Source organism: Huijunlia imazamoxiresistens (genome assembly GCF_037132455.1).
Classification (GTDB): Bacteria; Bacteroidota; Bacteroidia; order Chitinophagales; family Chitinophagaceae; genus Flavisolibacter; species Flavisolibacter imazamoxiresistens.
Genome location: NZ_JBBBEI010000017.1, coordinates 1 through 115,343, shown reverse-complemented (window position 1 = coordinate 115,343; position 115,343 = coordinate 1). Strand labels below are relative to the sequence as shown.

Genomic DNA, 115,343 nt, shown 5'->3' with positions numbered 1-115,343 from the left:
CCTTCCATTTGGAAAAGGCCATTTCCACGAACTGCATGCGGGCCCAGGGGGTGGGCAGGGCGCTGACTTCGTCGATGCGGTCGTTCTCGTCCAGTTCTACCGAAACGTTGGTCATGGTATATTTCTGCCACCCGAGCTCGGTGCTCCGGATCTCGCGGGCGTATTCTTCGGGCAGCAGGCTTTTCAATGCATCGCTTGACATAATACCGTTATTTATAGATGTTGTTGTAAAGGGAAGTAAAGGATTTGTCCAAAGTGGCCAGCAGCCGCGGGATATGGTTCTTGGATGCTACGTCCTTGTCGGTGATGGCGTCCACGTCGATTTCTTTGTAGTTGTCGTACCGCCGCTTGGAGAATATGCCGGTCTTGTGCTCGCGGTAGCTCTTGTGCGGCACCACGGCCGATATGGTCGTGGGGAATTTGCGCGAATCCACGAGGCGCAGGCCGCTGTAGTTGTACAGCTCTTCGGAATCGTAGGCCAGCAGCTCCGTAAAGAACGACTGCAGCAGCTCCTTTTCGTCGGTCTGGAACTGGTCGAAGTTGGCGTACCTCACCCAGTGGATGTTCTTCATTTCCTCGGTGTTGTACTGCTTTAAAAACCGCTCGGTAAAGTATTTGGCGATCAGCACCAGGCGGATGTAGTTTTCGAACTGGGCGGCGTACTCCTCCCCGGCGCTGGTGGCCTGCATGTCGCCTTTGAGGTGCAGGGCATGGGCCTTCAGGTCGCGGGGCGAAGGCGAGGTGGGGGCATGTTTGCAGAAATGCTGCAGCGCCGTTACCGAAAAGAATTCCACCAGGTGGGCCTGGTTCTTCTGCTCCTTTTTGCCGGGGGCATAGGACACGCCGGCCTCGCCCTCGAAAGGTTTGCCGATGGTGTAGAGCAGGTTGATCTTGTCGGAAAAGTCGGTCTTGTAATGGTCGTAGGCCAGGTTGGTGCGCTGGGGAAAGTATTTGCTGTCGTTGTTGCCTTTTCCCTCGTTGATCTTGAAATAGTGCATGTAGCCCAGGGCGCCGATGGGAATATTGTTGTAGGCTTTCTTTTTGAATTTGTTCACGATCATGGGCATGCCGCTGGAGCCCATGCCGCCGAACATCGAAGAAACGGTAAAGAAGCGGGCCTCCTGCAGGCCTTCGGCCTCCAGGTCGGGGCTCTCGCCCAGCAGGTTGCGCAGCTTGGTGGACTCCTGGATGACGCCTTCAATGGCTTCGAGGCCGATGGTGCCCATGTTGGGCCGTCCCTGGAAGCCGATGGAAAGGTCCTCGCCCAGCTCGTCGCGGGTGAGCATCAGGTTCACGAAATCCTTTTGTTCCGCCGTGAGGTTGATGTAGTCGATGATGTTGCCCAGGCTGCGCTTTTGCACGTCCAGGGGTGAGAGGAACACGTGCTTTTCGTCGTGGAGGTAAACCGGGTGGTGAAAGAGGGCCGATTTGTCCTTGCCGCGGAAGGCCTCGCTGTTTTCTTCGATGCGGGTGCGGATGCGCTGGTACTGGCGCAGCAGGCGCAGGGCCGATTCGTAATTGCCGTTGGCTTCGTCGGTGTCGATGAGCACCAGGCGGATGTCGCCGGTGTCGGCAAGCTGCAGGCCGGCCGCCAGCTGGAACAGCAGGGAACGGAGAAACCTGGCGCCGCTGCCGCCGATGAGAAAGAGGACTAAGGGCTTCTTCATTATCTGTGGTTTAATTTTTTGGGTTGGGGAAACACGAACGTGGGAAAGTATTTTTTCGGGTTGCCGGGGGTGCGGCGCAGGATATTGGTAAAGAGGTAATAAAATACCAGCACGTACACAAACGATCCGAAGAGGGCGGGCAGCACGCCGCCCAGCTCGAAGGCAAAGCTGTCGCCGTCCGGCAGCTCGGCATGCGCCTCGATCTTATTTTTCAGCACCCAGACCGAAATGATGGTGCCCACCAGGGCAAAGGCGTACACCAGCCACCAGTAGCGGTTCTGCACCTGCGAGTTGGGTTCGCGGGTGCGGGTAAAAACGAACAGGGCGGCGGCGGCCAGCCCGATGATCAGGCAGATAAAAATAAGCGGCGAGAGGAACTGGATCCAGAGCTCGTCGTTGCCCGAGAACGGCACGAAAAAATAAAACTTCTCCATGGGGTGTTATTCTTTATTGATAGTTAGGTAGTTGTTGTAAAAAGGCGGCTGCTCGATGTCGACCATCGCTTTGATGATCACTTCGTACAGGTCCTTCAGTCCTTCCGTTTTCAGGATACCGTCGGACTTTACCGCCGTTACCTCGTTTAACGTATTGTCGTCGATATTCTGGCTTTCGATGTCAAAGCCCGTGATCTTGTTGACCGGGGCATTGTAGTTCGGCGCCGTTTCCAGGCGGTAAACGCCCGGTTTGATCTTATCCTTGGGCAGGGCCAGGGCCGCGGCGAAGGAGCTGCGGGCATTATCTACCGTGCAGACACCGCTTCCTTCCTTTTTACCTTCCTGGGCTACCTTAAAATCCTTTTGCGGCTTGTGGTAGTACACGGTGTACTCCAGGGCCGGCAGGCTGATGCCTTTGAAATGGCTGATGGTGTTCTGCGCCACGATGCTGTCGGGCGTGTTGCGCAAAAACGAATAGGCCGCGAAATAGTCGTGGGCCGATTTGTTGGTGGCGCCCAGCTTTTTGGGCACTACCCGGTAGCCGGTGCTCACCAGCGCCGCGGGCACCTTCGGGTTGAAGAGGAAGGCGCGGCCCTGCAGGCTGGCGGCCTCTTCGGCGAACCGCTGGAATTCGGGAATAAAGGCTTTGTCAAAGAAACAGAACGCATACAGGTAGCGCTTGCAGGTGACGTTCTTCACTGCGTCGATCTCGTAATTGTAGGGACCGTCGAAGTTGGCCAGCAGGCTGATGACGCCGATGCAAACGCCGGGCTGTTTGCTGAGCAGGTCCTTCACGGCATCCTGGATCTGGCTGAACTCGGTGGTATTGTAATTCTTGTACCGCCGAATCGTGGTTTCGCCGTCGCACAGGAGGATATGGAAGGTTTTATCGCTGGCCTTGCCCTTGTTGATCTCGTCCGTAATGGCCCGGAACTGGAAGTTCAGGTTGTCCTGCACCGCTGTATAATGGGCAGGAACGAACAGGGCCCCGGGGTCGGTGACCGTTTCGGTGATCTTGCCCCCCGCATCGCCGTTGAAAAAGGCGTAGGTGGTTTTCGTCTTCGGGTTGTGCGGCGTGGCGTAAAACCGGCTCAGAATAGCAATCAGCTTGCCAAAAGCGCCGTTGGGGTCGAGATTCGACGGTTTGAGGAAGCCCAGCATACCTTTTTTCGACGAGATCCGCACGCGTAAATGCGTGGTGTCCTTGAAGTTGGCGCTTTCCTCCGCCAACGGAAAATTATTTTTTATCCATTTTTCATTGGCTACGTTTTTTTCATTCAACGGCTGGTCGTTACAGGAAATGCAAAGGCATACTACCAAAAAATAAAAAACTCCTTTCATATGATTCCGTATAAGGCAACAATAAATTCCAGGTAAAGAGCGCACGGGAATAAACACTCCTGCCGGGACCACTTCACCTGACAACAAAGGGGCAATCCCGGGCAATCATCGAAGGGCGCTAACGGCCTTTGCCGTTTTTCCTTCAGGGTAAAGATGTAACGACGGATTGTCACTTTTATTTCAAAGCTCATCAAAAAGCCGCCGAAATTAGGGGCCCTCCTGCTGCCTGCTTTTCCGTTTTCGCTGACAGTTTTTCCTCATCCGTAGGATTTAGCACTCCCTTTGCAGGGATAAAGTAGTTCTTAAAAAAAGGAGGACCTATGGCTAACATCCTTAAAAGAAATGCCGGTAATGCGCCCATGACTTTTAACGGTTTAGTTGATAACGTTTTCCAAAACAGCCTGAACCGCTTCTTTGATGACGACAACTGGGGCTTCCGCGGGCTGACCCATACCCAACGGGTGCCGGTCAATCTCCGCGAAACCGCTACTACCTATGAAATGCAACTCGTGGCCCCGGGTCTTCGCAAGGAAGACTTCAACATCAGCGTGGACAACAAAATGCTGACCGTATCTTTTGAACACAGAGCGGAAGAGAAAGAGGAGAACAAGGAGGAAGGCTGGCTGCGCCGGGAATACGGCATGCAATCTTTCAGCCGCAGCTTCCAACTCGACGAGACCGTAAATGCCGAGGGAATCACAGCCAGGTATGCCGATGGTATGCTGTGCCTGAGCATCCCCAAAAAAGAAGGTGCTCAAAAAATCAGCAAGACCGTTGAAGTCAAATAAGCGCATCGCAAAGAAAAAAACCGCTTCCGGGATGGGAGCGGTTTTTTTATGCGGTTACTTTTTCAACACCTTTTTCAAAAAATCATCGGTATACTTCACCATCGGTTCGAACCAGGGGTGGAACAGCGGAAAGGAATGCGGCGCCTCGTCGAAGGAGCGCACTTCGGAATAAATGCCGTGGCGGTCGAGCAGGGCCCGGTAATCTTCGCGGCCGGCATGCATCCGGGCCACCGAGCTGTTGATAAAGAGCGTGGGCGGCGTGTTCGGGCCGGCATGGGTCAGCGGCGAGGCGTCTTTCCAAAGATCGGGATTGTCTTTTTTGCTGTAGCCAAACCAGTACGTACCCGCCGAAGTGGACTTGCTGTCGTCGCCTTCGCCGGTTTCGGGGTGCACAAAGGAAAGGGTGCCGTCGAGGTCCACAATGGCCTGGACGGTGGTGCTGTGGTCTTTTTCGCAGCCCCCGCCTTCAAAGCGGGGCATGCCGCCGGTGGTGCCCAGGAAGGCGGCCAGCTCCCCTCCTGCCGAAAAGCCGAGGACGGCCACCCGGCTGGTATCCACTCCATATTCTTTCGAATGGGCCTTCACCCACCGGATCGCGGATTTCAGGTCGTCCACCGCCGCCGGGTACAGGGCTTCGGTCGACAGGCGGTACTCGGGGGTAAAGCAGACATACCCCAGGGCGGCAAGGCGCTGCGCCAAAGGATAGTGCTGGGTGCGGTTGCCCGAACGCCAGCCGCCGCCGTGAATGATCACCACAGCCGGGCGGGCAGCGGAGGCCGTGACCTTGCTTTTCGTTTGTGCCCCGGCGGGGTAAAAAGCATCGATCAGCAGGTTGCGGTCGCCGGCTTTGCAGTAGGCGATCGCCCGCTTTTCCGCCACCGCCGGCGATTTATATTCCGGCACCAGGGATATGTTGGGATGCGACTTCAGCGTTTTTGTATATGCGCTGTAATTGGAATACGACGTATCCGGCTTGCCGGTGATACCGGCAGTGGACTGGGCATTCAGCTGTGCGGAGCCAAGAAGTGTGATGAAAGCGGCAACGTAATTTTTCATGAGCGTTTCTGGTGCAAATATTTTGTTCTGAAAAGGTGAATGTAAAATTATTGGCGGAACTCAAAATGTTATTTTCCAAAAATGGAAAAGTCCCGAAAGCCTTGCTTGCAAAAGGCCCCGGGACTTATGAGTAAACCCATTATTTATAGCCTTCGTTCTGCTGAAGGTTGGGATTGGCAGTGATCTGTTCGGCAGGGATGGGATAAATAGCCCGCCATTTTTCCGTCTGGGTGGTCTTGAACTTCCAGGTGCCGGTGAAATACGAGCCGAAACGGATCATGTCCCGGCGGCGGTGGCCCTCCCAGATGAACTCGCGGGCCCGTTCGTTTTCGAGGTCTTTCAGTGTCAGGCTGGCCAGCGGCGTAGCGTTGCTGCGCTCGCGCACCTGGTTCACCAGCTTCCGCGCGTCTTCGGCCTTGCCGGTGCGGAACAGGGCTTCGGCCTTCATCAGCAGGATATCGGCATAGCGGATCAGCACCAGGTCGTTGTCGCCGTTGAACCCGTTCCAGGTGGCGCCGACCGGCGTGTATTTCAGCACCTTGTAGCCTTCGTCGTCCTCGGCGCTGATCAAATCACGCACCGGCACCAGCACCAGCTGCTTGCCTTTGTCGTCTTTCAGGGGCGAGCCATCGAGGTAGGTCTGGGGACCGTATTCGATCAGGCCTTTGCGCTGGTCGCGGTCCTCGTAGCGGTCCAGGGCTTCCTGGAAGGTGCTGTAGCCGTGGGCCGGGATAAAGGGCAGGTTGTATTTCTTTTTATCCAGCGCATGCTGCGTGTACAGGATAAACTGGTTGCCGCCGGCATTCTTGGTGGGATCCACGGAAAAAGCGGAGATCAGCTCTTTGGAGTTTTTCTCGTTGGTCGATTTGAAGTTGTCCACCACGGCCTTTTCCAGGGCATAGGCGCCGGTGCCGATCACCTTTTCGCACATCGCCAGGGTTTTGTCCCATTGGGGCGTGCCGGTATACACTTCGGCGTTCAGGTACAGGGTGGCCAGGGCCGCATACACGGCTTCCCGGGTAAAGCGGGGGTAATAAGCGTCGCGGTTCACCTGCGTCACGGAAGGCATGTCTTCGGCTGCGGCCAGCAGTTCCGACTCGATGAATTTATAGACGTCTTCCCTTTTGGTGGTTTTGGGCAGGTTGGCCGGGTCGATGCGGGCCACGGTCACCAGCGGCACGTTTCCCCAGAAGTCCATGGCATAGAAGTAGCCATACGCCCTCAGGGCCCGGGTTTCGGCGATCACCGCTTTGAGGCTGGCCTTGTTGGGCGATTTTTCGAGGCTTTCCAGCACCGCGTTGGCCGTGCCGATCTCCTGGAAGATGTTTTTCCACGCCCGGCCGGTGGTGGCATTGGCGGGGGTCACCTGGTGCAGCATGATGTCGATGTTGCCCTGGTCGAACCAGCCGCCGCTGGCCCTTCCCGGAACGATGAATTCGTCGGTGCCGAATTCGGCGATGCGCCAGGGGTCGCCGATATGCGACACCTGCGACAATAATTGATATACGCCCACCACCGAAGACAGGGCTTCCTTTTCGGATTTATAATAAGTTTCCGGCGACAGGCTGCCGAATTTTTCTTCCTCCAGCTTGGTGCACCCGGCAAAGCTGAGCGCCGCAACGGCCGCCACGGCAAATTTTGCTATATAGGAATTCATTTTCTAAAAGTTGATTGTGTTTACGAATCGGTTAGAAGGTTACGTTGATGCCCATGTTGACGCTTTTGGCCCTGGGGTAGCTGAGGTAGTCGATGCCCATCGGCGCCACACCCGTTCCGGATACTTCGGCATTCACCTCGGGATCCAGCCCCGAGTAACGGGTCAGGAGCAGCAGGTTCTGGCCGGTCAGGAAAATCCGGGCATTCGACAGGAAGGTGTTCTTTACGTTGACGTTGTAGCCCAGGGTCAGGTTATCCAGCCGTACGTAGGAACCGTCCTCGATCCAGCGGGAAGAGTATTTCTTGGGCTGGTCGCGGCCCACGCCGCTTTCCACGGCCGACAGGAACACGTTGCGGCCGGGCAGGTTGCTCATGTAGCCCAGGTTGTTGCCCGTCAGGTTGAACACGTCGTTGCCCACCGAACCGCGGAAGTTCAGGGCCAGCGACCAGTTCTTATAGGAGAAGGTGTTGCCGAGGCCGAAGGTGAAATTGGGCTGGGCCGAACCGATGATGGTGTCGCCGGGCAGGAACTGCTCCACGCCGCCCTTGATGCCGGTAAACCGTTTGCCATAGAAGGCACCCAGGGGCTGGCCGGGCGTGATCAGCTGGGCGTACACACCCGACAGGCCCTGGCCCTGCAGCGGGGCGATCTGGATGTCCTTGCCCTGGTACTTGTCGTTGGACAGGCTCAGCACCTTGTTGCGGTTGCGGCTGAAGTTCAGGTTGGCGTCCCAGCCAAAGTCTTTCTGATCCACAATCTTTCCGTTCAGCTCCAGCTCCACGCCCCGGTTCTCCACGCTGCCCACGTTGGCCAGCTGGGTGTTCACGGCGGTGGGCGAAGGCACGGCCAGCCGCAGCAGCAGGTCGGAAGTGGTCTTGATGTAGTAGTCCAGTCCACCGCGGAGGCGGTTGTGGAAGAGGGCAAAGTCCACCCCGGCGTTGAATTGGGCGGTCTGTTCCCATTTCAGGTCGGGGTTGGCGTACTGCTGGGGAAGCACCGTGGTGATGCGCTGCCCGCCGACCATGTAGCCGGTGGAGGTGGCGCCCAGGGTGGTCAGCGAATTCAGGTTGCCGATCTCCTGGTTGCCGGTGACGCCGTAGGAGGCGCGCAGCTTCAGGTCCGATATAGTCTTGGAATGAAAGAAAGCTTCTTTAGAAATCCGCCAGGCTGCGGAACCCGAGGGGAAGGTACCCCATTTGTTGGCCGGGCCGAAGCGGCTGGAGCCGTCGCGCCGGATGGTGGCGGTCAGCAGGAAGCGGTCGTCGTAGCTGTAGTTGGCACGGCTGTAAAACGAGATCAGCAGGTTGCTCTGGGTCATCGTAGTGAGGGTGGTGGCGGAGCTGGCGGCCTGCAGGCTGTACCATTTGAATTCGTCGGACAGGAAGCCGTTGGCGGTGCCGCGGTTGGCTTCTTCGCGGAAATACTGGTACGAGTAACCCGCAATGGCGTCCATCGAATGGGCCCCGAGCTTTTGGTTGTAGCGCAGCACGGTCTCCATCAGCTTGCTCCAGTCCTCCAGCTTCTGCACGCTGGCGTAGCCGCCCAGGCCCTCGCCCAGCGGGCTGGCCTGTTTGATATACGAGTTGCGGTTGGTGTGCTGGTTGGTATAGCCCACGTGCACATTAATGCTCAGGGGGTTGAGAATTTTATAGGTGGTGGACAGGTTGCCGATGAAGCGGTTGTTGGTGCGCTCGTCCAGCACGTCGGTGGAAAAGGAAACCGGGTTGATGCGGTAGGGCAGCACATGGGTGTACTTGCCGGCCGAATCATAGACCGGGTAGGTAGGGTTGAACACGTAGGATTCGTAGTTCATGCTGGTGCCGGCCTCGCTGCCCACGCTGTTGGAAACCGGGGCGGCCTGGTTGAAGGTCTGGCCGTAGTTTACCCGCATGTCGAAGGTCAGGCGGTCCTTCAGGGCCGAGTGGTTGATGTTGAGGCGGGCGTTGGTGCGGTTCATTTTCGAGCCCAGCATGATCCCTTCCTGGTTGCCGTAGCCCAAAGAGGCCCGGTAGGTGGTCTTGTCGGCGCCGCCGGACAGCGACAGGTAGTAATCCTGTGATTGGGCGGGGCGGTAAATTTCGTCCTGCCAGTTGGTATGGGCGCCCTTGTCGTTCAGGGGCAGGCCCAGGTCGGTCACCACCTTGCGGTACTGGTCGGCCGTGAGCACGTCGAGGGTTTTGGCCACCTTGGACAGGCCGGCGGTGATGCCCAGGGAAACCTTGGCCTTGCCGGCAGCGCCCTTCTTGGTGGTGATCACGATCACGCCGTTGGCGGCCCGGGAGCCGTAGATGGCGGCGGCGGAAGCGTCTTTCAGCACGGTGATGGACTCGATGTCGTTGGGGTTGAGCGTCATCAGCGGGTTGGTGGGTTCCTGGTCGAACACGTCGGTGCCGTTGCCGCGGATGTTGGCCTGGGATACGCCGGCGGCGGTGGAGATGGGCACGCCGTCGATCACGTAGAGCGGGTCGCTCGAGCCGGTCAGCGAGGTGCCGCCGCGAACGCGGACGGTATTGGAGGCGCCCGGCTTGCCGCTGTTCTGCGAAATGTTCACCCCGGCGATCCGGCCCTGCATGGCCTGCTGGGGGCTGAGGATGGGTCCCTGGTTAAAGTCCTTGGCGTTGAGGGCGGCCACGGCGCCGGTCACATCTTTCTGGCGCTGGGTACCGTAACCCACCACCACCACTTCGCCCAGGGAAGCATTCACCTGCTGCAGCGCCACGGTCAGCGACGCGCCGCTGCCGGCAGGCACCTGCTGGGTGGCATAGCCTACGGACGAAAATACCAGCACGGACTGGCGGCCCGCCACCAGCAGCGCAAAGCTGCCGTCGCCGGTGGTGACCGTTGAGTTGCGGGTACCCGCTTCGGTCACGGTCACATTGGGCAGGCCCTTGCCGGCGCTGTCGGTGACCGTACCGGTGATCTTCATCTTCGCTGTCCCTGTTACCGGCGCCGGTACCGAACTGGCTGTCACGGCAAAGGAAGGTGCGGGTTCCTGCGATTCCTTATTACCGACCCGGTCCTTGGTGACGATCGTATAATAATTGGGCTTGACGTAGAGGAAAACGAGGTTGTTGGGATACAAAATGCCTTTCAGCACTTCTTCCACCTGCTTTTTATTCAGGTCGGATAAATTGTAGGCGGTGCTTTTGCCGTCGACCAGCTTGCGGTCGAAGACGAACTGGGTACCAAAGGTTTTGGTCACCTTCTTTAAGGCCTCCCGCAGCGGGACGGAGGAGGTTTGGGCAAATATATGGTTGCTGAAGAGCAATAGTATCACTACCAGCCCTTTCAAGTGGCGAGCAATCATGTGGCGAAGTTTTCGTTTGTTGTTGAAAAATAGGTTCTTATCTCGGTCGCAGGGTCACGGTGCTGTCGGTCCGGACTACTTCCGCATTCAGGACGGTCGACAGGATAAAGAGGACGTCGTCGAGGTTGTTCAGCAGCAGGGGCCCTTCGATGGTTGTACTTCCCATGGCGGGGGCCTCCAACATGATCTTCCTGCCGTAGACGTCTTCCAGGTAACGGGTGATTTCGGTTACGGTGGGGTTGGTCAGGATCAGCTTTTTCTCCTTCCAGGCCGTATAGTTTTCCGGGTTGGCGGTGCCCTGTTCCAGCCGTTGCGCACCGGCTGCATAGGCCACCCGTTCCCCGGGTTTCATGAGCACGTCTTTATGAGTTTTGTCGCGGAAGGCCAGTTTCACCGATCCTTCCTGCAGCACCACCTCGGTTTTGCCGCGGCGCTGCCGCACGTTAAAGGAGGTGCCGAGCACTTCCACGTCCAGGTCGCCGGTATGGACCACGAAGCGCTCGCCCGGCCGGACGGCACGGGCATCGCGGTTCAGGTGGGTGACGTCAAAAAACGCTTCGCCCTCCAGCCAGATCTCGCGGGGCGCGCCTTCCTTCCATTTTTTCCGGTACTCGATCTTCGAGTGGGCGTTGAGCACCACCGTGGAGCGGTCGGGCAAAGTCACCGTTTTCAGGACGCCGTAGGCGGTTTCGACGGTTTCCTTGCGGTTGCGCAGCAGCAGCAAGCTCAGGATCAGCACGGCGCCTGCCAGCAGGGCGGCAGCCTTCAGTAACCCGGTCCAGCGGCGCCGGGGCAAGGCCACCACCCTTCCCGCTTCCAGGCCATCGATGGCAGCCAGGTGCTGCTGCAGCAGCGCCTCCACCCGGTCGGCGGCCGGAACCTCTTCCCGGAAGGACAACCGCTCCAGGAACAGCCGTCCGTTTTCCACCTCTTCCTGCTTCGCCGGGTAGCGTTCCACGAAGGCATTCCAAAACCGCCGGTTTTCTTCCGTCGGCCGGAGCACCCACTCCTGGAAGTGCGGGTCGGCGATCAGGTCGGCTTCCCCGAACTGCGGGTAGGGCTCAAAATTGAAGAGGTTGCTCATGTTGTATAAGTATGTACCGCAGGGTTTCTTTTTTACCCCACGGGTCTGAAACTATTTTTAAAAAATTTTTAGAATCCCTGCGATTGGCGCAACAGGGCCAGCAGGACGCCCAGCAGCACCCCCATATTTTCCTTTAAGGTAGCCAGGCTCCGGGCCATGATTTTATAGGTGGCCTTGACCGAGATGCCCAGCACGGAGGCGACCTCCTCGTAGGAAAGGCCTTCGTAAAACCGCAGAAAAATGGCTTCCCGCTGGCGGGCCGTCAGGCTTTCCAGGGCTGCCTGCAGCCGCCGTTGCAGTTCGCTATCGCTTTCCCGGCCGATGATCAGGGCGTCGATGGAAAAGTCGGGCCCCTCCTCCACTTCCTCGCTGGGAACATAGCGGGCCGACTGCTTCATTTTCTTAAACAGGGTAAACCGGAAGGCGGAAAACAGGTAGCTGTTGGGGGAATCGATGGGGCGGGCGGCCTCCCTCCGGGTCCAGAAATCCAAAAAAACCTCCTGGATGCAATCCTCCACCAGCAGCGCGTCGGCGGTGAACTTCCGGCCGTAATTGTAGAATTTTTTGAAATAATCGCGGTACAGTCCGGCATATGCCTGGCGGTCGCCGTCCACGATCTGCTGCCACAGTTCTTTTTCCATCTGGTAAAGCAATAAGGGGCAAAGGTCCAGGAAATGATCAGTTTAAAAAAATGCGGCCCCTTCCGCCGTAGCGGAAGGGGCCGGGGAGGCAGGGTGAGGCGGCCTTACGCCAGCGCCGCCCGTTTTTCGGGTACGGTCAGCTGGGCCAGGGCAAAAGCGCCCACCGACATCACCAGGTCGCGGACCGCCACGTCGTAATAGCCGGCCAGGATGAGGTTGAGGGCGATGGCGATGAGCCAGGCCATGACCACGTAGGCCCCGATATGCGGGCGGAGCAACACCAGTATGCCGGCGGCTATTTCAATGAGGCCGACGACCATCATAAAGGTTTCGGCACCGAAGGGCAGGATGCCCGCTGCAAAGGGACTGAGGTAATGGCTCCAGTCCGTCAGCAGGTTCGTAAACTTGTCGAGGCCCGCCACAATGGGTACCAGGCCATAGGTGTATTTTAAGACCTGCTGCACGTTTTCGGCTTGATGAAGGGTAGTGTACATGCTATTTTTATTTGGGGTGAAGGAAAGAAGCAGCACACGCTGCTCTGGCCATTGGAGCCCGCCCGGCCCGAAAAGGTTACAAAAAAATAGGGGCGTATTTTTGTAACCTTCACCCCACCCCTGCACTCCAATGGGCGAAGGACACATTCATATGAACGCTTTCGACACACCCCAGACGGAAACCCTGCCGGACAACGAGATCATCCACCGCGTGCTGCGGGGCGAAAAGGAATGGTACGCCCTGATCGTGCGGCGGTACAACCAGCGGCTGTACCGTATCGCCCTGTCCATTACCAAGGCGGAGGCGGAGGCAGAAGAAGCCATGCAGGTTGCGTATATCCATGCCTACGAACACCTGGACCATTTTGCCTTTCGCTCGGCCTTTGCCACCTGGCTCACCCGGATCCTCATCAACGAATGCCTGCTGCAGGTAAAAAAACGCCAACAATTTACCGCCATGCCCGACGCCCCCCTTTCTCCCCACGACCACTCGCCCACCCCGCTGACCGAGGTGCTGCGGTCCGAGCTGAACCAGATGCTGGAGCAGGCCATCCTGGCGCTGCCCGAAAAGTACCGGACTGTTTTCGTCCTGCGGGAGGTGGAAGGTTTGAACGTGGCCGAAACGGCCGCCAGCCTCGACCTCAGCGCCGTCAACATCAAGGTCCGCCTCAACCGGGCAAAGGCCCTGCTGCGCCAATCCCTGGGCCAGCTTTATCGCAAGGAGGAACTCCTGCCCTTCCACCTGAGCCGCTGCAACCGCCTGACGGACCAGGTGATGCTCCGGATTAGCCGGATAAAATAGGTCACATATTTGATAAGGTAATGAGCATCCGGAGCGCATGGGTACCCCAAGGATGCCCATGCGCCTCTGCTCATTTCTTTATTAAATCTGAAACAATGAAGGCATTAGTTATTCATGGTCCTAAAAAGGTGAGTGTAGACAAGGTAGACGATCCGAAGATCGAACAGGCGCGGGATGTGATTTTACGGGTGACCTCCACGGCTATTTGCGGGTCCGACCTGCACATTTATAACGGCATGATCCCCCAGCCCCGCCCCATGACCCTGGGGCACGAGTTCATGGGCATTGTGGAAGAAGTGGGTCCGGGTGTCCGCAACCTCAAAAAAGGCGACCGCGTGGTGGTCCCCTTCCCCATTGCCTGCGGCGGCTGCTTTTTCTGCAACCAGGGCCTGCCCGTGCATTGCGAGCACTCCAACCCCGAACATTACGGCCCCGAAGGCGAGATCATCAAAGGCAAAGGTGCCGGCGCCGCCCTTTTCGGTTATACGGACATTTATGGCGGCATCAACGGCGGGCAGGCCGAATACGTAAGGGTGCCCTATGCCGATTATGGTCCCCGCATCGTTCCCGACGACCTGGCCGATGAGCAGGTGCTGTTCCTGACCGACATCTTTCCCACCGGCTGGGCGGCCATCGACTGGGCGCAACTCAAAGGAGGCGAAACGGTGGCGGTCTTCGGCTGCGGACCGGTAGGCATCATGGCCCAGAAGGCGGCCTGGCTGCAGGGAGCGGGACGGGTTATCGGCATCGATATCGAGCCTTACCGCCTCGATATGGCCCGGCAAAGCGCCAAGTCGGAGGTGATCAATGCCGATAAAGTGAATGCCGTGGAAGCCATCCGCCAGATGACCGGCGGCCGTGGCGCCGATGTATGCGTGGATGCGGTAGGCATGGAAGCCCGCCGCGGTGTGATGGAAAAGATGCGCAACGTGCTGCAGGTGGAGAAAGGAACGATGAAGGTACTGGAGCTTTGCTTCGACGCGGTACGCCGCGGCGGCACGGTAACGGTAGTAGGCGTTTACGGCTCGCCTTATGACAACTACCCGCTCTACAAATGGTTCGACAAAGGTATCCGGCTCATGGGAGGCCAGGCCCCCGTACACCGCTATATCGACCACCTGTTTGCCCTGGTTAAAGAAGGACACGTGGTGCTGGATGATGTGATCACCCACAAGGTGCCCCTCGACCTCGCCCCCAACATGTACGATATCTTCAACAAGAAAGAAGATAATTGCGTGAAGGTGGTGTTGAAACCATAGGTATTGGTTAATTGGGGTATTTGTTAATTGGTTAATTTGGAATGGGGGGCGGCGTTCCTGATTCCCAATTAACCAATTAACAAATACCCCAATTAACCAATTCCTTCCAGCGCAACGCCGCCTTTCTCACTGGAGCGATACGCCGCTTCCACGCAGGCCATGGTGTGGAGGCAATCTTCCACGGAATTGTCGGGCCGGGCGATGGAGCCTTCGGCGGCCCGCATTACCTGGGCCATCGAGCCGATGAAGGCGTGGGGGAACCACGAACCTTCCACGTCCAGCGTTTGCCATTGGGGCTCCTTCCCTTCTTCCAGAAAGACGTATTCAAAAACGTCGGGTACCCCTTGCGGGTAGTTCATCAACAATCCCAGCTTTATTTTAATGGCGCCTTCGGTGCCTTCAAACTTTATGTACGACTGCTGGTTCGTCAGGCCGAATCGGTGGCAGTGGTTGGTAAAAATATTGGCCCGCACCGTATCGCCGTAATCCATGATCATGTTGGTACGCACCGAGGCCAGTTCCTTCATGGCGGGGTGGCTCATGGTTTTGGCGAACATGCCTTTGGGGTTGCCGAGGAACGAGCGCACCAGGTCGATATAATGAATGCTGTGGTACAGGATTTCCACGCGGGGCAGTCCGTACAGGAACTTCCAGATGTGCCAGGGCGTGAACACGTTCAGGTTCAGTTCAATGTCGCAGAGCTCGCCCAGCTTTCCTTCGTTGATCAGGTTGCGGGCGGCGGTGATCATGGGGGCATAGCGCAGCTGGAAGTTCACGCCGGCCACCAGGTTCTTTTCCCTGGCCAGTTTTAATATGGTTGTTGCCTGGTCCATGTTGTCGCCCATGGGCTTTTGCATCAGCACGGCCGCGCCATCGGGCAACTGCGACAGGATGGCGGGAAACGCCACAGCCGGCAGGGCCAGGTCGAACACGGCTTCGGGCGCCGCCGCCTGCAGCAAGGCTTCCAGGCTATCAAAAACGTGGGGAATAGAAAACTTACAGGCGGTGGCGGCTGCCTTTTCACGGTCCAGGTCGAAGATGCCGGCCACGTCAAAGCCGGCCAGCTTATAGGCCGGCAGGTGCGCATCGTTCACGATGCCGCCGGCGCCGATCACGTAAATGGGCCGGGAAGTTCGAGGTAAGGGGATGCCGAATTTCATTTGCTTTAGGTAGTAAAGGCGCGAAGCTAATCGGGAAAGAGGTAAATGAACGTTAAAACATTAAATGAAGAAAAGGGCTCGGAAGCAAAGGGTTCCGAACCCTTACCGGATTTACAAACCGTAAAAGGTTACAGCATTCTTTTGAAGCACTTTTTGCAGCCCTTCCCTGCTCAATAATTTTTGCAGGATGCTTTGATAGGCTTTCCAGATTTGCGTATACCTGCCGGCCAGCAGGGATACCGGCCAGTCGCCGCCGCAAAAGCAGCGGTCTTCACCAAAATGTTCCAGGGCAAAAGCGATGTAGGGTTCCAGGTCGGCGGGCGTCCAGCCGGTGAAATTGCCCGAGGTGGTACCCAGCCCGGATATTTTTGCGTGCAGTTGGGGATGCCTGGCGGCTTCTGCTATCAGCTCCCCCCACTTCCCGAAGCGCTCACCGGAGGCAATGGGCGGTTGGTTCAAATGGTCCAGCACCATCCGCAGGCCCGGAACTTTAGGCATCAGTTGCAGCACCGTTTCCAGGTGCACGGGCAGGATGCCCACCACATCATAAGGAAGGTTATGTGCCGCCACAACCTGCAGGCTTTCCACTACTTTATCCTGCAACAGCCAGCGCGGGTCGGCTTCGTCGTGTATCTGGTGACGCACCCCTTTGAAGTAGGGGTCTTTCCCATACGCTTCCAGGGCTTTCTGCGTGGCTTCGGGATCCTGCAGGGGCAGCCAGCCGACCACGCCGGTGATCCAGGGGGTGCTCCTGGCCGTTTCCAGCATCAGCTCCGTATCCTCGAAATTGCCCGCTGCCTGCACCAGCACCCCCGCTGTAACGCCGGCGGCTATGCGCTCTTCCTCCAATTCTTCAATGGCAAAGGTTCGGTTCAATAGTGAGGTATCGCCTTTCAGCCAGTTGTATTCCGCTTTGTCTAAATCCCAGATGTGTACGTGTGTATCGATCATATGGCAATGTTTACGAGTTTACAAGTTTACGGGTTAGTTCCTGAGTTCCCAGATGGGGCGTTTTCTATTTCTATAAAAAATTACGCTGTTGCAGATTATTCAATCAACAACAGCGTAATTGTAGTAAGGCAGGTGCCTTTAAGAACTCAGGAACTTTCAGACCAGCCCAAACTGCAGCTCCACCTCGCGGTTATGTTCTCCGAGCAGCGGGGCGCCTTTATCGGAGGAAAGGCGTTCGCCGTCGATGCGCAGCGGGCAGCGGGTGGTGGTGATGGTCAGGCCGTTGGAGGTTTTCACTTCCAGTTCCATGTCGAGGGCCTGGTAGGCTTCTTCCTGGCGCAGCATGTCGTAATCGAAAACCTTGGCGCACCAGATGTCGGCGGGCTGCAGGATGGACAGCCAGTGCTCCGTGCTTTGGGTTTGCAGGTGGGCGGCCAGGTGTTCTTTGATTTCGTCGCGCTGGTTGAACCAGTCGGCGCTGTTGGTGTAGGCGGCCAGGGGGGTACAGCCCAACAGGGTGCCCAGCTGGAGGATGTTGCCCATGGCCAGGGCCAGGTAGCCGTTGGCGGTTTTGTAAACGCCGTAGGGGGCGGCCACGTAGGCGTGGGCGTTGTTGACGTTGCTGCGGACGGGCAGTTGCTCGCCATCGTTGTAAAAGCAGGTCAGCACTTCAAACTGGAAGTCCAGCACGCTTTCCAGCATGCTTACCTGCACCAGGGCCCCTTCGCCGGAGATGGCCCGCTGGTAGAGGGCTGCCAGGATGCCCTGGGCCACGTGGGTGCCGGCCAGCACGTCCACCACGGCCGCGCCCATGGGGGTGGGACCGCTTTGTTCGTTGCCGGTATGCCAGGTAAGGCCGGAGAGCGATTGTACCAGCAGGTCCTGGCCCGGGAGGTTTTTCCAGGGGCCTTCGCTGCCGTAGCCGCTGATTTCGGCATACACGATGGAGGGGTTCAGGGCTTTTACGGTGGCGTAGTCCAGACCGAGCCGCTCCATGACGCCGGGGCGGAAGTTGTGCAGCAGCACGTCGGCTTTGGCCAGCAGTGCCTTTACCTTTTCAAGGTCCTGGGGGTTTTTGAGGTCGGCCGCATAGCTTTGCTTGTTGCGGTTGATGGTATGGAAGATCGTGCTTTCACCTTCGATCCATACATCGGATACATATAATTGCCGGCAGATGTCGCCGGTACCGGGTTTTTCTATTTTGATCACCTGCGCGCCCATATCCGCCAGACGAAGGCTGGCCGAGGGTCCCGACAGGAACTGGCTGAAATCAACGACGATAATATCTTCCAACATCTTCATAGCTAGTGGTTCGGCCTCCCCGGCCTCCCCCTTTCACGGGAGGCTTGGGAAGAGGCCTTTTGAATGGTCCTGGTAGAAAGTTTATAAGCAGTTGGCTTTTTTCGGTTAAACGGCTGCGCTTTGGGTAAAGGGGATAGCCGGCCGCAGCCCTTCTTTGGGCAGGGTGGCGGGCCCTTTCAATTCCTTCAGAATTTTTTCCGTGTGCTCGCCGAGGGCGGGTGCCGGGCGGGCGGAAAACAGTTTCTGGCCGTTGAAGCGGATGGGGCAGCGGGTGGTGACCAACTGCTTGCCGTTGGCCGCCTGCAGGGTCTGCTCCATACCGAGGCACTGGTAGCCTTCGTGGGCCTTCATTTGTTGCCAGTTGAGCACGTCCATGGCCCAGAGGTCGTGGGCGCGCAGCTTATCGAGCCAGAATTCCGAGGATTGCTGGGCCACGTGGGCGGCCAGCAGGGATTTGATCTCGTCGCGGCGACTGAAGGCATCGTCCTGGGAAAAGCCTTCCAGGGCGGGGCATTCGATGACCGTTGCCAGCTTTTGCAGGTTCACCATGGCAATGGCGATGTGGCCGTTGGCGGTGGCATACAGGCCGTAGGGGGCACCCAGAAGGGGGTTGCCGTTGCTTACCAGGCTGCGCCGGGGCATCTGGCCGCTGGCGAAGTAGGTGGTCAGCAGCTCGAATTGGAAGTCGAGCAGCGATTCCATGAGGCTGATCTCGATGAGAGCGCCTTTGCCGGTCTTGTGCCGGCGGATGAGGGCGGCCAAAATGCCTTGCACTAATTGGGCCCCGCAGAGGATGTCGCCGATGGCGATGCCGAAGGGCAGGGGGTTGTCGCCGCCGTTGCCGCTGGCGAACACCAGTCCGCTCATGGATTGCAGCAGCAGGTCCTGTCCCGGAAGGTGCTTCCAGGGACCTTTCTTGCCGTAGCCGGTTACTTCGGCATAAATAATTTTCGGGTTAATGGCCTGAACGGAGCCGTAGTCGAAGCCCACCTTTTCCATCACGCCGGGGCGGAAGTTATGGGTGACCACGTCGGCCTGGGCGATCAGTTTGCGCAGCAGGGCGCGGTCTTCTTCTTTTTTCAGGTCGGCGGTAAAGCTTTCCTTGTTGCGGTTGATGGTATGGAACAGGAGCGAGCTGTCGTCCACCCACAGGTTTTTGATGGACAGCTTGCGGCAGGCGTCGCCGCCCTGCGGCCGCTCGATCTTGATGACCCTTGCTCCCAGGTCGGCCAGGCGCAAACCTGCCGAAGGGCCCGATAAATACTGGCTGAACTCGAGTACCGTCAAGCCTTTTAAGGGAAGTGCTTTCATAATAATTGTTCCTCACCTCTGCCCTGTCTCCATTGTGGCGGAGCGTCCGGGTCAATTATTTTTAATCAGTTGGTTAATCGATTTCTTTCAGGTAGCAGGTTAGCCTTCGGCTACCACCTCTTTGCGGCGGGCCAGCAGGATGTGCTCGCAGAGCATCACCAGCTCGCCTTTCTGGTTAAAGGTTTCTACCAGCTCGGTCACCAGGCCGAAGTCCGGTTTTTTATGATCTTTCTTTTCCTTGATGGTCACTTTTACCTTGATGGTATCGCCGATGAACACCGGCCTGGTAAAGCGCAGGCGCTCGTAGCCATAGGTCATGGCCACTTCGTTGATCATGTCGGCGGTCATGCCAACGGCCACGCTGAAGATCAGGGTGCCGTGGGCAATGCGTTTTTTGAACGGCTGGGTGCTGCACCATTCCTCGTCCATGTGGTGGGGAAAAAAGTCGCCCGTCTGGCCGGCATGAAGCACGATATCGGTTTCGGTGATGGTGCGCCCAAGGGTTTCACGAATTGCTCCTTCCTGGTAGTCTTCAAAATATTTTTTAGCAAGTGTCATTTCTCAGTTGGTTATTGTGTGATAAACAAGCGTCTCATGGGATCATTGGATAAACTGTCGTTACCGCGAAGCGAACTCGTAAACCCGTAAACTCGTAAACTTTATTTAGCGGCGGCTACAAAGTTCACGGAACTCTTTCCGAGGTCTTTGGACGTCGCTACCGCAATCCCGCGCTGGTCGGCTGTGTTTACCGCGCAGTAGAAGTGGTAGGTAACGCCGTTATGGTGCACCACGTACGATTTATGGGCGAAGCGGTTGTCGTAGGGTTCGGAGGCCTTGATCAGGTCATCGCCCTTCCAGTCGGTCCAGTTCACCAGGTCGTAGGAGCAGGCAAAGCGGTTGTAGGCGTCCTTGCGTTCGCCCCAGAAGGCGCCGAAGTAGAACATCACCCACAGGTCGCCCATTTTCTGGAACACGGCGTCGCCGGTGATGCCGGTAAAATGGTCCATCACCGGTTCCTTCTGGAAGCGCTTCCAGTGCACCATATCTTCCGATACGGCCATGCCGATGCGCTCGTACCAGCTTTTGCGGTTGGCGTTGCTGTCGCCGTTGGCGTTGTAGTACATGACGAAGGGGTAGCCGGTGGTTTTTTCCTTGTCCCAGATAACGGTAGGCTTGAACAGCTTTTTGTTTTCCCACCAGCGCACGTCCACGTCCTTGCTGGTGAAGATGGGTTGGGGCAGGCGCTTCCATTCGTGGGCGGTGGAAGGCTTTTTGGAGGTGAAGGCCATGCTGATGGCCAGGTCGCCCGCTTCGTAGCCCGATTTGGCGCCGCCGAAGTAGGGCATCCAATATTGTTTCTTGTATTTCTGCAGTTTGTAATTACCGCCCCAGGTAGGTTCCTGGAGGGCGGGGTAGCCGGCCTTCTGGCTGCCGTCCCATTGTGTGGAGTCGGTGAAGGACATCAGGCGGCCCTGGGTTTTCCAGTTCAGCAGGTCGTCGCTGGAAGAGAGCCAGGTTTCGTAGCCGCGGCCGTCGAAGATCACGTAGGTCATGTACCATTTGCCGTCCTGGCGGAAAACGGTCGGGCAGTCCATCTTTTTGGCGTTGTTCTCGGGAGCCACCACCAGTCCGTACTTATAGGGGGTTTTCACCTGCTCGTACACGGCCTGCATGGTGCTATCCGTCACGGTGCGGGCAGTTTTCTGTGCCGATACGGATCCTGCCAGCAGCAGGAGGGATAAAGAAGACGTAAAAAAGTTCCTGATCGTTCTCATGAATGCGATTCTCTGTTCCGGTGCTTCGGTATTTGGTGATGAAATCTGTTGTTAAATTACGGGATGGTACGGGTAAGCGGCGGCCTCTTTCGGCGGGAACGGTTCCAGGGGCTGTATAAAATGAAATCCGGGGGTCGGTAAGGGCCCGGCGATTGCCTCCTTCAGTAAGAAATTCGGGTTCATACGCACAATCGTTTCGTTTTATACGCCTGCAGCCGTTGGCCTGCCGGTCGGTTTTCCCCGCGGGAAAATGCTTTTTTATTACGGAATAAAATTAGAAATGAGGCCGCGGGTGGACAATGTCAGGTTTTACTGACATGATGGAAGATTTTACTATTAAGGGATATCCCGATCCGGTTACCGGCGGGGCGATTGGGGCGGGCGGGATGGATTTAGTACGCATTTCCCGGGCGCTCCAGGAGGCCCGGAAAAGCAAATGCCGGCTCGTGGCCGGCATTTGCTTTATGCGCTCCTTTCAATAAAATAAGGACCGGTTCTATTGCTCCGTCACGATCCGAACCGGGCCGAGCAGTCCTGCTTCCAGCAGGGGCTTGCCTTCGAGTTTGGTGGGGGCGATGGTTTGGGTCAGGCGGTCGGCTTCGGGCAGCTGGGTATCGCGGTTGAGGCGGTTGGCCCAGGTGTTGGTCACCTCGATGCGCAGCTCGTTGGTGCCTTTCCGGAGGGCCTTGGTAATGTCCACTCGGTACGGGGCGGTCCAGGCTACGCCGCACGACTGGCCATTAACATACACCTCGGCCAGGTTGGCCACCTTGCCTACGTCCAGCCATACTTTTTGGCTTTTGCCCCCCTTCCAGCTGAAGGATTGGCTGTAGGCTGCCGTACCCGAATAATAACGGATGGTGGTGTCGGCACTTTCCTTCCAGTCGGTAAGGTTATTGAAAACCACCGGCTGGGCGGGGCCGCCATACTTGGGATCGAAGCGCACCTTCCAGGGGCCTTCCACCGCTAGCACGGTTTGGGGCTCCGCCCAGTTTTTACCCCCTGTGCCTTTATCCGCCGCGGGCCTGGCCAGCACCACGAACATGGATGCTGCCGCTTCCAGGCGCAGGGGCAGCAGGGTGCGGCCCTTTTCGATGCGGAAATCTTTTGCATCGCGGATGGTGCCGGTCACGGGATCCCAGAGCTCCGGCTGGCGGCCGGCTACCCTTAACGACAGCTCCAGGGTGCGGGCCGAATCGCGCTGGTTGGAGATAAAATAGATATCGAAGTCCGGCGCGGTCCGGTGGACGTAGGCCACCTGGGGGGCATAGCCGCCCGCCGCGTCGGTAACGATCAGGTCGCGTTCCAGTCCCAACGGGGCAAAGGATTCAGCGCCGTAAGGAGCTTTCACCACTCTCCCTTTGCCCATCTTCCATTGCGAGAACGAGCCGCCGGGGGATTTGGTGATCTGGATGGTGGCGGCATCCCAGAGGCTGCCGCCCAGGCTCTGCACCTGCTGGTCGGCAGCGGCGCCGTTCCACAGTCCCGGCGCCCCCTCGGGCCGTTCGTTCACCAGTACGGTGGCGCCCGAGTCTACCAGCTGTTTCAGCCGGGTCATGATCTCCGGGGACAGCAGGTTGCCGTTGGGCGTCATCTTGTGCACGCCGGGCAGTACCAGCATGCCGTAGCTGGCGCCGCCGGCCAGTTCGATGCGGCCGTCCTTCACCTTGGAAAGGTTGAGCAGCGCATCGGGGTTATACGAGTCGTAGGCATAGCCGCGGAGCGGGTTCACCCAGTCTTCGGGATCGGCCATGTTGGCCGAATGCTGCACTTCTTCGGGAATGCGGCGCAGGGGCTCGCCCTTGTTGGCCCAGCGCTCCTGCTCCTTTTTCACCACGTCAGCGCCGAACAGGCCCGGCAGGGTTTCCACCAGGCGGTCCGGCAGCACGGAGCGGCGGGGGAAGTCGTCGCCGGTAAACACGGCAATGTCGGCCACGGGCCGCCCCTGCTGCAGCAGCGACTGGCAGCGGCGGGCATATTCCACCCAGGCGCGGCCCGGCTTCCACCAGGTCTGGTCGCGCTGGAAGTATAGGCCGATGCGGTTGAGGGTCATGCCCGGCTTGCGGTCCATCCAGGGGTTGTGGGCAAACACGTGGTACACAAAGCGGTTGATGCCCAGGGCGTAGTTGCGGTCGCCCAGGGTCTTGATCAGGCCGGGATGCTCGTCCCAGGCCATGCGCAGCTCGGTAAAGCCTTCGGCCTGCACCACGTTCTTACCGTAAATGTGGGCGGCGGAGATGGCGTCGAGCATGTCGTTGGGCTTGTCGTGGGTGGGCGAGCGCAGCCAGAATTCGCCCATGGGCACGTCCACCGTTTTATAGTGGAGCAGGCCGTCGGAGGTCATGGTCGGCGCGATGCTCTCGGCGGTGAAGGTCAGCCCGTTCTGGCGGGCCAGGGGGGCCAGGGTGCCGTAAAACCGGTCTACCACCAGCTCGGAGATGGTGCGGCGCACGTCGTAAAGGAAGCGTTCGGAGCTGTCGGCGCTGTTGACGGGTATACCTGCCATGATGGGCAGGTAGGGCAGCGGATCGTAGCCGCGGCGTTTTTGGAATTCCTCGCGGAAGACGGGCGACCAGTTCTGGCTGCCGCACTCCCAGCTGTCGATGTGGAAGGTGTTCAGCACCTTGCCCATGATGCCTGCGGGTGCCTTTTTGATGATCTCGCCGAACCAGCCGTCGAATTGCTTGCGGATGGCCACGGGGTTGAACTTGTCGCACTCCAGCCCTTTGGCGGCGCCGCCGGTGGCGTTGGTATGGCCCGTGGAGGTATGGCCCACCCGCAGGATGGTCCACTCCCCTGCCGGGGCGTTCCAGTTCAGGCGGCCGTTGGCATCGAGGTATGGGGTGATGTTGACGATTTTGTCTTTGGGAACGCAGAGGGCATCAGGCAGCTGCTCTTGCGTGGTGCGGGGGCTGATGCGCCAGACCGCGCCGGTCTTGCCTTCGTACTGGTGGATCCGCGGGTCGGAAGAAAGTTCGATGCCGCTGACCTTGAGCACCGGTTTCCACTTGGCCGCATCCAGGTCCTCGGCGCCGGGCTCGGAGCCCACCTTGTCGTAGGCGAAGCGGAAATATTTGGCCGTCGTGGGTTCGATCACATGGGTCACGTCGGCATCGGTATCCTGCCAGCCGTGGCGGGGCGGCACCAGGCGGGTGAGGGTGCGGAAACTGGTGCCGTCGTCGCTCACTTCCACCAGCAGGCGGTGGGCCTGGTAGTTGTTGCCCGAGGTGCGGATGGTGAGGGTGCGGCAGGTAAAGGGTTTTTCGAAGGCGTACTGGATCCAGCAGGGGTCTTCGGAGGCAAAGTTCTTTTTATTGGCGGGGTCCACCAGCGCCTGGGCCTCGGTACCGCCCTTGCTGGAGGTGACCTTCGGCACGACGGTGCGGGTAGAGACGCCCCCGCCGGCGGGGGTCGGAAAGGCAAAGACGGCGATGTCGCGGTAATAATTTTCGATGGTTTCGGGCCGGGCCAGGGTATCGTTGAAGGTGCGGCCGCCGGTGATTTTCTTTTCGCTCCACACCAGCTTCTGCATCGACAGCTCGGGGGTGATCCAGGGGCCGCCGGCCAGGGCGAAGCCGTCGCTGACGTGCATGGCGATCTTCAGGCCGAGGCGGTCGGCTTCCTTCCAGGCGTGGCGCACCAGGTCCCACCAGAGGGGGCTCATCTGTTCGGCCACGGGGGTAAAGAGCGGCGGGTTCTGCACACCCTGGATGGGCATGAGGTAGGCGCCGCCGATGCCGGCCTGCTTCATGGCTTCGAGGTCGGCGGTGATGCCGGCCTTGGAAACGGAAGCCTGCATCCAGTACCAGAACACCCAGGATTTGGCCGATTCCGGCGGGGTTTGAAAGCTTTTGAGGAGCTGCTCGTAGCCGGCAGGCCGGGCAGCCGGGCCTTTTTGCGCCCCTGCGGACACCGATGCGGCAAGCAATGCGGTGAGAAAATAGGCGTTACGTTTTGTCATGTCACTGCAACTTAGGGAATGTCGGGCTTAAAGGTGCAGGATGTTGCGGGAAGGGGCAAAAAACGGGCACAGCTTTTTGTAGCTTATCTTGCCGTTCTCCCACGTACTGCACAAATAAACCGTATGAAAAGAATCTTTTTTTTTATTTTCTGTCTGGGCCTGTCCGGCCTTTGTTCCGCCCAGGCCCGCTGGGGCCTGAAGGGCGGCCTGAACCTCGCCAATACCCATTTTGCCCCGGCCACTGATTTCAAAGCCCGGCTGGGCTTTCATGCCGGCGGCCTGGTCCGGATCGTCCTGGGCGAGCGGCTGTTCCTGCGCTCCGAGCTGCTTTATTCCCAGAAAGGCTACCGGGCGCCGGCCACCCTGTACAGCAATGAGGGAACGGTTTCCTTTCATTACCTCAATTTCCCCTTCCTCGCGGAGCTCCAGGTCAATGATAAGCTCAGCTTTTTGTTGGGCCCCGAATTCGGCTATATGGTCAAAGCCACCACCAAGTCCAATGACTACCGCGAAAATGTTTCGCTCAGCTTCCGCGAGTTCGACAAGGGCCTCGACCTGGGCGCTACCTATCAACTGAATGAACGGCTCGGCGCCGAAGCCCGGTACAACTACGGCTTCAAGGGCCTGGTCCGCGGGGTTTACGTGGACCAGAACGGCAACCCGGGCGGCAACTACCGGGGCGGTGCCAACCGGGTGCTGCAATTGGGGCTTTATTATTTTCTGACGAAATAGCCTCACCCCCGGCCCCTCTCCAGATGGAGAGGGGCCGGGGGTGAGGTTTAATTCACCGAAAAATTATACGTCCCCGATCCTACCCGTACCATTGCTTTCCCATCCTTGTATCCCAGGAGCTTTGCCTCCTTCACCTGCGCCAGCGGTTGGCCGCCTTCGGTGATGGGCCGGCCTTCGGCGGCAGGGAGCAGCACGGTGGCCGTGCTGTTGGCCGGGACTTCTACTTTTAACGAAAACGTGTTGCCGGATTTTTTCCAGTCGGTGGTTACCAGGCCGTAGGGCGAGCGGTGGCTGCCCTTCACCCAGGTGATGTCGCCTACCACTTCGGGGGCAATCAGCAGGTCCTGGTAGGCTACCGAGCTGTCCGACTGGTTGATGCCGGCCAGGCCTTTGTACAGCCATTCCATCAGGTGGCCCAGCATCAGGTGGTTGTTCGACACTTCTTTTAATGCCGGCCAGGATTCGGTCAGGGCGGTGGCGCCCTTTTTCAGCTGGAAGCCGTAGCCCGGCACGTCGTCGCGGTAGTTCATGTCGTAGAGCAGTTGCGAGGCGCCGCCTTCGTGGAGGGCCTGCACCAGGAAGTGGAAGCCGATGTCGCCGGCAGTAAGCTTCTTGCCCTGCAGGTTGATGGAATCCACCAGGTTCTTCAGCACGCGGGCCTTGTCCTTTTCCTGCACCAGTCCCACGCAAAGCGGCATGGACATGGCCGTCTGGCTGCCGGTGGAGAAGACGCCCGTGGCTTCATTGAAAAAGTTCTTATAAAAGACCTGCTGCACTTCGGCGGCCTGCACGCCCAGGCGGTAGGCTTCGTCGGTATCGCCGATGAGGGTGGCCATCTGGGCCAGCAGCTTCAGGTCGTAATAATAAATGGAGGTGGCGGTCAGCGATTTGGGCGTCAGCTGGGCCACGCCGGGACGCTGGGGTCCGTAGTCGAACCAGTCGCCGAGGCCGTAGTCCAGGAGGTGGCCGTTGGATTTGCTTTTGAGGTAGGCCACGTATTTCTGCATCATGGGGAAGGCTTCGCGGACGATCTCCTTGTCGCCGTACCACTGGTACAGCAGCCAGGGCAGGATCACCGAGGCGCTGCCCCATTCGGGAGAGTCGCGGAAGCCAAAACCCTTGTCGTCGAAGAACACGAATTCGGGGGCGATGTCGGGCACCATGCCTTCGACGGTCTGGGCGTCCATCATGTCGTGGACGGTCTTGCGGTAGAGCAGGTAGATGTCGTTGTTACTGCGGATGGAGGCACCCATCAGGTAGTCCTGTTCCAGCCAGCCCAGCTTTTCGCGGTGGGGGCAGTCGGTGGCCACGCTTTGCAGGTTGCTTTTAATGGCCCATTTGATCAGGGTGTTGATGCGGTTGAACAGGTCGTTGGAGCAGGCAAAGGTGCCGGCCTCGGGCGACGAGTTGCCGGTATGCAGCAGGTGCAGCGCTTTTACTTTGGGCGCGTTGGCGGTGGCTGCCGTATCGGGCACGCCGCCTTCCACCTGCACATAACGGAAACCATAGTACGTAAACCGGGGGCGCCAGGTTTCCTCGCCCTCGCCTTTCAGCGTATAGGAGTAATAGTGCGGCTTGCCGGTGGCGTTCTGGTTTACCAGCCCGTCGTCGTGGATCAGTTCTGCGGGGGACATTTTTACCGTCTGGCCCTTTTTGCCCTTTACCTTTATTTCCACGATGCCCGAGGCGTTCTGCCCGAAGTCGTAAACATAGATGCCGGGCGACGGCTGGGTGATGGCTATTGCTTTGATGACCTCGTTCACTTTTACCGGGTAATCCCGTTCCGACTGCAAAAATCCTTTGGGAGCCCGTACCCGCTGGACGGCTTTCCAGGAAACGTCGTTGAAGCCGGGCTTGTCCCAGCCCTGTTGCTCCAGGCCGGCATCGTAGTCCTCACCCCCGAACATGGAGGTAAAGGTGATGGGCGATGGGGCTGTTTTCCAGGAGCCGTCGGTGGTAATGGTGGCGGTGGTGCCGTCGGTATAGCGGACGAGCAGCTTACAAATAAGCTTGGGCAGGCCGTAGGCGATGGCCACCTTGATGTAGCGTTCGCGGTTGATGTTGTAAAAGCCGTTGCCCACGATGGCGCCGATAGCGTTGGGACCCCGTTGCAACAGGCCGGTGACGTCGTAGGTGTTGTACAGCACCCGCTTTTCGTAATGCGTCCAGCCGGGGGCCAGGGAGGCGTCGCCTACTTTTTTACCGTTGAGCGACAACTCGTAGTGGCCGAGGCCGCTAACGAAGGCCAGGGCGCTGGCCACCTTTTTGGGGACGGTAAAGGATTTGCGGAAGAGGGGCACCACGGTGCGCTGCTTCAGGCGGTCGGGACCGAGCTTTCGTTTGGTATCGGGTGCATGTACGCCGGGGAACACCAGGGAGTCGGCGGGAAGGTCCTCGTAGCCGATCCACTGGGCATTACTCCAGTCGGAGGGATCGAACAGGCCGGTGGTGAAGGTGGCCACGGGGCTCCAGGCCGAGGGGCGGCCGTTCTGGTCCCACACCTGCACGCGCCAATAGTATTTTTGGGCCGATTTGAGGGCCTTGCCGTTGTATTTGACGTTGCGGGAGGCGGAGGAGGTGGTACGGCCGCTGTTCCAGACGGGGACGGTGCCCTTGGCGTCGGTGGAGACGATCACCTGGTAGGCCGACTGCCGGTAGCCGCGCTGTTGCGTGTGGATCTCCCAACTCAGGGAAGGCTGGGCGGCGTCCACGCCCAGGGGCGCCAGTTGGTTGTCGCATTTGAGCTGTACAAGGGTAGCGTTCTGCGCCAAAGCAATCAGGGAAAGGAAAAACAGGGAAAGGGTAAAGCCAGTCTTTTTCATATCGACAAGAATAAGCGGTCTACGTTCGTTGAAACTCCAAATATCCGGGGATTAGCGGAATGCAAAAATGGATGATTTATTAAAACTGATGGAAGAAATGGTTATTTTTCCCTTTAGCCCGAACAGGCTTTCTCCCTACTTTTGGCGTCCTCAACTAAACGATTATGCGCCTGAACTGCACTTCCGCCCTTTTTCTATTGTGTTCCCTGTGGCTCCTTCCCTCCTGCTCGTCGTCCCGGAAGGCGGCCGGCCCTTCCGAAAAAGGTTTTTTGGCTTTATTCGACGGCAAAACGCTGAACGGCTGGGAGTTTGACAGCACCTACTGGCGCATGGAGAACGGCGTGCTGGTGGGGGAAATCACCCCGCAAACCATTGTCAAACGCAACACCTTCATCATCTGGAAAGGCGGGCAGCCTGCGGACTTCGAGCTGAAAACCTCTTTCCGGGTTTCCGCCCTGGGTAACAGCGGCATCAATTACCGCAGCGTGGAACTGGACACCCTCCCCTACGCCCTGAAAGGCTACCAGGCCGACCTCGACGGCCGCAACCGCTACAACGGCCAGAACTACGAAGAGCGGGGCCGCCAGTTCCTCGCCCGCCGCGGCGAGCAGGTAATCATTGACAACAGCGGCAAGCCGGTAGTGACCGGTTCCCTGGGCGACTCCGCCACTCTGGCCAACGTATTCAAAAAGGAAGACTGGAACGACTACCACCTGGTGGTAAAAGGAAACCATATGCAGCACTACCTCAATGGTGTACTGATGTCCGAGGTGACTGATAATGACGCCCTTAACCGCAAAATGAGCGGGCGTATCGGCGTGCAGGTGCATGTGGGTCCTCCGATGAAGATCGAATACAGGGATATGCGGCTGAAGGAAGGGCGTTGACCGCTCCCCGGTTTAGGGCCCATGCCTAGGTTTTCTGGTATTCATTCAGCTTGTTCAATTCCAGTATGGTGGTGGAATCATCGGCCGATTCATGATACATGGGTGCAAACCGGGCATCCATGATGATCTCCTGCGCCGTATAAGAAGTGCCCTTCATGACGGTACTGGAAAAGACCGGGTCAAAGCCCGACACCTGGACCATCACTTCCATGTCGGCCTGCAGCATGTCCTCCAGGGTGTAATCCAGCAGGGGGCTTTCCACGTCGATCGGATGCACGACGGTCCAGTTCATGTTGAACATTTCGATGCGGGAGCGTTCCAGCTTCAGGGTGTAGTACTTGTATTCCTGCTGCTCGCCTTCCCCCACCAATAATGAAAGGTTGACCACCGTGCGCACATCGGTCAGAAAGTGCCTGCTTTTATAAGGCACCATCCGGAACATCAGCGCCTTCCCTTCGAGGTAAGGACTGACCAGGGCATTGTGGCTGAAGGCAATGAAGGCCTTCGGGCGCACGAAGCGGCCGTACAGCAAACCCGTGACCAGGGCAAAGAACAGCCAGCCCAAGAAGGCTTCCAGGGACGCCAGCAGGTCCGCTCCCCCCTTGACCGGGTTAATGCGGCCGTATCCTACCGTTGTGAAGGTCTCGGTGCTGAAGAAGAAAATCTCCCGGGCCCGTCCCCAAAAGGTAGTGGACTGCAAACCTTGCAGCTGGTCGGGCCCGATGGCAAGGTACAGGCTGGTAAATAAGAGGTTCACCAGGAAATAGAACAGCAGCATCAGTCCCAAAAAGCGGGTCCAGCTCAGGTCGAGCAGGTAGGGATACGGACTTACCCGGGTAAAAAAGGGCCATCCCCGTTTGTGCAGGTTGAAGGTGCCGTCCTTATTGATAAACCGGCCGCCTACCTGTGCCGGCTTCACGCCCAGGCCTGTATCGGGGTTGCTTTTCGAAATGGGGTTGACTTTTAAGGAAGACATAGCAGTTTCTTAAGAAGCGCAAAGGTGCGGTGTTTGAACAATTTCCGGAAAGGGCCGCTATTCCGGGCATAAAAAAACCACAGAAACTTTAGCTCCTGTGGTTTTTTAAGGTATTTAATGCCGGGTCGCCTTACTTTTTCCAGGCCGTGCCCTGCCAGTCGCGGGGCTTTTCGGGGCTGCAGTTGACGAAGCGGATGTTGTCCGACAGGTCGCCGGTGACTTTGGTGATCACCTCGCTTCCGGGAACCTTGAACCGTACTTTATCAAATAAAATGTTGCGGCTGTCCAGCACCGTGATGACGGAATCGGGCGCCTGGATGGTGGCATTGCGGAGCACCATATCGCGGGTATCCCGGGCATTGACCATGGTTTTACATTTTACATCGGCGTTCTCGACAACAAAATTGGTCAACGGCGACTCGGGAATGCTGTGGATGTCTACGAACACATCCGCCTTTTCCACGATAATGTCTTTGGCCACGATGTTGCGGAAGGCCGGCGTCAGGCGGTTGATGGGAAGGGCCGGCAGGCGGTTGGCCAGATCGCCCACGTACATGCGGCTGCCCAGCATATCGAATTTGAATGCGTCATCGCGCAGGTTCATGCGGATGCGCTCGTAAATGAGGTTTTCGCCTCCGCCGGCGCGGTTGCGGCGGGTTTTGAAGCGGATGCCTACACCGGTATCGTCGAACACGCAGTCGTGCACGTACAGGTTACGGATCATACCGGCCGTTTCACTACCCACGGTGATGCCGCCGTGGCCTTCGCGGGCCAGGCAGAAGCGTACCACGATGTTCTCGGAAGGCTTGTTCACCCGCAATCCGTCCTCGTTGCGGCCGGCCTTCATGGTAAAGCAGTCGTCGCCGCAGCTGAGGGTGCAATATTCTATAAGAACGTTTCTGGATGATTCGATGTCGATACCGTCGCCGCGGGGTACGCCTACGGAATGTACCGTTACGCCCCGGATGATGACACCGTCGCAATAAACCGGAACAATGTTCCAGAAGGGAGTGTTGTTCAGGGTGATGCCTTCGATGTAGACATTTTTGCAGTTGATAGGGGAAACGAACATCGGCAGGAAAATGAATTCGCCGTTGTAGCCTTCATACACCCGCTGGGCCACGGGTTTGTCGGCGGGGATCACCTTCTCGATCACGTCCACGTTCATCACCTGTTTTTTCACGGAACCTTCTTTGGGGCCTACCAGCTTGCCCTTGCCGGTCAGGGCGATGTTCTCCTGGCCGTTGGCATAGATGCAGGCGCCCAGCGACATGACTTCCACGCCTTCATTGCGGGTAAAAACGGCCGGACGGTAGTCCGCCACTTCGCCGCTGAAGTGCAGCTCCGCGCCTTCTTCCAGGTGCAGGTTCACGTTGCTTTTGAGGCTGATGCGGCCGGTCTTCCAGAGGCCTTTGGGCACAATAACCGTTCCGCCGCCGCGGCTGTTGACCTCGTCGATAGCCGCCTGGATCTCTTTGGTAGTAATCACCGTTCCGCCCTCCTTCGCTCCTTTTTCCCGGATATTCAGGGTCAGCGCCGGGAAGGTCGGCTTTTTAAACTGCGGCATGGCAAAGGGCGCCTTTACCGGGGCAATGTCGGCGGGCAACATCGTTGCCCCCACCTGCGCCAGGGTGGGTACGACAGCCAGGGATGCGGCTACCGGTGCTTCTTTCGTCGAGGTCTTTTTAGCTTTAAATACGCCACAACTAAAAAGTAAAATGGCGGGCAACAGGAAAAGCGATCGTTTCATTTCAATAAGGTGATTTTTATATAGAAAAACGCAAAGCCCAAAACAGGATGAAGAGTTTCTGTTTTGGGCTTCGTGAAACTTATTTTGCAGCTATTGCCAGGCTGGCATCCTTCAGTCCTTCGGCCTTAGCTTTCAGCACAATGGGTCCGGCATTCGGCTTCGATTGCACGATCACCAGGGCGCGGCCCTGCCAGGCCTTGCGCTGCGGCAGTTGGAAGCTTTCGGTGCTGCGGGGGTTGGCATTGCCCACACCTACGATGGTGCCGCCCTCCACTTCAAACTGCACGAGGTTTTCGGCGGTCGGGTGGCGTACGCCCTTGTCGTCCACCAGTTCCACGGTAACGTAGCTGAGGTCCTGGCCGTCGGCCTTGATCGTGCTGCGGTCGGCGGTCAGCTTCAGGGCAGCGGGGGCGCCGGCGGTTTTCAATTCCGCTACATTCACCTGCTTTTTACCGTTATAGCCCACGGCTTTCAGCTGCCCTTCCCTAAAGGGCACCTGCCATTCGGCGATGTATTCGTTGGAGCGGTTGGTGGCTTTTTTGCCCAGCGACTTGCCGTTGAGGAACAGTTCCACCTGCTCGCAGGAGGAATACACCACTACCGGTACGGCCGGCAGCACATTGAATGCAGTGGCGGCGGCGCTGCCCGAAGCCGTTCCCTGCCCGGCCAGCGGCTTCCAGTTCCAGCTGCTTACCAGGTCGGGGAATTCCCATTCGCTCCACGGTTCCTTGAAGGAAAGGGTGTCGAAGGAAGGTTTCAGGGGCTTTACAAACAGGGAAAGCTGGTTCGGCTTCCAGATGGCATCGCGGTAGAACGACTGGGGCCGCTTCCAGCCGCAGATGTCGATGTCGCCGCAATACGCCAGGTTCCAGGGGAAGAAATACTGGCGCTGGGGATAGCCCAGCCAGCCGATAGAGGCCTCGCCGATATAGTCGAAGGCGGTCCAAACGAAGTCGCCGATCACCCAGGAATTTTCTTCCACGCCCTTCCAGTATTCCAGGGCTTTTTTGGGAAACGATTCCGAGCCGTACACGACCCGGTTGGGCACGCGCTCGTGGTCCACCTTGTACATCTGGGGCGCGTAGTTGTAGCCGCCCACGTCGAGGGTGGCAAAGAAGGGATCTTTATCGGGACCCACGCCGTTCACCCCGCAGGTAACGGGACGGGTGGGGTCGAGCTTATGTACATAGTCGGTCAGCATTTTGGAGACGGCCACCACCTCGGGCTTGTCGCGGTTGGGGATCTCGTTGCCGGTGCTCCACATGATCACCGAAGGGTGATTGCGGTCGCGGAAGATCATGCTCTCCACGTCGCGCTGCCACCAATCCTCGAAGTACAGGTGGTAGTCCTGGGGGTTTTTGGCGCCTTTCCAGCTGTCGAAGGCTTCGTCGATCACCAGCATGCCCAGGCGGTCGCAGGCGTCGAGGAAGGCCGGTGAAGGCGGGTTGTGCGAGCTGCGGATGGCGTTGTAGCCGGCGGCCTTCAGCAGCTCCACGCGGCGCTCCTCGGCGCGGTCGTAGGCCTTGGCGCCCAGCGGGCCGTTGTCGTGGTGCACGCAGCCGCCTTTGAGCTTGACGGTTTTGCCGTTGAGGCGGAAGCCGTTGGTGGCGTCAAAAGAAATCGAGCGGATGCCAAAGGGCGTTTCCAGGCGGTCGGCTGGTTGGCCCGCTACCAGCACTTCCGACACCGCCGTGTACAGCACGGGCGTTTCGGGCGACCAGAGCTGCGGGGCTTTCACCTGCAGGTCCTGGCTGAATTCGTAGGTGGCGCCGCTGTCGAGGGTTTGCTTTGACTCGAAGCGGGCGGCCTCGATGCCCTTGTTATTGAGCAGGCGGGTGACCAGGGTCACGGGTACTTTGCCGCCTTTGGTATTGGTGACTTTGGTGCGGGCGGTTACCCTGGCCGCGGCCGCCGTTACGTCGGGGGTGGTGATGGAGGTACCCCAGGGCGCTACGTGCACGGGTTCGGCGCTGGCCAGCCATACGTGGCGGTAGATGCCCGAGCCGGAGTACCAGCGGCTGTTCTCGCCCTCGTTGCGGATCCGTACCGATACCACGTTCTTCTCGTTCCATTTCAGGCGGTCGGTGATGTCGAACCAGAAGGAAGTGTAGCCATAAGGATGGGAGCCCAGCTTTTTGCCGTTCAGGTATACATCGGCATTCATATAGATACCGTCGAACTGCAGGAAGAGGCGCTTGCCTTTCTGGGCAGCGGGAACGGTAAAGGTCTTGCGGTACCAGCCGGTGCCGCCTACGGTAAAGCCGCCGTTGACCTGGCTGATGGCGCCGATGGAAAAGGGCGAAGCCGTGCCGGGGATGTCTTCGATGCTCCAGTCGTGGGGCAGGTTCACCTGGCGCCAGCTGCTGTCGGGAAAAGCGATGTGCTCGGCTCCCGTGGCGCCGCCGCGGAAGAAGCGCCAGTCGTTATCGAACAGGGTGTACCGGCTGGCGGTGGTCTGCGCATGGATAAGGGTGGAAAACAACAGGGAAGTAAACAGTGAAAATTTTGCTTTCATATGACTAAGAGATAAGGAGGAAAAAGAGAGAAAGCGTTTTGGGGAACTTCTGCTTCTTTTCCGCCTGCTTTATTTTTAAAAATCCGGTGCGTAAAGTTAGGGCTAAGAGGAAAAGAACTCTTAGAGAAAAAAAAGGGGGCTTACGGAGAACCGTCACCCCGTTTAACTTATGCTTGTATATGAAAAGAAAAGGTTGGGGCAGGTGGGCCCTTGTGGCGCCTGCAGCAGCCGCTTTCCCCTTGCGCTTTCGGGGAAAGAAAGGCTCCTTGTTTCAACGATGTGAAGGTAGAATTGCCGTGGTGGGTGAACAATGTACTGTTTTACTTTTCTGCTGGATGATTTTACTATTAACCCCTCTTTGAAAAGCGGGCACGCTTTAATTCAATATTTTAGTCCCTTCAATAAGATTTGCCTGCCCGGGCACTGTTGCCTTTTTAGGAAAATGGACCATTTTCTCATTTTCCAGCGGATGTCCGGGCGTCCTTTACCCGTAAATAATTCCGATTCAGTACATGAAAAAGAACAGATTGTTTGCACTGGTTTGCTCCCTTCTTTTAATGACGCCCTTTTGCGTGCGGGCCGAAGTAAAGCTGCCCTCCCTTTTTACCGATAATATGGTGCTGCAGCAGCAGTCCAACGTCGCCTTCTGGGGCTGGGCCAGGGCCGGTGCTTCGGTATCGGTGACCACTTCGTGGAACAGCAAAAAATATACGGCCCGGGCCGGCACCGACGGCAAGTGGAAGCTGAAGGTGGCCACCCCCGCTGCCGGCGGCCCCTACCAGGTGACCGTCAGCGACGGCACCCCCCTTACCTTAAAGAATGTGCTGATCGGCGAAGTATGGGTGTGCTCGGGTCAATCCAACATGGAAATGCCCGTCAAAGGTTTTAAAGGACAGCCCATCATCGGTTCCAACGAAGCCATCCTGCACTCCCGCAACCCGAAGCTGCGGCTGTACACCGTTCCCCGCTCCTCCCTTACCGAGCGCCAGGACAACAGCAAGCCTTCCCAGTGGAAAGAAGCGGGTCCCGAAGCGGTGGCCGGCTTCAGCGCCACGGCCTACTTTTTTGGCCGCCAGCTCAGCGAGCTGCTGGAGGGTGTTCCCGTCGGACTGATCCATTGTGCCTACAGCGGGTCCTATGCCGAAGCCTGGATGAGCCCTGATGCCCTGAAGGAATTTGCCGACATTAAAATTCCCGCCAAAGGCGACACCATCAAGCAGGTCAGCCGCACCCCTACTACCTTATACAACGGCATGCTGTACCCCATCATCGGCTACGGCATCCGCGGCGCCATCTGGTACCAGGGCGAGTCGAACTATGACAACCCCGACCGCTACGAGATCCTGTTCCCCAAGATGGTGCAGGAATGGCGGACCTCCTGGGACCAGGGTGCCTTTCCGTTTTATTTTGCCCAGATCGCTCCTTATAATTATGCGCAGCTGCCTCCCTACCGCGTAGGCGGCAAGTTCAACTCGGCCTACCTCCGCGATGCCCAGCGCAAGATGGCCGACCGCATCCCCAATAGCGGCCTGGCGGTGCTGATGGACATCGGCGAGGAAAACAACATCCACCCGGCCCGCAAACAGGAAGGCGGCACCCGCCTGGCCCTGCTGGCCCTGGGCAAGACCTACGGCCTGAAAGGCTTTGGCTTTGAAAGCCCCGCCTACGACACGCTCTCGGTCAGCGGCAGCATCGCCACCGTAAGGTTCAAGAATTCCGCCAACGGCCTGACGGCTTTCGGCAAGGAACTCACCACCTTCGAACTGGCCGGCAAGGACAAGGTGTTCTACCCTGCCAAGGCCTGGATCAACGGCAGCTCGGTTTCGGTTTCCTGCCCCCAGGTAAAGGAACCCGTAGCGGTCCGCTATGCCTATAAGGATTTCGTGACCGGCGAACTTTATGGCACCGACGGGTTGCCGGTTTCTTCCTTCCGGACGGACGATTGGTAGGCCTCACCCCCGGCCCCTCTCCATGTGGAGAACCTGTCCCGCCTCAGCGGGAGGGGTGCCCCAACCAGTAGCTTTTCCTACTGGTTGGAATAGAGGGATTCCTTTTTACCTGAATGTTTAATTACGAGTTTCGGTTTTACGCATGAAACGATTGTCGCTTATCTCCTTTTTACTGATAGCTATTAGCCATTTTGCGTTGGCGCAAACGGCGGAGCTGGACGCCTGCAACGTGGTGTGGAACAGCCAGAGTAATCATTCCGGTGAGTCCATGCCGTGTGGGGGTGGTGACATTGGTTTGAACGTGTGGGTGGAAAAGGGCGAGGTCCTGTTTTACTTTGCCCGCAGCGGCTCCTTCGACGAGAACAACGCCCTTCTGAAGGGCGGCCGGGTACGGTTGCGGCTGACCCCTAATCCGTTTGCCGGCAAGGACTTCCGGCAGGAGCTGGTGTTGAAGGACGGCTTTGTGCAGATCGCCGGCAGCAACGGCACGGCCGTTAAGGTGTGGGTGGACGTGTTCCGTCCCGTCATTCACCTGGATGTTACCGGCAATACGGCCACCAAAGCCGAAGCGGTTTACGAAAGCTGGCGCCATAAGGACCGGGTACCCGTAAAAATCCGGGAGTACTTCGGCGGCTCGTACAAATGGGCGCCCAAGGGCGATGTGCGCACGCGCCAGGACCAAGTGGCCTTTGAAGGCAACAGTGTTGTTTTTTACCACCGCAACCAGGATACGTCCGTTTTTGACGTCACCGTACGGCAGCAGGGCCTCGATAAAGTAAAGGATTCCTTATGGAACCCCCTGGGGGGGCGCACCTTTGGCGGGGTCATGCAAGGCAATAATTTTATTCCTGCCGGCACCGCTACCGGCAGCTACCTCGGCACCGAGTTCGGCGGCTGGAAGCTCGAAAGCCGCCGCCCCGCCCGCTCCCATAACCTGCAGCTGGTGCTGCATACCGCCCAGGTGCCTTCGGCCGAGGTGTGGAAGGCTGGTTTGCGCAAAGCCTTTGGCGAGGCGCTAGGGGCCCAAAAGGGCGCGTTTGCCAAAACCACCGCCTGGTGGCAGGACTACTGGAAGAAGAGCTTCATTTTTATGGGCAACGGGCAAGGGGAAACAGCGCAGGTGGGCCGCAACTACCAGCTGTTCCGCTACATGCTCGGCTGCAATGCCTCCGGCGCCTGGCCCACCAAGTTCAACGGCGGCCTCTTTACCTACGATCCTTCCCTGACCGATACGGCCCAGTCCTTTACCCCCGACTACCGCAACTGGGGTGGCGGCACCCATACGGCCCAGAACCAGCGGCTGGTGTATTTCCCGCTGCTCAAAAGCGGGGATTTCGACCTGATGCAGCCGCAGTTCGATTTTTACCGCAACCTGCTGCGCAACGCCGAGCTGCGGACCCAAACCTATTGGGGGCACAAGGGCGCCTGCTTTACCGAACAACTGGAATCCTTTGGCCTGCCCAACCCTGCCGAATACGGGTGGAACCGCCCCGCCTCCTTCGACAAGGGCCTCGAATACAATGCCTGGCTGGAATACGAATGGGATACCGTGCTGGAGTTTTGCCTGATGATGCTGGAAACCGAACGCTATGCCGGCAAGGATATATCGGGTTATCTCCCTTTCATCGAAAGCTGCCTGACCTTCTTTAACGAGCACTACCAGCAACTGGCCCGCCAGCGCGGCCGCCAGGCCCTGGACGGGGCGGGCAAGCTGGTGCTCTATCCCGGCTCGGGGGCCGAGACCTACAAGATGGCCTACAACAGCACCTCCACCATCGCCGCCCTGCAAACCGTGCTCACCCGCCTGCTGGAGCTGCCCGAAAATTATCTGGGCAAAGAAAAGCGGGCCGAATGGAGCCTGATGCTGCAACGCATCCCCCCGATCTCGTTCCGCGAATTCGACGGGCACCGCACCCTATCTCCGGCCCAGGCCTGGGAGCGCATCAACAACACCGAAGTACCGCAGCTCTACCCGGTCTTTCCCTGGGGCCTTTACGGCGTGGGCAAACCCGGCCTGGACATCGCCCGGAATACCTGGAACTACGATACCAGCGCCTTAAGATTCCGCAGCCACGTGGGCTGGAAGCAGGACAACATCTTTGCCGCCCGCCTCGGTCTGACCGATGAGGCCGCCCGGCTGGCGGTGCTGAAGCTGAAAGATTCCGGCCGCCGTTTCCCCGCTTTCTGGGGTCCCGGCTTCGACTGGACGCCCGATCACAACTGGGGCGGCTCCGGCGCCATCGGCCTGCAGGAAATGCTGCTCCAAACCGACGGCAAAAAGATTTTCCTGTTCCCCGCCTGGCCCAAATCCTGGAACGTCCATTTCAAGCTGCATGCTCCCTACAACACCACGGTGGAAGCCACCATGAAGGACGGTAAGGTAACGGAGCTCAAGGTGCTGCCGGAAAGCAGGAAGAAGGATATCATTCTCCCTTAAATGTCATCCCGGCTGCTGTTGAGTCAACGCATTCGGTAGACATTAATTCAGATGTATCCTTCAGGCCCGGATGTAAGTTAGGGACGGAATTCATTGTGCCGTTAGGCACAATTGGTGGGTAGCATATCGTGGTTACAGGGCATCGTTCCGTTAGGAACGATTGGTAATTGCCCTAAGAAGAAGGTTCAATGATTACTCAGGCTCTTTGAATAAATATCGCGGATCATATTCTACCTCGAACGCATCGAGAAAGGCTTTGTATTCCTGCAAAAAAGTCACTTTCTGGTGGTGCTTTTCCTGGTTCTGAATGTAACGGATGACCTGGGGCAAACTGCTTTTTGAATAAGAAAAGCAGCCATACCCTTCCTGCCAGGCGAAACGGCTGGGCGTCAGCCGGCAATCATTGATCCATTTAGTGCTTTCGGTTTTAACGTGCTGTACAATTTCCGATATGGCTTGTGAAGGCCGCAAACCGATCAGGATGTGAATATGATCCGGCATGCTATTGATCTGCAGCATTTTGTGTTTGTAATTTTGAATGAGCCCGGTGAGGTATTGATGTAACCGCTCTTTCCAGGAAGCATTTATTAGGGCTGCCCGGTGTTGAACGGCAAAAACAAACTGGAGGTGAATCTGTGTATAGGTGTTAGACATGTGGAAACTTATTTCCATATAAGTTACATGCATTTACCGGAAAATACCAATCGTTCCTAGCGGAACGAAGCTTTTGGTTTGGGGTTTCTACCCACCAGGCGTTCCTAACGGAACGCAATCGTTTTTCATGTAAGTTCTTTCAATTGAAAACTGGCTGGTGTATCTCAGTGATTTGCTTTTGTCTCATAGGGACAACTGGTCGGTAGTTACTAGCGAAACGCAGCTTTCGGGATGGGGTTTCTACCCTCCAGCTTTCCTAACGGAATGCAATCGTTTTTAATTGGAGTTCTTTCAATTGAAACGTTGCAGGTTGGGCCAGGAAATCGGTAGAAGCTTGTTTGGGGAATATAATCCTGGGTAAAAGTTAAGTTAACTATGGAAACCTGCTCTTTGTCCCGTAGGGACAACTGGTGGGTAGAAAACCCGGTTCCGTAAACATCGTTCCTTTCGGAACGATTGGTATTTGCAGAATGCAGAATGGTAAAGAGGAATAAAGCTCTTCCACCTTTTTTCATTTTAAATGAATAACCGGCGGAAGATTCAATGCAATTGCAAACTTTAAATTATTTATAAACGAACACAATCAAACATATGAGAATTGTCAAAACAACGATTGCCCTCTGTGCCCTGCTGGCGGTTCACCAACAGCAGGCCGTGGCACAAAAACAGGGCAAAGGCAAAAGCGCGGCCCCGGCCGTCAGCAAAAGCCTGGTAAATACCTCGAAAAGCGCGTATGCCAAACTGAGCAGCCCCGATATGGGCGACGTACAGTGGACCCAGGGCTTCTGGGCCGACCGCTTCCGCGTCTGCCGCGATTCGATGGTGCCCAACCTCTGGAACATTTACAACGACGCCAGCATCAGCCACGCCTTCAAGAACTTCGAGATCGCCGCCGGCCTGGATACCGGCTCGCATAAAGGCCCCTCCTTCCACGACGGCGACTACTACAAAGCCCTCGAAGCCATGGCGAGCCTCTATGCTGTTACCCGCGACAAAAAGCTCGACGCGCTGATGGACAAGGCCATTGCCGTGATCGCCAAATCGCAGCGCGAGGACGGTTACATCTATACCAAGGCCATGATCGACCAGCGCAAGACCGGCGAGAAGAACCAGTTCCAGGACCGCCTGAGCTTTGAAGCCTACAACATCGGCCACCTGATGACCGCCGGCTGCGTGCACTACCGCGTGACCGGGAAGACGTCCCTGCTCGAGGTAGCCCGCAAAGCCACCGACTACCTGTACAACTTTTACAAAAAATCCAACCCCACCCTGGCGCGCAACGCCATCTGCCCCTCGCACTACATGGGCGTAGTGGAAATGTACCGCACCACGGCTGATGGGCGCTACCTGGAGCTGGCCAAACACCTCATCGACATCAAGGGAAAGATCGACGACGGCACCGACGACAACCAGGACCGCATCCCCTTCCGCCAGCAGACGAAGGTGATGGGCCATGCCGTCCGGGCCAACTACCTCTATGCCGGCGTGGCCGACGTGTATGCCGAAACCGGTGACACCTCGCTGATGGGCCGCCTGAACCTGATGTGGAACGACCTGGTACAGCACAAAATGTACATCACCGGCGGCTGCGGCTCGCTCTATGACGGCACCTCCCCCGACGGCACCTCGTACAACCCCTCCGAAGTGCAGAAGATCCACCAGGCCTACGGCCGCGACTTCCAGCTGCCCAACCATACGGCGCACAACGAAACCTGCGCCAACATCGGCAACGTGCTCTGGAACTGGCGCATGCTGCAGCTGACCGGCCAGGCCAAATACGCCGATGTGGTGGAGCTGGCCCTGTACAACAGCGTGCTGTCGGGCATCAGCCTCAACGGTAAGAACTTCTTATACACCAACCCCCTGGCTTATTCCGATAACCTGCCCTTCAAGCAACGCTGGTCGAAGGACCGCGTGGGCTACATTTCCCTGTCGAACTGCTGCCCGCCCAACGTGGTGCGCACGGTGGCCGAGGTGGGCAACTACGCCTACAGCGTGGCGGAGAATGGCCTGTACGTAAACCTGTACGGCGGCAACAGCCTGTCGACCCAACTGAAGAACGGCGCGCCGCTGAAGCTGTCGCAGCAAACGGCCTACCCCTGGGAAGGCAACGTCCGCCTGGCCCTGGAACAGGTGCCGGCCGGCGAATTCTCGTTCTTCCTGCGCATTCCGGGCTGGAGCAGCGGCGGAAAGGTGCTGGTGAACGGCCAGCCCTTCAGCACCGCCACCCAGCCGGGCAGCTATGCCGAACTGCGCCGCCAATGGAAAAAGGGCGACGTGATCGACCTGGTGCTGCCGATGGAAGCCAAGCTGATCGAGTCGAACCCGCTGGTGGAAGAAACCCGCAACCAGGTTGCCGTGAAGCGCGGCCCCGTGGTGTACTGCCTGGAGTCGGTGGACCTGCCGGCCGGCCAGAAGGTGCAGAACGTGACCCTGCCTGCCGCCATCGACCTGAAGCCGGAACTGATTACCGTGGAAGGCAGCCCCATCATGAGCCTGCAGGGCACTGCCCGGCTGATGGGCGACGCCAACTGGCAGAACCAGCTGTACCGCGAAGTGCAGCAGGACGCCCGCACCGTGCCCGTACGCCTGGTGCCTTACTATGCCTGGGGCAACCGCGGCCATGCCGAGATGTCGGTTTGGCTCCCGGTTAGCCGCTAGTCTTCCCCATCGTATACGCCCCGGCAGGCCCCATCCTGCCGGGGCTTTTTTTGTGGCGACCTTTGCCTCTTTTGTTGGGCAGGATACGCGGCACACTTAGGGCAAAATAGATAAGTCCAATACAAGAAAACGCTTACTTTTCCTCTGCGGTTATAGGTATTTTTAAATATAGGATTTGAAAAGCATGCTCATCATTTTGGCGGGCAGCATTTTTGACGTCCTTATCCTATTTAAACTATTTCGTATACCCGCTTATGAATCCTTCTCCTGGTTGCCGATGCCTGTTCCTGTTTTTTTTCACGCTGGTCCTGTGCCTGGGCCAGGTCCGGGTGTCCGCTCAATCCACTCCTGACTTTTCCGCTTCTACCGTATCGGGCTGTGCGCCCCTGCTCGTTCATTTTACCGACAAGTCGGGCGGCAATCCCTCCGAATGGCGGTGGAGCCTGGGCAACGGCGTGGTGTCGGTGCTGCAAAATCCTTCGACCACCTACAGCAATCCCGGCACCTACACCATCAAGCTGGTAGTGCGTAGCGCTTCCGGCGCCGACTCGGTGGTCCGGAACGCCTTCATTACCGTTTATCCCAATCCCGACGTAGCTTTCCGGGCTTCCGACTCCCTGAGCTGCCCGCCCCTCAGCGTCCAGTTCCGCGACCTCACCACCACCGGCAGCGGCCGCATCACCAACTGGAGCTGGGATTTCGGCGACGGGGTCACCGCCACCACCGCCAGCCCCACGCATGTATACCAGAATGCGGGCAACTTTACGGTAACGCTCAAGGCCACCAACAACTACGGATGCTTCAAAGCCTTCAGCAAACCCCAGTATATCCAGATCGGCGAACGGTCGCAGCCCGATTTTACGTTTGCCATTCCCGATAAATGTGGCGATCCTGCCACGGTCCAATTTACCAATACCTCCACGGCCCCCGCCGGCAACGTATTCACCTGGCATTTCGGTGACGGCACCACGTCGCAACAGAAAGACCCGGTGAAAACCTTTGCCACGGGCAAGACCTATACCGTAAAGCTGGTGTCCGCCTCCGGCAGCTGCGCCGATTCGGTGAGCAAGGCCGTTACCGTGAGTACCCGACCCGCCCCGGCTTTTTCCGCCACCGGCGAAACCTCCTCCTGCAAGGCCCCGTTCACCGTTTCGTTCAAAAACACGACGGCAGGCACCTACACCTATAAATGGCTGTTCGGCGACGGCGGCTCCTCCACCCAGGCCCAGCCTTCCTATACGTATAAAGCGCCCGGCCTGTATACCGTGCGCCTGATCGTTTTTTACGGCAGCGGCTGCAGCGATACCCTCACCCGCAGCGAATATATCCGCATCCAGCAGCCTGCCGTCACCCTGTCGGGCCTGCAGCGCACCGGCTGCACCCCCCTGGCGGTGAAGCCGACTGCCACCATCGCCAACCAGGAAGCCATCGTCAGCTACCTGTGGGACTTTGGCGACGGCACGACCAGCACCCAAAGCAATCCCACCCATACCTATACCCGGCCCGGCAACTTTGCGGTGACCCTGACGGTGGGCACCAGCATGGGCTGTACCAGCACCACCACCGTGGCCGACGCGGTCCGGGTCGGCAATAAGCCCGATGCCGATTTTACCTTCGACATAGACGGCGCCTGCGCCCTTACCCCCATCCAGTTTTCCGATCGCAGCACCGGGGCCATTGACCGGTGGCTATGGAAGTTCGGCGCCCTCGATTCCTCGTCGGAGAAAAACCCCGTGCATAAATTCCAGAATGGCGGCGCCCAGTCCGTTACCCTGGTGGTCTGGAGCAATACCTGTTCGGATACGCTGTACCGGCAAAATGCCGTTATTGTAAAGCCGCCATCCTCCGACTTTACCCTGAAGAACGATTGCTCCGATAAATACAAAAAAGAATTCACGGATAAGTCGACGGGAGCCGCCAGCTGGTCCTGGGACTTTGGCGACGGCACCACTTCCACCGAGCGGAATCCCGTGCATACTTATGCCGCCAAAGGCACCTACAAGGTGACCCTTACGTCGACCAGCGGCGGCTGCAGCGGCAGCAAATGGCAGACGGTCAACGTCATTGATGAAAATGCCACCTTTACCGCCGACAAGGAACCCATCTGCGCCGATGCCGCCGTTCGGTTTTCCAGCACCGTTACCAACCCCGGCCTGGTCTCCCGCTGGCTTTGGCGCTTTGGCGACGGCGGCACCGCCAGTACGGCGGGAACGGCTGCCCGCACCTATAAAAACCCGGGCAAGTTTACCGCTTCCCTGACCATCACCGATTTGGTGGGTTGCGAGTCCCGGTACGAGACCCCGGTCAGCGTGTACGGGCCCACGGCCGTATTCAGCCTGCCGGCAACCAGCGCCTGCCTGGGGAAAGGGCCGGTTACGTTCCGCGACCAGTCGGAAGCCTACGGCACCACCACGATCGCACGGAAGATCTGGGCCTTTGGTGACGGCAAGTCGGATTCTTCCGGCCAGCCGTCCGTACAATATACCTATACCAAGACCGGCAGTTACACGGTGTCCCTGACCGTGGTGGACAATTTCGGCTGCAGCAACAAGGTCAGCCAGAAAAGCCTGGTGGTGACCCGGCCGAAAGCGGCCTTCCAGTCGCCCGATACCCTCAGCTGCATCGGCAGCGCGGTACGCTTCCTCAACCAGTCGGACACCCTGAACAATGCTACCTACAAATGGACGTTCGGCGATAATGCCACCGCCACCGGGGCGGAACCCGTGCACCGCTACGCCGCCGAAGGGTCGTTTGCCGTGCGGCTGGTGGCGGCCGATAAATACGGCTGTACCGATACGGCCCTGAAGCCCGCCTATGTACGTATAAGTATGCCCAAGGCCGACTTTTCCGTTTCCGACGAAGTAGGTAACTGCCCGCCCCTGCTGGTGCAGTTTACCCATTCGGCTACCAACTACAACCGCCTGGAATGGCTGTTCGACGACGGCAATAATTCGACCCTGGCCAACCCGGCGCACTACTACACCCTGGCCAATACCTATTACCCCAAACTGGTGGCCTTCGGGCCGGGCGGCTGTTCGGACACCGCCGATAAAAAGATCCTGGTGAAGGGGCCCAAGGGCAATTTCAGCTATACGAACCTGCTGGGCTGTACGCCGCTCAAGGTAGACTTCAAGGCCACGGCCTCGGACTATACCTCCATTGTGTGGGATTACCGCGACGGGGCCACCTTGACCACCCGGGAAACCTCGGTGGTTCATACCTATGTTCCCTGGGGCAGCTTTGCACCCAAGATGATCCTGACCGACGAATCCGGCTGCAGCGTGTATATCCCCGGCAAGGATACCATCCGGGTAATGGGTGTGGAGGCTTCCTTCTCCCAAAGCCAGGCTACGCTTTGCGGTTCCGGCAATGTCACCTTTACCGGCACCACCAACAGCAACGACCCGGTTGCGGCCTATGAATGGACCTTCGGCGACGGCGGCACGGCGGCAGTGAAGAGCCCTGTGCATGCGTATGCCGCTGCCGGCGACTACCCTGCCCGGTTCATTGCCCGCACCCAGGCGGGTTGTGCCGATACGGCCTTGAGTACGGCTCCGCTGAAAGTGTATGAAAAGCCCGACGTGGCGATCACCGGTGAGGCGGCCTCCTGCCTGCCGGCCCACCTGTCCTTTGCCGGCCAGGTGGTGAAGGGCAATGCCGCCGCCCTGCAGTGGAACTGGACCTTCGGCAACGGCCAGACCGCCCGCACGGCTACCGCCCCGGCCCAGGTGTACAGCAAGGAAGGCAAGTATACCATAACCGCCCAGGTCACCGACGAGCATGGCTGCAAGGATACCGCCACCAAACTCCTGACGGTGCATCCCCTTCCGGCCACCAATGCCGGTCCCAACCGGGTGCTGTGCCGCAACAATACCCTGCAGTTTAATGTGACGGGTGCCACCCGCTACTCCTGGCGCGAGGACGCCAGCCTGAACTGCCTGGATTGCCCCGCCCCGGTGGCCTCCCCCACCCAGGACGCGACCTACGTGGTCATCGGCACCAACGAATTCGGTTGTACCAAAGCCGACACGGTTCTGGTAAGGGTGCGCCAGCCCTTTACCCTGGCGGTGGGTCCTGCCGATACCATCTGTGCCGGCGAATCGGCCCGGTTGTCGGCTTCCGGAGCGGAAAACTATGCCTGGTCGCCCACCACCGGCCTGGATAACCCGGCCTCGGCTACTCCCCGGGCACAGCCTACCGTGACGACGCGGTATACCGTTAAAGCGTTTGACAACGACAATTGCTTGGTGCGCACCGACTCGGTGCTGGTCGCCGTCGGCAGCAAGCCTTCCGTGGAGCTGGGTCCCGGCATTTCGGCCACTGCCGGTTCGTCGGTACCCCTGCGGCCCGCCACTTCGGCCGACGTTTCTTCCTGGAAGTGGGTGCCCGCAACGTACCTGAGCTGTGCCGATTGTCCCGCCCCCGTCGCCACGCCGAAGGAACCCATGAAGTACAAGCTGGAGGTCGCCAACGCTTACGGGTGCACCAATTCCGACGAGGTGTCGGTGGCGGTGGTTTGTACCGGCGGCAACCTGTTTTTGCCCAACACCTTCTCCCCCAATGGCGATGGCCGCAACGATGTTTTTTATCCCCGCGGCTCCGGCATTTCCAACATCCGTTCCCTGAAGGTGTATAACCGCTGGGGCGAGCTGGTGTTCGAACGGAGGAATTTCAACAGCAATGATGCCTCGTCCGGCTGGGACGGCACCTACAAGGGGAAAAAGCTGGCGCCCGATACGTTCATCTATTTCTGCGAGGCCGTCTGCTCCAATAACGAAGTCCTCCCCTACAAAGGCGACGTGACGCTGCTACGGTAATTTCGGATGCCGGATTTCGTCTCGCCCCAGGCGAGAGGAACCCTCGAAAGTTGATAATGGTTTACACAATAAAATGCCTCCGCAACCCGGGGGCATTTTTGTTGCGCATTAAGACCGTTTCTTCCGAGGAAAGAACCATTCGATTGTCACGTGTCCCGACCTCCCAGATCCAATCCGTATTTATTTTAGGTCGCACTAAGGGTAACCTCTAGGGCGCTGATTTTCAGTTATTTTGCTCAAAAATCTTAACCGCTTTAAGAGTGGTTTGGGCAGGGACTATGCCCTGCTCGCCGAACGTAACCGGCCTGCCCGGTAACGTTAGTTAATTTTGTCCTGTCGCCCGCAAAACCAATCATCCCATGAAAATCCAAGTTATGAAAAACCGTTTCCTGGCTAAACTGCTCGTTACCGTATCCTGTCTTTGGGGTGGCTCCGCCCTGGCGCAAGACATGCACTTTTCGCAATTCTATGCCTCCCCCCTCTACCGCAACCCGGCCCTGGCAGGTATCGTCAATGGCGATGTGCGGGTGCAGGTGCTGCACCGCTCGCAGTGGAACAACGTGGCCAACGCGTACAAGACCAGCACGGTGAATGCCGAATACAAAATGCCGGTGGGTTCGGGCGATGACTTCCTGACAACGGCCCTGCAGCTGTTCCACGACCAGTCCGGCACCGCCAACCTGACCACCACCCAGGTGCTGCCGGCGCTCAACTACCACAAAAGCCTCAGCACCGAACGCAGCACCTACCTGTCCGTGGGGTTCATGGGCGGTGTGGTACAGCGGCGCTTCGACCGCTCGAAGATCACCACCAACAGCTCCTACGACGGCATGGGTGATGGCGAAAGCATGACCAACCCCCAATACTCTTACCTGGACGGCAGCGCGGGCATCAGCCTGAACTCCAGCTTCGGCGAGAACAAGGACAATAACTTTATCGTGGGGGCCGCCTACCATCATTTCAACAAGCCCCGGAATTCTTTTTATGCCAACAGCGAGATCGAACTGTCGCCCAAGTACGTGCTCTCCGGCTCGCTGAAGCTCGGTCTGGACGAGGCTTCCTTTGTTACCTTCGAAGCCGACCATTCGCGCCAGGGTACCTACCAGGAAACGATCGGCGGCATGCTGTACGGTCTGCGGCTGGGCGATGACCTGGAAAACCCGGCCTATACCATCCAGGCTGGCGGCTTCCTGCGCCTCAACGACGCCTTTATCCCTACCGTCCGGGTCGATTACCAGCCCTTTTCGCTGGGCCTGAGCTATGACGCCAACATTTCCGGCAAGATCGCCAATGGTTTCGGCCGCAACGGTTTCGAGCTGTCGCTGGTATATGCCGGCTTCCTCAAGCGCCCCAACTCCAGCCTCAACGCCATGCGCTGTCCCCGCTTCTAAGCCAGGGGCGAAACAGCAGGTTTGCTGCAGCAATGGGTCCTTAATATTATCTGCCCCGGCCTTGTGCCGGGGCTTTTCATTTCCAGGCGGTTCAGCGGCCGGCCAGCACTTCTGCGGGTTGCAGCAGCGTTACCTGGCCGTTGTCCAGGTCGTAACGGGCCGGCACCAATTGCAGCCCGCCCTGCTCCACTTTTTCCCGGATGATATCCGACTGGGCCAGCAGCGTATGCACCCCGTGCACAATATTAGCCTGTACGCAGGACTCCAGGCGGTGTTCATCCCTGATACCCACCTGCCGGATCTCCTGTTCTTTCTTCAGGCTGTCCACGATATCACGGATATGCCCGGGAGCGGTGCCGCCGGCCACAAAGGCTTTTACGGCACCGCAGTTCTCATGACCCATGACCACTACCAACCGGGCGCCCAGGTGCTCCACTGCGTATTCGATGCTGCCGGTTTCCACGCCCCCGATAATATTGCCGGCGGTGCGCACCACGAACAGGTTGCCGAGGCCCTGGTCGAACACCAGCTCCGGCGGCACCCGCGAGTCGGAGCAGCACACCACCACGGCAAAGGGGTGCTGTTCCTGCGCCACCGCTTTCAGGCGGGGAAGGCTTTCATCGGGATGGATGACCTGCATGCGGGTGAAGCGGTCGTTGCCGGCCATCAGCTTTTCCAGGGCCGTCTGCTGTGTGACCTCCGCTGTGGGCGGGAGGGCCTCCCGGGTAGCCTTGTCGCGGAGACAGGCCCAGGAAATTAAGCCGGCCAGGGTGGCCGCCAGGATTGTTTGGGCGGCGGTGTAGGAAGCGGGAGCTTTCATGTGCACTTCGTATTTAAATGAAGAAAGGAAGCCCCGGGCGGCCAATAAAAACGCCGGCTTCGAGGCCGGCGTAAAGCTAGACAGCTAAGAAAGGCCGGGAACGCCCCCTCCGTCAGGCAGTCGGATGATACTGATCAGTTCTGCTAACTATCCGCTCTTACCCGATCTGTTCCTGCAACAACAGGGCGGCGCAGAGGTTGGCCATCAGGAAGCGTTCTTCGGGATTGGTTTTCCCCAGGAACACCATGCCCTTGTCGATCAGCGACACGGCCGCCACGGCGGTGCCATCGGGGTTGACGATCTCGTAGCCGGCGGAGCCAAAGGGCATGGCCCCCTGCCGGCCTTTTTGTTCCAGGTGAAAAACGGGCCTGATGGTGTAGTAGTCGGACCGGCTTCTGCCCAAAAATCCTTTGTAGCGCTTGCGGTCGCCCTGCGCCGCCTGGTTGTCCAGCACCAGCTCCCAGGGGCGCTCCCCCTCTTTGGTAAAGATCTGCACATAGTATTTGCTGTCGGAGGAGCCGGCGCCCAGCAGTTCGAGGCCGATATTCAGGACGCTGTTCGGGTTTTTACCCACCACCAGGCTTTCCGCCCGGAAGTTGGAAACGCAATACACTTCCGAGCTGTGGTCGCCCGCCGCCAGGGAGAAATGGAGGGTTTGCTTTTTCCGGACATATTCCATCGAGATCATGTTCACCCATTCTTCCTGGGCGGTGCCGCCGGTGCCGATGCCGGTACGCGCCTGCGTTCCTGGGGTCCAGGAGCGTTTTACTTTGGAGGTGGTGTATTCGCCGAAGCTGAGCTTCTGGTTGACCAGGATGCCCTGGCGGCCTTTCACGGCATATTCATTGCCGGCCCGCAGCTCCTCGCTGACCGACATTTTCATCGGGCTGCAGGCGGCTAAATAAAGACAGGTTACTACAGTTGGTAAGGTTGCTTTGATCATGAGTATACAAGTTAGTTTCTGAGTTTCTAAGTTCCTGAGTTCCTGAGTTGTCGTAACTCCGGAGAGAACAGTCTGCAGGAACGGCAAACTACAAAAGTCTTAGAGACTTTTGTAGTTTTTCCTTTAACTCAGGAACTCAGGAACTCAGAAACTTACCGCGTCCGCTGCAACAAATGCGTCAGGTCGCCGGCACGCAGCCAGCGGTAGCCGTAAGCCTCTATGGACAGGCGGTGGAAGCCTTTTTCGTCGGCCTGGCTGTGGGCGTTGGTCATCAGGTCCACCAGCTTTTCTTCCTTGATCTTCTTAAACGGCAGGAGCACTTCGTAGGGCTGTACGTCGAAATTGTGGAGGGTAAGCAGCGAATTGCCCTGCCAGCTGTAGCAGATCGCCAGCACCTGCGGGATGCCGGTATCCAGGATCTGCCAGTCGCCCCAGCCGATCTCGGGGCATTCCTTGCGCAGGCGGATAAGCGCCGTCATCCAGTTGAGCAGCGAGTTGGGGTCACGGCGCTGGTCTTCCACGTTCACATGGCTGTAGGCATAGGGTCCCTTCTCGATGACGGGATGCACCAGTTTGGCAGCTTTGGAAAAGCCGGCCTGCGGGTCGGCCGACCAGTGCATGGGGGTGCGCACCGCGTCGCGCTCCTTCAGGGAGAGGTCGTCGCCCATGCCGATCTCGTCGCCGTAACGGATCACCGGGGTGCCGGGCAGCGAGAACATCAGGCTGTAAGCCAGCTCGGTCTGCTGGCGGCTGCCCAGCATGGGCGAGAGGCGCCGGCGGATGCCGCGCTCGTACAGCTGCATGTTTTTTTCGGGCCCGAAGCGTTCAAAGACTTTCTGGCGCTGTTCGTCGGTCAGGCGGCCGAGGTCCAGCTCGTCGTGGTTGCGCAGGAACTGGGCCCACTGGCAGGTAGGAAACAGGTCGCGGGTGGCTTCCAGCGCCTTCACCAGCGGGCCGGTATCGGCCGTGGCCAGGGCATAGAACAGGTGCTGGTTCACGAAAAAGTTGAACATCAGCTGGATGCCGTCGCCCTCGTCGCCGAAATACTTCTGGGTTACCTCGGGCAGCACGTTGGCCTCTCCCAACAGCACCGCATCACCGCGCCGCCACTGCAGGAAACGGCGCATCTCTCCCAGGTATTCGAAGCGCAGTTGGGGCTTTTGCCCGCCCGAGACGTTGCTTTCGAGGATAAAGGGCACCGCGTCCACCCGGAAGCCGGCCACGCCCAGCTGCAGCCAGTAGCCCATGATGCGGCGGATCTCGGCCCGCACCTCGGGGTTTTCGGTATTGAGGTCGGGCTGGAAGTCGTAAAAGCGGTGGAAATAATAGGCGCCGGCCTTGGCATCGCGGGTCCAGGTGCTTTTCTGCACACCGGGGAACACCATCCCCTCGTCGGCATTGGCGGGTTTTTTATCCGACCACACATACCAGTCGCGGTAGGGCGAGTTTTTATCGCTGCGGGCCTGCTGGAACCAGGGGTGCTGGTCGGAGGTGTGGTTGACTACCAGGTCGATGATCACCTTGATGCCCCGTTTTTCGGCCTGGTGCATGAACTCCACGAAGTCGCCGGACGAGCCATGGCGTCCGTCCACCCCGTAGAAGTCCTGGATGTCGTAGCCGTTGTCGCGGTTGGGGGAAGGCTGGAAGGGTGCCAGCCATAGGGCATCCACGCCCAGGGCTTTCAGGTAGTCGAGGCGGCGGGAAAGCCCTTCGAAGTCGCCGATACCGTCACCGTTCACGTCCATGAAGGTTTCCAGGTCCAGGCTGTAGATAATGGCATTCTTGTACCAGAGGTCTTCAATCATAATTTACCGGCTTTAAGGAAATAAAGTCTGCTTTTGCAATCCTGATGCCGGACGGGCAGGTACGAGGAACGACGGACGAGGGACGAAAGATGGAAGGAAGCCGGAAGTTATGCACGGGGGCGTTAAACATGAGTTTATTTCGGACTTCCTTGTCCTTAGTTCGTACCTTGCGGAAAATTTGGCTGGTATTTTGGGAACTACTGAGTGGCAAAACCATTATCAAACAGCCGGTTGTAAATACATACGAAATGAATAAGCACATTGTTGTTATCGGGGGAGGATTTGCGGGCATCAATCTGGCGCAGCACCTGGCGGGAAAAGCCGGTTTTGTAGTGACCATTGTCGACCAGCACAATTATAATTCCTTTCAACCCCTGTTGTACCAGGTAGCCACCGGTTTCCTGGAAACCTCCAATATCACCTACCCTTTCCGCAAATTGTTCCAGGACCAGTCCAATATCCGGTTCCGTATGGGCACGCTGGAAGAAGTGGTGCCTGCTGAAAATAAAGTCATTCTTTCCTCCGGCGAGCTGAGCTATGATTACCTCGTCATGGCCACCGGCACGGAGACCAACTTTTTTGGCAACGAAAACATCAAGCGGTGTTCGCTGCCGATGAAAACGGTGAACGACGCCGTTAAAATGCGGAATTACCTGCTGCAGAAGCTCGAAGAAGCCACCATTGAAACCGACCCGGTGGCAAAGAAAAAGCGGACCACGGTGGTCATCGCCGGCGGCGGGCCTACCGGCGTGGAGATCGCCGGGATGCTGGCCGAAATGCGGAAAAATATCATCCGCAAGGACTATCCCGAGCTGTCGGGCAGCAGCGGCGCCATTTACCTGGTGGACGGCGGCCCCAAAGTGCTGGCGCCCATGAGCGAGAAGTCGCAGCAATACACCCACGACAAGCTGGTGGAAATGGGCGTGGAAGTGAAGCTGAACAAGCTGGTAAAGGATTATATCAACGACACGGTGATCTTTACCGACGGCGAAACCATTACCACCAAGATCCTTATCTGGGCCGCCGGGGTAACCGCCCTGGTATTCGAAGGCATTCCCCGGGAGTGCTACGGCCGTGGCCGCAGGCTGCTGGTGGACGAATATAATAAGGTAAAGGGCCTGTCCAACGTGTATGCGCTGGGCGATACCTGCCTGCAAACCACGGACAAAGCCTTCCCCGAGGGCCATCCCCAGGTGGCCCAGGTGGCCATTCAGCAGGGCAAGAACCTGGCAAAGAATCTTTTGGCCCTGCAACAGAACGGCCAGCAAAAGCCGTTCACCTATAACGACAAGGGCTCGATGGCCATTATCGGCCGCAACAAGGCGGTGGTAGACCTGCCGAGCAAAGCGCATTTCAAGGGCTTCCTGGCCTGGTTCATGTGGCTGTTTATCCACTTGGTGTCGCTGATTAATGCCCGGAACCGCTTCAAAACCTTGTACAACTGGATGGTGGCCTACTTCACCAAGGACCAGTCGCTTCGCCTCATCATCCGTCCCTACGGCAACGGCGAAGAAAAAGCGGAGGTGGACACCCCCCGGAAAGAAGCTGCACCGGCCCCGGCCGTTCTGGCAGGAAAATGAGTACGCAATTATGAGTGACGCCTCATAGAAAAAGCCAGCAGGCAAATGATCATGATCATTACCTGTTGGCTTTTCATTTTTCTACATTCCCCGCCTTTAACCTTCCGGGGTCAGGTATTGCGAGTAGGCATAGCCTTCCACGCCCTTGTCGGTGCGGATCAGCGACCACTGGTCGTTGGTCGCATTCAGGATGGTCACCACCTCGTGGTGGGCGGCCTTGCCCACGATGGGCTGGTCGGTCCCCGGTCCCTTACGGATGTTGAGGTTGGACGTTTCCGTCGTCACCTTTGCCCGGGTGCCGGCAGCCGCTTCGGGCAGGTTGACGTTCAGGATCAGGTCGCCGGCGCGGAAGTCGGGATCGATCTTATTATAGATATTCCACAGGTTGTCTTTGACACCGCCATTGGGGGCTACCCCGTCAATGTACAGGACGTTGTCCTGTTCGCGTACCTGCAGGTTGGAGACGCCGGCCGTTTTGGCGGCATCGATCAGTTGTTTGTATTTTTCCTGTAAGGCCATAATAGGTCCTCCTCTTTTATTTTACGGTGAGGTTCTGGTTGATCTTTTTGGGGTGGAGCGCATGGAGCGACTGCATCAGGTTCGGCAGGCGGTCGCGTTTGATGTCACCGGTAAGGGTGACCTCCCCGTTGTTGACGGTGGCGGTAACGCCGGGATAATCTTTTACGGCATCCGCCACCCCTGTTTTCAGGGCATCATCGGTGGCGATCTCCACGGGTGCCGGCGCCACCGGCGTTGCCACGGTAATATTGTCCACCACGTTTTTGACGCCCTTTACTTCGCGTACATCTTCGCTGGCCTCGTTCTTTGTTTCCGGGTTGGTGGCGGTACCGTTGAGCGTCACCACGCCCTCTTTTACCGAGGCCGATATGTTGGCATAGTCCGGGTCGGCCCGCAGCTTATCGTTCACGGCCGTCTGCAGGTCGCTGTCCTTGGGCCCGCTTTTACAGGAAGTAAGCTGTACGCCTGCCGTCAGCAACAGGGCGATGGCGTACGCCTTTGGAATAAAATGTTTCATGATGCGTGTATTTTGTGTGTGTGAATGGTCAATGGGCATGGGTGCCTTTCGTTGCCCTGGAACTTAAAAGCCCTTCAGGATCTTGCCCAGCATGCCGCCGGCATTGCCAAAGCCGCGGCCGCCGTTCAGCATGGAGATGAGGGAGCCCAGGCCGCCGCCACCGCCGCCTGCAGCCCTGCCGGCGCGATTGCCGCCTCCGAACATACCCCCGAGGGCGCCGCCCAGCATGCCTCCCAGTCCGCCGCCGCCACTGCTCCTGCCGTCGCCCCGCAGCATTTTGGCCAGGATAAAGGGGCCGGCAAAGGACAGGAGGCCTTTCAGCAGGCTGCCGGTATTGATGCCGGAGCTTTGCAGCTGCTGTTGCAGTCCGCCCGATGCCAGGAAGTTGGGAGCTGCGGGCGAGTCTTCCTGCACAGGTGCCGCCGCCGCTTTTTCAGCCACCTGGTCCAGCAAGGCCAGCTGCTGCGCATCGATCTGCAGGTATTGGGCCATTTGGCGGATGTGTTGCTTTTCGGCTTCCGAATAATCGCTGTCCGACCGGGCAAAGGCCATGAGGTCCGTAACCAGGGAGAACTTCAGCTCGCTGCCCTTCAACACGTCGAGGTATTGGGTCAGCTCCTCCCCGGAAAGGCTGTTGGCCGAGCGGAGCACCTGCTGCTGCTGTTCCGGCGATAAGCGGGCCGCGGTAGCCAGGGCCGTGAGGTATTCCACCTCTTCCGGCGAGGCCTGCTTGTCGGCGGTGGCAATAGAGGCGATCGCGCCCAGGTAAGCGCCCTTTTCTTGGTCGGAGTAGCCGTCCAGGATGGTTTGGTCAGGATTCATAAAAGGTTTTTTGCTGTTGTACAACTAAATATTATACCAAGGGTTTGCACCTGCGGGGGATCCGTGGTTTTTCTGCCTCGAGCGGCAGTACCCGGGGGGTAGCCGAAGTTCTAATCCGTTTCTAATTCCCCGGGCCGGCAGGCTGATTATTTTTGCAATCTGGTTTTGATTTGCATTGGAAGACAATAAAGCCCCGCCGGGCGGGGCTTTATCACCTACTTTGTTTTGTGGCTTTTATTAATGTAAAGGATTCATTCGTGCCCTTCCGTTTCCACGGAGGGGCTTTTTATTTCCCGGCAAGCACGAACCGGAGCATGGCTCCTCCCCTGTTGATGGCAATCACCCGGCGGGTTGATGCCCGTCACGTTACCTGAGCCGGATGGTGGCTAGCTTGCACCTTGTTATCGAACAAGTATAAGAAGCCGGATAATGGCTTTGAACAATGAAAACGTTTGCCACATGAAAATGTATCCCGCCTTTTATGCTTCCTGTTTTCCGCCTCCCGGCCCCGGACCGTGTTTACCCGTTGCTTCCCTTCCCGATAATATAAAGTAGGTACGTGCCGTGTCCGCGGAGCAGCCCTGCTTTTTTTGTTTTGTTAAAACAGGTCCCTTCGTAGAACAAAAAAGCTCCTGCGGCGTTTTTGTACGCACTTGAGCAGGCGAAGCGCTTCTTTGCCCGTCGGTTCTTTCTCTTATTCCCGGTTATACCGGGCCGTGAGGGAGCCGGATCGGCGTCGGAAGTAAGTGGTTCTGAGCCGCAACCTTTTGCTTTTTGTTTTGGAGCGCCTGAAGAGAAGCCGGGTTAGAGTTGATTGAATCATTAACGCAAAGTCAGATTGATTATGAACACGCACACATTCAGCAAGCAAGACGATTCCTGGTACCTTAAAGTAAACGAGTCTTCCCAGGCCGGCGGCAGCCAGGCCTACCTGCCCATGGAAACCGGCAGGGATACCATCCTCGATTTTTTGTCCCGGGGTAAGAACAAGGTGACCCTCAGCATGGATACCGAGCCCTTCGAAGGGGCCGAACTGTTATCGCTGGAGGAGATCTGTGATGCCCCCAAGGGCGGCGGCTACTACCTGCTGCACCGCTTCAAGGGACGGTTGATCAACAAAAAAGTATGGTTGTGTGATACCGCCCTTTTCCTTTTCGGCGACGTGCCGGAACGCATCTATGTCAAACGCGGTAAAACACAAACCCCGGTCAGTGAGTTGAACTAACCAACTGAAAAGGAATTGGTTCATTGGTTAATTGGGATATTGGGCCTTGACGATTGAAAGGCTCCGCCAAATTCCTAATTAACCAATTAACCAATACCCTAATATTCATTCCTTCACCCCTACTTTCCGCATCCAGGTAACCTCGATGCTGTAGACGCCGAAGTCGTCGGTGACGGTGCCGCGGAGGTGGTAAAAGCCCTTGCCCCCCAGCGGGTAGCGGTTCGCCACGGCAGGAAAATGCACCGTATCGATCCAGTCGCCCGCCGGGTCGAGGAAGGTGCCGAAGAACATGACCTCCCCTTTTACCGTACGCACCGGTTTCTGTGTGACATAATACCCCAGCACATTCACTTCCCAGCCCACTTTGGCGCAAAGCCCCGCGGCCGCATCAAAGGCGGCACCACCGGTATCGGCCAGCGCAAAGGGATCGCAGAGCGGGAACCCCAGCAGCTCCGTTTCGTCCATGGCGTCCTCGCGGGCCGTATGGTGCAGCTCGGGCAAGCGGAACGCCACGGGCGGCTCCTCGAACAGCAGGCCGGCAGCCGGCGCCCCCTGCTTTACCCGCTTTTGCAAAAAGTTGGCCTCCCATAACAATTCCTTCTTGTTCTTGCCGGTAAACCGCAAAGCCCCTACCCGTATTAAGATATTGAGCTGTTCGGCGTGGATGCCGGTACGCTGGATAAAGTCCTGCAAATGGGCAAAGGGGCCGCCCCGGCCCCGGTCGTGCAGCAGGCGCACCACCGATTCCTTTTCCAGGCTTTTCACATGTACGAAGCCGATATACACCTCGCGGCCGCGGATGGAGGTGAGCTCGTGGCTGTTGTTGACGCAGGGTGCATGGATGCGGGCGCCGGCCCTTTTCAGCTCGTGGAAGTAAAGCTCCGTGGAGTAAAAGCCGCCGAAGTTGTTGATGACGGCCACCATAAACTCCAGGGGGTAATAGGTTTTCAGAAAAAGGCTCTGGTAGCTTTCCACGGCAAAGGAGGCCGAGTGCGCCTTGGAGAAGGAGTAGCCGCCAAAACTTTCGATCTGCCGCCACACCTCCGCCGCCAGGGCGTCGGGGTGGCCCAGCTGCCGGCAGTTGGAAAAAAACTGTTCGCGGATGCGCTCGAACTCCTTGCGACCGCGGTATTTGCCGCTCATGGCCCGCCGCAGCACGTCGGCCTCGCCCATGTCGAGGCCGGCGAAGTGGTGCGCCACCTTGATCACGTCTTCCTGGAACACCATCACCCCGTAGGTCTCTTCCAGCAGCTCCTTCATCTTGGGGTGCAGGTACTCGAACTTGTCGGGGTTGTGGAAGCGGTAAATGTATTCCCGCATCATGCCCGACTGGGCCACGCCGGGGCGGATGATGGAGGAGGCGGCCACCAGGGTGAGGTAGTCCGAGCAGCGCAGCTTGAGCAGCAGTTGGCGCATGGCCGGGCTTTCAATGTAAAAGCAGCCGATGGTGTCGCCGCGGCGGATCTGCTCTGCCACGCCGGGATCCTGCTTCAGCCGCTCCACGTCGTGGATGTCGACGGCCGCGCCCCGGTTCTGCCGCACCAGGGTGATGGCGTCGCGGATGTGGCCCAGGCCGCGCTGGCTGAGGATGTCGAGCTTGTACAGGCCTATTTTTTCCGCCACGAACATATCGAACTGGGTGGTGGCAAAGCCCTTGGGCGGCAGCTCCAAGGCGGTATAGTGGTAGATCGGCTTATCGCTGATGAGCATGCCGCCGGGGTGGATGCTGGGATAGTTCGGAAAGTTTTTCAGCAGGCTGCCGTATTGCAGGATGGAGCGCTGGATCTTGTCCTCGCCCGGGATGGCCCTGGGATTGGCGGCCAGTTGGTCCACTTCTTCCTTGGGCAGGCCGAACACCTTGCCCAGCTCGCGCAGGATGGCGTTGTACTGAAAAGTACTGTGCATGCCCAGCAGGGCCACGTGGTCGCGGCCGTAGCGCTTGAAGATGTAGTCGATCACTTCGTCGCGGTCCTGCCAGCTGAAGTCGATGTCGAAGTCGGGCGGCGAGCTGCGGTAGGGGTTCAGGAAGCGTTCAAAGTACAGGTCCAGCTCGATGGGGTTGACGTCGGTGATCTGCAGGCAGTAGGCCACGATGGAGTTGGCGCCGCTGCCGCGACCCACGTAGAAGAAGCCCCGCGACTGGGCATAGCGAATAATGTCCCAGGTGATGAGGAAGTAGGCGTTGAAGCCCAGCCGGTTGATAATGTCCAGTTCCTTACGCACCCGCTCTTCCGCTACGGCATCGCCGTAAGCAAAGCGGCTGCGCAGGCCGTCGAGGGCCAGCTTCTGGAGCAGGATGCGGTCGTCTTCGGCATCGGAGGTAAACACTTTTTTGGTCTTATCGCTATGGAAGTCTATTTCATACCTGCAGCTATCAAATACTTGCAGGGTGTTCGTAATGATCTGCGGGTAGTGCTGAAAGGCTTCCAGCAGCTTTGCCGGCGGCAGGAAGGTCTCGGTGGGCGCGGCGGTGTGTTCGTCCTTTTGTTTGGTCAGGATGATGTTCTTGTCCATTGCCCGCAGCAGGCGGTGCAGGTTAAAGGATCGTTTGTCCCGGAACGTTACGGGCTGGCGCATCACCCACCTGCCGGGGAAGGCCCCCACGCCTGCCGAAAACAGCCGGCCCACTTCTGAAGGCTGCACGCCAATGAGTTCGTGTTCGCCCAGCTCCCCGGGCTGCACCCGCCCCAGCGGGTAAATGACCCAGACGTCTTCCAGTGCCGGCTTTGGAGGAAAAGGCGTTTTCTGCTGCAGGTGCGCCGTCAAAAAATAATTGATCGCGGCTATACCCTCGTTATTCCGTGCCAGCAGCAGGTACAGCAGCTCGTCGCCGTTGCGGATCTCGGCGCCCAGCACGGGCTGCAGGCCCGCAGCGGTGCAGTATTCGTAAAAGTCCCAGAGGTCGGCGGTATTGTTGATATTGGTCAGCGCCAAGGACGAGGCGCCGGCTTCCACGGCGGCCTGCACCAGTTCCTCGGTGCCGAAAGTGCCGTAGCGGTAGGAGAAGAAGGTTTTGCAATTGAGGTACATCGGAGAAGTTCACAAGTTCACGAGTTCACAAGTTGAGGGACAGTTCACAAGTTCATTTGTTCACCTGTTGCTTCCAGGTTGCAAGTTCTGTCCGGCGTTATTGGAGGTAGATTGCCGCACCGCAGAAACTACAAAAGTCTTCAAGACTTTTGTAGTTTAAAGCTCCTTTAAGCAGCTTCCTTCCAGAGTTACGACAACTCTGGAACCCAGGAACTTTTCCTCCGAACTCGTGAACTTGTGAACTTCTCTCAAACGCCCCCCGCCCGCATGATCGTAGCGCGTCCGTAGCGGAAGTTGAGGGCGTCGAGTGCCTGGTAGAGGCGGATCATTTCGTTGGTGTCTTCGAAGAGGTTGATCTGGTAGTTGCCCGGCACCAGGTGGGTGAAGCGCACGCCCAGCAGGCGCACCAGCAGGCGGCGGTCGTACAGCCGGTGGAACAGCTCTTTGACCTTTTGCAGCAGCAGGTGGTCGCTGGAGGTGTAGGCGATGGTGCACTGCCGGCTGACGGTATTGAAGTCGGCATAGCGGATCTTGACGGTGATGCAGCCCGTGAGCTTGTTTTGCTGGCGCAGCTCGAAGCCGATGCGTTCGGTCATCTTCACCAACTGGGCCTGCAGGAAGCGCAGGTCGATGGTATCGCTTTCGAAGGTGTTTTCGGTAGAAATGCTTTTCTGTTCGTGGTAGGGTACTACCGGCGAGTCGTCGATGCCGTTGGCGCGGCGCCAGAGTTCGATGCCCGTTTTTCCCAAAAGGTTTTGCATCAGCTCTACGGGGATTTCGCTGAGGGTGCGGATGGTGCGCACGCCCATCTGCCGCAGCAGCTCGGTGGTTTTCTCACCCACCATGGGCAGGCGGGAGACGTCCAGGGGGGCAAGGAAACATTTTTCCTTGCCCGGGCGGATCTCGAGCTGGCCGCTGGGTTTGGCGGTGTCGGTGGCGACCTTGCTCACCAGCTTGTTGGCCGAGACGCCGTTGGACAGGGGCAGGCCGGTTTCGGCAGCGATCTTCTTGCGGAGCTCCTGGCTGAACAGGAGGCATCCAAAAAACTTGTCCATGCCCGTTAGATCGACGTAGAACTCATCTATGGACGCTTTTTCGAACTGGGGAACGGAGTCGCGGATGATGTCGGTGACCAGGCGGGAGTAATGGCTGTAGCTTTCCATATCGCCGTGGAGGATGGTTGCCTGGGGGCAGAGGCGCTTTGCCAGCCGCATGGGCATGGCCGAGCGGATGCCGAAGCGGCGGGCTTCGTAGCTGCAGGCGGCCACCACGCCGCGGTCGCTCTGGCCGCCCACCAGCAGCGGCCTTCCTTTGAGGCGGGGATTTTTCAGGCACTCCACGTTCACAAAGAACGCATCCAGGTCGTAGTGTGCTATTGTCCGGGAATAGTTTGACATAATGGGGTAGTTAGTAAAACAAAGCTAATATTTTTAGTAAAAGATTGCTAATAATGTTAGTAACTTCTATCGGTGTTACGCAAATGCATATAGGCAGGTGTGATTGCGTCAAAGAAGACTGGGATAAGGATCACCGTAACGGGCAACCGTAATTGATGAGTTGTCGGAACATGGCTGCAGGGATCGTTGCGCCCGGCTGGCTGTCGGGGTTAAAGGTCATACCCGGGCCATGTGCCTGTCTCCCCGAGCTCCCCGGTGGAAGGGGAATTCTTTCCCCGGCAGCCCTGGAGACGGAACGCCCGGTACCGGGTCAGATGGTGGGTGCTTCCTGGGGCGGCACACGCTTCTCGATTTCCTTCAGCTCTCGTTCCAGGAAGTAGTTGAGGGCCGTTCGTATGGCGGCGATAGCGGCCAGCTTGCCGATGTCTTCCCAGGTAGGGGCAACCGCCGTTCGCAGGATATCGGCGGCCAGCAGCAATTCCAGTGAGATGGTCAGCGTGCTGCCAAAGCGCACCCGCAACCAGGAGTTGCTGCCGTACGGTTTTTTCGAAAAAAGCCCGGCCAGGTAGCCCCACAGGAATTGCAACAGTCCCAGCCCGATGACCACCGACCCCATGATCTCCACTACCAGGCTCAGGTAAAGGGCAATGCTTTTCGCGGTTTCTTCCATGCCGACAACCCTTCAAATGTGCTGCCAGGAAGCCTGAAGGGCTTTCGGTTCATCCCGTGCAACCTACATTGAAATGGTATAAGGTTCTGGAATTTACTATTCGCCCTGATGTATCCAGATATACTTTTTGCCGTTCCAGTAAATGATTCCGCCGCCGATGGACGCACCGTCTTCGTACGCTTCTACCAAAATACCAGGTCTTGTAAGTTTGTGTTCCTTGACACCGGTAATTTCGTCGTCTTTATTGAACTGTGTTTCAAAAGCGGTTTTATGACTATAAATACCCCACTGGTCCACCCAATAATAATCATCTGAACCAGTGCCAAAGTCCGTTCCGGCACCGAACAGAAAGTATTCGGTAGTTTTGCCATGGACGAGAAGGACCCCTTTCTTTTTGGTTCCCTTCACCATTACCGGAACGGCAATATCGCGGGTTCCGTCCCCGTTGAAGTCTGCCTGCAGAAAGGAAGGCTTCAGATACGGGTGAAGATCATATTTCCTGTTCAGGGCTTTGTTCCTGAAGGCTGCAGTAAACCACGATGGCAGTGAAGTGGTTTGGCTGCGTCCGGGGACAGCAGCTAAAAGAAAAATAAGCAGGGAGAATGATTTCATAAAATAGGTACGCTGCTCACGCCAGGTTTATCGTTACTGGTCCTGCGTAGCTCTGCTAAGATGATGGTAGAGTTCAATAGTCCGGCTCTTGATGATGTCCAGGTAATAACCGGTATCCGTTAACTGTTGTAGGGTTCCGCCACCGGAATACGCATCCTTACGGACCACCGCAACGAGCTTCAATTCATTGTCGCGGTAGCTCAGCCATGCCCTTTGTGCCTGCTGCAATACTTTTTTATCTTCCGGCTTCAGAACAAGCAGTAATTTTTTATAGTACTTGTTCAACAGGCTGTCATATTGTGCCGCCGCATCGTAAGTCGCGGCCCGCATGCCTGCCGTGGAATAGTCATAATCCATATACTTTTCCATATACCGTTCAATACGGATGGTATCCGTCGCAAATTCAATATGCAGGTCGGTTGCCTGGCTGTTTTTCATCTGTTGCTTCAGCACTACAATCTCCTTTTCAATATCCTGCCGGATGTTCTTTTCCATAGCAGGCGTTACCTCCACGGGGCCGCCCGAAGATTGCGCAAACGCTGCCGTTTGAATGAAAAAGAAAATCAATAGGAACGTATATTTCATAAGGGCTAGTTGTTTTCAGTTCGTTGCTGCTTTACGTTTCCGCAAACCGGGTTCACCTTTGCCCGCTTATGACTTCTTTTTCAATCTTCTTACCCTTCCATATTCATCACCCTGGGGAAGGATTTTGATGATCCTCCCGGGAGCTATGGAATTGGATAATACAATCTGGTAATCTTCGAAAGTATAGGTCATAAAATCAAGGTCATTCAATTTGCCGGTAATTGTTCCGGGAGCTTTTCGAATTTCCTGTTCCGCCAATTGCAAAAACAGCTCCGCCTGTTTTTCGTGTTCGAGAATACCGGCATGCAAACTTAATTTCCCGGCCAGCTCCTCTCCCATCCTCCATAGAATTGTTTCCCTGAACTTCGCTTCCAGAGCTTTAAGGCAGATGGTTTCTTTTGAAAAGCTATCTTTTGTTGTCGATCCGATCCAATGTCCGAAGCAGGCAGGCAGATCCTGTTCTGTAAGTCGAAAGACAATACCGTTATACTTATTACGGGATCGGACATTGCGTTGTTTGAAAAAGGTAATCCACCATCTGTCCAGTGCTTTATGTCCTGTTAATGGAAAGCAGTACAAGCCTGTTTTAGATTTTGTAATTCCGTTTTTCAAAATATTCTTCGTCCTGTTTACAGGGGTCCAATGAACTGCCAACATGGTTTATGATTTTTGCAATGCAGCATTGGTCAGTAAGCCAGCTTAAAGGTGCTCCCTTCAACAAGCTTTCCTCCGGAATAAGTAATTGCAATGACTTCCTCCTCAGACAATCCAACGGTTTCTCCGTCCTGGAACGTCACATCATACTCAAGAACGTAATGAGCAATATTGAAAAGGAAGGCCCTTATATCTTCCAGGCTTTTTGATGAATTTACTACTTCCATTTCTTCTTTATTCAATCCCTTAAGGCCATACGTGTATCCCGAATTCCTGCTGTTGCCGGAGCGCAGACCAAAATAGATCCAGAGGTTTAAGGGCAGATAATCATCGCTCATATGCGCAGCTTCCTGCAGATAATCTTCCCGGGGAATCAGAAGTGATTGTTCTCCCATATAAATTCCTATGGAATCCGTAGTCCGCAACAGGGAACAGAGAGCTTGCGTAAAAATTTTGAAACGTACTAAAGGCTCCTGGCTGCCCGGGAGCATGGAAACGATCAAATGACTTTTATGTGCTTTTGTTTCCTCTACGGCCGTTGGCCAATTGTAAGCATATTTGGCGGTTCTTTCGAGGTCCTGCGCCGGGACAGGAACAGGCATGTGCCCCATCGCAATCAGTTCGCCCCCGACAGAAAAAGTGGCGGAGAAGCTATCGCCTTCCGGTTTCCCCATGCTGTCGCCGTAGTTGCTGTTATAATCTTCCAGGAAGCTATCGAGGTTAAAAGAATATTCATTCTGAAGCATTACCATTCCAAGAATGATCCTGTCGTTCTCCGAATTGTCGGTTTTTTTGTTCTGTACGGACATATGTTTATATACATTGTCAGAGCGGCAAACATGATTTATTCATTCTAAAACTTCCCGAACAGCCGTTTGACAAAGCTTTTTATTTCCTTTTCCGCCGTTTCCTTCCTTTTCGCGGTTTCTTCCATATAGTGCAATACGGCAAAAAGGAACTCAGGGAAAATTACAAAAAACGGCATTAAGAGGATTCGTCACTATTTTCCTGTGTTTTTCAATTTCTTTCTGGCGGGAATTGCCGGGCTTTTTCTTTTAGTCATATTTGCCTTATACTCACGGATATGCCGGCTGATCATTTCCCGTTCCTTTTCTGTCAATGGTCTTGACTCTACAACAAAGTCAATTCCTGAGGGCTCTTTTATCAGTCCCATAACTTATTCTTTAAAATATTTATCAATCAATGCTTTTGCCGGAAGCGTATCAATAATCATCAGATGCCCGCCAAAATGATATGCGCCCAACGTTTCGGTGTAATGTTCAATTAGCTTTGTTTTTGAGTGAAATGCAACAAAGCCATCAAGACCTTTCTGAAAGGAAAGCCTACAGGCATAAGCTACAAGATTTCCGGGAACACCTAAATACACCTTACCCTTCCCTTTATTAAATGGAGCACTTTCAATGAGGTGCATGTAAATATGGTCCGGCTCTACGCTTATGCTTATCAAACCTTGAATGACCATCGGGTTTCCTTGAATGGTCAACTTATATACTTCTCTTTCCGAACTAATAAGTTCTGCCTGCCAGTTAAAAAGCCATCCGCCTCTTTTAGTCAATTGCTTCAAATCAGTTTTAAGCAGATGTGTAACCTCTGTAATAAAGCGGTCTCCAGTTACAACGTTTTCGATGGAACGGGTGAGCTTGTCCACCTCGAAGTCCAGGTAATTGGTCACGGCTCTTTTCACTGTCACAAGATACAAAAACAAGAAGTTTTATAGGTCATTATTCCTGCATCTGGCTCTATCTCTATTTTTTCTCCTTCTTCCCGAACAGGCGATTGAAAAATCCCTTTATGCCCTTTTCGCGTTTTTCCGGAACAGCGGTAGTGTCACCCTGACTGATCTCTCCCTGGGGGTAAGGGACAGGTCCCTGTGGCGGCGGTGGCTTTTCCTTAAAATCCTCGGGTGAGGCATAAAAAGAAACCGAATAAACAAGCCGGTGCTGCTCGTTTTCTTTCCAGACGGGCAGCGGCGGGTCGTTCAGCATTACGTTCTTGTCCAGGCCCTGTTGCAGGCTGTCGGGCAGTTGCCGGCTGGTGCGCCAGTGGTGCTCGTTCGAGTCGAAATAAATGAACTCCTGCTTGGGTATATGGTAATAGATGTTTGCTTTCGGGTAATAGTAAAAGGAGTCGGGTTTGGTCACCTGCTCCCCCTTCCTATTGGCCGGGCAGCCCATCAGGGCGCCTACACCCAGGCCCCCCACCAGCAATATTTTCGATAAATAAGCCTTCATAAATATCCGAGCTATCGTTTCAAAGAATGTTCCGAACTCAGGAAAACCAAGGAAAAATGTCGTTTCCTGGAACTGGCGCCACCCCATGAACCAGGCAGCTCCTCCCCTAATATCCTAATTCCCAAATTAATATTCCCCGGGTTGCGGAGGGGTAATTTCCGGCCCGGGATCGGTCACTTCCACGGGTTTCTTATTGTTGATCTCGTTCATCAGCCGGCGGGCGGTGGTATCACCCTTGGAGATGGCCTCCAGCAGCAGCTGGGTGCCCTTCAGCACGTTCTTTTCATAGCTGCAGCGGTCGTAGTTGCTGACCTGCAGCACATCGGTGTTTTCGGCAAATAGGTACAGGAAGCCCAGGGTACGCTTGGCGGGGGCATAGCCCGCATCGCTGGCCCGCTCCACCAGCACCAGGGCGTCGCCGCAGCTGATCTCCGTGGTCTTGCTCTGAAGGGCCAGGTTGCCGTATTCGTACATGGCCTCGGGCACGTTCTGCTCGGCCAGGTAGCTGTAGATGTATACCGCCCCGCGGATATCGTTGTCGTTCATCAGGCTGCGGGCTTCCTTCAGCTGGCTTTTGATGTCCTGGGCGTTGAGCCGGGCCTCTTCCTGGATCTGGTTGTTGCGGTTCCATTCTTCCAGCGATACCAGGTCGCGCTTGCGCAGCCAGCCCTTCGACGTCTGGCCGCTGTTGTTGGTGAACTCGGTATAGATAAACCCTTTCTTCTCGTCCAGGGCCGCCACTACGTCATTGGAGGGCACCATATAGGCACTGGCGCGTTTGGTGGACGCATCGGGTTCGTTGTGGAAATAGGCCCGCGAGGCCACCACCTTGTACTGGCCGATTACGCCGCGCTGTTTCACCGGCTCGGGGCTGGCGGCATTTTCCCGGCTGTCCCGGTTGCCGGTGACCTGGCTGAAAATAAAGGCCAGGGCGGCTAAAAAGAACCCGATGACCAGCAGGTTGCGGAGGATTTTGCCCGTGCTCTTTTTCCGGGAAGGTTCAGCCATGGCCTGGGCCTGCGGCGACAGGGGCGACGGCTTGCGCTTGCTGCCGGTGTCTGAAAGGGCATGCTGGTACTGGGCCAGCAGGTCCTGCAATTCTTTTTTCTCCCGCTGCAGCCGGCGGTTCTCTTCCTGCAGCACCGCCACCTGCTCATGGTCCGACTCGTGCTCCCGGTCGGCCATCGTGCTGTTGCGCACAATATAGTCGTGCAGCTCGCGGCCGTCGGCAAAGCGGTTCAGGGGCTTTTTCTCCAGGCATTTGTAGACCAGCTCCACCAGCCATTGGGGCAGCCGCAGCTCGCGCTCCTTCTGTTCGGCGCTCCAGGTGTCGGGCAGGTTCTGGCGCCGCAGCGACAGCAGGTTGGGCGGCGCCGTTTCCATATGGGCCACCATCACCATGTTGCGGGCCGTCTCGCCCTTGTCGGTCAGCGGGAAGGGCACCTGGCCGGTCAGCAGCTCAAACAATACCACGCCGAAGCTGTAGACGTCGGTCTGGAACAGCATGAGGCCCTCGTTCTGCTCGGGGGCCATGAACTCGATGGCGCCGGCATGGCGCAAAGAGGTGCGCCGCTGCTCGTCACTCATGATGGCCAGCCCGAAATCGAGCAGCACGTAGTTGCCGGTATGCTTGCTGAACTTGACGTTGTTGCTTTTGATATCGCCATGCTTCACGTCCACCTTGTGGCAGTGCGCCAGGGCATTGGACAGCTGCTCGGCCACCTTGAGGCTTTCCTTGATCGTGAACACGGGGGCATGCGGCGGCTTCAGCAGCTCCTCCAGGTCGGGCCCTTCGATGAACTCCATTTCGATGAAGGGAAAGGAGCCCGACTCGGTCAGCCCCGAGCTGAGGATCTTGACCACGTTGGGGTTGGGTTCCTGGTTCACCTTCTGCAGCTTGTGCACTTCGTTCTGGAAGTCGGTGTAGTTTTTATCGTGGGTGCTTTCGCTGTGGATAGGGGTCGGCAGCAGCTTCACGGCGGTGATAATGGGGCCAATGCGCCTTCCTTTGTACACCGATCCCTGCCCCCCGGTTTTCAGCGCCCCCATGTTTTCCAGACCTTCCGTTATAGTAAAGACTTTCGCCATTTATCGAGTTTGTGGTTGGTAGTTTGTGGTTTGTCGTTCCCTGAACGGCCACAAGTTTACAAGTTTACGAGTTTCAAAGTTCACAAGCCGGGTTCCAGGTTCACAGTTTAACATCCGCACTATTGCAGGTGTCTTTTCGGAGTTACGACTAACTACAAACTACAAACCACAAACTACAAACTTCTTCAACTTTCCCGAAAGCTAAATTCAAGCGCCGCGGAGTCGCCTAAAATGATCTGGTCGCCTTCCTGCAGCTGGTGGCCCACTTCCATGGCCTGCAGCTTGACCAGGGTGCCGTCGGCGGTGCGCACCTTGATCTTGTTGCGGGGCGGGATGCCCCCCTCGTCGGCGAAGAGCAGGAAGGCGCCGCTGTCGTTGTCCCATTCGATATGGGCGTGCTGGCGGCTGATGAATTTATTGCTTTCGTGGCGGCTGTCGGCAGGGAAGGCGATGGCGTTGAGGCGGAAAAAGCCGTCGCCGGTCTGCACCTTCTTTTCCCGGCCGATATTCACCCGGCCGCCTTCGGAGGTGAGGGTGTAGCTTTCCTGCTCGGCCTCGCCGTTGAGGATGCGGATATAAGCCGTGGCCGATTTGCGGAGCGCCCGCTTGCGGGTTTCCACGAACAGGGCCGCGTCGAGGGTGGGCACTTTCACCGCTTCGGGCGGCAGGCTGTCATCGAAGCGGATGTCCAGGATCCAGCCCTCGGGCAGGTCCAGGGCAAAGTCGTCGGCGATCTTCTGCACTTCCTCCTGTTGAAAGCGGTGCTCCTCCTCGGCATATACCGCCGCCTCGTACATATGCTTTTCCGCCTCGCTGCAGGCGATGAACAGGTGCAGTCCCTTGATGTTGCGGCCCTCGCCGCCTTCCACCTTCTGGAGCTGCTCTTTAATGAACTGCAGCAGCCGTTCCCGGATCAGCTTTACATCCAGGGCGACGGGCTCGTTTTCTTTATCCTTGTCCTTTTTGAAAAATCCGAACATGCTATTACTGTTTTTTGGTAAAAAAGGCTACAGGCCCCCTTCCGGGGCCGCTGCCGGCAGTGCCGGCGGTGGCGCTCCTGCAGGCGCACCGGCAGGTTTGGGGAAGCTTTTGATGTAGCCGAGTTGCAATAATACGGGAACCACGTGTTTGCCGGCGGTCTTTACCGCCACACTCGATCCTTTGCAGTCCTCCACCCGTACGCAAACGGCCACATGGCCCGGGCCGGCGGCCTTCGGAGCAAAGAACGTGTACCAGCCGTCCTTTATTCTGCGTTTTTTGACGATGCGCTCCGGCGTACCGGTTTTGCCAGCCACCTTAATGCCCAGCTGCGCCACCTTGCCGGCGCTCTGCTCCAGCATGTAGCGGGTCATCAGGCGGGCATAGTCCGGCTCCTTCGCCAGGGGTATAGGCTCCTTCAGGCCCAGGACCGAGTCGGAGATTTTTAGCACGTAGCGGTTGGGCACCAGGCTGCCGCTGTTGGCGATGCCGGCCGACAGGCGGGCCACGGCGGCCGGCGTGGCCACCAGCTCGCCCTGTCCCCAGGCCATGCCCGAGATGCCGCGGCCGCGGGTGGCCCGGATGTCGTTGGGGTTGTAGGAGGCCAGGCTGCGAAATTCGGTTTTCCGCCAGTACTCCCGCCATTTGTTCTGCTGCTCGAGGTTGTTGGCCTCCTGCTCGTAAAAATAGCCGCCCAGGCCGCGCAGGAACATGCCGGTTTGCAGGTACAGGGTGGCCATCTCCTCCTGCAGGCGCTCTTCGTTGGCCAGGCGGATGAAGAAGGGGTTGTTCGATTTGACGATGGCCCGCTCCAGGGTAACGGGGCCGGTCTCGTCGGGCTCGTCGCCGCTGACGCGGATGAGGTCGCCGGGCCGCACGACGATGGTTTTGCGGGCGGCGGCAGCGCCCAGCTTATTGAAGGCGGCCAGGGCCGTCACCAGCTTGGCGGTGGAGCCGGGCTGGCTGGCCTGGGTAAAGCCGGGGTCGTTGTTGTTGATCCAGTAAGGCAGCCGGGCCTCCTGCACGAGGCCCAGGTTCATGGTCTCCCAGTCGGTCACCGGCGGCAAGGGGTAGGCCGCCGAGGCCAGCACGTCGCCGGTGCGGTCTTCCAGCACCACCACCGAAATGCGCTTGCCGGCCAGCGAGTCGTCGGTGGCCAACGACTGCTGGATGCCCGTTTGCAGGCGGGCGTCCAGGGACAGTTGCACGTTGCGGTTGCGTTTTTTGAACGCATCCACCTGCGGGCTGTTGATGCCCGCCAGCAGCAGGGGCGACAGCACGCTGTAGTCGCGCTGGGTAACGGTCATTTCGGTGGCTGTCTCGGGCAGGAAGCGTTCTTCACGAAAGCGGCTGGCCGTGGCCGTTATATTGGTGCCGGGGGTGGCAAAGCCCCGCAGGTCGGCCAGGTGCTCGTACTCGGCAAAGTAGCCGTTGGTGCCGCCGTAAAAAATGCCGGTATTGAGGTCGCCGGTCCAGAAGAACATCTGTTCGGCAAAGGGATAGTAGCGGTCGAGGCGGCGGTGCATCATTCGTTCGAGGTGGCGGCGGTCGAGGCCGGCCGCCACCAGCGAGTCGAGGCCGCGCTGCACGGCCGCGGGCTGGCTGGCCGCCAGCACCCTTCCTTTGCGGTCGTACAGCACGCCGGCCTGCAGGCGGTTCATGAGGATGGCGATGCGGGGGTTGTAGCTGAACATCCGCGCCCCGCTGCGATCCGCCACCAGGGCGGGCTGCACCACCCACTTTTGGTTGTGAAACAGGTAGCGCGACACGGTCACCGACAGCAGCACAATGCCCGTACAGGCCGCCAACAGGGCGGGCATGAGGTTCTTGTCCTGCCGCCGCGACAGGTACTGCAGCTGCACGGCCGAGCCCTGCAGCGAGGAGGCCGCCAGCAAAAAGCCGGCCGCCAGCAGGTTGATCACCAGCGAGGAGCCGCCGTACGAGATAAAAGGCAGCGACACGCCCGAAAGCGGCAGGGCGCCGATGGAGCCGCCGGCAATGAGCAGGAACTGCACAAAGGTGGCCACGCCGATGCCCGCACACAGGTAGAACAGGAAGGGCGTGCCGGTCTGCCGGCCGATGAGCACCGCCCGGTGCAGGTAAATGAGAAATAAAATAAACACGCACAGGATACCGGCCCAGCCGAACTCCTCGCCAAAGGACGGCAGGATCATGTCGGTATGGGCTTCGGGGATGGTCTTGGCAAAGCCTTCGCCAACGCCCTGGCCGGTAACGCCGCCGCTGGACATGGCCCAGATGCTGTTGGCCACGTGGTCGCCGCCGAACACTTCGTTGTTCCAGGGATCGAGCCAGATGGCCTTGCGGTCCACCAGGCGGCGGATGGGCCCGGGAAACAGCCGGTCGAGCAGCGGCACCTGGTCCAGCAGCAGGAAGCCGGCGATGACCACCAGGGCCATCACCGCCGATTCGCTCATCTGCTTGCGCCCGAACACGATCGCCCCCGCCACCAGCAGGGCGGTAAGGGCCGTGCCCAGCCACACGTTGTCCAGGATCCAGACCGACAGGCAGAACAGCAGCACGGCGCCGGCCATGAACAGGAAATCGCCCCGCGAAAAGGAAAACAGGATGATAAAGGAAAAACAGCAGACGATGGCCGGCCCCAGGTCGCCCAGCACCAGGAACAGCAGGATGGCCGCCACGATGGCAAAGAGGGCAAAGGAAAAGAACGACCAGCGCTTCTGCCAGCTGCGGTAGTCGGCAATAAATTTTTCGTTGGTGGCGAAAAAGCCTGCCAGGAACACCAAAATAAGGAACTTGACGATCTCGCTGGGCTGGAAGCCAAAGAGGTTCACCTTGACGCCGCTGCCTTCGGGGCCGGTGCCGAACAGGATGGTCAGCAGCAGCAGGCCGATGGCCAGCACCCCCCATTGCGCGCCGCCGGCGGCCTTGGGGCTGGTCTTTAGGAACAGCATGCGGTACAGCGTCGAATCCGGGGTAAAGCGGCGCAGGTTGAGGAACAACAGGATACATAACCCCGCCATGCCGCCGGCAAAAAAGGCGGTGGTGCCCTGGCCGAGAAAACGGTCGCGCAGGGGATCCTGGAGGCTCAGCAGCGTCACGAACGAAATGCCGGTCAGCACCATCAGCACGGGTAGTACCAGCTGGTCGGCCGCCGGGAAGCGCAGGGTCAGCAGGATGTGCACCACTAAAAACGACAGCAGGAAAACCGCCACCGTGATCCAGTACTGGCGGCTGAATTCCGCCGGCGTGCGCACCATCAGGGCTTTTTCTTTTTTAAGGTTGTTGAAGTCGCGGGTCGACAGCAGCTTCAGGCGATGGGGCGACTGGTGAAAGGTAAACGAAGCGTCTTTTTCCAGGGAGGAGGTGCCCTGGGTGGCGCCGAACTGGAAGCCCGGCTTCAGGGGCAGCAGCTCGTAGGCCTTGTCGCCGGGCAGGCCGGCGAAACGAAACTTTCCTTCCGCGTCGGTGCGGGCATAGGCGCTCAGCGACTGCAGCTGCCGCTTGCCGCCGGGGCCCTGGGCATACACGCGGCGCACGCTGCCGTTGCCCTCGGTTACCGTATTGTCCACTTCGGTAATGGCCTCGCTGTACACGCTGTCCTGGGGCAGGAGCAGCTCCAGCCGCACCAGCACGCCCTGTACGCCCCGGCCTTTTTCTTTTTCCACGGTGCCCGAGATGCGGCGGTCGCCGCCGCCCACCTCCACCGTTGCCGGCAGCGGCGGGGGCTGGCGCACCTCCTGCTCGAAGCGGAGCGAGTCGGGGCCGGCAAAGCCCAGCAGGGCACGGGACAGCCGCACCCGCTTGCGGAACGATTCGCCGCCCCGGGCAAAGGCCTGCTCGGCCTCCACGTCGTATTTGCGTTTGTTCAGCTCGCCAATGTTGTCGATCACTTCCTTGCGGGCGCCCATGCGCTCGGTCACAATGGAGCCGATAAAGTCGATATCGCGGGGGTCTTCAAAATAAAAGCCTTTTTGCAGCAGGCGTTTCAGCTGTTCGCCGGGCCGGTCGTCGTTGAGGTTGATCAGGGTACCCTCCTGCAGGCGGCGGGGCACTTCCAAAAAATCCTTTTCCAGCTCGCCGTAGAGGCGGATAAAAAGGAACAGGAATAAGGCCGATGCCAGTAGAATGAAAACCCGTTCGATGCCCCTGCCCCTCCGTTGCGTGTTCTGTTGCGCCATGGTGCTTAGTTCCTTTCGTTTTTAGCCGCTTCCTTTTCTGCCGGGACTTTTTTGCGGAAGGCATCGGGTTGCAGCGAGTCGGTAATGAGAAAAGCCGTGTCGCCGGCGCTGCCGCTGACATAGCTGTTGGGGGTGAACTGGTATTGGTATTCCACCGGCACGCGGCAGTTGACGAAGCGCACGTTGCGCAGGTGCAGGGCTTTGTTTTGCGCCAGCACGGCCAGGTCGAAGTTTTCGAAGGTGATGTTTTCCAGCACGATGTGACGGCAGTCGGCCGTCAGCGAAAGGGCCGGCCCGCCGAAGGTAGTGTCGGCGCGCAGCACGGTGCCGCCCCCGCCCCGCAGGTAGAGCGAATCGTGGTCGATGAAAATGGTATCGGTAAGCAGTACGGGCTGGGGAAAGAGCGCATAGGTCAGGTGCAGCGAGTCGCCCTGCAGGCTGTAGAGCGTGTCGCGGAGCTTTTGTTCCTGGGCGTTGGGTTCGGGTGTGCCGAAGAAGCCGCCCCGGTCGCGGGGGTTGCGGTTCAGCAGCAGCCAGGCCAGGGCCCCCGCCAGCACCAGGCACAGCAGCGCCAGTACCGGCACGGCAGGGCTGGTCGTTTTCTTCGGCAGCGCCTTCGCTTTCCCATCCGTAGGCCGGGTGGGCGGCACCACGGGCTGCCGTACTTCCGCCCGATTATTTTGTTTTACCGGCGCCGCGGGCTTCGTGGCTTTCTGGCTGATCGCCTTCGTATTGTTCTGCACCAGCACCACGGTAATATTGTCTTTGCCGCCGGCCTTGTTGGCAGCGTCCACCAGGGCCTTGGCGGCTGCTTCCAGGGAGGGCTGCTCCAAAAGGATGGCGGTCAGCACGCTTTTGGGGACCAGGTCGCTCAGGCCGTCGCTGCACAGCAGCAGCGTATCACCGGGCAGGAAGGGCGACTGGCCGGACTCGATGTAGTCGGCGTTCATGCGGATCTGGGTATCGAAGCCCAGGGCCTTGTTCACCTCGTTGCGCTTGGGATGGCTCATGGCGGCCTCCTCGGTCAGGCGGCCGCTGTCTTCCAGGAAGCCCACGAAGGAATGGTCCTGGGTGATCTTCACCAGCGTGCGGTCGCGCAGCAGGTACAGCCGCGTATCGCCCACATGGGCATAGTAAAAAATGTTGTTGGCGGTATCGGCAATGGCCAGGGTGGCTACGCAGGCCATGTGGGCGTGGGCTTTGCTGCGCAGTTTCTCGGCATGGATCTGTTCGTTGGCCACGGCAAAGGCTTCGCGCATCATGGTGGGGATATCGCCGGAGGGAATGCTGAAGTAGCCCAGGATGGCTTCGCGGGTCAGGGCTGCGGCGATTTCGCCGCCTTCATAGCCGCCCACGCCGTCCACTACGCAGGCCATGATAAAGCGGTTGTCCAGCACCGTTTGAACAATATAGGTATCCTCGTTGCTGTCGCGCTGGATGCCGGTATCGGTGATTCCAAAAAAGTTTTCAGCCATTGCGTTTGTGCGTATTTTTTATGTCCGCGAAATGTATGATGAGCAAAAGCGCGCAGAGCGTCAATAAAGCGATAGAGGCCATAGGAATGAGTTTACGGGTTTACGGGTTTACAAGTTTACGAGTTCCTTACGGGCGCCAGCAACTCGTAAACTCGTAAACTTGTAAACTCGTAAACTCCGTAGTTCAGAAAATTACGTTTTGAAAATGTTTATGCCCACGATGCCATTCAGAACGATGCGGGAGTTGACGGGCAGTTCGGTCCAGGAGGGGGTGACGGCTTCGCTGCGGCCCACCTCCCGTTCGTTGAGCAGGGTTTTCTCGCCAAAGGAGCTGAGGTAAAACTTGTCTTCCTGGCGGTTGTAGCGGATGCGCAGGTGGGGCGTGTTTACCCACTCCGAAGGCACTTTGAAGATGGTGGAGGCTTCGCGGGTTTCCTCGCTGCCCGACACGATGATCTCCTCGTCACGCATGATGAACTCCACTTTCTTGCCGGCAAAGGCCTTGTCGGGAACAATGGTTTCCAGGCGGGCATAGAAGGCAGGCGTGCCACTGCCCACCTTGCGGTCGTCGTATACCAGGTCTTCGTCGTAGGACACCTCGTAATAGCCTTCGCTGTAAAAGGTAAAGCCTTTCAGGATATTGGGGTTGATGTCAAAGGTCTGGGCGATACCGGTCTGGCGGGGAATATAGGTCACCCGCAGGTTTTCTTCCTTGGGACTGCTGCCGGGCAGCAGCTTGCCGATAAAGGAGATGTCGCCGCGGGCATAGTCGGGGTGCGACACGAAGCGGAACACCCACTTGCTGCTGGAGGGCTCCACGGTCTTGCCTTGACCGCGGGCTTCTTTAAGGATGTCGTAAAACTTTTTCACCGATTCCTGGACGATAAGGCCGAAGATGCCTTTTTTATTGTCCATGAAATCCTTGAAGTCGTCGGGGTTGAAGCAGATGATATATTCATGGAAAAATACAACGCGGCCGGCAAAAGACAGTTGGGCAATGGACTCGTTGAATTTCTGGATGATAAAATGAAAGACATGGTTGGGCGTGAGGGCCGCCGAAGGGCCGCCGGCAGGGGCCGCTTCTTTTTTCAGGAACCAGTCCTGCAGGCCGATACGTTGCCAGAAAGAAGATTTTGATTTCATGAAAGCGGGTTCTTGCGGTAAATATAAAGGAATCAAGAGCGTTCGACCACTAAAGAAATTTTTATACCAGAGTTGCAGAGAAAGTTCCAGAGTTCCAAAGTTCCTGGGTTCCAGAGTTGGCTGGCGCCGGCAACCAGGAGCGCGCATATATCCTTATCTTTTTCCCATTTATTCTTTACGAAAATCAGTTAAATCTGCCTGAAATATGGGCTGGGGCGTGGTTTAGCCGTGCTGGATAACGTAAATTTGCCTGTTCATTTTTCCGGCGTCAGCACCTGTTTTCACTCCGCTCTTGCACTGCCGCTTTCCGGCCGGAAAGGATTCCAGAACCTTTTAAAGCCAAATTCATGGGAGTTTATAAAGATTACAGCAAAAGCTGCTGTTATTGCGGGCGGGAGTTCAACCACCACATTCACCGCACCGCCGACCACCTGATACCGGTGTCGAAGGGTGGCGCCAACGGGGGCGAGAACAAACGCAACTGCTGCCAGCACTGCAACACCCAAAAGAAGGACCTCATGCCCCACGATTACCTGGAGTACCTGTTGCAGGAAGATGCCGGGGGCTCCCGCTCCGCCCGCCTGCACCTGGATGCGAAAATCGAAAATGTGCGGAATATCGTTGCCTACGTGAACGGAGCCGGCGAAGGTATCTTTGCCAACAGAAAAAAATACGAATGGTTCCGGCGCCGCTATTTAAAGGCCGGTTAATAGGCAGTGCCGCCTTCCCGGGCGGTTTTTTATTGCCCGAAAGCCCTAGAATTTCGGATGTCGGATGTCGGATTTCGGAACCCTTGATGGCAGTAAGACTCCTACTCCTTGCAAGGGGATCCGAAATCCGAAATCCCAAATCCGAAATTGTTACAGGCTGTTGGGGCCTTTCTTGGTGTCCTTCCGCTGGGTATCGGTACGGGAAGCCCCTGCCTTGGCCTGGTCTCCGCCGGCAGTGCGGCTGGAGGTATTTTTCCCCCGGTCGGACTGGCGGTCGGCCCTTTGCTCGTGTTTGCCGTGTTGCTCGCGCTGGCTGCGGTCGCCGCCATGGGGATTGTGCTTCTCTGCCATATGGTTTGTTTTAAGCGTGAAACAATACGAGGGCAGAGAAAAAAAAGTGCCAGAATAATTAGCCTTACCAGCGGTTCAGTTCCTGGAAATGGGCTTCCGAAAACTGGCCCAGGGATTCCAGCTGCAGGTCGGCCAGGGCGAAGCGCCGGTTGGTACGGTTGTGCGGCTCGGGAACGGCCACTACCTTCATGCGGGCGGCCTTGGCGGCCACCATGCCGTTGACCGAATCCTCGAAGGCGAGGCAGTGCAGGGGATTGCTGTTCAGCTCGCGGGCGCAAGCCAGGTACACCGCCGGGTGCGGCTTGCCCTGCACCTCGTGCTCGGCCGAATAAATGGCCTGGAACTGCTGGCGAATGCCCAGGTGGCCCAGCACCGCCGTGATCAGCCGTAAGGGCGAAGAAGAAGCCAGGCCGATCCGGAAATCCTTGCGGCGGAAAAACTCCAGGATATGGTGGAGGCCTTCCATGGCCCTGCCTTCGGCAATGATCCGGGCAGTAACGTCGTCGATGATCTCTTCACATACCTGCTCGTTGGTCTTCGGGGAGGTCCACCCGAGTTGCTGGTGCCAGTAGCCCACCACTTCTTTGGTCCGCAGGCCGGTGGTTTTCAGCGCCATTTCCTCCGACAGGTCCACCCCTACGGTGGCAAATACTTCCCGCATCGACACCGCCCACAGGGGTTCCGAATCCACCAGCAAACCATCCATATCGAATATAACCGTATCCAGCATATATGTTCCTTTTTGGGCCGCAAAATTACGGGCATACGGTGGCCGGCAGGCTTTTATTCCGTTAAAAAACTCCCGCAGAGCCCGGAGAAATGCCCCGCTAGCATTTATTTGGGCTGCCTGTAGATTTTCAATGACAAAAGGCGGAAAAACAACTGACAAACGATTAGGGGCAAGTACGTATATTTTGATAGGGGCAATTTCTAGTTAATTGATTTTCAATATTTTGCACAAAAACTTCCACCTTTGTTCCGGGCCGTTTGACCCGGAACAATGGCCGGATCGTCGAAAAGAACGGCTCTGCCCGTTTTACCGTTCTACCTTAGCGTCCGTAAACAATCCGATACCGATCAAAACCTTTCAGATGGTTGTCTGGTAGAAAAAGCGCAACCAAAACCAATTGCAGAAACAAATTCAGAGCTGTCCGTTTTTAATCCGTACCCTTTTTAGAAAACGGCCCTGTTGCTGAAACAAGGCATAAGATATTGTGTGTGTAAAATGTCATGTGTTGAATGCCTGAAGAAGTGTCCCCTCCCCGGAGGGGATATTTTTTTGTTCCTGCGCAAAGCGGCAAGGTGCAAAAAAGCCCCGGATGCCTGCCTGTTGGCGGCTTCCGGGGCTTTTCCGTACGGTTCCAAAGCGCTTATCGCACCACTTTCAGCGGCCGGAGGGTGACGGGACCTTCCAGGCCGGAAGGCTGTACCGGCCAGACCGAGGCGTCGAAGGGCTTGTAGTTGATGTTCACGAAATTGATCTCGTGGTAGCGGCGCCAGGGAATGCCTTTGCGGTCCATGTCGCGGATGCGGTTGGCCATGAGGTTGGCCACCTCGATGCGGATGCTGTTCTTACCGGGCTGCAGGTATTTGCCGACACGGGCGGTAAACGGAATGCTCCACAGCAGTCCCACCTCCTTGCCATTGATCCATACGCGGGCCGACTCGGCCACCTTGCCCAGCGCCAGCTCGTAGTCGGCGGCATTTTTGGCCGGCAGCGTAAAGCTGGTGCTGTACTCGGCCGTGCCCGAAAAAGCCGCGGCAGCGGTATCCTCCAGTTTGGTCCAGTACTGCAGTTGCTTCAGGGTCGCCTCTTTCGGCAGCACGGGGCCGCCGCCGGTGAAGCGCAGCTTCCAGTCGCCCTTCAGCGCTACCGGCTCGCCGGCAGGCTGCACGTAAGCCCAGGCCGGGGCCGCCGTCTTTTCCGTTCCGGTTTTTACAATCAGGGCCTCGCCGGGCTGCAGTTGCACCCGGATTCCCGAGGTATTGCCGCTGCGGGTGACCGGGGCAGAGCCGTAGGCGCCGCTTTGCGGATCGAGAATCAGGGCGGAAGAGGCCAGGGTTTGCAGGGGCAGCACTTCATCCACGGCTTTGGCGGTATGGTTGACGAGGTAGTAGAATTTGCCGTTCGGCACTGCCCGGCGGATGAATTTCAGGCCGGTGGCGGTCAGGCCTTCTCCCCGGATGCCGGCATGCTGCAGGGCGGCGGCCACGTCGGCGGCCAGCAGGATGCGGCCGCTGTCCAGCTTCAGTTCCTGCACGCCTTCCGTGCCGGTGGCCGTAAACTTCAGCGAGTCGAGCACCAGGTTGAAGCGGGCCCGCTGGCGGTCGAGGTTGCCCAGGCCGGGAACGTCCTTCGGCAGTTGCTGCATGACTACGGTAGCGCCGTTGCGGGCCAGGCGTACGATCTGCTGCAGGGTATTGACCGGCATCAGGCGGCATTCGGGTACCAGCAGCACTTTATGGGCGGCGCCTTTGGCCGTTACGCGGATGGTGCCCCCGTTGACCCGGGAGGACTCGATCATGCGGTCGGAGACGAAGTCCAGCGAATAGCCTTTTTGTTGCAGCTGCACCAGGTCCTTGTAAAAGGCGGTGGGGTGCAGCCATTCGTCGATGTCGTGCACCTTCAGGGGCATGTCCATGCCGGTGGGGCGGTTCCAGCTGTCGTAAACGGGCCAGTAGATCATGACCTCGTTGTCGGGCTCGCCGGCCTGCAGCACCGACTGGCAGCGGGTGATATAATTGTTCAGCCCGTTGAGGTGGGGCCAGAGGCTGTTGCTGGGCACAAAGTTCACCGAGGCATAAAACAGCCAGCCGGGCCAGGGGGCATCGGCAGGGTAATAGGTAGTGCCGTGGTAGAACACGTGGTTGATGCCCGACAGGAACACCTGCTCCAGCTCGGGCTTGCACTGGGCCCAGGAAGTTTTGAAGTGTTCGGTCAGCCAGGTAAAGGTTTCGCTCGACGACAGGTTGTGGCCCATGGCGTGGGCGGCCGAGGAAGCGAACTTCAGCATGTTGGGATCGGGATCCACGTTGCGCACGTCGCCGCTGTCGCGGCGCAGGCCCGGGATGGGAAAATAGCTGGAGCCGAAGGTTTCGGCCTCCGGGATGTCCACGGCCGCGTACAGGTCCAGCAGGTTGCCGGGCGAGCCGTGGGCCTGGTTGGTATTTTGGGCGCCGATGCGGTGGGCCCAGGCGGTAAAGGTTTTTGTGAAATTATCCAGCATCAGGTCGGACATGGTTTCGCGGTAGTCCGATTTGAGGCGGGCCACCCTTTCGGATTTTTCCGTGCCGGTCAGCTCGCGCAGGAAGGGTTTGAGGTCGTAGCCGCGGCGGTTGCGAAACTCTTCGAAAAAGCCGGGGGTCCAGTCGGCCCCGTATACTTCGTAGCTGTCGTTGAAGAACGAGCGTACGCCGTGGGAGGTTTTACCGAAGACCGAGTCGAAGGTGTGGAGGTAGGCGGTGATGGGCTCTTTGGAAAAATGGTCGAAAGTATAGCCTTCGCCCCCGGGAGCGGCCCGTTTCACCATCTGCCTGGTTTTGCCCGAGAAGGCGGCATAGAGCTCGTATTTGCCCTTGGAGGGCGTCCAGTTCAGCTTGCCCGTGGCGTCCACCTTCCCGGTCAGGTCCTGGATGCTGCCGTCATCGCCGTAGGCGACCAGGGCGGCCAGGGAGGTGCCGGGCAGGGCGGGCTGTTTCGGATCGTTCAGGACGATCTTTTCGGCCAGCGACTGGCCGGGGCCAAGGGCATACTTCTGCACCACCAGGCGGGTGGCGGCCAGCGGGGCGGTCACCTGCGGGCCGCCGATGGGCCAGCCGGTACCTACGGCCATGTCCACGCCCATGCCCAGGGAGGAAGCTTTTTGGGTAGTGTAGTCGAGCACCTGCATCCAGCGGGGCGTCAGGTAGGGGATGTAGCGCTGTTCATAGCCCATGGCGCCGTAGATGGGCACGATCTCCACGCCGCCGAAGCCGGCGCGGCCGATGCTGTCCAGTTGGGCGCCCAGGTTCTTTTCGTCCACGGCGCTGCCCATCCACCACCAGCGGGTCCAGGGCTTTGTCTGCTGCTGCACTTTGGGCCAGGGGGCCGGCGCCGCCACCTGGGCATCCGTCACGGAAGCCGTAAAAATCGCCGCAGCCAGGAGCAGGTTGCGGGAAGTAGGTAAAAAAGGTCTCATATCGTAAAGCAAGGTTGTAAAAAGAGGTGCAAAGTAAGGGAGTTCAGGGTTTGTAGTTTGTAGTTTGTAGTTTGTAGTGGTCCCGACGGCAGAAATAGCCCTGCCGGAAGCGGGCTGGTTGTTAAAATCCCCTATTTTTTTAATTTAAGGTCGCTACCCGGGCGATTTTTAACAGGAAGAGAAAAAAATCTTCCTTAATTTAGGCTTCGGTTCTCATCCTTATTGAGACCAGTTATCCTAACCTGTTTTTTTTACCTTTAATACCATTAAATGAGCCTGAAAGAAGTTATTTCGATCCTGCTGGGCATTAAGAAACCGGCTTTGGTACCCATTCCGAAAAATGACAACAACAGCAACCGTCCGAAAAGATAACCACGCAGCCCCGATTCCCGGGGCTGTGTCGTTTGTAGGAAAATACGGGACCGGCCACCGCTTCCACCACTCGTAAACTTGTAAACGCGTAAGATTGGTATAAGATTAGAAAGAAGACTTTAAAAAGAGGCCTATGACTCCTGTAACGTATGATTTTTTGCAAAGCAACGGATTCAAGCTACTGATCCCTATCGTCAGCCAGAATGCCAAACCCCGCGATGAGGCCCTGGCCATGTGGGGCAAGGAACTGGATGGCAAAATGATCCGCCTGGAACACCATAAGAACCAACCCGAGCCCGTCCAAAAGAACGACCCCTCCCAAAAGGCCAAGGAAAACCTGGCCCCCTTCCAGCCCGAAGGCCTGAAATTATTTATCGGCGAAAAAGAAACCTACGAACTGCAGTTCGAAACCACGATCCATTATGTGGAGGAGCTGGAACCCTGGCTGGAACCCGCTGTGGAATAGGTAATAGGCAATTGAAAATAAGCGAAAAGAGAAATACTCAATATTCAATACGCAACACTCAATGCTCAAGGAAAAAGGCAAAACCGGCAAATACGCTGTTCATTGCCGGCTTTATTCCTTCCTTGAATATTGAGTGTTGCGTATTGAATATGGAGTATTTCCCTATTGTCCATTGCTTATTGCCCATTACCTATTTTCCCTCCTCTTGCTTTTTCAATTTCTTAAAGTATCCTCTAAACAGGAAATTATGCTGGAGCGCTTCCATGTTGGCGTCCAGCTTTTCGGTGCCCGACTGCAGGTTCAGGAGGGTGGCCTTCAGGCTTTCCGCCAGCTGGGGATCGGTCAGGAACAGGCCGGCCGCATTGCGGGGGTCGTCCAGCCGGCCCGAAGCCGCCTTCAGGTCGCGGGTGATGGCGGTGGCCGCTTCCGATACGGACTGCAACTGCCGCACGGTGGCCGATAAGCTTCGGAACAGCACCGTGTCGGTCACCAGCTCGTTGGAGAGGGTGCCCCGGGTCCGCAGTTTGGCCGCGTAGGCGGCAAAGCTGCCGGTAAGGTCTTCGGCATGGCCGGAGGCTTTTTGCAGGGTGTTCAGGGTGGCCTGCAGGCGGGTCATCAGGCTTTCGTCGGTCATCAGCTTGCCTAAAAAGCCCTCCCCTTCCAGCAGCCGCCGGCTAATGGTCTTGAAATCCTCCGTAATGGCCAGCAGGTTCTGGTTGTTCTGCTGGAAGGTCAGGATCATGTCGTCCATGTTCAGCACTTTTTCGGTGGCCAGCAGGGCGCCGTCGGCCACCGGCGGGGCCCCGGGCGAGCCGCCGTGGATCACCAGGATCCGGTTGCCGATAAAGCTTTCCGAGCCGATCCGCACCCGGGCGTCCCTGCGGATGAAGGGACGGGCGGTTTCGTCGATGGTCATGGTCACCTCCACGCCGGGACCGGCCGACAGCCGCACTTCTTCCACCGTCCCCACCTTGACGCCGGCCAGCCAGATGTTGTTGCCGGCCAGCAGTCCGCCCACATCCTCGAAGCGGGCCTGCAGGGTAAAGGTGTGGGCGAAATAGCGGCGCTTCCCGCCCAGGGTCAGCACGCCGGCCAGGAAGATCAGCAGGCCCACCAGCACGAACAGGCCGACAATTACTTTTTGTTTGGTATGCGTAGCACTCATTTGGTTGCGTATGTGTTGTAGTCAAAAAAGCCGCGGATGCGTTCGTCCTCCGTAGCGAACACCTGATCAAAGGTGCCTTCCCGTATAAATTTTCCCTGGTGCAGCATCAGCACGCGGTCGCCGGTCATGCGGGCGCAGGTAAGGTCGTGGGTGATGATGATGGAAGAGCAACGGTAGCGTTCCCGCACCTCGTTGATCAGGTTGTTGATCTCCGCGCTGGTGATCGGGTCCAGGCCGGCGGTGGGCTCGTCATAGAGCATGATCTGGGGCTTCAGGATGAGGGTGCGGGCAATGGCGATGCGCTTCTGCTGCCCTCCCGAGAGCTCGGACGGCATCTGCCGCCGGGTATGTTCCAGGCCCACCGCTTCCAGCACCGCGTCCACGGCCGCCTGGGCCTGGCGGGGTGCCAGGCTCCGGAAATTGCGGGTAAGCGGGAACAACAGGTTTTCTTCCACCGTCATGCTGTCGTAGAGGGCGCTGCCCTGGAACAGGAATCCGGTCTGCAGGCGCAGCTGGCGCCAGCCCTTCTTGTCCAGCCGGCTGATGTCATGGCCCAGCACGCTTACCGAGCCGCTGCCGGGCGGCAGCAGGCCGACGATAATTTTGATCAGCACCGATTTGCCGGCGCCGGAGCGGCCCAGCACCACCACGTTCTCGCCCCGGAAAACGTCCATATCGATACCCCGCAGCACCTCGAACTCGTCGAAGGCCCGGTGGAGGCCCCGGATCGAAATGACGGGTGCTTCGCCTGTACGCTGTAGGGACTGCTCTTCCATGGGGTTAGCTGATGAGATGAATCCAGTTAAATACCTGGACGATAATAATTTCTTCGATAAACAGGAAAAAGAGCGACAGCACCACCGCCGTATTGGCGGCCTTGCCCACGCCTTCGGTGCCCTTGCTGGCCTGGTAGCCTTCGTAGCAACCCACGATGCCGATGGTGAAGCCAAAGACCACGGCCCGCACGAAGGAGGAGGTGAAGTCGAGGAACGAGATCTTTTCAAAGGCTTTGATGAAAAAGGTGGTCAGGCTCGTCAGCTCGTTGCGGTGCACGTCCACAAAGGACCCCAAAAAGCCCACCAGTCCGAAATACATCGTCAGGGCGGGGATCATCAGCGTGGTGGCCAGCACCCGGCTGACCACGAGAAATTTGTAGGGGTTGACCGCCGACACTTCCATGGCGTCGATCTGCTCGCTCACCTTCATGGAGCCGAGCTCGGCCCCGATCCGCGAGCCGATCTTGCCGGCACAGATCAGGGAGGTGACCAGCGGGGCCAGGGCCTTGACCATGGCCACACCTACCAGGGCCGGCAGCCAGGCGGTGGCACCGAACTCGATCAGTGAGGGCCGCGATTGCTTGGTAAAGACAATGCCCGTGACGAAGCCGGTCAGCGTGGTCAGCGGCAGTGACTTGTAGCCGATCTCGTAACACTGGCGAATGATCTCCCGCGGCTCGAAAGGCGGCGTAAACACCTCGCGGAAAAACTGCAGGGTGAATGCCCCGGCATCGTATATCCCGGCCAGGAACCGGTCTGCCTTTTTGGTAATAACATATTTTGCCACTGCCCTTAATTGAGAAATGAGGATTGGCGGTAAAGTAAACGAAAAGAAGAGATATAATAAAAAGGCGTATGGGGAGTACCGGCTGCAGGGGCACGGTAATAAGCAAAAAAAAGCCCCGAGTAGAAACAAGGGGCGACTAACGATTGCTTGCCATATGAAAGAGTTACTAAGATCGATTCTTGCTGCCGGACAGCTTGCGGAGCTCCAGGAATTTTCAGTGTCTCTATTATCGATGCTCTTATCCTGTTTGCTGAAGCAAAAATAAGCGGAGTTTTCCGGCGCCACGGACCAAAGAACGGTCTATTTAATTATGGCAAAGGCATACAACAAATTGTTAAGACCCTTTACAGGACTGCGTTTCAACTGACGGAGCCTTTTATGTCCAACGTCATTTTCAGCAGATAAAAAAAATAAAAGATGCTTCAATTCTTCGTGCTTGTGGAAGTATAGAGGCGGGAAGGCAAAGGGGCATTCCACAAAATTCAGGGGGAGGAAATCAAAAAACTGCCGAAGACAACAAAGCCTTGAGCAGTTTTGAAACGGGCCAGGAGAAAACTTTTGGGAATGGCCTAGGATTTCAGGGCGGCGGCCGAAGCCTTTTGCTCGGCGGCCTGCAGGGGATTGGCTTCCAGCAGGGTGCATTCGCTCAGGATGCTGAAGGTTTCATCGTAGGAGCGCACCTTGTCAAATACCTTTTCCACTACGGAAACGGAATAGTCGAACCGGTCGGCGATCGCCTGCAGGATGTGGGTGTCTTTTTGCATGGTATATGGGGTTAAAGGTTACAGGTTGTTGCACTTCAGGGCCGGCGCCATTGCTGATCAGCCCTTTTGTTAAAAATATGCAAAAATATTGTGTTGGGCAAGCATAAAATTGTTTCGCACTGTTTTTACCCCATGGGGCCGCTGAAATAATCCCTGCGGTGGCCATTAAGCTGTGACAGCAAGTGCTTTGCCAAAGTTTATTCGCCCCTGGCCCGGCATTTCCAACGTATGCAGGAAAATCGTCAATCCGGGCAGGTCGGCCGCCCGGAAGCACCGCTTCCCTGTACCTTTGCCGCTTTCAGGGAAGGAAACCTGTAAAGAAGCGAAGAGTAAAAAAAATATGAAAGCGGCCAGTATCAACGAGATCAAGCAGGAGCTGAAAGCGATGGCTCCCCAACGGCTGGCGGAGGTTTGCCTGCGCCTTGCCCGCTACAAAAAGGAAAACAAGGAACTCCTCACCTACCTGCTGTTCGAGGCGGCGGACCCGGATGCGTATACCCGGAGCGTTAAGGAGGAGATCAGCGAGGCCTTTACCACCGTGCCCACGAGCCACCTGTATTTCGCCAAAAAGAACCTGCGCAAGATCCTGCGCTTAGCCCAGAAATATATCCGCTATGCCGGCTCCAAAACCGTGGAAGCCGATGTGCTGCTGCACTACTGCCGCCTGCTGAAGGCCCTGCCCCTGCCCCATCAGCACCACCAGGCACTGAACAGCCTCTACCAGGGAGGGCTCAAAAAGATCCGTCTCGCCATCAGTTCCCTGCACGAAGACCTGCAGCATGATTTTCTCGTGCAGTTGGAAGAACTGGAGGAATGAGTTCCTGAGTTTCTAGGTTTCTACGTTCCTGAGTTCCTGAGCTGTCTGGATGGATGAAAACATATCAGTTTCCTTTTTACGTTCCTATCCTATCGGAGTTACGCCAACTTAGGCACTTAGAAACTCAGGAACCCAGGAACTCTTCGTGTTGAAATGACACGTAATCGATCCGCATCCTGTTCATATCTATAAAAGCGGGCTGTTGGTCGATACCCTGTTTGCGGAAGCAGTAAGGCCGTGTACTTTTACAGCATCATATGGCAAGTAATCGTTAGCGCCTCCTGTTTCCACAGGAGGCTTTTTCTTTGGGGGGAATCGGGAAATTGGTCTTAATTTTAAGGCATGACCTTTTCAATTACTGGACAGTACCTGCAGCATGCTGTGGCGTACTCGGTCTCTACGGAGGACTTCACCACCTTTCACCTGACCCGGGAGAACCCCGGGCACCCGGCCGACTTCATCCCCGAAAACGTCACGCTGGTAAAAAGCGAACCCACCAGCAGCAACCTCGATAAATACCTGCTGGAGCTGATCGAGGAATGGCGGAACGACCTGCCCGAATAAATTTTCCCAGGTCTGGTATTGTATTGGCAGAAAGAAGCAGGAATCAATCAACCTTAAAAAGTACACGCATGAAAAACCTGCTCCTGCCCTGCTTCCTTTGCCTCGTGTTTGCTTTCTGCTCCCAGCCCCCGAACATCACCACTCAGTCCGACGAACAGGCCACCACCAGCGGAACGGTGGGCTCCTCCCGCGCTACAAACGAACTGCCCCGTAACCCTGCCGACACTACCCTGAAGCCGGACACCGCCGCCCTGAACCGGGACAGCACCCTTCCCCGCCGTTGATGACCCCGTACCAACTGCGTATTTCCCCGCTGCCGCCTTTCGGCCGCCCGGGAATTTTTTGCGCGCCGGGCACCGAAAAATTTTTGCCGGCGCGCCCCTGAGTATACCATACCTCACCGGATTTCCGTTGAAAAAAGAAGGAACGCAAAAGAATAAGAGGGAAGAAAAGCAAAAGCCCATCTACCGGATAGATGGGCCATTGACAGAATGTTCCAATGTTGGGAACTTTAAAAGGACAGATACAATAAAACACCAAACCACCTTTACGTTTATCCTCTAAAGCATGGATAAACGTCGAAAAACCATGCCATTACCCATTTTGATAAATAAGCATATTATTTCACCCGTTCCCTTTAGATTTCTTTAACAATTGTCCTAAAGTTTTGCTGTTATTTGGGCAATTCTTTCCTCTTTTCTGCCCCTTTTTGCACCTTTGCCGTCCCAATTCACCGGAAAAACCACGTTACGATGCAAAAAAAAGCCATGATTCTTTTTAGCTCCCTGTCCTTGTTTCTCGGGTTGGTTTCTTTTACCTCAGCCCGGTCTAATGAGAACAGGTTGCACCATACCGCCGCTCCGGCAGCCCCGGCCACTATCGATTCTTCTTCGGTAGCGGCAGAGGAACATACTGCCGGGAACGAAAGCTTCAGCTCGAAGCTCTATAGCAAAATGAAACTCGAGGCCGCCGGCCTCTCCCGCGACGTGCTGGAAGCAGCCCTGAAGGGCTACGAAAAGATGGTGGGTAAAGGCCTGGTGCGCAATGAGCAGTACCTGACCATTATTGATTTCAGCCAGTCTTCCCGCAAAAAGCGTTTTTACCTGCTGGACCTGAAAAACATGGAACTGGCGCTGAATACCTTTGTTTCGCACGGAAAGAATTCCGGCCTCGACCGCGCCGCTTATTTTTCCAATACCCCCGAATCCGAAAAAAGCAGCCTGGGCTTTTATGTAACCAAAGGCACTTATACCGGAAAGCACGGCAAGTCGCTGCGCCTGTCGGGACTGGAACAGGGATTCAACGACAAGGCCGAAGCCCGGGGCATTGTGGTACATGCCGCCGATTACGTGAACGAAGGCCGCGTACAAACCCCCTACATGGGCAGAAGCCAGGGATGCCCGGCCCTGTCGCCTGCGGTAGCCCCCCGCGTCATCAACATGATCAAAGACGGCTCCGCCCTGTTTATCTATCATCCTACCGCCAGCTACCTGAACGGCTCCAAAATGCTGAACAGCTAAGCCCGGTAACTACCTCCTTCCAAAAGCCAAAGGTCCGCCTTTGGCTTTTTTGTTTTAAAAAATCCTTACGGCCGGATGATCTCCCGCCATTTCCCGTTTTCCGCCACTTCCCTGATGTAGCGGTTGCGCTGCAGCAACAGGCGGGTCATGTAGCGGCGCAGCACCAGCCCGTTGAACACCTTGCCCAGCAGGCCGTAAGGTGTCTCGTATTTGAAAATGTCGTACATATGGGTGACGCCGCCCGCTTCTCGGAAATAATGCTGGTGCTTCAGGCTTTTAAAGGCACCCTTGACCATCTGGTCCTCGAAGAAGATCGGGTAGGTCAGGATGGTCAGCCGCACCTGCAGGGTGCGGTAGGATCCGAAATGTTTTGCCCTCCAGGTTATGGTATCGCCTTTCTCGCACAGGCCGCTCTGCCGGCCGGCTACGGCCTTTTCGTCCGTGTGCGCCGTGGACAGCTGGTGCAGTTCCACGCTCCGGGAAAGGTCGAAGCAAACGGTAAGCGGCGCTTTGATCTCGGTATGCAGTTCAATCTTTGTCATGATTCCCGTAAAATATAAAATGTAAAATAAGGAAGAAATGCCTGAAGGTTTATGGCGGCTTTTCCCGTTACCCCACAGCTCTTTTACCTTGTTTTACTTTTTATATTCATTCGGGCAGGGGACGCAGGATCCAGGATCGGGCATAGGGCTCCAATGCCCGGAGCTTCAGGCGGATGTCGGCGCTCCATTTTTCCTGCAGGAGGCGGTTGATGGAAAAGGAGGTTTCGGCATCGTAGCGTTCCTGCATCCGTTCCTTTTCCTGTTCGGCTTCCTGGGTCAGGCGGCGCAGCAGGTCAAAGGCATTGACGGGGGTAAAGGAGGCCTGGAGCAGCCGTTGCGCCAGCAGGCGCTTGCAATATTCTACGATATCGAAATGGGTGCGCTCGTGTTGCAGCAAAAAGAGGCTGGCGGTGGATTTGGTCCAGGAGCGGCAGGGATTGAAGGCGCTGCGCAGGAAAATGCGGAACGTGTCTTCCTGGATCCAGGCCTTTTGTTCAAAGGTGTAAGAGGTCACCGATTCGTGCCGGGCGGCCAAGTCGGGAACGCCCCTGAAATCAGCCCATTCCAGCGGCCTTCCTTCCTGCCAGTAAATGGTGTCGCAGCGGTCCGCCTGCGCCGCGGCCGGAAGCAGATTTAACAGCGAAATCAGCAAAAGGAAAAAGAATTGTTGGTTCACAGCTCACCTCGGCTTCATAGGTGGCAACTATTATTCCAATGAACAGGCCTGTGCCCTGCAACCCGCATCCTGGAAAGGAAACCGGCATAAAAAAAGCCGCCACGGCATGGGAGACCGGGCGGCAGTAGAGCAACACAACACGAAAAGGGTAGCGGATCGGCAGTCGATTACAGGATATAATACCGTTTGCGGTTTTGAACGGTTTCCACGGTATGCGTTTCGTTGATGGTTTGTTTCAGATCGCGTTCGATGTTCGTGCAAATGGCCGTCATCGGCGTATCGGTCGGCTTGTTCTCAAAGGGATCCTGCAGGTGGATGGCCATCTTTTCGATCAGGAAAAATACGGTGGCGATGGCCACGAACGTGGGGATGAACAGCATGATGCCGAATACCTCGATCAGGGCGAAGGGCAGCAGGGTGAAAAAGAAGATCAGCGAAAAGTGGATGTACAGGCTGTAGGTGGAGGGGAACACGGTGTTCTTGATCCGCTCGCATTTGCCCATGGCATCGCACAGCCGCGTCAGGGTGCGGTCGATCTCCATCTGCTGGTACGGATTGAGCCAGCCGTTCTCCCGGGCCTGCTGCAGATCATGGCCATGCAGCTCCAGCAGCGCCATGGGCGTGTTGGTATAATTCTTCACGTGGTTCAGGTCGCGTTTGACCAAAAACTTCTCCAGCCCCTGTACGGCCTCCTGGTTGCGCAGGCTGCGGCTCAGGGCGTAGCACCAGGCGATCTGCCGCTTGACGAACCGCTGCTTGAAGAAGAACAGCTCATCTCCTTCATACGCTTCCTTGCTCAGGGTCTTTATCTGCCGGGCTAAGGTGCGGCTGTCGTTCACAATAGCGCCCCAGACGGTGCGGGCTTCCCACCAGCGGTCATACGCCTGGTTGGAACGGAAGGCCAGCAACAGCGAAATAACGGTACCCATGATCATGGGCACGGACAGCGGAATGGTAATATTGGACAGCGGGAAATACTTGTGGGCGATGGCCACGGCCGTGGCATACAGCGCCACTGCAATCAGTTCCACCTTGATTTTTCCCAGGACGTATTTAAAGGGTATGTTCTTCTGAAGGAGCATAGACGTAGGTTTAAGAGTAACTAATAGAAGAAGGGAACGGGCGGGAGCTTTCGGGAGCCTGGGGTTCCTCCTCAATGTTGTACAGCAGGGCCGACAGGATCTGGTATTCGGAGCAGGCCTCGGGATGCAGCGGCAGGGGATGCACCATGGTGTGGCATTCCTTCAGCAGCGGCACGAAGTCCACGGAGCTGGCCAGGGGCAGTTCGTAAGTGTAATTGGTCAGGATATATACGGCCTCGATGTCATTGGCCCGTACAAAGTTTTTCAAAAAACGGGCGGTGGCGCCATAAACAAATTTAAAATCCAGGGTCACCTTCAGCGAGCGGTACTTGTTGCTCAGCAGCTGGAACGCTTCCCGGAACGACTCGGGCAGGGAGCGGTACGGCTTGTTCTCCTTTAAGAACAGCAGGTCGGTAATGGAGCCGGGCATGCTCAACAGGTGAACGACTTTTATCGTGAGGGGTTTCCCCTTGGCCTCCCGCACAATATTATGGACGGGCCAGAGCGATTGAACGGTCAGGTCGGTGTGCAGCAGAACATTTTTCATGGCGATTATTTTCCTGCAATCTGCACTACCGGAATTAAGAACAGGAAAGAACGGAGTAAGGGGGGATTAAAAATGTGGTAAGAAAACGGTAAGAATCCTAACCCCTCGGGATCTTCACCACGACCTCCGTGCCTTCAGCCTCCTTGGAGGCCACATGGATGGTGCCGCTGTGCAGGCGGATGATGTTCTGGGCCAGGGGCAGGCCGATGCCGTAACCCTTGGACCGCCGGGCATTGGAGGCCCGGAAGAAGGGATCGAAGATATGGGGCATGTCCTGCTCGGGAATGCCGATGCCCTTGTCCTTGACGATGAAGATCACATGGGTGTCGGAGGTCGCCACGGCCAGGGTAACCGGGCCGTTTTTGCCCGATGAATATTTGCAGGCATTGAGCACGATGTTGGAGATACACAGTTCCAGCAGGTGGAAGTTGCCCTGCACCGTCAGGCGGGTCTTTTCCCGCGGCTGCAGGCTGTAGTCGGTCACCAGGTTGCACTGGGGATAAATGCTGTAGGCCACCTTCAGCACGATCTGCAGCAGCTCGTTCACGTCCACCGTTTCCAGCGACAGGTTGTCGGTAAAGCCCGATTGGGCCAGCTCCAGCAGGCTGCGGGTAATGTTTTTCAGCTTTTCGGCCTGCGACAGCATGATGCCGATGCCTTCGCGGTACTGCTCCGGGCTGCGGGGCTGCGCCAGGGCGTATTCGGCCTCGCCGATGATGGTGGTCAGGGGCGTATTCAGCTCGTGGGAGGCGTTGGACACGAAGTTGTTCTGGGTTTCGAAGGAAGTCTCCAGCCGGCTGAGCATGTTGTTGAACGTACTGCCCAGTTCCGCGATCTCGTCGGTGCCTTCCCGTACCGGCAGGCGCTTGTGCAGCGAGGTGGCGCTGATCTTCTTCACGCCCTGGGTGATCTTGCGGATGGGCGCCAGGATCTGCTGGGAGAACAGCAGGCCGACGGTAAAAAAGATGACGGTGCAAATAAGGTTGGCCGTTACCAGGATGGTTTTGAGGTGGAGCAAAAAGTTGCGGGCGTAGGTATGGTGCGCCGAGATGATGATGGCATAATCGCCCTGCTGGCTGTGGTAGCGGATGCCTTTAAAGAAGTGGTAGCCGGTGCGGTGGACGGCATTGCCGTGGGTGACGATGTTGTTGAAAAACCGTGCCGGCACCTGGATGCCGTCGAGGCCGGCAACGACCAGTTGGGGCAGCGAATCCAGGGGAGCGATGAATTCTTTTTCTTCGGGCAGCTTCCGCAGGTGTTCGTTCCGGATGGTTTCAAAGGCAGCCGTATTTTCCTTTTCCGTGTCCAGGCTGGCCTTGGCGGCAATGGTGGCCCGCAGCTCCAGGCGGGTGTAAAAGTCCTGGAAGGCGGTGGCATTGGCGAAGTAAAAAACCGAGCCGCTCAGCACGATGACCATAAGGGTGCAGACCAGCGTAAAGAGTAATGCTATTTTAGTTTGAATCTTCATTCAGTACTTCCTTCAGGATATAGCCCATGCCCACCACGGTATGAATCAGTTTAGGGCCGCCTTCCTTATCCAGTTTCCTGCGAAGATAATTGATGTACACATCCACCACCTTGGTGTTGAGGTTAAAATCATACCCCCAGACATGCTCGAGGATCTCCATGCGGGAGAGCACCTTGCGGGGGTTGCGGAGAAAGTATTCCAGCAGCCGGTACTCGGTGGCGGTCAGCTCCACCGGCCGGTTGTTGCGGGTCACGGACTTTTCATCCTCGTTGAGCACGATATCGGAAAACGTAAGGCCGATCTTTTCCGGCACTGGGCCGGCGGTCACCGGCACCGGCTGCTGGCGGCGCAGCAGCGAGCGTACCCGGGCCTGCAGTTCGGCCAGCTTGAAGGGTTTGGTCAGGTAGTCGTCGGCGCCGCTGTCGAGGCCCATGACGATGTTGTCGGTGCTGCCCAGGGCGGTCAGCATCAGTATGGGCGTGGACAGGCCCTTCTGGCGGCAACGGCGGCACAATTCCAGGCCGTTGATGCCGGGAAGCATCACGTCGAACAGGAACAGGTCGTACGAAAAGCTGCTGATGTATTCCCAGGCCATGGTGCCGTCCATGGCCACGGTCACGTCGTGTCCCTCCTCCTCCAGCGTTCTCTTGACAAGGGAGGCAATACCCGGTTCATCCTCTACTAACAAAAAACGCATGCTTCGATTGTTTTATTACCGTAACTGGGAAAGGCCCTCCCGGGCGAATCCCTGACCAGAACAACGAGTACCCTCCTTTTGTTCAACCGGCGTTTCTATAATTAAAAAATTAATTTGAGCAACGAATATATCGATGCAGGCAAAAAGAAACAAATTAAGCCACTACCAAAGCTTTATCGAATATTTTAATATACATTTAAGAAAAAACCGCGGCGAAATTAAATACCCTTATTAGAATCCCATTAGAAATGCGGGGCGTGACCTGTAAAACCCGCCACAGGCGGCCTTCGGAAAGAAAGCGCTGCAGGCATTAAGAAGTCTTTAAGAAATCTGCGTTAACATGTTATTTACTTTCGCGGCTAGAGGGAAAACTGCCGTTCCGGGAGTCCTTTCCCTTCCCTGCCGATGAAGAAGATACGACCTGTGACTTTATTGCTGCTGTTCCTGCTGCTCTCCTGCGCTTCGTTTGCCGCAGGTGCGGAGCAGACTGCGCCTGTATGCAGGGAATACGTTCTGTCGGTTTTCCACGAAGAGGCACAACCGCTTTTTTCTCCGGTTGGCGACCTGCTGGCCGGCCACCATCTCTCCGATGACCACAGCAAAAAATTTTCACTCAACTCCCGGTTCAAAAAGAAGCAGAAGTCGAAGTACCTCCTGCAGCAGCTGAACCTGGGCCAGTACCTACGGAAATCGAGCTGCCGCTTCCTGGTCCTGTATGATGGAACGGAGATCCGCACACTGGATTTCTTCCGCAACCTCGATGCCTGGCTGATCCGGCCCGGCTATTATGCTTTTCTTTTCCGGCTCAGTCCTTTCTGATCGCCCCAACATTCCTTAAGGTTTTCGCTTTCCGGCGCCCGCTGAAAACGGCTGCCTGAAGCCCGTGCCTGTGCACCTGTGCCGGCTATTCCTGCCTTGCCGGAACGCCCCGCCGCAGGTTGCCCTGCACCGTCCCTACCGTTCGTCATCCCTTATACTGCAATAAAAAATCAGCGCAAATGAAATGGATCTATTACGGGAGCCTGGCTCCCTTAGCCTTTGTATTGATGACCGCCTGCTCGGTCAACAGCCAGGCCGACAAGACCACCAACGGTCCCAAACCCGAACTGCCCGTGGCCCGGCTCGAGACCCGCGACACTGCCCTGCAACGCACCTACGTGGCCGACATCCAGGCCGTACAAAACGTGGAGGTCCGCAACCGCGTGGGCGGATTCCTGGAACAGATTTACGTGGACGAAGGACAGCTGGTGCAAAAGGGACAGCCCCTGTTCGGCATCAGCAATAAAGAATACAAAACGCAGGTGGCCAAGGCTAAGGCCAGCCTGACCAACGCCGTGGCCGAAGCCCGCTCCGCCGAGGTGGAAGTGGGCCGCGTAGCGCTGCTGGTGGAAAAAAAGGTGATCACTCCCTCCGACCTGGAGGTGGCCAAAGCACGGCACCAGGCCCTGGAAGCCAAGGTGGAGGAAGCCCGCTCGGTGCTCAGCGAAGCGATGACCAAGCTGTCGTACACCTCCATCCGGGCGCCGTTCACCGGCATCATCAACCGCATTCCCCTCAAAAAAGGCAGCCTGCTCGATGAAGGCGCCCTGCTGACGACGGTATCCGACATCAGCTCGGTCTACACCTACTTCAACATTGCCGAAGACGAGTACCTCCGCTACCTGCACGACCGCGAGAAGAAAAAACAACAAGGACCCGACAGGGTCCGGCTGGTGCTGGCCGACGGCAGCCTGTACGACCAGGCCGGCGCGGTGGAAACCATTGCCGGCGAATTCGAGGAAAGCACGGGCTCCATTGCCTTCCGCGCCCGCTTCCCTAACCCCGGCCGCCTGCTGAAGCACGGCGCCTCGGGTAAAGTGGTGCTGCAAACCTCCGTGGAGGACGCCCTGCTGGTGCCCCAGAAATCGGTCTTCGAGATCCAGGACAAGAACTACGTGTACGTGGTGGACGGCGCCAACAAGGTAAAAATGCGCTCCTTTGTGCCCCGCACCCGCGTGGCCCAGTACTACGTGGTGCAATCGGGCCTCCAGCCCGGCGACCGCGTGGTATACGAAGGCGTGCAAAGCCTGCGCGACGGCATGCAGATCATTCCCCGGACGGTATCATTTGACAGTGGAATGTAGCTTCGCTGGGTTAATTGGTTAATTCGTTAATTGGGTAATTAGGCCTTGACATTTGAGCGGCCGCCTCCCAATTCCCAATTAACCAATTAACCAATTACCAAATTCCCGCCTATTGCTCATTTAAACACTCCAAATCATGTTCAATACCTTCATCCGGCGGCCGGTGCTGTCGCTGGTGATCTCCCTGTTTTTTGTACTGCTGGGGGTGCTGGCGCTCTTTACGCTGCCCATTACCCAGTTTCCCGATATCGTGCCCCCTTCGGTGACGGTTACCGCCAAGTATACGGGGGCCAATGCCGAAGTCTGCGCCAAGGCGGTGGCTACGCCCCTGGAACGGGCCATCAACGGCGTGCCCGGCATGACCTACATGCAGTCGGTCACTTCCAATACCGGCACTACGCTGATCCAGGTGTTCTTTAAAGCCGGTACCGATCCGGACCTGGCAGCGGTGAACGTCCAGAACCGCGTGACCACCATCCTCGACGAGCTGCCCGAAGAAGTGATCAAGGCCGGCGTGACCACCGAAAAGGAGGTCAACAGCATGCTCATGTACCTCAACGTCATGAGCACTGACCCGGCGGCCGACGAGAAGTTCGTTTACAATTTTACCGACATCAACGTGCTGCAGGAGCTGAAACGCATCGAGGGCGTGGGCTTTGCCGAGATCATGGGCGCCAAGGACTACTCCATGCGCGTCTGGCTCAAGCCCGACCGCCTGACCTCCCTGGGCGTATCCACCGACGAAGTGGTAGCCGCCATCCGCGCCCAGAACGTGGAAGCGGCGCCGGGCAAGACCGGCGAAAGCTCGGACAAGGAACCCCAGATGCTGCAGTACGTGCTCCGCTATACCGGCAAACTGTACGAACCGAAGCAGTACGAGGACATCGTCATCCGGGCCAACCCCGACGGCTCCGTGCTCCGCGTGAAGGACGTGGCCTCCATCGAGTTCGGCTCGCTCAGCTACAGCATGGTGTCGAAGACCGACGGCCGTCCCTCGGCCTCCATCATGATCAAGCAGCGCCCCGGCTCCAACGCCCGCGAGGTGATCGCCAACGTAAAGACCCGCATGGCCGAACTGCAGGAGACCTCCTTCCCTCCCGGCATGAGCTTTAACATCAACTACGACGTGTCGCGCTTCCTCGACGCCTCCATCGCCGGCGTGCTGCACACCCTGGTGGAAGCCTTTTTGCTGGTGTTCATCGTGGTCTTTTTGTTTTTGCAGGACTTCCGCTCCACCCTGATCCCGGCCCTGGCCGTGCCGGTGGCGCTGGTGGGTACGCTGTTCTTCATGCAACTGCTCGGGTTCTCCATTAACCTGTTGACGCTGTTTGCGCTGGTGCTGGCCATCGGCATCGTGGTGGACAACGCCATCGTGGTGGTGGAAGCCGTACACGTGAAAATGAGCGACCACCATATGTCTCCACTGGACGCCACCATAGCGGCCATGAAGGAGATCAGCGGGGCCATCGTGGCCATCACCCTGGTGATGTCGGCGGTGTTCGTGCCCGTGGCCTTTATGTCGGGCCCCGTGGGCATCTTTTACCGGCAGTTCTCGCTGACCATGGCCATCTCCATCGTGCTGTCGGGGATCAATGCCGTCACCCTCACCCCTGCCCTTTGCGCCATCCTGCTGCGGCACTCCGCGCCCAGGAAGAAAAAGAACCTGCTGCAGCGCTTCTTCGACGGCTTCAACCGCCGCTACAACGCTACCGAAAACGGCTATGCGCGGTTCGTGAAAAAGATGGCGGGCCGCCGGGTAGTGACGCTGGCCCTGCTGGCGGCTTTCTTCCTGGGCACCTGGGGAATGAGCGCTATCCTGCCTTCGGGCTTTATCCCCACCGAAGACCAGGGCATGATCTACGTGAACGTGACCACGCCCCCGGGCGCCACCGTGGAGCGGACCGAAAAAGTGCTGGACGCGGTGCAGCAGGCAACGAAAGAAATCGGTGCCGTGGAATCCGTGTCCACCCTGGCGGGCTTCAGCCTGGTGAACGACGTGGCCGGCGCCTCCTACGGCATGGGCATGATCAACCTCAAGCCCTGGGACGAGCGGAAAGAGTCGGTGGACGACATCATCAAAAAAATGGAGGAAAAGACCCGCAACGTGGCCGACGCCTCCATCCAGTTCTTCCCCCCGCCCACCGTGCCGGGCTTTGGCAACTCCAGCGGCTTCGAGCTGCGGGTGCTGGACCGCACGGGCAGCGGCGACCTGGTGCAGACGGCCAAAGTGACCAACGAGTTCATGGCGGCCATCAACGCTTCGCCGGAGGTGGAAAACGCCTTTACCTCCTTCGACCCCTCCTTTCCGCAGTACCTGATCCACGTGGACCAGGAGATGGCGGCCAAGAAAGGCATTACCATCGACCGGGCCATGTCGACCCTGCAAACCCTGCTGGGCAGCTACTACGCCTCGAACTTTATCCGCTTCGGCCAGATGTACAAGGTGATGCTGCAGGCCTCGCCCGAATACCGCGTAAAGCCGGAGGACATCCGCAATTTCTTTTTAAAGAACGACCGGGGCGAGATGGTGCCGTATTCCACCTTCATCCGCCTGGAACGGGTGTACGGTCCCGAGCAGCTGACGCGCTACAACATGTACACGTCGGCCATGATCAACGGCGATGCCGCCAAAGGCTACAGCAGCGGACAGGCCATTGCGGCAGTGGAGGCTATTGCTAAGGAAAAGCTGCCCCGCGGCTTCGGCTACGAGTGGTCGGGCATGACCCGCGAGCAGATCATTTCGGGCGACCAGGCGGTGTACATATTCCTTATTTGCCTGGTGTTCGTGTACCTGCTGCTGGCGGCACAGTACGAGAGCTTCCTGCTGCCGCTGCCGGTGCTGCTGTCACTGCCCACAGGCATTTTTGGGGCCTTCCTGTTTTTAAAGGTGCTGGGGCTGGAGAACAACATCTATGCGCAGGTGGCGCTGGTGATGCTGATCGGGCTTTTGGGCAAGAACGCGATCCTGATCGTGGAGGTGGCCGTGCAGCGGCGCCGCGAAGGCGCCACCGTGCTGCGGGCAGCCATCGATGGCGCGTCCTCGCGCCTGCGGCCCATCCTGATGACCTCCTTTGCCTTCATCGCCGGCCTGATCCCGCTTTGCATTGCTTCGGGAGCCGGCGCCATGGGCAACCGCTCCATCGGTACGGCGGCCGCCGGCGGCATGCTTACCGGCACCATCTTCGGCCTGCTGCTGATCCCGGGCCTGTACGTGCTCTTCGCGAGCATGGCCCGCAAACCGAAGCGTCCCCAACCCCATTCCCCCACCCACCAACCGGCCCTTTCCGCCGAAAACGCATAACACATGAAACGTAAGAACAACAAGTATATAGTTCCCCTCGGGCTGGCCCTTTCCCTGGCGGTGGCGGGCTGCACGTCCGTAAAACCCCTGCAGCGGCCCGAAGCGGTGGCGCTGCCGGCGGCCTTCCCGGGCCAATCCGACACGGCCACGGCCCTGAACCTCAAACAGGTGTTTACCGACCCCTACCTGCAGCGGCTGATCGATACCGCCCTGCTCAACAACCCCGACCTGCAAACCGCCCTGCAACGGGTGGAGGGCGCCCGGGCGAACTTTCTGCAGACCCGGGGCGCCCTGCGGCCCTCGGTGCAGGCGATGGCCGCAGCCGGCGTGGACAAGTACGGCGACTACACCCTGAACGGGGTAGGCAACTTCGACACCAACCTCTCGGGCAATATCGAAAAGGACCAGAAGATCCCCACGCCGCTGACGCCCGACTTTTTCCTGGGCCTGCGCAGCTCCTGGGAGATCGACCTCTGGGGCAAGCTGCGGCAGCAGAAGTCGGCGGCCTACCACCGCCTGCTGGCCTCGCAGCAGGGCGTGCAGGGGGTACGCACCCTGTTGGTCTCCGAGGTGGCCACCCGCTATTTCGAGCTGCTGGCGCTGGACGATGAATTGGAAGTGCTGCGCCAGAACATCCACCTGCAGCAAAGGGCCGTGGAAGTAGTGGAAGTACAAAAATTAGGGGGGCGGGCCACGGAGCTGGCGGTGCACCAGTTCAAGGCGCAGCTGCTGCATACGCGGGGCCTGGAGACCGACTTCCGCCAGCAGATCCAGGCGGCAGAGAACGAGCTGAACCTGCTGCTGGGCCGCCTGCCGCAGCGCATCCAGCGGAGCGAATCGATCTTAAAGCACGAGTTGCCGCAAACGCTGCAGGCAGGCATCCCCTCGGCCCTGCTGTTGCGCCGCCCCGATATCCGGCAGGCCGAGCTGGAGCTGAAGGCCTCGGAGGCCGACGTACAGGCCGCGCGGGCCGCTTTTCTGCCCTCGCTGACCCTGACGCCTTACCTGGGACTGAACGCGTTTAGTGCCGCCCAGTTCTTTAACCCCGCTTCGCTGGCTTACGGCGCCCTGGGCGGGCTGGCCGGCCCGGTATTGAACCGTACGGCCAACAAGGCCCACCTGTCGCGGTCCACGGCTGCGAGCCGGGAAGCGTTTTATGGCTACCAGAAGGCTATTCTCAGCGGCTACCGCGAGGTGGTGACCCGCCTGAGCGAGCTGCACAACCTGCAACGGAAATTCACACTGAAGCAGGAAGAAACCGAGACGCTGCGGGCCGCCGTGGCCACGGCCAACGACCTGTACCGGGGAGGTTATGCCACTTATCTGGAAGTGATCTCCGCTCAAAAGGGCGTGGTGGAAGCCGAACTGGAGCTCATCGCCACCCGCCGCGGCCAGTTACAGGCTTTGGTGGATTTATACAGAGCGCTGGGCGGCGGGTAGACCTCCACCCTTTCCAAATGGAGAGGGTGTGCGTAGCTCCGCGGCTGAAGATGCATTAAAAAAAGAAACAGCAGGTGACCCGTGCTTTACCTTTTCAGGAAAGTCCGGGTCATCTGCTTTTGGGATCGCCGGCTTCTCTTTACAAACCGGAAGGAAACAATAACAGCTCTCCCCCTTCTTAACGCTAAGAATTGTACTTACTGCCGCTGAATAAATTTTATGGCTTTATAGTGATATTGCCATAGACAGGAAGGTACGGATGGTTTACGTTCTGTCCATTTGTTCCATCGTATGTACATTGAATATCACGATCTTCCAGAGGAACGAAAAGAAAGTCGCTAACAAGGTCCTGCCCGGCTCCCTGTCCATTGTCCTGAACGAGAAAATTTATAGGTGCACCGACAACATGGTTCCCGGCAAGTGCAGGATCTCCTTTAAAAGAAGTTATAGTACCGCTTAAGGTCGCCTCGTTTCCACGAATGGTGAAGCAGGTAATGTCCGCCTTCCATTCCAGGTCAAATGCCCGGTATTTATAATGCAATTGGCCCTTTACAGTTCCGTTCGGCAGCTTCACTGCATTGAATACAAATGTGGAACGTTCATCACCGTCGGGTCCAGGCTCCAATGTAGTGCCTCCTCCGTTGATATGGCTGTTGCCCGCCTTTTGGTGTAAAATGGGCTTTGCGTCACCTGTAACGGATACGTTCTTCGTGTTCCAGCTAACGAGTACGGTTGTAACGGTTATTAAACCGCCGAACAGAATAGATAACTTTTTCATTTGCTTTTTGGTTTTTGGTTAAAGTTGACTGTGATTATAAAGGGGATAATGAGGAGTTAGCAGATTTCGAATATGGAAGCCAATGGCATTCACACATCTTATTCGTTTTTGCTAAAAGTTATTTTTTCAGCAGGGAAGAAATCTGAAGTGGCACTGCCGGGCCTTGCCACGGTTGTAGAGACTTGCTGCATGGTGGAATGGGGATGTTGCTTTTCATTTTGTCTATGTTTGGGTTATGTGATCGGATGGGATGGTTTATTGCCGTTACCGTAAATGCAATAGAGGTACGAACACCAAAAAGCGTTTCGGCAAAAGGGTATGAGGATACTGACCGGGATGGTAAAAGGGTCAACAATTATTCAGGACATAGTCACAAAAATCACTGCAGCTAAATGATTCAATAGCGTAAAATAAATGCGTGAAAAAAAGGACAGAAAAGGTTGTTGCACTTTCCAGGAAACACAAATGAAGGAAGTTTATAAGGGTCGGCGGAGCTCTTTTGTTACTGCAGTGATATAAAATTAGAATGCATTTTTTTTAATGTCAAGTTAGTTTTGGCATTTTTTTAAATAATCAGTGTTCATTTTATAAGAGGTTTAAGTATTAAATATTTACACTTGCTGCTTATCGTTACCCTTGCAGCCAACCGGCAGCCGGCAAATAAAAAGCCCCGGAAGATCATCCTCCGGGGCTTTCCTGCAAATTATAAAAACCTTATTAAAACCGCACTTTCTTCCACTTCTCTCCTACTTCCTTTCCGCTAAAGGGAACGAGGTAGAATCCATAGCGGTAAGGCTTTGCCGGGATCTGGTATTGCTCCAGCGGGGCGGCCACCTCGCTCCAGGAGTCGTTGCCGCCAACGCCCATTTGTACCAGGTCGACGTTCAGGGTCAGGTAGCCGGCATCTTTGAGCTTGTTGGTGTGGCGGGCATTCTGGAGGTTCTCCTCGGTATAAGGCCAGGCACTCATGCTCAGCAACGAATCGGCCACCACCAGCAGGCCTTCGCTGCCCTTGCGGTCACCCAGCAGCATCCAGCGCACGTCGGTGCGGTTGCCGCTTTCCTGGGGCACTACGTAGGGCTCCATAAACTCCTCGATGGGCTGCGAATAGATGGCCGCGTCGAAGCCGTAGCGGCGGTCGATGTAGTTCTCCAGCTGGCCGCGTCCGTACCAGGTGAGCTGGTCGTAGGAACGTTTGATGCCGCCCTGCATGCCCACCTTCGGCAGGTTGGGCAGGCCGGCTTTGGGGTTCAGCCGGAAGTCCACCTTCAGCACGCCCTCGCCGGTAACGGTATAGACTACCTGCACCTGGGCGCTGTCGTTGATGAGGGTGTAGTCGCTGGTCAGGGTTACCTGGCCATTAGTGGCCGTGCCGGCAGCCAGGCGCTGCAGCTTCAGGCCGGGGTTGTACCACTGGGCCAGCTTGCGATGCGTCTTCCAGCCACGGCGGTCGTTATCGGTGAGGGGACGGCTGAAATGCGGCAGCAGGGGCTGGAACACCTGTTCCTTGCCTTGCCATTTGTACGAGCTCAGGGCGCCATTGGCTTTATCAAAGCTGATTTCAAACCCTTTCCCGGTGACGGTATACCCATTGCCGGCTTCTTTGATGGTCACGGCGCCGAAGTTTTTCTTCTCGCTTTTTGCCAGCGACAGCCCGGTAAGAGCGAACTGGTTGGAAGCCACCTCGTAGCCTTTGGGGGCCCAGGCTTCGTCCTGCGCCAGCGTGAAGTGGATATCGGCCAGGTACTCGCTGCCGCCCTTTGCCCTGGGCAGGAAGGCTGCAATGCTGATGGTGGTATCCCTACCGGCGGCAAGGGAAATCCGGGGCAGGTCCTTGCGGGTGATCACCTTCCCGTCCTCACGCACCACCAGGTACACATTGTAGGCGGACAGGTCCTTCGTCGCATGGCGGTTGGTCACTTTCACCCATCCTTTCGTCACATCGGCCAGGCTGCACTCCGCGCCCTGGAAGACGCGCTTGCACTCGAACATGGCGGCTTTGGGACGGCCGTCGGCAGCCACCACGCCCTTGATGGTAAAGTCGTCGAAATACTTCTCACCATAGTCGCCGCCGTAGGCGTAGAACGGTACCCCGGCCGAATCGCGCTTCAGCAGGCCCTGGTCCTTGAACTCCCAGATGGCGCCGCCGATAATGCGGGGTGTGGAGCGCCACTGGTCCCAGAATTCTTTGATGTTGCCGGCGGAGTTGCCCATGGCGTGCGCATACTCCACGAAGAAGATCGGGCGCTTGTCGCCGTTCTGCTGGTTTACCAGCAGCGGGGCGGTGTACAGCGCCGGGTACATGCGGGCCACGATATCAATGTAATACGCATCCCGGGGGTTCTGGGTGCGGTGCGAGTGGTCGTTGGGTTTCAGGTACCGCGAGTCGGAGGGATCGATATAACCTTCCAGTCGCGGGTTGCCCATGGCGGGCTCGTAGTGCACCGGTCGGGTGATGTCGAAATCGTGCAGCCACTCGGCCATGGCGGCGTGGTTGGGACCGCGGCCGGCCTCGTTGCCGAGGCTCCAGATGATGACGCTGGGATGGTTCTTGTCGCGCAGCGCCATGCGGTTGCTGCGTTCGAGGTAGGCATGCGTCCACATCGGGTCGTTCGACAGCTTCGAGCCCAGGCCGTGCGTCTCCAGGTTGGCCTCGTCGATCACCAGAATGCCGTACTGGTCGCAGAGGTCGTACAGGTAGGGATCGGAGGGATAGTGCGAGGTGCGGATGCAGTTGAAGTTGAAGCGCTTGATGGTGCGTACATCTTCCAGGATGTCGGCATGCGTGAGGGCCTTGCCCCGGGTGGGATGGTGGTCGGGGCGGTTGACGCCGTACAGGTAGGTGACCTTGCCATTGATCAGCAGCTTGCTGTCGTCCTTCGAGAACTCGATGCTGCGGAAGCCCACGCGGCAGCTTTTGGCTTCCATCAGGCGGCCCGTGCTGTCTTCCAGCGACAACACCAGGGTGTACAGGTTCGGCTCTTCGTCGCTCCACTTGTCGGGGTTGGACACCTTTGTTTCCAGCAGGCCGAATTTTACGTTATCGAGGCGGGGATAGATTTCGTTGATGATGGATTCTGCGGTGCGCTCCAGCGGCTTGTCCAGCACGGCCTTGCCGCTTTTGTCGTACAGCTGGGCCTTCAGGCGGTAGCCGGGCACCTGCTGTCCGGTCAGGTTTTCCAGGCGGGGGCGGATGCTCAGGACAGCGTCCTTGTATTGCTTGTCCAGCTTTGCCTGCCAGTGAAAGTCAGCGATGCGCAGCTTGGGTTCGGCCAGCAGCAGCACCTCGCGGTGGATGCCGCTCATGCGCCACTGGTCCTGGTCTTCCAGGAAGGCGCCGTCGCTCCAGCGGATCACCTGTACCGACACCACGTTCTCGCCGGCCTGCAGGTAGGGCGTAACGTTGAACTCGGAGGGCAGGAAGGAGTCTTCGCCATAGCCGAGGAACTTGCCATTTACCCAAACCTTAAAGCCCGAACCGACGCCGCCAAAATGCAACGTAACGTTCTGGTCCTTCCAGTCGGCGGGAACGGTAAAGCTGCGCTGGTAGCAGCCCATGCCGTTGTAGTCCTGCGGCACGTGGGGCGGGTTCACGGGCCGGAAGGGGTACACGGCGCTTTTGTAAATAGGCTTGTCGTAGCCCTGCATTTCCCAACTGCCGGGAACGGTGATCTTTTTCCAGCCCGCGCCGGATACGGGGCTTTTGTAAAAGTCTTTTGGAGCATCCGCGGGCTTCAGGGCAAAGGCAAAGTCCCAGTCGCCGTTGAGCGACTGCACGCGGCCGGTTTTGGTGCGGTCGCAGGTCAGGGCGTCCTTTTCGGTAGTAAAGGAATAAGCCGTAGCCCGCGAGGGGTCGCGGTTGATGCCGGTCACCAGCGGGTCTTCCCAGGGCTCCGTATGGTACACAGTGGGCACGTTGGGAATGGCTGCCGGCGTCTTGTCCACCAATTGGGCGAACAATACCGACGGCAGCAGGAAGGTTAAAACAAGCGAAACGAATTTATTCATTGAGCGATCTTTGGTTGTTTATAATGAAAAACTACAAGAGTTGCAATAACCCTTGTAGTTTCCGAAACGTTCATCCGAAAGCGTGAACTTTATTAAAGCGCACTGTAATTCACTACGTACTCTTTGCCTTTTTCCAGCGTAAGTTCATACTGGCTATTACCCTTGGCGGTGATAGTATTGCCTTTGGAGGAGGGCTTGCTCTTGCTGTAGAAACGCAGGGTGCCGGTGCCTTCGTCGCCTTTCACCTTGATTTGTTTGGTGCTGGCGTATACCGAGATATTGCCATTGGGCGTGGGCACTTTTCCTTCCATCCACTGCAGGCCGCCCAGCACGGGTTCCACGGTGTAGGTGCCGTAAGCAGGCGCAGTGGGCTTCACGCCCATGTAGTATTTGCCCAGCAGGTAAATGGGACTGGCACCCCAGGCATGGCACAGGCTCTTGCCGAAAGGACGGCCGTACATGGCGTAGTGCTCCGCTCCTTTTTTGGAGGGATTGTATTCTTCCCAGAACGAGGTGGCGCCCAGGTTGAGCATGCCGCCCCAGTAGTCCTTCATTTCTTTCAGGACGTACTTCTGCTCGCCCATGGCGCAAAGGGCTTCCAGCTCGTAAAAGCGCATATAAGGCGTCGTGATCTTCTGTACCTTGTCGTTCAGCAGCACGTTGGTCTTTACCGCCTGCTTCTGGCCCTGGTTCAGGTAATCAAAGAAGATGGCGAACATGTTGGCGTAGCGGGTCACGTTGTCGGTAGGCTTGCCGTCGATGCGGCTGTGCACCAGGGCACCCTTGGCCTCATTCCAGTAGGTCGACAGGAATTTGGACTTCAGGTCGGTAGCCAGCGAACCGTATTTGGCGGCGCCTTGCTGGTCACCGGCGATGCCGGCGCAGAGGGCCATGGTCTCGAGGCTGCGGCTGAAGAGCAGCTGCTCGAAGCTCACCTCGCCCTTCTTGCTCAGGCCTTCGGCCCAGTCGATAAACACCCAGTCGCCGGCCAGGCCTTCCATCATGCCGCTCTTGTTGCGGCGGGAAAGGCAGTAGTCCATCAGCGACTGCATGCGGGGGTAAAACTGTTTGATAAAGGACTGGTCACCGGTGTATTGGTAGTAGTCGTAAATGCCCAGGAACCAGTAGAAGGTGTAGTCCATGATGGTGTTGATGTGGCTGGTCACCGGGTCTTTTCCGCGCAGGGCCAGCAGGGTGCGGGTCACCGAGGGCGAGTCGAAGAACAGGTAATAGTTCATCAGGTAGCTCTGGTAGGCGTCGCCGCTCCAGATCCAGCGGTCCCGCTTGATGCCGTCGATGAAGAACTCGCGGGTATTCAGCTCCATGGTGTAGCGTGAAACGTCCCAGATCTTGTTGATCTGCTCGTCGGAGCAGCGGAACGAACCGCGGGTAGCCACGGGCAGGTATTCGTACAGCATCGATACCGAGTCGAAGGTGACGCCGTTTTCGGGCACCACGTTCACGTAGCGGAAGGCACGGGAACCATTGAAGGTCACATCGCCGGCCTGGGACTGGGCCACCGGCAGGCGGTCCACCAGCTCGCCGCCGGTTTTGGACAGCGCTTCTTCGGGCGATTCGCCAAAATAAAGGGTCACGGCACCGTTGCCTTTAAGGCCGTGCAGCTTCACGAAGCCAAAGGTTTCTTTACCGAAATCCACGAAGGTTTCCCCGCCTCTTTTCTCCGTTTTCACGGCAGGCTGGGGCTGGGTGGCCAGCTTGAATTGCGAGGGCGGCAGCTGGGGGTTGTCGAAGTTCCAGGAGGCCGCCTGTAAAAAGGTGGTGGCCGAAATGTCGGAGGTCTTGCCGGTCTCGTCGATCCACTCCTTGTCCTCGAAGGTCACCAGCCAGGTGGAGTCGGTAACCACGTTCTTTCCGCGAACGAAGATGGCGGGCACGCGGTCCTGGCAGAAGACCTTCAGGCTCAGCTTGTGCTTGCCGGCAGGGATGGAAATTTTCTGGGGGTAGCCGGAAAAGGCTTTCCCGTCCAGCTTCAAATTATATTGGCCTTCCACGAACACCTCGGCTTCCTCGGCGGCGGGCAGGTCAAAGTCTTTATGAAAATCAATGAGCACGTAGTGGTTATCGAGCTTCCAGAAGGGCGGGAAGAACGCCCCTCTTTCGGTGCGGCGGTTTTGCATGGCATTGCCCAGCCATACTTCAAAATCGCCGGGATACCAGATCCAGGTGGCTTTTTTCTGGGCATTCGCTTCGTTCACCAGGGCAGCCAGGAAAAATGCGACCGCCAGGCCTGTTTTTTTCAAAATGCGTCTATGATTCATTATGCTGTTTTAATAAAGTATCAAAGTTCAGTTCCTAAGTTCCTGAGTTTTTCGTTCGGCAACTCCCTAATTCCCAATTAACCAATTAACCAATTCCCCGCACCTAGTGCCCGTTGAAATATCCATACAAACTCACCATGGCCAGGATCAGCAGGGCCCAGGCGGTCCATACTCTCCGGGTGGGCTTGGGCAGGTGGGCGGCGCCCTGGGCTTCGGTGGTGTTCACTACCGGCGAGGGGTCCACGAGGGAAAGGATGATGGCGACCACCAACAAGAAGGCGAAAATATAAAAGGACAGCATCAGGTAGTGCGGCCAGAAATCGTATTCGCTCGGGGGCAGCACCCACAGGTACACGATGCCTACGCCCAGGCTGAAGGCGGAGCCGGCCGACAGGATGGTATTCACCGCCAGGCGGGTGGTGCGCTTCCAGAAAACGCTGAGCAGGAACACCACCGACAGCGGCGGCGCAATAAAGCCCAGTACCGACTGGAACACGTCGAACAGGTTCAGGCCCTTGATGCTGTCGATGGCCAGCGCCATGCCTACCGCAAACAGGCAGCCGCCGATAACGGTCAGGCGACCCGTACGCACGATGTCGGCGTTAGTGGCGTTGGGGTTGATCTTGCGGGCGTAGATGTCCATGGTAAACACGGTGCTCAGCGAGTTGAGCGACGAGCCGATGGTGCCCACCAGCACGGCGATCAGCACCACGATCACCAGGCCGTTCATACCGGGAGGGAACAGGTTGGTCACCATGGTCATGTAGGCCTCGTTGGGATCTTTCAGTCCCGGGAACAGGATATAGCAAAGAACGCCGGTCAGGATAAAGAGGGGCAGCGAGAGGATCTTCAGCCAGCCGATAAAGTTTACGCCCAGCTGGCCCTGCTCCAGGTTGCGGGCGCCCAGCACCGACTGCACCATGGCCTGGTCGGTACAAAAGAAGGCCACGGCGGCCACGGGATACCCCAGGAGGATGGCGTACCAGGGGTACTTGGGATCGGAGGCCGGCTGCACGAGGTTCCAGAAGTGACCCGGAACGGAATGATAGACCTCTGTCAGGCCGCCTACCTTGGAGATGCCCAGGATGGTCAGCGTCAGCGACACCAGGATCAGCAGGATCATCTGGAATACGTTTACCCGGGCAATGGCTTTCAGGCCGCCGGCAAAGGCGAACAGGCCGGCAAAGAGCACCAGCACGATCACCGACTGCCACATGGGAATGCCCAGGATCTGGCGCACCAGGAAGCCGCCGGCAAAGAGGCCCAGCGACAGCCAGGAAATGAGGATCTTGATCAGCGCATACCAGGCCAGGATGTTCTGGGTGGAGGAACCGTAGCGGTTGCCCATGAATTCCGGCATGGTGGTCACGTTGGCGGCCAGGTAGCGGGGGGCAAACACGATGGCCAGCAGGAACAGGAACACGAAGGCATACCAGTCGAAGTTGACGGCCACGATGCCGGTGCTGTAGCCGATGGCGGCAAAGGCCAGCAGCATGGAGGGCCCCACGTTGGTGCCCCACATGTTGAAGCCGATGCTCGACCAGCCCAGTGATTTGTTGGCGAGGAACAGCACCTCGTCGTCGTTTTTCTTTTTCGCAAAGGAGGCCCGGTAGCCGATGAAGACGAGGATGGCCAGGTAGGCCACCACGATGCTGTAGTCCAGTACCGTCAGGCGTTCGATAATGTTATTACCCATGGCAGGCTATTGTAATTTTCGATAAGGTGATTTGATAAAGAAGGGTGGCTGCCCCGCAGCCACCCTCCGAAAAACTTATTAAAGGGCTACCTGCGGCTGGGCGGCAGCGGACAGCAGCTCGCGGGAGAGGCCGTGTTGTTTCAGGATGTCGTCCACTTTTACCGGGGCGCCGGTTTTCAGCGAGTGGTCCATCGCCTGCAGCAGGGCCACGGTGCCGATGCCTTCGCGGATATCGGGAAAAGCGGTAAAATTCTGTTCGATGGAGTCGGCAAAGTATTCCAGGTAATTCTGGTATTCACCGGCGTGGTGGCTTTGCCCCTCGAAGCGGAAGTAGTGTTTCAGGGTGCTGTCGCCCCAGACGATGATCTTTTCCTCGCCGGTGCGGTCGGTGACGCTGTAGCGCAGCTCGTGGTAGTCGGCCTGGCTGGCGCCTTCGGTGCAGCGCAGGATGGTGCTCATGCCGCTGTCGCGCTGGGCCGGCTGCGTGGGGCCGGTATAAGCGCCGCTCACGCGGGCAATGCGGCCGTCGGCGGCTCGGAAGATGAAGTGCATGGTGTCTTCGTTTTTCAGGCCGGCTTTTTTACCGTTGCTGCTGATCATGCCGTAGCCCATCACCTCTTCGACGTCGGGCAGGTACCAGCGGATAAAGTCGGCGGGGTGGCTCAGGCCGCCGTACAGCCATTTGAAGGATTGCTGCAGCGACCAGCCTTTTTCCAAAAACCAGCGGTGGTCGGCATGGTACTGGGCTTCAATGGTAATGAGTTCTCCGAGCAGGCCGGCTTCGAAGTCGGCCCGCTGGCGCTTGGCCGGCTCGAAAAAGCGGGAGCTCTGGCCTACGAATACTTTTTTGCCCGACTGGTCGGCGATGTCCAGCAGCTCCTTGGCGCGGGAAAGGTCGTCGATAAAGGGCTTGGTACAGATGACGTGCTTGCCGTGCTGGAGGGCTTGCTGTACGTGGTCGGCGTGCAGGTGGTCGGGGGTGTAGATGGCGATGGCGTCGATGTCCGCATCGTTCAGCAGGTCGGCGTAATTCGTGGTATAGTGAGGAAAGTCGAATTCCTTGGCGCGCTGGCGGCAGAGTTCTTCCTTGGCATCACACATCGTTTTGAGGTGCCACTTATCGCTTTGCAGGGCGGCGGATATGGTGCTCCGTCCTTCGCCCAGTCCCAGAATTCCTAAAGTCAACATGGTAGGTAAATCGATTTTTGTTTATGGTAGTAGTGAATGGTCAATAATTTATCCTGGCTGATGCCCTCAAAAGAACTAGTGAACTTGTTTTAAAAAAACCCAGACCTCTCCGGGCTTTGTTCCGGAAATACCTTCCTGGTATTTTTTCATCAGGGCGTTCCAGTCGTCCACCCTCGGGTTGTTTTCCGTGGTTTTGGGGTTCAGCTCGTCCAAGCTTTCGCCTTTGGGAATGGAGATCACCAGCATCAGCTGGCGGCCGCTCTTAAACAGCAGCAGCTGCTGAAAAGAGGCCTTGCAAAAACCGTTGGATACTTCCGGCCACTGCTGGAACTGAGTGACGTGGTAGTCGAGGTATTCGCGCTGCAGGGCCGTATCCTTCACCAGGTTGGCGGTCAGCAGGATATGGTCCCACTCCCGGGCGGTGTTGGTATCGCCGCAGCGCTTCCGGTTGAATTCATAAAAGGGGTCGGTGTACAGCTTTATTTCCGCCTTGGGCAGGGCACGTGCCAGCTGGCTGCGCACCTCCTCGGGGTTGTTCAGGTTGCCGTACAGCACGGTATGGTTGTTCCACTGGAATACGTTCATGTGGGGCACGCCCAGTTGCCGGCAGGCGCTGAGCAAAGCCTCCGAAGCCATTTTGGAGCTGGCGGCGCTGGTTACTTCAATGAGCACGGGATCCTGGGCGGCGCCGGCGCCCTCGGGGCCTTCCGCCGAGCGACTGCTGCTCAGTACGTTGCAGGAAACAAACAGGCCGCTGAAAAAGATACAGAACAGGAAAAAGACCGGCCTCTTGTGATTTCTGGGTGAAAGCATATAGCTACAATCGGTTTTATTGCGGGGGATTTTAACCCCTTGAATTTGAGGCTGCATGATACACCGTTTTCAAAAATTGGCCAATAGCAGGTTTTACTAAGCTGATGGACAATTTTACTAAGCAGCCGCCCGGACGGCCCTTTTCCGGGGTTTTCCCATATAAAAAAAGAACCGCTTACCGGGCACAGAGCGGTAAGCGGATCTTTTTACTCCTATATAAATTAATCAGCAGCCGTTGACGAGGAGCTTCTCATCCAGGAAGCTCTTTGCCCGGGGCACGTCCGATTCGTCGAGGTGCTCGATGATGATGGGAATGTTGGGGTGCTGCTTGTGGAGCCGCTGCAGGTAGAGGTCGTAGTTCAACGCGCCCAGCCCCGGTGCGGGCAGCTCGATCTTGCCAACACCCCGCAGGGCGTGGGCCTCGCTGGCGTCGATCTCGGCCATCTGCACCTTGTGGCCGTTGACGGCCCGCTTTACGTCCTTGGCATGGGCGATCTTGATCTTATGTGACAGGGCGTTGAAGATCTGGTGCAGCGTTTGGTCCATCTGGTCGATATTGTGGTCCTCGAAATAATTGGTGGGATCCATCAGCAGGCCCAGGTGCGGGTCGGTGATATCGGCAAACAGCCGCAGGGTTTCTTCTACCGAGCCGATGACGTTGTTGACATAGGTTTCCACCAGGAACGTCACGCCCTGGGAGCGGGCAAAATTCACCAGGTCGCCGATCACTTCCACGCAATCGGCATACCCTTCCTCCAGCTTGTTTTTCGGGTGGTGTACCCAGTCGCTGTCGGGGTCGAAGGTGCCCGACTCGCTGATCACGTAGGGCGAGCCCAGCTCATTGGCATACCGGATCAGCTGCTTCAGGTGGGCCAGGTTAGCCTTGCGCTTCTCGGGATCGGGATGAACGAGGTTGGTATAACCCGATATACAGGAAATGGGCAGGTTGTAGCGCCGGAAGGTGTCGCGGATCTTTTTGCACTGGGCGGAGTTGATCTGGTCGGTGGCCAGGTCCATGTCCTTAAAGGTCACATCCAGCTGCACGGTATTGAAGTCCAGGTCGCGGATGCGTTTGGCGGTTTCCTCGAGGGTATAGGGAAAGTAACCGGTAAAGATTCCTACTTGTATCATAATGGTAGAGGCGTAAATCGTTTAAAGGATTGTTTTTTCCAAAAGAACTTCTTCGATGCTGACGGCGCGGTGCTGTTGATACGACAGGTAGCAGGCATCCACCAGCGCCATGGTTTTGAGGTTGTCGCGGCCGCTGATCTCGGGTTCGCGGTCTTCTTCCAGGGCACAAAGCAACTGGGCCATGGGTCCCACGAAGGCATCGGGGAACCAAACTTCCTTCCAGCGCGGCTTGAACCAGCAGCCCGGGTGCTGCAGCGTGGTAAAATCCAGGGTGCTGGGCGTGGGCTCGGGGTAGTTCGGCCAGCCGATGGTTCCTTTGGCCATGCCTTCGGTGCCCTCCACCCGCCAGTGGATGTAGTTGTCCTTTTCGGCTCCTTCGCGGTAAGGGCCGGCCCAGATGTCGTCCCAGGAGGAGGCGCGCATGCCGTTGGCATATTCAAGGATATACAGGGCGAGGCCGTCCTCGTGGCGGAAGTCTTTCTTGGTCCGGGGGTCCTCGCTTACACTGGTAAACACCCGCTCGGGATCACCGAACAGGAAGCGGAAGGCATCCAGGTGGTGGATGCTCATGGTGCGGAGGGTGGCCCAACCCAGGGCCTGCTGCCAGGGCATGAAGTGGGGCGTGGCCCGCATGTCGATGGAAGCAAAGACCGGGCGGCCCAGCAGGCCCTGGTCGAGCAGCGACTTGCAGCCGCGGATCGACTGGTCGTAGCGCATGTTCTGGTTCACCGCCAGCTTAATACCGGCGTCGGCGCACAGGCGCACGGCTTCTTTGGCTTCCTGCAGGTTGACGCCCAGGGGTTTTTGGGCCAGGATGCCGCGAATGTGTTTCTGCTGCACCGCCTCGCGGATCACTTCCAGTTGCGCCTGGGGCGGAACGGCGATGTCGAGGACGGTCACCGCGGGGTCTTTCAGCAGCTCGGCGTACGAGTCGTACACCTTTTTGATGCCATGGCGGTCGGCCACCGCCTGGCTGTTGGCCCGTGTGCGCGACGCGATGGCCACAGGGTTGAAGCCGGCCTGGCGGTACGCCACCAGGTGGCAGTCAGCCATAATAAAGCCGGAACCGATGCACCCGATGCCCACCTCTTTATTGCGGGGCAGCACGGGTAAATAATCAATTTTTAGGTCCAGGGAAACGTCCATGGGGGTCCAGTTTGTAGGATGGTGGAATAAATGGAGGGGTGGCGGTTATTTTACGTTCAGCGTGATCTCGTTTTCCTTCTGCAGGAAATCCGTGGCGGCGGAGAGGCCGGCGGGGGCGGATGCCAGGATGGCTTCATCCGGAACCACTTCCACGGGGGTGATGCAGGAAGTGTTCTTTTCGCGGAAGGGAACGTTGTGATCGAGGTTGTAGGCCGAGATCAGCGACCACCGGGGCTTGTCGGACAGGTTGGCGTCGGACATGTGCAGCAAGTTGCTGTGGAAGAACAGCACGTCGCCGGGTTCCAGTTCCACGTACACCCGCTCGCAGCGCTTGATGGCTTCTTCCACGAAGGGCATGTCGGCCCCCTGCTGTTCGCCGGCAAAGTTGTGTTCGAGCCGTCCCATCCTGTGCGAGCCTTTGAGCACCTGGAGGCAGCCGTTCTGGCGGTTGGCCTCGGTCAACGCCGTCATCACGCTGATGAGGGCATCGGGATAGAGGAAACCGTTCTTGTACCAGTAGCCGTAATCCTGGTGCCATTCCCAGGCGCCGCCTACGCGGGGCTCTTTCTGCATGATCTTGGAATGGAAGTGGCACACAGCGCCCTGGCCCAGCAGGCTCTGGACGGCGCCGACCATTTTTTCGCTGCGGGTCAGCAGGCCGAAGCTGTCGTCGCCGGGGGTAAACCACAGGGTCAGCTTGGTGCGTTTGCCGCTCTGGTCGTTCAGGTCGAAGGCGTTGTTGCGAATGGTGCTGTCGCCGGTGGCGATGCCGTACAAAAGGTTCACTTGTTCGCGGCTGAGGAAGTTTTTTATAATCAGGTAGCCGTCGGCAGCATACTGCTCCTGCTGGAGCGGAGTTAAGGGAGCGCAAGACATATCGTTATCGTTTTAGTGGGTTAAAGCTACCCTCCTGTCCCTTTTCCACCAACCAGTTTTCCGGCAAAAAAATAAAGTTTTTTGACATGAATTTTATAATTTACACCGCATAGCGTTCAAGGATGACAGCGCACTGTTTGGTTATCAATGCAGCGAAAGAAAGAACGCGATTCCCTCCTTCCTCTTTTTGATTACCCTCTTGCATATGAAACCCCAGATCCAGAAGCTGCCTCTTTCCGAGAATTCCTCCTTTACCGCCGACCGGTTCCTCACGCCCTGTTTTGAAACGCCCTGGCATTATCATTACGAATACGAGCTGGTGCTGATTTTATGTGGAAAGGGAAAACGCTTTGTCGGCAACCATGTGTCGGACTATGAAGAAGGAAACCTGACCTTCATTGGCCCCAACCTCCCCCACCTGTTCCGCAAGGAAGATCCCGCAATGCCCGGGGGTGCCCTGGTGATTCATTTCCGCAAGGAATTTTTAGGCGAACAATTTCCCTCCATCCCCGAAATGAAAAACCTGAATGCCTTGTTCCAGCGCTCCCTGATGGGACTGCACCTTACCGGGAAGACCCGCGAAGCCGCCGGCCGGCAGATGCAGGAGATCCTGGAGCTGCAGGGAATGGAACGGCTGATCGCCCTCCTGCGCCTGTTGTCGCTGCTGGCCAACACCCAGGAGTACGAGCTGCTCTCCAGCGCGGAAGTCCATGGCCAGAACCTCGAAGACAACGACCGCCTCAACCGGGTGTTCGATTACGTAATGACCCACTTCCGCGAAGACATCCAGCTGGAGCAGGTGGCGGAGATCGCTAACATGAGCTACTCGGGTTTTTGCCGCTATTTTAAAAACCGCACGAAGAAAAACTTTTCCTCCTTTGTCAACGAGATCCGCATTGGCTACGCCTGCAAGCGGCTGATGGAAAGCGACAGCAGCGTCAGCGATGTGGGCTATGATGCGGGTTTCAACAACCTGACCAACTTCAACGAGCATTTTAAAAAGATCGTCAAACTGACGCCCTACCAGTTTAAGTTGAAGAACAAGATGTAAGGGAGTTTACGCGTTTACGGGTTTATAAGTTTACGAGTTCGTTGGCGTAAAACCTCTCCCCCGCCCCGCCGGTGGCGGGGCGACCCCTCCCCACATAGGGCTACCGTTAGGACACATTAAAGGCTGAGCCTGGTTTGAAGAATGCAAGCAATGAAGATGGTTGCAAGAATAGAAT

The 115,343-nt window shown here is 57.4% G+C and carries 88 protein-coding genes (1 of these 88 running past the window's edge); 23 read left to right on the top strand and 65 right to left on the bottom strand.

Translation table 11 applies throughout. The features are described from left to right. The 4 genes in view from V9K67_RS19085 to V9K67_RS19070 are tightly spaced (at most 7 nt apart) and all read right to left on the bottom strand, a layout consistent with a single transcriptional unit that may run on beyond the window. Nucleotides 1-202, bottom strand: the start of a protein-coding gene (locus tag V9K67_RS19085) for a hypothetical protein (protein WP_336725214.1). It extends 3,140 nt beyond the left edge of the window; 202 of the gene's 3,342 nt are visible here — the first part of the coding sequence; its start codon is at nucleotides 200-202; the stop codon falls past the left edge of the window. Between the two features lie 7 nt (nucleotides 203-209). Continuing rightward, complete coding sequence (locus V9K67_RS19080; protein WP_336725213.1) at nucleotides 210-1,667, bottom strand: hypothetical protein; 1,458 nt, start codon at nucleotides 1,665-1,667, stop codon at nucleotides 210-212. Then, nucleotides 1,667-2,101, bottom strand: a complete 435-nt coding sequence (locus V9K67_RS19075; protein ID WP_336725212.1) for a hypothetical protein — start codon at nucleotides 2,099-2,101, stop codon at nucleotides 1,667-1,669. Before V9K67_RS19075 ends, V9K67_RS19080 begins: the two co-directional genes overlap by 1 nt. Nucleotides 2,102-2,107: 6 nt before the next feature. Then, entirely contained in the window at nucleotides 2,108-3,382 is a 1,275-nt protein-coding gene (locus tag V9K67_RS19070) for a hypothetical protein (protein ID WP_336725210.1), read from the bottom strand. A gap of 380 nt (nucleotides 3,383-3,762) precedes the next feature. Between V9K67_RS19070 and V9K67_RS19065 the strand changes: the two genes are divergently transcribed. Further along, the gene (locus V9K67_RS19065) at nucleotides 3,763-4,230 is read left to right on the top strand and encodes an Hsp20/alpha crystallin family protein (RefSeq protein WP_336725209.1); all 468 of its coding nucleotides are present in this window, start codon (nucleotides 3,763-3,765) and stop codon (nucleotides 4,228-4,230) included. 54 nt (nucleotides 4,231-4,284) lie between these two features. Here the strand turns inward: V9K67_RS19065 and V9K67_RS19060 are convergent, their stop codons facing one another. The 6 genes from V9K67_RS19060 to V9K67_RS19035 form a co-directional block, all read right to left on the bottom strand. Beyond that, nucleotides 4,285-5,286, bottom strand: coding sequence for an alpha/beta hydrolase fold domain-containing protein (locus V9K67_RS19060; RefSeq protein ID WP_336725207.1), 1,002 nt, complete (start codon nucleotides 5,284-5,286; stop codon nucleotides 4,285-4,287). Between the two features lie 139 nt (nucleotides 5,287-5,425). Beyond that, entirely contained in the window at nucleotides 5,426-6,943 is a 1,518-nt protein-coding gene (locus V9K67_RS19055) for a RagB/SusD family nutrient uptake outer membrane protein (RefSeq protein WP_336725206.1), read from the bottom strand. Between the two features lie 31 nt (nucleotides 6,944-6,974). Continuing rightward, nucleotides 6,975-10,250, bottom strand: a complete 3,276-nt coding sequence (locus V9K67_RS19050; RefSeq protein ID WP_336725205.1) for a SusC/RagA family TonB-linked outer membrane protein — start codon at nucleotides 10,248-10,250, stop codon at nucleotides 6,975-6,977. Between the two features lie 37 nt (nucleotides 10,251-10,287). Continuing rightward, nucleotides 10,288-11,334 carry a FecR family protein gene (locus tag V9K67_RS19045; protein ID WP_336725203.1) on the bottom strand — a complete coding sequence of 349 codons (1,047 nt, stop codon included), beginning with the start codon at nucleotides 11,332-11,334 and terminating at the stop codon, nucleotides 10,288-10,290. A gap of 68 nt (nucleotides 11,335-11,402) precedes the next feature. Further along, nucleotides 11,403-11,975, bottom strand: a complete 573-nt coding sequence (locus tag V9K67_RS19040; RefSeq protein ID WP_336725201.1) for an RNA polymerase sigma factor — start codon at nucleotides 11,973-11,975, stop codon at nucleotides 11,403-11,405. A 104-nt stretch (nucleotides 11,976-12,079) separates the two neighbouring features. Then, nucleotides 12,080-12,469: a hypothetical protein gene (locus V9K67_RS19035; RefSeq protein WP_336725200.1), complete on the bottom strand. Its 390-nt coding sequence runs from the start codon at nucleotides 12,467-12,469 to the stop codon at nucleotides 12,080-12,082. A gap of 151 nt (nucleotides 12,470-12,620) precedes the next feature. On the opposite strand from V9K67_RS19035, the gene V9K67_RS19030 reads away from it, so the two are divergent. Then, nucleotides 12,621-13,271: a sigma-70 family RNA polymerase sigma factor gene (locus V9K67_RS19030; protein WP_336725198.1), complete on the top strand. Its 651-nt coding sequence runs from the start codon at nucleotides 12,621-12,623 to the stop codon at nucleotides 13,269-13,271. A 95-nt stretch (nucleotides 13,272-13,366) separates the two neighbouring features. After that, a complete protein-coding gene (locus V9K67_RS19025) occupies nucleotides 13,367-14,530 on the top strand; it encodes a zinc-dependent alcohol dehydrogenase (RefSeq protein ID WP_336725196.1) in 1,164 nt (387 codons plus the stop codon). Nucleotides 14,531-14,622: 92 nt separating this feature from the next. Here the strand turns inward: V9K67_RS19025 and V9K67_RS19020 are convergent, their stop codons facing one another. From V9K67_RS19020 to V9K67_RS18990, 7 genes are all read right to left on the bottom strand, one after another. Continuing rightward, a complete protein-coding gene (locus tag V9K67_RS19020) occupies nucleotides 14,623-15,690 on the bottom strand; it encodes a Gfo/Idh/MocA family protein (RefSeq protein ID WP_336725195.1) in 1,068 nt (355 codons plus the stop codon). Between the two features lie 111 nt (nucleotides 15,691-15,801). Continuing rightward, the gene (locus tag V9K67_RS19015; protein ID WP_336725193.1) at nucleotides 15,802-16,641 is read right to left on the bottom strand and encodes an amidohydrolase family protein; all 840 of its coding nucleotides are present in this window, start codon (nucleotides 16,639-16,641) and stop codon (nucleotides 15,802-15,804) included. A gap of 156 nt (nucleotides 16,642-16,797) precedes the next feature. After that, nucleotides 16,798-17,943 (bottom strand): CaiB/BaiF CoA transferase family protein, encoded by a 1,146-nt coding sequence (locus V9K67_RS19010; RefSeq protein WP_336725191.1) that lies wholly within the window; start codon nucleotides 17,941-17,943, stop codon nucleotides 16,798-16,800. A 105-nt stretch (nucleotides 17,944-18,048) separates the two neighbouring features. Further along, nucleotides 18,049-19,254, bottom strand: a complete 1,206-nt coding sequence (locus V9K67_RS19005; protein WP_336725189.1) for a CaiB/BaiF CoA transferase family protein — start codon at nucleotides 19,252-19,254, stop codon at nucleotides 18,049-18,051. Nucleotides 19,255-19,353: 99 nt separating this feature from the next. Then, nucleotides 19,354-19,812 carry a MaoC family dehydratase gene (locus V9K67_RS19000; protein ID WP_336725187.1) on the bottom strand — a complete coding sequence of 153 codons (459 nt, stop codon included), beginning with the start codon at nucleotides 19,810-19,812 and terminating at the stop codon, nucleotides 19,354-19,356. Between the two features lie 101 nt (nucleotides 19,813-19,913). After that, the gene (locus tag V9K67_RS18995) at nucleotides 19,914-21,029 is read right to left on the bottom strand and encodes a glycoside hydrolase family protein (protein WP_336725185.1); all 1,116 of its coding nucleotides are present in this window, start codon (nucleotides 21,027-21,029) and stop codon (nucleotides 19,914-19,916) included. A 496-nt stretch (nucleotides 21,030-21,525) separates the two neighbouring features. Beyond that, entirely contained in the window at nucleotides 21,526-24,990 is a 3,465-nt protein-coding gene (locus tag V9K67_RS18990) for a glycosyl hydrolase (protein ID WP_336725183.1), read from the bottom strand. Nucleotides 24,991-25,113: 123 nt separating this feature from the next. Between V9K67_RS18990 and V9K67_RS18985 the strand changes: the two genes are divergently transcribed. Then, nucleotides 25,114-25,722, top strand: a complete 609-nt coding sequence (locus V9K67_RS18985; protein WP_336725181.1) for a porin family protein — start codon at nucleotides 25,114-25,116, stop codon at nucleotides 25,720-25,722. Between the two features lie 47 nt (nucleotides 25,723-25,769). Here the strand turns inward: V9K67_RS18985 and V9K67_RS18980 are convergent, their stop codons facing one another. Next, complete coding sequence (locus V9K67_RS18980) at nucleotides 25,770-28,544, bottom strand: family 78 glycoside hydrolase catalytic domain (protein WP_336725180.1); 2,775 nt, start codon at nucleotides 28,542-28,544, stop codon at nucleotides 25,770-25,772. A gap of 164 nt (nucleotides 28,545-28,708) precedes the next feature. Here V9K67_RS18980 and V9K67_RS18975 point away from each other — a divergent pair, with 164 nt between their 5' ends. After that, entirely contained in the window at nucleotides 28,709-29,431 is a 723-nt protein-coding gene (locus tag V9K67_RS18975; protein ID WP_336725179.1) for a 3-keto-disaccharide hydrolase, read from the top strand. A gap of 25 nt (nucleotides 29,432-29,456) precedes the next feature. Here V9K67_RS18975 and V9K67_RS18970 read toward each other — a convergent pair whose 3' ends face one another. The 3 genes from V9K67_RS18970 to V9K67_RS18960 all read right to left on the bottom strand — a co-directional run bounded on the left by V9K67_RS18970 (nucleotide 29,457) and on the right by V9K67_RS18960 (nucleotide 34,672). Then, on the bottom strand, nucleotides 29,457-30,407 hold the full coding sequence (locus tag V9K67_RS18970) for an ion channel (RefSeq protein ID WP_336725178.1): 951 nt from the start codon (nucleotides 30,405-30,407) through the stop codon (nucleotides 29,457-29,459). Between the two features lie 130 nt (nucleotides 30,408-30,537). Further along, entirely contained in the window at nucleotides 30,538-32,157 is a 1,620-nt protein-coding gene (locus V9K67_RS18965; RefSeq protein WP_336725177.1) for a glycoside hydrolase family 28 protein, read from the bottom strand. A gap of 79 nt (nucleotides 32,158-32,236) precedes the next feature. Continuing rightward, complete coding sequence (locus V9K67_RS18960; RefSeq protein WP_336725176.1) at nucleotides 32,237-34,672, bottom strand: glycoside hydrolase family 2 TIM barrel-domain containing protein; 2,436 nt, start codon at nucleotides 34,670-34,672, stop codon at nucleotides 32,237-32,239. Nucleotides 34,673-35,184: 512 nt separating this feature from the next. Here V9K67_RS18960 and V9K67_RS18955 point away from each other — a divergent pair. Further along, nucleotides 35,185-36,621: a sialate O-acetylesterase gene (locus V9K67_RS18955; RefSeq protein ID WP_336725175.1), complete on the top strand. Its 1,437-nt coding sequence runs from the start codon at nucleotides 35,185-35,187 to the stop codon at nucleotides 36,619-36,621. Between the two features lie 142 nt (nucleotides 36,622-36,763). Beyond that, nucleotides 36,764-39,058, top strand: coding sequence for a DUF5703 domain-containing protein (locus tag V9K67_RS18950; protein ID WP_336725174.1), 2,295 nt, complete (start codon nucleotides 36,764-36,766; stop codon nucleotides 39,056-39,058). Between the two features lie 192 nt (nucleotides 39,059-39,250). Here V9K67_RS18950 and tnpA read toward each other — a convergent pair whose 3' ends face one another. Further along, nucleotides 39,251-39,712, bottom strand: coding sequence for an IS200/IS605 family transposase (gene tnpA / locus V9K67_RS18945; RefSeq protein WP_336725173.1), 462 nt, complete (start codon nucleotides 39,710-39,712; stop codon nucleotides 39,251-39,253). A 591-nt stretch (nucleotides 39,713-40,303) separates the two neighbouring features. On the opposite strand from tnpA, the gene V9K67_RS18940 reads away from it, so the two are divergent. From V9K67_RS18940 to V9K67_RS18930, 3 genes are all read left to right on the top strand, one after another. Next, nucleotides 40,304-42,373, top strand: coding sequence for an aceric acid hydrolase (locus V9K67_RS18940; protein ID WP_336725172.1), 2,070 nt, complete (start codon nucleotides 40,304-40,306; stop codon nucleotides 42,371-42,373). A 254-nt stretch (nucleotides 42,374-42,627) separates the two neighbouring features. Beyond that, nucleotides 42,628-47,190: a PKD domain-containing protein gene (locus V9K67_RS18935; protein ID WP_336725171.1), complete on the top strand. Its 4,563-nt coding sequence runs from the start codon at nucleotides 42,628-42,630 to the stop codon at nucleotides 47,188-47,190. A 374-nt stretch (nucleotides 47,191-47,564) separates the two neighbouring features. After that, a complete protein-coding gene (locus V9K67_RS18930) occupies nucleotides 47,565-48,581 on the top strand; it encodes a PorP/SprF family type IX secretion system membrane protein (protein WP_336725170.1) in 1,017 nt (338 codons plus the stop codon). Nucleotides 48,582-48,672: 91 nt separating this feature from the next. On the opposite strand, the gene V9K67_RS18925 is transcribed toward V9K67_RS18930, so the two are convergent. The 3 genes from V9K67_RS18925 to V9K67_RS18915 all read right to left on the bottom strand — a co-directional run bounded on the left by V9K67_RS18925 (nucleotide 48,673) and on the right by V9K67_RS18915 (nucleotide 52,149). Beyond that, on the bottom strand, nucleotides 48,673-49,401 hold the full coding sequence (locus V9K67_RS18925; protein ID WP_336725169.1) for a carbonic anhydrase: 729 nt from the start codon (nucleotides 49,399-49,401) through the stop codon (nucleotides 48,673-48,675). A gap of 157 nt (nucleotides 49,402-49,558) precedes the next feature. Next, nucleotides 49,559-50,344 carry a hypothetical protein gene (locus tag V9K67_RS18920; RefSeq protein WP_336725168.1) on the bottom strand — a complete coding sequence of 262 codons (786 nt, stop codon included), beginning with the start codon at nucleotides 50,342-50,344 and terminating at the stop codon, nucleotides 49,559-49,561. A 152-nt stretch (nucleotides 50,345-50,496) separates the two neighbouring features. Further along, complete coding sequence (locus tag V9K67_RS18915; protein ID WP_336725167.1) at nucleotides 50,497-52,149, bottom strand: alpha-amylase family protein; 1,653 nt, start codon at nucleotides 52,147-52,149, stop codon at nucleotides 50,497-50,499. 248 nt (nucleotides 52,150-52,397) lie between these two features. Between V9K67_RS18915 and V9K67_RS18910 the strand changes: the two genes are divergently transcribed. Next, a complete protein-coding gene (locus V9K67_RS18910; protein WP_336725166.1) occupies nucleotides 52,398-53,729 on the top strand; it encodes an NAD(P)/FAD-dependent oxidoreductase in 1,332 nt (443 codons plus the stop codon). A 96-nt stretch (nucleotides 53,730-53,825) separates the two neighbouring features. Here the strand turns inward: V9K67_RS18910 and V9K67_RS18905 are convergent, their stop codons facing one another. The 3 genes from V9K67_RS18905 to V9K67_RS18895 all read right to left on the bottom strand — a co-directional run bounded on the left by V9K67_RS18905 (nucleotide 53,826) and on the right by V9K67_RS18895 (nucleotide 55,587). Beyond that, nucleotides 53,826-54,248, bottom strand: a complete 423-nt coding sequence (locus tag V9K67_RS18905) for an SH3 domain-containing protein (protein ID WP_336725165.1) — start codon at nucleotides 54,246-54,248, stop codon at nucleotides 53,826-53,828. A gap of 16 nt (nucleotides 54,249-54,264) precedes the next feature. Continuing rightward, nucleotides 54,265-54,765, bottom strand: coding sequence for a BON domain-containing protein (locus V9K67_RS18900; protein ID WP_336725164.1), 501 nt, complete (start codon nucleotides 54,763-54,765; stop codon nucleotides 54,265-54,267). Between the two features lie 63 nt (nucleotides 54,766-54,828). Beyond that, the gene (locus tag V9K67_RS18895; RefSeq protein WP_336725163.1) at nucleotides 54,829-55,587 is read right to left on the bottom strand and encodes a TerB family tellurite resistance protein; all 759 of its coding nucleotides are present in this window, start codon (nucleotides 55,585-55,587) and stop codon (nucleotides 54,829-54,831) included. An 844-nt stretch (nucleotides 55,588-56,431) separates the two neighbouring features. Here V9K67_RS18895 and V9K67_RS18890 point away from each other — a divergent pair. Next, on the top strand, nucleotides 56,432-56,812 hold the full coding sequence (locus V9K67_RS18890; RefSeq protein WP_336725162.1) for a DUF6717 family protein: 381 nt from the start codon (nucleotides 56,432-56,434) through the stop codon (nucleotides 56,810-56,812). 105 nt (nucleotides 56,813-56,917) lie between these two features. On the opposite strand, the gene V9K67_RS18885 is transcribed toward V9K67_RS18890, so the two are convergent. The 15 genes from V9K67_RS18885 to V9K67_RS18815 all read right to left on the bottom strand — a co-directional run bounded on the left by V9K67_RS18885 (nucleotide 56,918) and on the right by V9K67_RS18815 (nucleotide 75,856). Continuing rightward, nucleotides 56,918-59,842 carry a DNA polymerase III subunit alpha gene (locus V9K67_RS18885; protein ID WP_336725161.1) on the bottom strand — a complete coding sequence of 975 codons (2,925 nt, stop codon included), beginning with the start codon at nucleotides 59,840-59,842 and terminating at the stop codon, nucleotides 56,918-56,920. 248 nt (nucleotides 59,843-60,090) lie between these two features. Continuing rightward, a complete protein-coding gene (gene dinB, locus V9K67_RS18880; RefSeq protein WP_336725160.1) occupies nucleotides 60,091-61,239 on the bottom strand; it encodes a DNA polymerase IV in 1,149 nt (382 codons plus the stop codon). Nucleotides 61,240-61,549: 310 nt separating this feature from the next. Further along, nucleotides 61,550-61,909, bottom strand: coding sequence for a DUF1622 domain-containing protein (locus V9K67_RS18875; RefSeq protein ID WP_336725159.1), 360 nt, complete (start codon nucleotides 61,907-61,909; stop codon nucleotides 61,550-61,552). Between the two features lie 96 nt (nucleotides 61,910-62,005). After that, the gene (locus V9K67_RS18870; RefSeq protein ID WP_336725158.1) at nucleotides 62,006-62,521 is read right to left on the bottom strand and encodes a hypothetical protein; all 516 of its coding nucleotides are present in this window, start codon (nucleotides 62,519-62,521) and stop codon (nucleotides 62,006-62,008) included. A gap of 33 nt (nucleotides 62,522-62,554) precedes the next feature. After that, a complete protein-coding gene (locus V9K67_RS18865) occupies nucleotides 62,555-63,106 on the bottom strand; it encodes a lysozyme inhibitor LprI family protein (RefSeq protein WP_336725157.1) in 552 nt (183 codons plus the stop codon). Between the two features lie 66 nt (nucleotides 63,107-63,172). Then, on the bottom strand, nucleotides 63,173-63,763 hold the full coding sequence (locus V9K67_RS18860) for a hypothetical protein (RefSeq protein WP_336725156.1): 591 nt from the start codon (nucleotides 63,761-63,763) through the stop codon (nucleotides 63,173-63,175). A 29-nt stretch (nucleotides 63,764-63,792) separates the two neighbouring features. Continuing rightward, complete coding sequence (locus V9K67_RS18855; RefSeq protein WP_336725155.1) at nucleotides 63,793-64,569, bottom strand: DUF4261 domain-containing protein; 777 nt, start codon at nucleotides 64,567-64,569, stop codon at nucleotides 63,793-63,795. 191 nt (nucleotides 64,570-64,760) lie between these two features. Then, nucleotides 64,761-64,934 (bottom strand): hypothetical protein, encoded by a 174-nt coding sequence (locus V9K67_RS18850; RefSeq protein WP_336725154.1) that lies wholly within the window; start codon nucleotides 64,932-64,934, stop codon nucleotides 64,761-64,763. A gap of 3 nt (nucleotides 64,935-64,937) precedes the next feature. Beyond that, nucleotides 64,938-65,429 (bottom strand): hypothetical protein, encoded by a 492-nt coding sequence (locus V9K67_RS18845; RefSeq protein WP_336725153.1) that lies wholly within the window; start codon nucleotides 65,427-65,429, stop codon nucleotides 64,938-64,940. Between the two features lie 97 nt (nucleotides 65,430-65,526). Further along, complete coding sequence (locus V9K67_RS18840) at nucleotides 65,527-66,012, bottom strand: hypothetical protein (protein ID WP_336725152.1); 486 nt, start codon at nucleotides 66,010-66,012, stop codon at nucleotides 65,527-65,529. 126 nt (nucleotides 66,013-66,138) lie between these two features. Next, the gene (locus V9K67_RS18835; protein ID WP_336725151.1) at nucleotides 66,139-68,100 is read right to left on the bottom strand and encodes a protein kinase domain-containing protein; all 1,962 of its coding nucleotides are present in this window, start codon (nucleotides 68,098-68,100) and stop codon (nucleotides 66,139-66,141) included. A gap of 185 nt (nucleotides 68,101-68,285) precedes the next feature. Then, nucleotides 68,286-69,080 carry an FHA domain-containing protein gene (locus V9K67_RS18830; protein ID WP_336725150.1) on the bottom strand — a complete coding sequence of 265 codons (795 nt, stop codon included), beginning with the start codon at nucleotides 69,078-69,080 and terminating at the stop codon, nucleotides 68,286-68,288. A 27-nt stretch (nucleotides 69,081-69,107) separates the two neighbouring features. Continuing rightward, nucleotides 69,108-73,238, bottom strand: coding sequence for an FtsW/RodA/SpoVE family cell cycle protein (locus V9K67_RS18825; protein ID WP_336725149.1), 4,131 nt, complete (start codon nucleotides 73,236-73,238; stop codon nucleotides 69,108-69,110). 5 nt (nucleotides 73,239-73,243) lie between these two features. After that, nucleotides 73,244-74,713, bottom strand: a complete 1,470-nt coding sequence (locus V9K67_RS18820) for a PP2C family protein-serine/threonine phosphatase (RefSeq protein WP_336725148.1) — start codon at nucleotides 74,711-74,713, stop codon at nucleotides 73,244-73,246. A gap of 192 nt (nucleotides 74,714-74,905) precedes the next feature. Continuing rightward, nucleotides 74,906-75,856 (bottom strand): hypothetical protein, encoded by a 951-nt coding sequence (locus tag V9K67_RS18815; protein WP_336725146.1) that lies wholly within the window; start codon nucleotides 75,854-75,856, stop codon nucleotides 74,906-74,908. A 347-nt stretch (nucleotides 75,857-76,203) separates the two neighbouring features. On the opposite strand from V9K67_RS18815, the gene V9K67_RS18810 reads away from it, so the two are divergent. Continuing rightward, on the top strand, nucleotides 76,204-76,566 hold the full coding sequence (locus V9K67_RS18810; protein ID WP_336725144.1) for an HNH endonuclease: 363 nt from the start codon (nucleotides 76,204-76,206) through the stop codon (nucleotides 76,564-76,566). Nucleotides 76,567-76,716: 150 nt separating this feature from the next. Here the strand turns inward: V9K67_RS18810 and V9K67_RS18805 are convergent, their stop codons facing one another. The 3 genes from V9K67_RS18805 to V9K67_RS18795 all read right to left on the bottom strand — a co-directional run bounded on the left by V9K67_RS18805 (nucleotide 76,717) and on the right by V9K67_RS18795 (nucleotide 81,095). Next, nucleotides 76,717-76,917, bottom strand: coding sequence for a hypothetical protein (locus V9K67_RS18805; protein ID WP_336725143.1), 201 nt, complete (start codon nucleotides 76,915-76,917; stop codon nucleotides 76,717-76,719). Between the two features lie 64 nt (nucleotides 76,918-76,981). After that, nucleotides 76,982-77,647 carry a hexitol phosphatase HxpB gene (hxpB, locus tag V9K67_RS18800; protein WP_336725142.1) on the bottom strand — a complete coding sequence of 222 codons (666 nt, stop codon included), beginning with the start codon at nucleotides 77,645-77,647 and terminating at the stop codon, nucleotides 76,982-76,984. Between the two features lie 640 nt (nucleotides 77,648-78,287). Next, entirely contained in the window at nucleotides 78,288-81,095 is a 2,808-nt protein-coding gene (locus V9K67_RS18795) for a glycosyl hydrolase (protein WP_336725140.1), read from the bottom strand. A 505-nt stretch (nucleotides 81,096-81,600) separates the two neighbouring features. Between V9K67_RS18795 and V9K67_RS18790 the strand changes: the two genes are divergently transcribed. Next, a complete protein-coding gene (locus V9K67_RS18790; RefSeq protein WP_336725138.1) occupies nucleotides 81,601-81,933 on the top strand; it encodes a hypothetical protein in 333 nt (110 codons plus the stop codon). Nucleotides 81,934-82,123: 190 nt separating this feature from the next. Here V9K67_RS18790 and V9K67_RS18785 read toward each other — a convergent pair whose 3' ends face one another. The 4 genes from V9K67_RS18785 to V9K67_RS18770 all read right to left on the bottom strand — a co-directional run bounded on the left by V9K67_RS18785 (nucleotide 82,124) and on the right by V9K67_RS18770 (nucleotide 85,425). Continuing rightward, entirely contained in the window at nucleotides 82,124-83,098 is a 975-nt protein-coding gene (locus V9K67_RS18785; protein WP_336725136.1) for an MlaD family protein, read from the bottom strand. Beyond that, nucleotides 83,095-83,874 (bottom strand): ABC transporter ATP-binding protein, encoded by a 780-nt coding sequence (locus V9K67_RS18780; protein WP_336725134.1) that lies wholly within the window; start codon nucleotides 83,872-83,874, stop codon nucleotides 83,095-83,097. Before V9K67_RS18780 ends, V9K67_RS18785 begins: the two co-directional genes overlap by 4 nt. 4 nt (nucleotides 83,875-83,878) lie before the next feature. Next, nucleotides 83,879-84,661 carry an MlaE family ABC transporter permease gene (locus V9K67_RS18775; protein WP_336725131.1) on the bottom strand — a complete coding sequence of 261 codons (783 nt, stop codon included), beginning with the start codon at nucleotides 84,659-84,661 and terminating at the stop codon, nucleotides 83,879-83,881. Nucleotides 84,662-85,230: 569 nt separating this feature from the next. Continuing rightward, nucleotides 85,231-85,425: a hypothetical protein gene (locus V9K67_RS18770; protein WP_336725129.1), complete on the bottom strand. Its 195-nt coding sequence runs from the start codon at nucleotides 85,423-85,425 to the stop codon at nucleotides 85,231-85,233. A 340-nt stretch (nucleotides 85,426-85,765) separates the two neighbouring features. Between V9K67_RS18770 and V9K67_RS18765 the strand changes: the two genes are divergently transcribed. The 4 genes from V9K67_RS18765 (at nucleotide 85,766) to V9K67_RS18750 (ending at nucleotide 88,326) form a co-directional block, all read left to right on the top strand. After that, nucleotides 85,766-86,242 (top strand): hypothetical protein, encoded by a 477-nt coding sequence (locus V9K67_RS18765; protein ID WP_336725128.1) that lies wholly within the window; start codon nucleotides 85,766-85,768, stop codon nucleotides 86,240-86,242. Between the two features lie 342 nt (nucleotides 86,243-86,584). Further along, entirely contained in the window at nucleotides 86,585-86,806 is a 222-nt protein-coding gene (locus V9K67_RS18760; protein WP_336725126.1) for a hypothetical protein, read from the top strand. A 68-nt stretch (nucleotides 86,807-86,874) separates the two neighbouring features. Next, nucleotides 86,875-87,090 carry a hypothetical protein gene (locus V9K67_RS18755; RefSeq protein WP_336725124.1) on the top strand — a complete coding sequence of 72 codons (216 nt, stop codon included), beginning with the start codon at nucleotides 86,875-86,877 and terminating at the stop codon, nucleotides 87,088-87,090. A 558-nt stretch (nucleotides 87,091-87,648) separates the two neighbouring features. Beyond that, the gene (locus tag V9K67_RS18750; RefSeq protein WP_336725123.1) at nucleotides 87,649-88,326 is read left to right on the top strand and encodes a murein L,D-transpeptidase catalytic domain family protein; all 678 of its coding nucleotides are present in this window, start codon (nucleotides 87,649-87,651) and stop codon (nucleotides 88,324-88,326) included. 65 nt (nucleotides 88,327-88,391) lie between these two features. Here the strand turns inward: V9K67_RS18750 and V9K67_RS18745 are convergent, their stop codons facing one another. From V9K67_RS18745 to V9K67_RS18720, 6 genes are all read right to left on the bottom strand, one after another. Beyond that, nucleotides 88,392-88,868, bottom strand: coding sequence for an SRPBCC family protein (locus V9K67_RS18745; protein ID WP_336725122.1), 477 nt, complete (start codon nucleotides 88,866-88,868; stop codon nucleotides 88,392-88,394). Between the two features lie 106 nt (nucleotides 88,869-88,974). Then, nucleotides 88,975-89,520, bottom strand: coding sequence for a hypothetical protein (locus tag V9K67_RS18740; protein ID WP_336725121.1), 546 nt, complete (start codon nucleotides 89,518-89,520; stop codon nucleotides 88,975-88,977). 191 nt (nucleotides 89,521-89,711) lie between these two features. After that, on the bottom strand, nucleotides 89,712-90,626 hold the full coding sequence (locus V9K67_RS18735; protein ID WP_336725120.1) for a bestrophin family protein: 915 nt from the start codon (nucleotides 90,624-90,626) through the stop codon (nucleotides 89,712-89,714). A gap of 10 nt (nucleotides 90,627-90,636) precedes the next feature. After that, nucleotides 90,637-91,173, bottom strand: a complete 537-nt coding sequence (locus V9K67_RS18730) for a hypothetical protein (protein WP_336725119.1) — start codon at nucleotides 91,171-91,173, stop codon at nucleotides 90,637-90,639. Between the two features lie 97 nt (nucleotides 91,174-91,270). After that, on the bottom strand, nucleotides 91,271-92,641 hold the full coding sequence (locus tag V9K67_RS18725; RefSeq protein WP_336725117.1) for a HAMP domain-containing sensor histidine kinase: 1,371 nt from the start codon (nucleotides 92,639-92,641) through the stop codon (nucleotides 91,271-91,273). Further along, nucleotides 92,625-93,338, bottom strand: coding sequence for a response regulator transcription factor (locus tag V9K67_RS18720; RefSeq protein WP_336725116.1), 714 nt, complete (start codon nucleotides 93,336-93,338; stop codon nucleotides 92,625-92,627). The genes V9K67_RS18725 and V9K67_RS18720 overlap by 17 nt, the downstream gene beginning before the upstream one ends. Nucleotides 93,339-93,743: 405 nt before the next feature. Between V9K67_RS18720 and V9K67_RS18715 the strand changes: the two genes are divergently transcribed. The 4 genes from V9K67_RS18715 (at nucleotide 93,744) to V9K67_RS18700 (ending at nucleotide 100,202) form a co-directional block, all read left to right on the top strand. Beyond that, a complete protein-coding gene (locus tag V9K67_RS18715) occupies nucleotides 93,744-94,157 on the top strand; it encodes a hypothetical protein (RefSeq protein WP_336725114.1) in 414 nt (137 codons plus the stop codon). A gap of 179 nt (nucleotides 94,158-94,336) precedes the next feature. Then, entirely contained in the window at nucleotides 94,337-95,461 is a 1,125-nt protein-coding gene (locus tag V9K67_RS18710; RefSeq protein ID WP_336725112.1) for an efflux RND transporter periplasmic adaptor subunit, read from the top strand. Between the two features lie 136 nt (nucleotides 95,462-95,597). Next, the gene (locus tag V9K67_RS18705) at nucleotides 95,598-98,762 is read left to right on the top strand and encodes an efflux RND transporter permease subunit (protein ID WP_336725110.1); all 3,165 of its coding nucleotides are present in this window, start codon (nucleotides 95,598-95,600) and stop codon (nucleotides 98,760-98,762) included. A 3-nt stretch (nucleotides 98,763-98,765) separates the two neighbouring features. Beyond that, the gene (locus V9K67_RS18700) at nucleotides 98,766-100,202 is read left to right on the top strand and encodes an efflux transporter outer membrane subunit (RefSeq protein WP_336725107.1); all 1,437 of its coding nucleotides are present in this window, start codon (nucleotides 98,766-98,768) and stop codon (nucleotides 100,200-100,202) included. Between the two features lie 217 nt (nucleotides 100,203-100,419). Here V9K67_RS18700 and V9K67_RS18695 read toward each other — a convergent pair whose 3' ends face one another. The 9 genes from V9K67_RS18695 to V9K67_RS18655 form a co-directional block, all read right to left on the bottom strand. Next, nucleotides 100,420-100,980, bottom strand: a complete 561-nt coding sequence (locus V9K67_RS18695) for a hypothetical protein (RefSeq protein WP_336725105.1) — start codon at nucleotides 100,978-100,980, stop codon at nucleotides 100,420-100,422. Between the two features lie 717 nt (nucleotides 100,981-101,697). After that, complete coding sequence (locus V9K67_RS18690) at nucleotides 101,698-104,988, bottom strand: glycoside hydrolase family 2 TIM barrel-domain containing protein (RefSeq protein ID WP_336725103.1); 3,291 nt, start codon at nucleotides 104,986-104,988, stop codon at nucleotides 101,698-101,700. A 92-nt stretch (nucleotides 104,989-105,080) separates the two neighbouring features. After that, nucleotides 105,081-107,267, bottom strand: a complete 2,187-nt coding sequence (locus tag V9K67_RS18685; protein WP_336725101.1) for an alpha-L-rhamnosidase-related protein — start codon at nucleotides 107,265-107,267, stop codon at nucleotides 105,081-105,083. 103 nt (nucleotides 107,268-107,370) lie between these two features. Continuing rightward, nucleotides 107,371-108,963, bottom strand: coding sequence for a sodium:solute symporter family transporter (locus V9K67_RS18680; RefSeq protein ID WP_336725099.1), 1,593 nt, complete (start codon nucleotides 108,961-108,963; stop codon nucleotides 107,371-107,373). A 78-nt stretch (nucleotides 108,964-109,041) separates the two neighbouring features. Then, nucleotides 109,042-110,151, bottom strand: a complete 1,110-nt coding sequence (locus tag V9K67_RS18675; protein WP_336725097.1) for a Gfo/Idh/MocA family protein — start codon at nucleotides 110,149-110,151, stop codon at nucleotides 109,042-109,044. Nucleotides 110,152-110,226: 75 nt separating this feature from the next. After that, nucleotides 110,227-110,964, bottom strand: a complete 738-nt coding sequence (locus tag V9K67_RS18670) for an L-rhamnose mutarotase (protein WP_336725096.1) — start codon at nucleotides 110,962-110,964, stop codon at nucleotides 110,227-110,229. A 225-nt stretch (nucleotides 110,965-111,189) separates the two neighbouring features. After that, entirely contained in the window at nucleotides 111,190-112,095 is a 906-nt protein-coding gene (locus tag V9K67_RS18665) for a sugar phosphate isomerase/epimerase family protein (protein WP_336725094.1), read from the bottom strand. A 21-nt stretch (nucleotides 112,096-112,116) separates the two neighbouring features. Further along, entirely contained in the window at nucleotides 112,117-113,241 is a 1,125-nt protein-coding gene (locus V9K67_RS18660) for a Gfo/Idh/MocA family protein (protein WP_336725092.1), read from the bottom strand. A gap of 45 nt (nucleotides 113,242-113,286) precedes the next feature. Continuing rightward, nucleotides 113,287-114,117 carry a phytanoyl-CoA dioxygenase family protein gene (locus V9K67_RS18655; RefSeq protein WP_336725090.1) on the bottom strand — a complete coding sequence of 277 codons (831 nt, stop codon included), beginning with the start codon at nucleotides 114,115-114,117 and terminating at the stop codon, nucleotides 113,287-113,289. A gap of 205 nt (nucleotides 114,118-114,322) precedes the next feature. Here V9K67_RS18655 and V9K67_RS18650 point away from each other — a divergent pair, with 205 nt between their 5' ends. Continuing rightward, on the top strand, nucleotides 114,323-115,168 hold the full coding sequence (locus V9K67_RS18650; RefSeq protein WP_336725087.1) for an AraC family transcriptional regulator: 846 nt from the start codon (nucleotides 114,323-114,325) through the stop codon (nucleotides 115,166-115,168). Nucleotides 115,169-115,343: the final 175 nt, after the last annotated feature.

Coding starts and splice junctions, on each gene's coding strand:
- dinB (WP_336725160.1), bottom strand. CDS start 61,239: ATGTCAAACTATTCCCGGACAATAGCACACTACGACCTGGATGCGTTC.
- V9K67_RS18805 (WP_336725143.1), bottom strand. CDS start 76,917: ATGGCAGAGAAGCACAATCCCCATGGCGGCGACCGCAGCCAGCGCGAG.
- V9K67_RS19065 (WP_336725209.1), top strand. CDS start 3,763: ATGGCTAACATCCTTAAAAGAAATGCCGGTAATGCGCCCATGACTTTT.
- V9K67_RS18820 (WP_336725148.1), bottom strand. CDS start 74,713: ATGGCTGAAAACTTTTTTGGAATCACCGATACCGGCATCCAGCGCGAC.
- V9K67_RS18675 (WP_336725097.1), bottom strand. CDS start 110,151: ATGTTGACTTTAGGAATTCTGGGACTGGGCGAAGGACGGAGCACCATA.
- V9K67_RS18995 (WP_336725185.1), bottom strand. CDS start 21,029: ATGAGAACGATCAGGAACTTTTTTACGTCTTCTTTATCCCTCCTGCTG.
- V9K67_RS19075 (WP_336725212.1), bottom strand. CDS start 2,101: ATGGAGAAGTTTTATTTTTTCGTGCCGTTCTCGGGCAACGACGAGCTC.
- V9K67_RS18970 (WP_336725178.1), bottom strand. CDS start 30,407: ATGTCTTCCTTAAAAGTCAACCCCATTTCGAAAAGCAACCCCGATACA.
- V9K67_RS18920 (WP_336725168.1), bottom strand. CDS start 50,344: ATGATCAAAGCAACCTTACCAACTGTAGTAACCTGTCTTTATTTAGCC.
- V9K67_RS19055 (WP_336725206.1), bottom strand. CDS start 6,943: ATGAATTCCTATATAGCAAAATTTGCCGTGGCGGCCGTTGCGGCGCTC.
- hxpB (WP_336725142.1), bottom strand. CDS start 77,647: ATGCTGGATACGGTTATATTCGATATGGATGGTTTGCTGGTGGATTCG.
- V9K67_RS18655 (WP_336725090.1), bottom strand. CDS start 114,117: ATGTCTTGCGCTCCCTTAACTCCGCTCCAGCAGGAGCAGTATGCTGCC.
- V9K67_RS19060 (WP_336725207.1), bottom strand. CDS start 5,286: ATGAAAAATTACGTTGCCGCTTTCATCACACTTCTTGGCTCCGCACAG.
- V9K67_RS18660 (WP_336725092.1), bottom strand. CDS start 113,241: ATGGACGTTTCCCTGGACCTAAAAATTGATTATTTACCCGTGCTGCCC.
- V9K67_RS18670 (WP_336725096.1), bottom strand. CDS start 110,964: ATGCTTTCACCCAGAAATCACAAGAGGCCGGTCTTTTTCCTGTTCTGT.
- V9K67_RS19000 (WP_336725187.1), bottom strand. CDS start 19,812: ATGACACTTGCTAAAAAATATTTTGAAGACTACCAGGAAGGAGCAATT.
- V9K67_RS18850 (WP_336725154.1), bottom strand. CDS start 64,934: ATGGGACTGATAAAAGAGCCCTCAGGAATTGACTTTGTTGTAGAGTCA.
- V9K67_RS18815 (WP_336725146.1), bottom strand. CDS start 75,856: ATGAAATCAAAATCTTCTTTCTGGCAACGTATCGGCCTGCAGGACTGG.
- V9K67_RS18735 (WP_336725120.1), bottom strand. CDS start 90,626: ATGCTCCTTCAGAAGAACATACCCTTTAAATACGTCCTGGGAAAAATC.
- V9K67_RS18705 (WP_336725110.1), top strand. CDS start 95,598: ATGTTCAATACCTTCATCCGGCGGCCGGTGCTGTCGCTGGTGATCTCC.
- V9K67_RS18915 (WP_336725167.1), bottom strand. CDS start 52,149: ATGATTGAAGACCTCTGGTACAAGAATGCCATTATCTACAGCCTGGAC.
- V9K67_RS18650 (WP_336725087.1), top strand. CDS start 114,323: ATGAAACCCCAGATCCAGAAGCTGCCTCTTTCCGAGAATTCCTCCTTT.
- V9K67_RS18860 (WP_336725156.1), bottom strand. CDS start 63,763: ATGTTGGCAGTTCATTGGACCCCTGTAAACAGGACGAAGAATATTTTG.
- V9K67_RS18985 (WP_336725181.1), top strand. CDS start 25,114: ATGAAAAGAATCTTTTTTTTTATTTTCTGTCTGGGCCTGTCCGGCCTT.
- V9K67_RS19010 (WP_336725191.1), bottom strand. CDS start 17,943: ATGAAGATGTTGGAAGATATTATCGTCGTTGATTTCAGCCAGTTCCTG.
- V9K67_RS18770 (WP_336725129.1), bottom strand. CDS start 85,425: ATGCAAAAAGACACCCACATCCTGCAGGCGATCGCCGACCGGTTCGAC.
- V9K67_RS18855 (WP_336725155.1), bottom strand. CDS start 64,569: ATGTCCGTACAGAACAAAAAAACCGACAATTCGGAGAACGACAGGATC.
- V9K67_RS18755 (WP_336725124.1), top strand. CDS start 86,875: ATGAAAAACCTGCTCCTGCCCTGCTTCCTTTGCCTCGTGTTTGCTTTC.
- V9K67_RS18715 (WP_336725114.1), top strand. CDS start 93,744: ATGAAGAAGATACGACCTGTGACTTTATTGCTGCTGTTCCTGCTGCTC.
- V9K67_RS19025 (WP_336725196.1), top strand. CDS start 13,367: ATGAAGGCATTAGTTATTCATGGTCCTAAAAAGGTGAGTGTAGACAAG.
- V9K67_RS18950 (WP_336725174.1), top strand. CDS start 36,764: ATGAAACGATTGTCGCTTATCTCCTTTTTACTGATAGCTATTAGCCAT.
- V9K67_RS18865 (WP_336725157.1), bottom strand. CDS start 63,106: ATGAAATATACGTTCCTATTGATTTTCTTTTTCATTCAAACGGCAGCG.
- V9K67_RS18695 (WP_336725105.1), bottom strand. CDS start 100,980: ATGAAAAAGTTATCTATTCTGTTCGGCGGTTTAATAACCGTTACAACC.
- V9K67_RS18980 (WP_336725180.1), bottom strand. CDS start 28,544: ATGAAAAAGACTGGCTTTACCCTTTCCCTGTTTTTCCTTTCCCTGATT.
- V9K67_RS18870 (WP_336725158.1), bottom strand. CDS start 62,521: ATGAAATCATTCTCCCTGCTTATTTTTCTTTTAGCTGCTGTCCCCGGA.
- V9K67_RS18900 (WP_336725164.1), bottom strand. CDS start 54,765: ATGAAACATTTTATTCCAAAGGCGTACGCCATCGCCCTGTTGCTGACG.
- V9K67_RS18895 (WP_336725163.1), bottom strand. CDS start 55,587: ATGAATCCTGACCAAACCATCCTGGACGGCTACTCCGACCAAGAAAAG.
- V9K67_RS18930 (WP_336725170.1), top strand. CDS start 47,565: ATGAAAAACCGTTTCCTGGCTAAACTGCTCGTTACCGTATCCTGTCTT.
- V9K67_RS19035 (WP_336725200.1), bottom strand. CDS start 12,469: ATGTACACTACCCTTCATCAAGCCGAAAACGTGCAGCAGGTCTTAAAA.
- V9K67_RS18975 (WP_336725179.1), top strand. CDS start 28,709: ATGCGCCTGAACTGCACTTCCGCCCTTTTTCTATTGTGTTCCCTGTGG.
- V9K67_RS18665 (WP_336725094.1), bottom strand. CDS start 112,095: ATGATACAAGTAGGAATCTTTACCGGTTACTTTCCCTATACCCTCGAG.
- V9K67_RS18685 (WP_336725101.1), bottom strand. CDS start 107,267: ATGAATCATAGACGCATTTTGAAAAAAACAGGCCTGGCGGTCGCATTT.
- V9K67_RS18940 (WP_336725172.1), top strand. CDS start 40,304: ATGAGAATTGTCAAAACAACGATTGCCCTCTGTGCCCTGCTGGCGGTT.
- V9K67_RS18910 (WP_336725166.1), top strand. CDS start 52,398: ATGAATAAGCACATTGTTGTTATCGGGGGAGGATTTGCGGGCATCAAT.
- V9K67_RS18710 (WP_336725112.1), top strand. CDS start 94,337: ATGAAATGGATCTATTACGGGAGCCTGGCTCCCTTAGCCTTTGTATTG.
- V9K67_RS18965 (WP_336725177.1), bottom strand. CDS start 32,157: ATGAAACGATCGCTTTTCCTGTTGCCCGCCATTTTACTTTTTAGTTGT.
- V9K67_RS19040 (WP_336725201.1), bottom strand. CDS start 11,975: ATGGAAAAAGAACTGTGGCAGCAGATCGTGGACGGCGACCGCCAGGCA.
- V9K67_RS19015 (WP_336725193.1), bottom strand. CDS start 16,641: ATGATCGATACACACGTACACATCTGGGATTTAGACAAAGCGGAATAC.
- V9K67_RS19020 (WP_336725195.1), bottom strand. CDS start 15,690: ATGAAATTCGGCATCCCCTTACCTCGAACTTCCCGGCCCATTTACGTG.
- V9K67_RS18905 (WP_336725165.1), bottom strand. CDS start 54,248: ATGGCCTTACAGGAAAAATACAAACAACTGATCGATGCCGCCAAAACG.
- V9K67_RS18960 (WP_336725176.1), bottom strand. CDS start 34,672: ATGAAAGCAAAATTTTCACTGTTTACTTCCCTGTTGTTTTCCACCCTT.
- V9K67_RS18730 (WP_336725119.1), bottom strand. CDS start 91,173: ATGAAAAATGTTCTGCTGCACACCGACCTGACCGTTCAATCGCTCTGG.
- V9K67_RS18840 (WP_336725152.1), bottom strand. CDS start 66,012: ATGAAGGCTTATTTATCGAAAATATTGCTGGTGGGGGGCCTGGGTGTA.
- V9K67_RS18990 (WP_336725183.1), bottom strand. CDS start 24,990: ATGACAAAACGTAACGCCTATTTTCTCACCGCATTGCTTGCCGCATCG.
- V9K67_RS18760 (WP_336725126.1), top strand. CDS start 86,585: ATGACCTTTTCAATTACTGGACAGTACCTGCAGCATGCTGTGGCGTAC.
- V9K67_RS18785 (WP_336725136.1), bottom strand. CDS start 83,098: ATGAGTGCTACGCATACCAAACAAAAAGTAATTGTCGGCCTGTTCGTG.
- V9K67_RS18835 (WP_336725151.1), bottom strand. CDS start 68,100: ATGGCGAAAGTCTTTACTATAACGGAAGGTCTGGAAAACATGGGGGCG.
- V9K67_RS18790 (WP_336725138.1), top strand. CDS start 81,601: ATGACTCCTGTAACGTATGATTTTTTGCAAAGCAACGGATTCAAGCTA.
- V9K67_RS19030 (WP_336725198.1), top strand. CDS start 12,621: ATGAACGCTTTCGACACACCCCAGACGGAAACCCTGCCGGACAACGAG.
- V9K67_RS19050 (WP_336725205.1), bottom strand. CDS start 10,250: ATGATTGCTCGCCACTTGAAAGGGCTGGTAGTGATACTATTGCTCTTC.
- V9K67_RS18765 (WP_336725128.1), top strand. CDS start 85,766: ATGAAAGCGGCCAGTATCAACGAGATCAAGCAGGAGCTGAAAGCGATG.
- V9K67_RS18955 (WP_336725175.1), top strand. CDS start 35,185: ATGAAAAAGAACAGATTGTTTGCACTGGTTTGCTCCCTTCTTTTAATG.
- V9K67_RS18680 (WP_336725099.1), bottom strand. CDS start 108,963: ATGGGTAATAACATTATCGAACGCCTGACGGTACTGGACTACAGCATC.
- V9K67_RS18825 (WP_336725149.1), bottom strand. CDS start 73,238: ATGGCGCAACAGAACACGCAACGGAGGGGCAGGGGCATCGAACGGGTT.
- V9K67_RS18690 (WP_336725103.1), bottom strand. CDS start 104,988: ATGAATAAATTCGTTTCGCTTGTTTTAACCTTCCTGCTGCCGTCGGTA.
- V9K67_RS18830 (WP_336725150.1), bottom strand. CDS start 69,080: ATGTTCGGATTTTTCAAAAAGGACAAGGATAAAGAAAACGAGCCCGTC.
- V9K67_RS18795 (WP_336725140.1), bottom strand. CDS start 81,095: ATGAGACCTTTTTTACCTACTTCCCGCAACCTGCTCCTGGCTGCGGCG.
- V9K67_RS18745 (WP_336725122.1), bottom strand. CDS start 88,868: ATGACAAAGATTGAACTGCATACCGAGATCAAAGCGCCGCTTACCGTT.
- V9K67_RS18720 (WP_336725116.1), bottom strand. CDS start 93,338: ATGCGTTTTTTGTTAGTAGAGGATGAACCGGGTATTGCCTCCCTTGTC.
- V9K67_RS18725 (WP_336725117.1), bottom strand. CDS start 92,641: ATGAAGATTCAAACTAAAATAGCATTACTCTTTACGCTGGTCTGCACC.
- V9K67_RS18925 (WP_336725169.1), bottom strand. CDS start 49,401: ATGAAAGCTCCCGCTTCCTACACCGCCGCCCAAACAATCCTGGCGGCC.
- V9K67_RS18700 (WP_336725107.1), top strand. CDS start 98,766: ATGAAACGTAAGAACAACAAGTATATAGTTCCCCTCGGGCTGGCCCTT.
- V9K67_RS18890 (WP_336725162.1), top strand. CDS start 56,432: ATGAACACGCACACATTCAGCAAGCAAGACGATTCCTGGTACCTTAAA.
- V9K67_RS19005 (WP_336725189.1), bottom strand. CDS start 19,254: ATGAAAGCACTTCCCTTAAAAGGCTTGACGGTACTCGAGTTCAGCCAG.
- V9K67_RS18810 (WP_336725144.1), top strand. CDS start 76,204: ATGGGAGTTTATAAAGATTACAGCAAAAGCTGCTGTTATTGCGGGCGG.
- V9K67_RS19045 (WP_336725203.1), bottom strand. CDS start 11,334: ATGAGCAACCTCTTCAATTTTGAGCCCTACCCGCAGTTCGGGGAAGCC.
- V9K67_RS18875 (WP_336725159.1), bottom strand. CDS start 61,909: ATGGAAGAAACCGCGAAAAGCATTGCCCTTTACCTGAGCCTGGTAGTG.
- V9K67_RS19080 (WP_336725213.1), bottom strand. CDS start 1,667: ATGAAGAAGCCCTTAGTCCTCTTTCTCATCGGCGGCAGCGGCGCCAGG.
- V9K67_RS18780 (WP_336725134.1), bottom strand. CDS start 83,874: ATGGAAGAGCAGTCCCTACAGCGTACAGGCGAAGCACCCGTCATTTCG.
- V9K67_RS18885 (WP_336725161.1), bottom strand. CDS start 59,842: ATGTACCTCAATTGCAAAACCTTCTTCTCCTACCGCTACGGCACTTTC.
- V9K67_RS18935 (WP_336725171.1), top strand. CDS start 42,628: ATGAATCCTTCTCCTGGTTGCCGATGCCTGTTCCTGTTTTTTTTCACG.
- tnpA (WP_336725173.1), bottom strand. CDS start 39,712: ATGTCTAACACCTATACACAGATTCACCTCCAGTTTGTTTTTGCCGTT.